This window comes from Pedobacter sp. GW456-11-11-14-TSB4, from assembly GCF_059424425.1.
The window spans coordinates 1,343,854-1,436,550 of the sequence record NZ_JBWKZK010000001.1 but is presented as its reverse complement, the minus strand read 5'-3'; the positions used below and the strand labels follow the sequence as shown (position 1 = coordinate 1,436,550).

Here is a 92,697-nt window from a genome sequence, read left to right as displayed (position 1 = left end):
AAGATACCATCCTAAGTATAGCGGAAGGTTTAATATAATTTTATCTGAATTAAATAGTCTTCGACTACGCTCAGACTTGCAATATTTGTTAACTCATATCCATTCTTTGCAAGGCTCAGATTTCCACTACAACCGGGTTTAAAAATAAAGGCTTTTGCTCCTATTTATGGTTAGGCATTTAGCAAATAGCAGCATTGCCCAAGTTTTATAAACGGGATCGTAGCGAAAATCCTTTTACTAGATGTCCGCCACGGCGGACATTTAGGGTAAAAGATTGAAGTGCAGAGCCCGACTAACGTTGATAAAAGCTACAGCAATTGCTTTTCAAAAAATCTAAAGATTATGTTTTGTTCCAAAACTTTGGCTAAAGATACCATCCTAAGTATAGCGGAAGGTTTAATATAATTTTATCTGAATTAAATAGTCTTCGACTACGCTCAGACTGACAAATTTTCAAAAAAGCCACAGCTGTACAGCAAAAATCTGTAAACTGTAGCTTTTTAATTAGGTTGCTACCCCTTACTTATTCTAATTGTTAACCAGTGAAAAATCATCACCAATGAACTAACGAACCAGTAAACTAATTTATAGGAATACTTACACCCAAAGTAACGTTTCTACCTGGGTTAAAAATATTAGCTAATTTATATCTACTTAGGTGATTGTAATATAGTTTATTGGTTAAGTTTTGTCCGGTTACCCAAACATTAATTTTGCTATTTTTCATTTTTAATGAGGTACCAAAACCAGCATCTAACAAGGTATAACCATCAGTTTGGGTTTCAAATTCATCAAAACGATCTTGTTTAAAAACATTTGTTAAACCAATTTTGATGTAGCTGTCTTTTAAACCTTTAATGTTCGGTTCAAAACGTAACTCATTATTCAATGTTGCAGCTGGTATAAAAGGTAAAGCAGAATCATCTGCTAAGTTTTTGCCTCTTACGTAAGCAAAAGTATTTTCAAAATGTAGGGCTTTGATTAGATGGAAATCTACAGAAGCTTCACCACCTACTAATTGCGCATCTGTTTGCACGTAACGATAAACTGGTAAAATACTAACTGTACCGTCTTCTTCATCATAAGGAATAGTTTCGCTGCTAAAATTACCTGGATAAATATAATTGTAAATGCGATTGCTGTAAGCATTTAAACCGAAAGTTACCTTTTCTGCGTTATACTCTAAACCTAAATCGAATTGTAAACTGGTTTCTTGTTTTAAATCGCTATTACCAATTTCATATCTGAAAGTGCCTTCGTGTTTACCGTTTGCGCCTAATTCTGCAATATTTGGAGATCTAAAGCCAGAGCCCACATTTCCTTTTAAGTTTAGATTTTTAGCCAACTCAAAAGCAAAACCTAAAGACCCAGAAACGTTAGAGAAGTTGTTATTAAATGCTGTAAAAACCTGATTACCGTCTTCAAATAAATCTTTACCATCAACTGTTTTATAATCGTAACGCACACCTGCATTAATGGCACCGTTTTTAAAATTACGTTTTAAATAAACAAAGGCACCAATATTATTGCTAGTATAATCTGGAATTAAGAATTCATCACCAGCGTTTACATTGGTTTGATACATGCCTTGCACACCAACCGTTGGCTCCCAAACTCCCTTGTTAGGGAAAATATATTTCACATCATAAGTGTAAGAATTCAAGCCTAAATTTAAGCCCGGCTCATCGGCACTTTCTTCAAACTCTTTACGGATGTTACGCTGAAAAGCTAACGTACTTTTTAACTGTCCGCCACCTAAAAGGATGTTACTATTTAATGCAGCACGATAATGATTGATGTTTTGGAAAGGCAAGGCAATTTCTCTTTTTCGAGCGTCACGATTTGAAATCACATTTCCATCTTCATCAAAATAACTACCACCAGCATCAGGTCCTTCCTCAACTAAACCAACATTAGTATTAAAGCGAGACAAGTTTAAATGCGCATATCCCCAAGTTTTATTTAACCCAAGCATCCCGCTAAAATTCGTTTCATTAAAACCAGAATTAGGCACGTTAAAACCTTTATATCTATAGCCGTAAGCATTTTTGTAAGAAACTCTACCTCTATAAACGAAACCGTTATCATTACCTTGCAACATTAGTGAAGATGCTGTTAAGCCATTATTTGCGCCATAACTTGTCGTAAAATTTCCATTAAACTCACCTTCTGCTGGCACCAAATCTTCAATAATATTGATCACGCCACCCAATGCATCAGAGCCATATAACAAACTTGCCGGACCTTTTAATATCTCAATTCTTGCTGCTGCAAATTGATCTGCTTGCACACCATGTTCATCACCCCATTGTTGGCCTTCTTCTCTCGCACCATCAACAATGGTTAAAACTCTATTGTAACCTAAACCTCTAATGGTTGGCTTAGAAATAGCACCACCCGTAGTAATCTGCGATATACCAGGCACCTTTGCCAATGCATCAATGATATTTGTACCAGCAGATTGTGCTAACTTTTCACGGCTAAGTGAAACAACGGCTAAACTATTGGTTTTGTTATTTGCACTAAATGGCGTACCGGTAATTACTACCTCTGCACTTTCTATAACAGATGCTTGAAGGGAAAAATTAATGTTTTGTGTTGATGCTAAATCTACAATTTGCGATGCAGTTTTATAACCTAAATACCTAACTTCTATTAAAAACTTGCCTCTTGATGGAACGTTATTAAAACTAAATTCGCCGTTGGCGTTGGTAACTGTGGTGGCCTTTAAATCTGAGATATAAACCGTTGCACCAACTAAAGGTTGTTGTGTTGAAGCATCAATAACTTTTCCTTTAAATGACGCTAACGAATCGGCAACTGCCGGAAGCGTAAAGAACACGCTCAAAAAAGCCAATAATAGGCCTAACTTTTTCATAATAATATTTTTAGAGATAAACATCATCGCAAAAGCAAATACGTTTATCACGATTAGTAATGGTTTTGTGTAATTCTACTTTTACAAAAATCTATGTGATTAGCTATTTTGTCAAAGTTCAAATGATAAACTATGACATACGATTTAGATAGCTGTAGATTTTTATTAAAGTAATAGGATATAAATTTACGAAAAAACGGGTGGCCCTCTTAACGAAGTTAATACGAGCTCTGCATAAGAGCTCGTGATATTTGTTGCAGTAAAATGAAATATGTTACCTTCTAGATAGGTAATAAATGTAGTTTTATCAATGGTATAGTTTTTCTCGAAATGAGCCTTACAAATTAAACAAGTTTCTTGCGTTGTTTTAAGATGTAGGTGGTGTGTACAATGTTTTTCTACAACTGTTACCTGCTGCTCATGATGGTGTAGCGAACTCCATGGCGTTATGGCAAGCGTAAACACCCAAAGCAGTGCAAAGGTTAAAATCTGTTGAATATGTAAACGTCGCTTTTTCAATTCTGATGCAAACCTAAACAAATAACAATATTTTTTTACATTTGAGTTGTAACATTGCCTTGATATGACCACAAATATAAACGAAGGTTTAAACCTTAAAATTAAGAACACACCAACGGGAAATAACTTAACCTGCAAAGGTTGGGTACAAGAAGCTGCCTTAAGAATGTTATTAAACAACTTAGATCCAGAGGTTGCTGAGCGACCAGAAGACTTAATTGTATACGGTGGAAGAGGTAAGGCCGCCAGGAATAAAGAAGCTCTTGAGCTGATCATCAAAGCGCTTCAAACCTTAGAAAATGATGAAACTTTACTCATCCAATCTGGCAAACCTGTTGGTGTTTTACCAACCCATAAAGATGCACCGAGAGTTTTAATCTCTAATTCTCAATTGGTACCCAAATGGGCTACTCAACAACATTTTGATGAGTTAGAAGATAAAGGTTTAATAATGTACGGACAGATGACGGCAGGTTCGTGGATTTACATTGGCTCACAAGGAATTGTACAGGGAACGTATGAAACATATGCCGCTCTGGCCAAAAAACATTTCGATGGAAATCTGGCTGGAACCTTAAATGTTACTGCCGGTTTGGGTGGCATGGGTGGTGCACAACCGTTAGCAATTACCATGAATAATGGTGTTTGTTTAGCAGCTGATGTTGAAGAATGGCGTATCAAAAAACGTTTAGAAACTAAATATATTGATGAGATTGCTTATGATATTGATGAAGCGATTGATAAAGCATTACAATACAAAAATGAGCACAAAGCGATTTCGATTGGTGTAGTTTGTAATGCTGTAGAACTTTTACAAAGATTAATCGATAGAAATATTACTCCAGATACGTTAACCGACCAGACTTCGGCACACGACCCATTAATTGGCTATTTGCCAGAGGGAATTTCTAACACCGAAGCCAATAAATTAAGAGCTGAAAATCCAGAAGAATATACCAGACGTTCTTACGCTACAATGGCAAAGCATGTACAGCAAATGTTAGCATTGCAAAAACGTGGCGCAATTACTTTTGATTACGGCAATAATTTACGTGGAAGAGCATTAGAAGTTGGCGTTAAGGATGCCTTCGATTTCCCTGGATTTGTACCTGCATACATTCGACCGTTATTTTGCGAAGGCAAAGGTCCTTTTCGTTGGGCAGCTTTAAGTGGCGACCCACAAGATATTTACGAAACGGATAAATTGATTTTAGAACTTTTTCCAGAAAACGAGAGCTTAAAACGCTGGATTATGATGGCACAAGAACGCATTGCTTTTCAGGGTTTACCGGCTAGAATTTGTTGGCTAGGGCAAGGCGAACGAGAAAAAGCTGGTTTAGCTTTTAATAAATTGGTAGCCGAAGGAAAAGTAAAAGCGCCAATTGTAATTGGTAGAGATCACTTGGATACCGGTTCAGTAGCTTCTCCAAATAGAGAAACTGAAGCAATGCTCGATGGTTCTGACGCAGTAGCAGATTGGCCGATTTTAAATGCATTGATTAATACTGCTGGTGGTGCAAGTTGGGTTTCTTTACACCACGGTGGCGGTGTGGGCATTGGCTATTCTATACACGCCGGAATGGTAATTGTTGCCGATGGAACTGATGATGCAGCTGCTAGAATAAAACGCGTTTTGCATAACGACCCAGCTATGGGTGTAATTCGCCATGCAGATGCAGGTTATGATATTGCAAAAGATACTTTGAGAAAACATAGGTTGGGGTTGAAATAAGATATGAGAAGTGAGATAACATGTATAAGCTTGAGGGCTAATTCAAAAAATAGTTAGTCATCCAATGAATATATACATTTTGCAGATATTCATCGGATGACTATCGTTGAGTACAATCCTGAGTGTGGCCGAAGGATTGACAAAAGGTCTTCGACAAGCTCAGACTAATAAAATTTTCAGAATACATTCTACTCTTCTAAATAATTCCTAAATTTGTTCACAAGGAAATGGTGTCTTCCTATTCGAACCGCCCTCAAAAAGCTGATGACGCCTGGTTATAAATGCAAAACATTTAATCAGGAAAGCTATGTCAGTAAAAAAGAAAAAATCAAGCAAGCAAAAAATTAAAATCAACACTTTCGACTTTTTTAGAAAGTATCCTACTGTGCCATACATTATTAAATGGCTCTGCATTAGTTTAATTATTGGGGCTTTAATTGGTACAGCATCTGCTGGATTTTTGCAGTCATTAAATTGGGTTACCAACTACCGTGAAGCTAATTTATGGATCATCGCATTGCTCCCTGTTGCAGGGTTAGGTATTGGCTTACTTTATCATTATTATGGTAAGGATGTTGATGCGGGCAACAATTTACTAATCGATACCATTCATGAGCCAAAGCAAACCATCCCGTTTAAAATGATGCCCTTTGTATATATTGGTACGATTGCAACCCATTTATTTGGCGGTTCTGCAGGGCGAGAAGGCACCGCTTTACAAATGGCTGGAGCCATTGCCGATCAGTTTAGCAAACCTTTTAAACTTAACTCAGAAGATAGGAAAACGTTAATTATTGCCGCAATTGCAGCAGGTTTCGGTTCTGTTTTTGGAACTCCATTGGCGGGTGCAGTTTTCGGGATGGAAGTTTTCCTCATTGGCAGAGTAAAATATAATTCTATTTTTCCGGCATTTGCCGCAGCCATTATTGCAGATATTGTAACCAAACTTTGGAACACGCCACATACCCATTACCATATTGATTTAGTTCCAAGCATCTCGTTCTTAAACCTGGGTTATGCCATTTTAGCGGGTGCAGCTTTTGGCCTATGTGCGGCAACTTTTAGCAGAACTTTACGCTCTGCTAGCTCAATTTTTAAAAGCAAAATTAACTATCCGCCACTGCGACCGTTTATTGGAGGGCTAATTTTAGTTGTAATAATTTACTTTTCTGGTACCACAAAATACATTGGTTTGGGTATACCAACTATTGTAGATTCTTTTAACCAACAAATGCCAACATACAGTTTTGCGATTAAGATGGGTTTAACGATACTTACTTTGTCGGCAGGGTTTAAAGGTGGCGAAGTTACGCCACTATTCTTTATTGGCGCTACATTGGGCAGTGCGTTATCGCTGTTTTTACCTTTACCAGTAGCACTTTTAGCCGGAATGGGTTTTGTAGCCGTTTTCGCCGGAGCAACCAATACCCCTATTGCTTGTACTTTAATGGCTATTGAATTATTTGGCAGCGAATGTGGTGTTTATGTAGCCATTGCTTGTACGGTTTCTTATCTGCTTTCAGGACATACGGGTATCTACGGCAAACAGGTAATTGGCGAAACTAAAAACAGTAGGTTTTCTAATTATTTGAATAAGCGAATTGGGGAGATTTAGTTGTTATAAAGAACAATTCCACACAATTTTTATTGCAAATCCGTGATAAATAAAGTCTTAATTTTGAGTGGTTTCACAAACCAACACCACATTTTTTACGTTTTTAAATAAAAAGAAAATGGCAACTCAAGAACAGATCAAAAAAGGTTATATCGACTATGTTTTAACAAACGATGAGCAACCAAAATCAGTCTATAGTTTTGTTAAAAAGTTAAAAATTACAGAGGCCGAATTTTATGCTTTTTACGCTTCTTTCGATAGCATTGAGAAGAATATTTGGTTTGGTCTTACGGTAGAAGCCATAGATGAAGTTAAAAAACAAGAACTTTGGGAGCAGTATTCATCTCGTGAGAAAATGTTATCTTTCTTTTACAGCTATGTAGAATTGCTAAAAAGCCAAAGGAGTTTTGTAATTTACAGTCTAAAAAAGCAGCCTAAAAAATTAGGTACGCCAGCGGTTTTATCTGGTGTTAAGCCAATATTCGAAAACTTTGCCGAAGAAATCATCAATGATGGATTAGCCAGTGGCGAATTGGCTGATCGTAAGTTTTTTGCCAAACGCTACAAAGATGCGCTGTGGGTACAGTATGCTTTTATCCTTAATTTTTGGATAGATGATGACAGCAATGGTTTTGAAAAAACTGATGAAGCAATCGAGCGAGGCATTCAAGTTACCTTCGATTTATTTCAGCGTTCGCCAATTGATAACCTTTTCGAATACGGTAAATTCTTAAGCCAAAACGGAAAGTTAAAAGAAAAAATGGGGTTTTAAATCTGGATTAATTCCTTTTAAACAGCTGTTGATTGCATGTATCAACGCTAACCTCCTACACCAATAAAAAAGAAAACAACGCATGAATACGCAAGAAACAATGCCTACCACCAAGGTAGAGCGTTCTGCTAAATTTGTAAAAACAGGTTTCCAGATCGGCGGAAATTATATTAAACATTATTCTAAAAAGATTTTCAACCCTAGTTTAAGTAGAGATGAATTGAATGAGGATAATGCATCAGATATTTACAACTCATTAAGTGAATTGAAGGGTTCTGCGCTAAAAGTTGCACAAATGCTAAGCATGGATAAAAACATCCTGCCAAGAGCTTATGTAGATAAGTTTACGCAATCGCAATATAATGCACCACCTTTATCTGGACCACTTATTGTACGCACTTTTACCAAAAGTTTCGGTAAAACGCCTGAGAAGATTTACGATAAATTCAACATCAAATCTACCCATGCCGCTTCTATTGGCCAAGTGCACGAAGCCGAGTTAAATGGCAAAAAACTCGCTGTAAAAATTCAGTATCCAGGGGTTGGTGATAGCATTTCATCAGATTTAAAACTGGTAAAACCTTTTGCGTTTCGCTTATTGGGCATGAGCGAAAAAGAACTGAACATCTACATTAAAGAAGTGGAGGAACGTTTGCTAGAAGAAACCGATTATGAGCGTGAAGTGAGGAGCTCTATCGAATTTGCTGAAGCATGCAACAACTTAGACAATGTGATTTTCCCTAATTATTATCCAGCACTTTCTAGCAATAGAATTATTACCATGGATTGGATAGAAGGACAACATTTAAAAGAGTTTTTAGCTACCAATCCTTCTCAAGAATTAAAAAATAAAATTGGCCAAGCGCTGTGGGATTTTTACAATTTTCAACAGCACGAATTGCGGAAAGTACATGCAGACCCGCATCCTGGCAACTTTTTAATTACTAAAGACGAAAAATTAGGGGCGATAGATTTTGGCTGCATTAAAGAAATGCCTGATGATTTTTACGAGCCGTTTTTCTCTCTTACTTCTACAGATTTATTCGAAAATAAAGAAGAAACTATAAAGGCTTTTAGAGCGTTAGAAATGATTTTGCCAAATGATACGCCAGCGCAAATTGAGTTTTATTACAAAGCTTATAAAGAAATGATTTCACTTTTTGCTAAACCTTATGTAACACCAACATTCGATTTTAGTGAGAACGAATTTTTTGAAGCTTTATACAGTTATGGCGAAAAAATTGCCAAGATGCCAGAATTTAAACAAGCTCGTGGGGTTAAGCACTTTATTTATATTAACCGTACTAATTTTGGTTTATACAACATTTTGCATGAGTTAAAGGCAACCGTTAAAACGGATACTTTTAAGCCTCAGTTAAAAAGCAAATAACAATTTAACAAAGTTGATTGTTTGTTAGTCATCCGATGAATATAAACAGTTGCCAATATTCATCGGACGACTAATTTGAATATTATGAAAATTCTCCTTACAGGCGCCAATGGCTATATCGGCACAAGATTATTACCGGTTTTATTAGATCAAGGCCATGAGATTGTTTGCATGGTTCGCGATCCGCGAAGGTTTGCTTTAGAAAGTGATTTTGGCGAAAAAGTACAAATCATAACTGGCGATTTATTAAATCCTGAGAGTTTAAAAAATATTCCGAACGATATAGAAGCAGCTTATTATTTGGTGCATTCCATGTCTGGCCAAGGCGCAGATTTTGCAGATTTAGAATTACAATCAGCACAAAATTTTGTTACTCAAATTAAGCAAAGTAACTGTAAGCAAATCATTTACTTAACAGGAATTGTGAACGATGAACAATTATCTAAACACTTAAGTTCTCGTTTAGCCGTAGAAGATGAATTAAAGAATTCTGGAATTGCATACACCATTTTAAGAGCTGCGATTATTATTGGTTCTGGCTCTGCATCATTCGAAATTATTAGAGATTTAGCAGAAAAACTACCGGTTATGGTAGCGCCAAAATGGGTAAAAACCAGATGCCAACCCATTGCCATAAGAGATGTTTTAGAATACTTATGTGGAGTTTTAGGTAATGAAAAAGCCTATGATCAAGTTTTTGATATCGGCGGACCAGATATTTTAACCTACAAACAAATGATTTTGCAATATGCAGAATCAAGAGGTTTAAAAAGATGGATTTTAACCGTTCCGGTTTTAACGCCAAAACTTTCATCCCTTTGGTTAAACATGGTAACTGCAGTACCTTATTCATTAGCCAGAAGTTTGGTTGATAGCATGAAAAATGAGGTAATTTGCAGCAATGATAATATAAAAAATGTAGTCCCTAAAAAATGCATTACCTATCGGGAAGCATTGGCATTAGCATTCGAAAAAATTGAACAAAACTCGATCGTAAGCAGTTGGAAAGATGCCCTAAACAGAGGCTACTTAGAAACTTCGTTTATGGATCAAGTTAAAGTGCCACAAAATGGTACGGTTGAATACAAAGTAAAAATGCCTTTTGAGCGCAAAGCGGAAGAAGTTTTCGAAAACATTTGGGGTATTGGCGGCAACCGCGGTTGGTATTATTTAGATTGGCTTTGGAGCTTACGCGGCTTTTTAGATAAAATGTTTGGCGGTGTAGGCACCAGACGAGGTAGAACCAGTAACACATCTTTGCAAGCCGGAGATGTTTTAGATTTTTGGAGGGTTTTACTAGCCGATAAAGAGCATCATCGTTTACTGCTTTACGCAGAAATGAAAGTACCTGGAGAAGCTTGGTTGGAGCTTAAAATTATTCAATTTCACGGTAAATCTTACCTTTCGCAAATTGCTACATTTAGGCCACATGGTTTATGGGGCAGGGTCTACTGGTACGCCATGTTTCCTTTTCATTTGGTACTTTTTAAAGGAATGGCTAAGCAGATTACAACTTACAAGCCAAAGCCAGCAGCTTAGATTTAGATTGGAAAGCTGGAAGGCTGCAGAGTGCCAAACGCTATTCCTTAAACGCCAAACCTTAAACTTATTTCCCTAACTTTACTTCATGCAAAACCTCGATCAAGTTGAAGAGTTAAAATCATCACCAGAATTGATTGCCAAACTATACGCCAATAGCATCATGAAAAATTATGAAGCTGGGAGCATTATTTTGAATGAAAATTCACACATCAGGGCTATCCCTATTGTAACTAAAGGGAGCATGAAAGTTATCCGAACCGAAGAGGATGGTAGAGAGATTTTATTGTATTACATTAAAGCTGGAGAAAGCTGTATCATGTCTTTTTTAGGTGGCATGCACAATGAAACAAGTAAGGTAAAAGCAGAAGTAGAAGAAGATGCAGAAATTTTATTTTTACCGATTGATAAGGTTTCACTTTTCATTAAGGAATATCCGCAATGGTTAGATTATATTTTTCGCTTGTACCATAAACGTTTCGAAGAATTATTAGAAATTGTAAATGCAATTGCCTTTAAAAAAGTAGATGAGCGTTTACTGAACCTGCTCTATAAAAAAGCAGAACTAACCGATAATAAAATAATTGCAATAACTCATGAGCAATTGGCAAATGAGTTAGGAACAGCACGTGTGGTTGTTTCTCGTTTACTCAAGCAATTGGAAGATCAAGGAACGGTAAAATTGGGTAGAAACAAAATTATTCTTGTGTAACTAAAGTAACTGTAAGCGATGTTAGGATAGCCTACTTTTGTAGTATCAAATCTTAATAATGGAGTTTACAGGTTACTTTGCATCAATTCTTATTGGCATTTCATTGGGCTTAATTGGTGGTGGAGGCAGTATTTTAACCGTACCGGTGATGGTTTACCTATTTGCTGTTGATACCGTTTTAGCCACAACATATTCTCTTTTTGTAGTGGGATCTACAAGTTTAGTAGGATCATTCTCCTATTTTAAAAAAGGATTAATCGACATTAAAACAGCAGTACTTTTCGGTTTACCATCTGTTGCTGCTGTTTTTTTTACCCGACATTACATTCTTCCCGCCATTCCAAACCACATTACAAATTTTGGAAGTTTTGAATTGAGTAGATCTGTATTACTGATGGTGTTTTTTGCAGTGCTAATGGTTTTCGCCTCTTACAGCATGATTAAAAAAGAGGCAGAAGATATTGCTATCGATGGTAAATCTACCAACAACATTTGGGTGATTGTACAAGGTTTAATGGTAGGTATAGTTACAGGATTAATTGGTGCTGGCGGCGGTTTTTTAATTATACCTGCTTTAGTTAACTTGCTTAAACTCCCAATAAAAACTGCTATTGGAACGTCGTTAATTATTATTGCTGTAAACTCATTAACCGGATTTGGTTTTTCTCTGAGTCATAACCACATTGAATGGTCGTTTTTACTTACCATAACATTCATAGCCATTTTTGGCATTTTCATCGGCATTTATTTATCAACCAAAATAGAAGGTGAAAAATTAAAGCCTGCTTTTGGTTGGTTTGTGCTGGTTATGGGCGTTTATATTTTAATTAAAGAAACTATATTAAAATAATTTGAGTTGTGTAACTAAAGTAACTGTTTAACAATGTTATTTGCCACAACTTTGTATCATCAATTAAAAATAAAATCTTATGTTTTTTCAACACGTTTATGATAAAAGTTTAGCTCAAGCCAGCTATTTAATAGGTTGCCAAGCCAAAGGCGAAGCCATTGTAATTGATGCGCAACGTGATATGGATGTATATCTTAAAATTGCAGCACAAAACAATCTTAAAATTACCCATATCACCGAAACGCATATCCATGCCGATTTTTTATCAGGTTCTAGAGAATTAGCTGCTGTTACTGGGGCTAAGCTTTACTTATCAGATGAGGGTGGCGCCGACTGGCAATATCAGTTTGACCATGTGGGCTTAAAGCATGGCGATGTAATTAAAGTTGGCAATTTAACCTTAGAGGTTTTGCATACGCCTGGTCACACACCAGAAAGCATCAGTTTCTTGTTAACAGATCATCCGGCTACTAATGAGCCTGTAATGATTTTTACCGGAGATTGTGTTTTTGTTGGCGATATTGGCCGACCAGATTTATTAGAAAAAGCAGCAGGTTTAGTTGGCACGCAACAAATTGGCGCAAAGCAGATGTACTCATCTATTCAGCGTTTTGCAACACTACCTCCTTTTGTACAAGTTTGGCCAGGCCATGGTGCGGGTTCTGCTTGCGGTAAAGCTTTGGGCGCTGTACCGAGCTCAACCGTAGGTTACGAAAAAATTAGAAATTGGGCTTTTCAATATCAAGATGATGAAAATGGTTTTGTAAACAATTTATTGGCGGGACAACCAGAGCCTCCAAAATATTTTGCCATGATGAAACACCTGAACAAAGTTGAAAGACCTTTATTGGTAGAAATACCACAGCATCAGGAACTAAGCAAAGCACAATTTTTACAAGCGCAAAGCGATGGCATAAAAGTTATTGATACTCGTAATAAAATAGATTTTGCAAAAGGATTTATTCCCGGCAGCATTAATATCCAACACAATAATAGTTTGGCTACTTGGGCAGGATGGATTTTAAACTATCAAGAGCAATTTATTTTGGTGGCTAACGCAGATGAAATGGAAGAAATTACTAGAAAATTGATGCGCATTGGCTTAGACAATATATACGGTTTTGTTAGTGATGTTAATAATTTAGGCATAACACTTCAAACTGCCGATGTTATTGAATTGCAAACTTTTAAAACTTATATAGGAAAAGATGATGCACAAATTGTTGATGTGCGGGGCTTAAGCGAATATCAAGATGGACATATCGAAGGTGCTGAACATGTTTTTGTTGGCACTTTACAGGATAATTTAGATAAAATTAGCAGAGATAAACAAGTAGTTATTCACTGTCAAGGAGGCGACCGTGCCGCAACTGCCTATTCGCTTTTAAGAAGAAATGGTTTCGAAAATGTTAAAAATTATTCGGGCGGAATGAAGGAATGGTTAGCTAATGGAGGCAAAACAGTTTAATTATGAGATTTTTTTCAGCATTGTTTGGCAAGGCCGATCATACTAAATTAATAGAAGCGATTAATCAAGGTGCATTTTTGGTTGATGTGCGTAGTCATGGAGAGTTTGCTTCGGGTAGCGTAAATGGCGCAGTGAATATCCCTCTGGATAATTTGCAGCAGCAATTAGCTAAATTTAAGGGAAAACAAAATATAATTGTTTTTTGCCGCAGCGGAAACAGAAGCAGCATGGCTAAAAACATTTTAGCAAAAAGTGGATTTCAAAATGTAATAGATGGTGGTACGTGGCGAAATGTAAATAAGCTTGTAGATAATCTCTAAATTTGTGCATGCAAGCAAATCAACTCGATCAATATTTTTGGAATAACCGTTGGGAAAACCAACAAACTGGTTGGGACATTGGTATAGCATCACCTGCTATTACTACTTACATGGCACAATATCATCATAAAGATGCGGCAATTTTAATACCTGGTTGTGGAAATGCCCATGAAGCCGAATGGTTGCTACTAAATGGCTTTACCAATATTAGTCTGATAGATATCGCTCCAAAAGCAGTGGAGATGCTTAAAAACAATCATTCAAAGCATCCAGAAGTGAAAGTGATACTAGGCGACTTTTTTGAGCATCAAGGACAATATAACCTCATCATTGAGCAAACCTTTTTCTGTGCCATCCATCCAAATCTGCGTTCCAATTATGTGGCACAATCATCAGCACTGCTTAAACCTGGCGGAAAAATTATCGGCGTGCTTTTTAATACCACATTTGACAAAGCTGGTCCACCTTTTGGGGGAAACACTAGCGAATATGAGCAACTATTCGAAAATCATTTTATTGTTAAAAAATTGGAAAATTGCTACAACAGCATTAAACCTAGAGCAAACACAGAAGTTTTTATCAACTTTGTTAAAAAATAAATAGCATGACTTTTCAAGAAATCATTAACCAAGATAAACCAGTTTTAATAGATTTTTTTGCCGAATGGTGTGGACCATGCAAAATGATGGCGCCAATGTTGGATGACCTGAAAAAACGTGTAGGCGATAAAGCGAGCATCATTAAAATAGATGTAGACAAAAACCAAAAAGCGGCTGCTGCTTATCGAGTTAGTGGCGTACCTACGCTTATTTTGTTTAAAAAAGGCGAAATCCGTTGGCGTCAATCTGGTGTAATACCAGTTTCAGATTTAGAAAGATTAATAAACGAGAACGTTTAATTGTATGTATAAAGGTATTTTCATTTTCATTGCTGTTATCATTTTAAGCAGCTGTAGCAATGCGCAAACTAAGTCGGCAATCAATCGCCTTACGGCAACAGAAGTTGCAGATCAACTTAAAAAAGACCCAAACATTCAGCTACTTGACGTACGCACACCTAGTGAATTTAAAAACGGACATGTGTCTAATGCTGTTAATGTGAACATTAATGATGATAATTTTAATACCCAAATTGCTTCATTAAACAGAGATAAACCTGTTTTTGTATACTGTTTGAGTGGCGGCAGAAGCAATGCAGCGATAAAACAATTACGTGATGCAGGTTTTAAAAATGTAACAGAAATGCCTGGCGGGATGATGGAATGGAGGGCTAAAAATTTGCCCGAAACCAAAGATACAAATGCTAGTAAGGCAAAAGGATTAAGCTTAGCTCAATATAAAGCCTTAACAAAATCAGATAAATTGGTACTCGTAGATTTTTACGCCGATTGGTGTGCGCCATGCAAAGAAATGAAACCCTATCTAGACAAAATTTCGAAAGATATGGCAGATAAAGTGGTAATAATTCGCATCGATGCAGATGCAAATACAGAACTCTGCAAAACTTTAAAAATTAATGCACTTCCTGTACTTAAACTCTACAAAAACGAAAAGATGATTTGGGATAATTTGGGTTTTATTGATGAAGCTTCGGTACGTAAAAAGTTGAAGTAATTTTTGCTTATGTAACCAAAGTAACCGTTCTACAATTTTAGATGTTGCATTTTTGCAGCATACAAAAACACCTTAGATTAATATGCTAGAATTTTTAAAGCAACCTTGGCCTTGGTATATCGCCGGACCGCTCATTGGATTAACCGTACCTGCACTTTTAATATTGGGTAATAAATCGTTTGGCATCAGCTCATCATTAAGGCACATTTGCGCAGCTTGTTTACCAGCTAACATTCCTTTTTTTAAATACGATTGGAAAAAGGAAGCATGGAACTTATTTTTTGTGTTCGGAATTTTGATAGGTGGAGCTATTGCTATTAATTTATTATCAAACCCCAACCCTATTGAGGTAAACCCCAAATTAGCTACAGAATTAGCTGGTTATGGTATTACCAATTACGATAACTTAATACCACAAGACATCATGAATTGGCCAGCGCTATTAACCCTAAAAGGTTTCTTGCTAATGGTTTTCGGCGGATTTTTGGTAGGCTTTGGCACACGTTATGCAGGCGGATGCACCAGCGGCCATGCCATTATGGGCTTATCTAATTTACAATGGCCTTCTTTAGTAGCCACTGTTTGTTTTATGATTGGTGGTTTTATTATGGCCAATTTAATTTTACCTCACATTTTAGCACTTTAACAAAATGAAAAACAAAGAAAATACAGATTTTGAAGTACGCTCTTTAGATGCGATGTGTGTAAACGAAAGTCATTTAGAACATAAATGGTATCATAACACTAAATACTTAATTGTTGGGGTTTTATTTGGTATTATTTTCGTAAAATCAGAAGTTGTCAGTTGGTTTCGGATCCAAGAAATGTTCCGTTTACAGTCTTTTCACATGTACGGCATTATTGGTAGTGCAGTTGTAGTAGGTATGGTATCAGTATGGTTGATCAAAAAATTCAAGATCAAAACCATTTATGGCGAAACTATCGAATTTCACCCAAAAACGTTTAACAAAGGTCAAATATATGGAGGCTTGTTATTTGGCTTAGGCTGGTCTATCACAGGTGCTTGTCCGGGACCACTTTTTGCTCAAATAGGAACAGGAGCAACAGTAATTGTAGTAACCTTGTTAAGTGCTATTGCCGGTACTTGGGTATATGGTTTAATTAGGGAAAAACTACCACATTAAAAGTTAAAACGCATTTATTTATTTATTTCACTTTGTGATCAACAATGGTTTGAGATACCAATCTGGCAATAACAACTGCGGGGTATAAAATGCCAATTGCCGAGAGTAAAACAGAAAGCATTCGTGCAGCCATACCATCAGGATAAATATCACCATAACCGACTGTAGTTAACGATACTAAACTATAATAAACATAGGTTGCATAATCTTTATCGTTATTGTTTAACACGATGTTTCCAGCTATAGATTTTCCGCTATAGATTTTTAAAATTTCGAAAGCAAAAGCACCCATCAAAGCAAATAATAAATAAACATTAACTGCACCTATAACTCTATAAACATTGCGCTCAGCATTTCTAAATAATAATCTAACATTAATGAATATGAACAAACTCATATTTACCAAGCCTACCAAGCGCTCTAGCAAATAAAATTCATTTGGGGTATCATCAAATCTAATTAACAACAATATGATATGGGCAATAAATAAGAATGAGGATACATAAATATTCCATTTATCTTCGCTAGAAAAAATGCCTATAAAATAAAGAGTAAGAAATAGGAGGTTTAAAAATAAAACATTCACAATCCCCCCATCAACCAAAATAGGCATAACAAACACCATAAATATCAGCATGACTAAAAGCGTAATAAAGCTGGTATCAGAATGCCAATAATCTTTTACTCTATTAATGACGTGTCTCATTATAATTCGAATTGCTGATTTACTAAAGTTAACTATTTAGATTGTAATTACTTTGTTAATCCTCAAATGACAAACTATAGTTTTATCAATTAAAAAGACTAAAATTTTGAAACCAAATTTTGTATATTCCCAAAAATCTTTTTCCCAATTGTAACAACCAACAACAAGATGAAAAGAAGCGAATTTATAAAATCTAGTTTACTTACTGCTGGCATTATCACTACTGGAACAGGAATAAGCAGCAGTTATGCAGCAGAAAAAAAGCACAATACATTATCCGACAAAACTTTTAATATGGATTATGCGCCTCACCAAGGCATGTTTGCTAACCACGCAGGAAAAAGTATGCTTGACCAAATTCAATTCATGTACGATAGGGGTTTTCGGTCTATTGAAGACAATGGTTACTTAAACCGCAGCATCGAAGAGCAAGAAAAAATTGGAGCCTTATTAGCCAAATTAGGCATGCGCATGGGTGTTTTTGTTGTAGATGGTGGCGATAATTGGAAAACATCCTTAACAACAGGCAAAAAAGAATTTAAGGACAAGTTTGTAGAAACCTGTAAAAAATCTGTAGAAGCTGCTAAAAGATGTAATGCCAAATGGCTAACCGTTGTACCAGGTTTTTATGAGCGAAATTTGCCTTATGGAAATCAGTTTGCGAATGTAATAGATGCAATGCGTGCTGGTGCCGAAATATTTGAACCGCATGGTTTAATTATGGTTCTAGAAACATTGAGTGATACACCAGAATTATTTCTACAAAAAACCAATGAAACTTATGCCGTTTGCAAAGCTGTTCAAAGTCCATCATGTAAAATATTGTACGATATTTATCACATGCAACGCACCGAAGGTGATTTAATTAAAACCATAGATCGTTGTTGGGATGAAATTGCCTATATCCAGATTGGCGATAACCCTGGGAGAAAAGAACCAACCACCGGAGAAATTAATTATAAAAATATATTTAAACACCTTCACAAAAAAGGTTATAAAGGCGTTATGGGAATGGAGCATGGAAACTCCAAACCAGATAAAGCCGGCGAATTAGCCGTAATTTCGGCTTATAGAGAAGTAGATAATTTTCTTCAATAGAAATAAGAGGTTGTATCAAAACTGATATTTTGAAAGGTCGTCATGCTCAGCTTGACTGGGCATCGTAATGCAAGTAATAAACAAATTATTTCGCTTTACGATTCCCGCGTTCGCGGGAATGACGAAACCGCCAATTATAATTTTTTAAAAATTCATTGGTCTATTTATTATTGATACAACCTCTATTTTGTTTACAGCGCTATTTATTTAAAGTAACTCTAGCTAAAACAGGAAAATGATCTGATGGAAATTTGCCAAAATAAGTATCTGTTAAAATACCCCATTTATTTGCGCTAAACTGCTTACTCATAAAAATATGATCGATAACAGCTTCGCCTCTTGGCACTCTAAAACCATTTGATGAAGAGTTATTGGCATAAGGATGTTTCACGCTTTTGTGTACATCGCTAATTACCGTAGAATTTGCGAGTGTTTGGTACCATTCACTATTTCTTCCTCCATTAAAATCGCCTGTTAGCAAAACCGGAGAGTTTCCTGCAATTTGATTGATTTTTTTAAGCATCAGCACACTGCTTTCTTTACGAGCAACAACACCTTGATGATCAAAGTGCACATTAAATACATAAAATTCCTTTTTAGAAATTAAATCTTTTAAAAATATCCAAGAGCAAATCCTGTTGCAGCAAGTAGCATCCCATCCTTTACCAGCAATATCTGGTGTTTCTGATAGCCAAAAATCACCGCTCTTTAGCAATTGAAATCGATCTTTTTTGTAAAAAATTGCAGAGTGTTCACCTCCACTTTTACCATCATCTCTTCCTTTGCCATAAACAGCATATTCTGGCAAGGCCGAAGAAATATCAGACAATTGATTTTGAAGCGCTTCTTGGACACCCAAAACATCAAACTCATGAAACCTGATTAGGTTTGAAACAATTGCTGATCTGTCTTTCCATAGGTTTCCACTATCTTTCGGATTGTCAAAACGAATATTAAATGTGCCAATGGTAATTTGCTGCGCTTTGCTATAAATTGTGCTAACACTTAAAAATAATGCAAGCAATGCTAATTTTATTTTCATTTTAACTTTAATTTTTAAGTTATAAACTTTAAGGCTTTTAATTATCTCAAACTTTGACAATCTAAAAAAAGATTGTCAAAGTAGAATTTACCATTTTATTCCCATCCAAGGTTTTGTTTCAAATTTGGATTACGTTGTAAATCATTTAATGGAATTGGATAATAATAATTGCGCTCATTCCATTTTCTAGGGATTTCATTCATCCACGTTAATTCACCCGATGTACCGTTTTTTAAAATCTGAGAGTTTACCGCATTACCAATTCTTGGAGAAACATCAACATAAGTTAAATTTGCTCCTAAATTTGGCCTTGTTCCCTGATAAAATGCAACATCAAAAACTCCATCTTCATTTAAATCCATTGGTGTGTTTAAGGCTGGCACATAAAAACCATTCCATTCTTTTTCCATTAAATCTCCAGCTTTCCATCTTAAAATATCCGCAAAGCGAAACCCTTCTAAGCTCAACTCAATACCACGATCTCTCCTAATTTCCATGATAGATGCATTGGTGACAGAAGGATAATAATTAGCCACCATATAGGGATCTAAAGTAACAGGTTTTAAGGCCAAGCCTCCTGTAATACCCGCTCTGGCACGTAATGCCCCAATAGTTAAAGCCCAGTCTGCATCAGTTAATGTTCCCAACTCTGCTTTTGCTTCGGCATAATTTAATAAAACCTCCGCATAGCGAAATAAAATAACAGCATTTGTATTAAGCGCCCCTGCATCTAAAGCCATATCATCTAAGGTTAATTTTATTGGCTGATAACCTGTAAAAGTGTAAGAAAAAAGTGGTGGCGCTGCTACTGGCTGACCATTACTAATTCTCTTATAATCACCTAAACGGATGGTTTGCTTCAATCTTAAATCCCTGTTTTTCACTTCATCTTTAAAAAGCATGGTGGTGTAAGCCGGATCATTGGTATAAGGAGAACCATCCAATTTAAGATAAGTATTAATGAACCTACGGGTAAAACTTGCCTTAGCTCCATAAGTTCCACTTGTCCACCACCAGTTTGCATCATTTAATACTCCTAAATTTACATCAGATACATTGGCTTGTAACACCTCGTTTATTAAAGGTGCGTTGCTCGTAAAAACCTGGCGATAAGATGAGCCTGCCCCACCTGTAGTATTTAGAGAAAAACCTCCTTTTTTGATGATTTCATCAGCAGCTGCTGCAGCTTCTGTTAGCCATCTATTTGCCGTACCTGCCAAGTTTAAATTGGTATGGTATTTTCTAAAAGTTCCTTCAAATAAACACAACCTAGATTTGTAAGCATAGGCAACCCATTTGGTAACTGTTGTGCGACTAGGATCGTTAGTAGCTTTGATGTTCTCACAAGCATAATTAATATCGGCCAAAACAGAATCCATTACCAATTCTCTCTTATCTCTACCTGCGTTTAATGCCGGATCATCTATCGCTAAAGGTTTGCCAATCCATGGCACATCGCCAAAGCGTTTTACCTTTTCCACGTAAAAATAGGCTCTAAAATAGCGGGCTAAACCTAAATAGTTTCTGCGTACATCTTCAGGTACTGCCGGATCATTACAGTTTTCGATAAAATAATTAATGTTTCTTAAATCATTCCATGACCAGCCAGAGCTATTGTTGGCAGCGAAACCACCAACTCTAATAAAATCAGGTACGCTTCTTACAGCCAAATAATCGGTCATTGCATCTAAGCTGATGGAGTTTCTTGGTAAAAATCCCATGTTATAAAAAGAGTTGGTATATAATTTAAGTCCGTTTTCTGAGCCGAAAACAGCTTTCTTGGAAGCCGTAGATTGCGGTTCTTGATCCAATTTTTTACAAGCCACTATGCTTAAGCAGCTCAGTAAAATTAATATGATTTGTTTTTTCATCTTGATTGATTGCTATACTATAAAACTTAAAATCCAATATTTAATCCTAAAGAGAAAGATTTCATTAATGGATAATTGTATCCATCACCATTGGTACTGTTACCGTTTAAATCTTGATCTGATGGAACTGCATTCTCTACATCAATTGTATTTTTAACAATTTTATACATTGGCGAGTAAGTGAATAGATTTTCTCCGGAGAAGAATATTTTCGCACTGCGAGCACCCACCCTATTAATTAATTTTGCCGGAAGATTATAACCTACTTGTATATTTTTCATTCTTAAATAAGCCACATTTTGTAAATAACGCGTTTGTGCTACACCTAAAGTTCTGTTGGTATTGCTTGATGCAGCTCTAGACATTGTTCTCGGGAAATAGGCGTTTGTGTTATCTGGTGTCCACATGTTGCCTAAATGAAAAGTTGGAATATTGTTGTAAGGTCTATTATACTGGCCCCAAAACATTTCTGTTTCTGTACTTGGATACCATTGTTGTTTACCTACACCTTGGAAGAAAACAGAGAACGAAATATTATTCCAGCTTGAGCCGAAATTAATACCATAAATATATCTTGGAGCAGAATTACCGATAATTCTTCTATCGCCAGAGTTACCTACCCTATTTTCGCCAACGTTGATAAAACCATCACCATTTAAATCTCTCAACTTAATGTCACCAGCAAACCATTTTCCGGTAGGAGAAGCACGCATTTGCGGATCTTGCTTAGCATGTGCGGCGATATCAGCATCATCAATAAAAAAACCTTCGGTTTCGTAACCCCAAATCTCGCCCAATGTTTGACCTTCGTAATAATCACTCAATAACTTATTAGGATTATTATACTTGTCTATTTTCGTTTTATTATCTGATAAGGTTAACCTTACATTATAGCTAATTGGTTTGGTTTTGTTTCCAAAAGTATCATTCCAGCCTAAAGATATTTCCCAGCCTCTGGTGGTTAAATCTGCATAATTACCTTTTGGTACCGCTGCTCCAAAAACTGCTGGCGGAGTTAAACCTGTAGTAAACATATCTGTTGTTTTACGGATATAAGCATCACCACTAAAATTCAGTTTGCCAGCAAACATCGTAAGGTCTAAACCTAAATTACTTGTAGTAGAGGTTTCCCAAGTTAAGCCCTCTGGCAAAACAGCCGGGATACCTGTAGTTTGCGGCCTTGCACCATTAAGAATAATCCCAGATTGGTTGATATTGAAAATTTCCTGAAAAGCATACGATGCGATATTACCATTTCCCAATGAACCATAAGAAGCTCTTAATTTTAAGTCTGAAACCAAGTTGTTTGAAACTTTCCAGAACGGTTCCTTATTGATTCTCCAACCTGCAGAAACAGAAGGGAAAAAACCATAACGCTGATCTGCGGGGAATTTTGATGAGCCATCATAACGAGCATTAACTTCTATTAAATAACGATCTTTAAATGAATAATTCAATCTAGAAAAACCACCTAAAATTGCCCATTGCTCATAACCGCCACCAGTTGTAATCGATTGACCAAGCGCTAAATTTAAATCGTTTGCATCTTCAAAAATTAATCCGTTACGCTGTACTGCAATACGATTATAGGTTGATTGCTCATAATTATAGCCCACCATTGCTTTTAGGTAATGATTGGCACCAAAACGATTTTCGTACTCCGCAAAAATATTTGTAGCCAAGTAATTGGTTTCTCTCAAATCAGAAAGTAAATCGTTAGTAGTAGTACCAACATAACCAATAACACCAGGCGCATTGCTGTAAGGTACTTGTACTCTTTTTTGCGTTCTATCATTATTGGTATTACGGAAAGTAAAATCTGCATTTACACGAAACTTATTGTCGAAGAAATTGGTACGGATCCCGGTTACATTTCTAAAAACTGCTCTTTTGGTATCGATACCATTTTTACCGTACATAAAATCTCCAATGGTATAAGCAGATGCAAAAGTTAATGAACCATCGGGATTGCGGAGTGGTACAGTTGGTTTGCCTTCATCAGCAATATTTCTCCAAATACCACCACCTTCACCCACGTTAATAGGGTTATGGTAATTCATGATAGAGTAATCGGCATTGTTATCTATACTTAACCACGGAAAAACTTGTACTGTTCCTCTAGCACGAATGTTTTTCATATCGTAATCATCTGAGTTATATCTAAACAAGCCGTCTTGCTCTAAAAATCTTCCTGATAATAAAAACGATACTTTATCACTACCACCACTTACAGATAAATTGTTCTCGAATGCAGCTGTATTCTTTTTATATAATTCTGCATAATAATCTGTACTGCCATAATACACATACTCACCAGTAGCTGGGTTAATTTCTACAGTATTGTAAGGCTGACCAGATTCTGCTCTTCTTTTAAATTCATCTAAATAAGCCTGCGAAAATTTCTGCGTTTTATTGGCATTTTGAGGAAAAGCTCCATCTCCATTTATAAAAGCTTCAGCAAACATTTTTGCCCAAGTGTAGCCATCGGTAACAAAATCTGGCACTTGTAAAGGGCTTTTTAGGGCATAATTGGTAGAGTAATTTACACTTGTACGCCCTTTATCAGCTTTTTTTGTAGTAATTAATACCACACCGAATACACCTCTTGCGCCGTAAATTGCTGCCGAAGCTGCATCTTTAAGTACAGTTACACTTTCAACATCATTTGGGTTAAGTAAACTTGGATCACCTTCAAAACCATCAATTAATATTAACGCATTGCCACCTTGCCCAATAGAAGTTGTACCCCTAATGTTGTAACTAGGCGATTGCGTTGGTTTGCCATCCATCATTTTAAGATTTAAATTGGGTATTAAACCTTGCAAACCTTGAGTAAGGTTTGTAATTGGCCTATTTTCGATACTTTTAGCAGTAACCTGGTCTACTGCACCAGTCGCATTTTCTCTCTTTTGCGTTCCATAACCAACAACCAAAACTTCATTTAATGAACCCGTTTCTCCTTTAAGGGTAATGTTTAAGGATGTTTTTTCGCCTGCCTTAACAACAACCTTATTTAAAGTTACACTAGTGTATGAAATATAGCTTACTACAACGGTGTAATTACCAGCTGGCACATTTATGCTGTACGCGCCATCTACATTACTTTGCGTAGATTTATTTAATTCTTTAACTACCACATTTGCAAAAGGCAATGGTTCCCCTTTTTCATCAACTATCTTTCCGTTGATGTTGCTTGGATCTTGCACTTTTTTAACAAAAGAAAAAGATGAAGCATGCCCTGCAGAAGACCATGCAGAAAAATTGAGCGCACTAGTAAGTAAGAATGCAAAAGATACACCCTTAAAAAGTTTGCGCCTTAATCGTAAAGTTTTTTTCATTGTGTTTGATTTATTTTGTCAACTAAAATGTTTTAGTAAAGCCACACGGGCTATTAACGCGACAAAACTATCGGCACAATATGAATGCTATGTTAAGTTATCTTAATTTCTAAACTTAAATTCTACAAAGAAAATTATTGGATTTTTGAATAGTTAATAGCTAAATAGCGAACTGTATTTTTAGCCGTATTGGCTACGATTATTGCAACCATTTAAAACGTTTAGGTATAAAAAAAGCTATAGTATAATTGAACTTCAAATCCTTTTGGCAGATTATTCGAACAGTCGTCATTCGCGTGAAAACGGGAATCCTAATGAATTACAAAGACAAAAATTACCAAATATTTTATTGTATGATGATGCTCAATGAAACTTAGCATGACGAAAGCGCTAATTTAATTTTATAGCATGTAGACTGAGGGTAGTCGAAGTGTGTTAAAAGGTCTTCGACTACCCTCATACTAAAAAAAGAAAAAAAATATATTTTAAAGGGTCAGTTTAAACACCGCTATTGACCATAAACCCACCATCAACGTTAATTACTGTACCAGTTACAAACGCCGAAGCATCACTCAATAACCATTGCAAAGCACCAATCAATTCATCAGTATCACCAAATCGTTTAAACGGAGTTTGATTGATGACTAAATTACCTCTTTCGGTATAAGAACCATCTGTATTTGTTAATAAGGTTCTGTTTTGCTCGGTTAAGAAAAACCCTGGAGCAATTGCATTCATCCTAATTTGATCTCCATAACGATTGGCCAACTCTACAGCAAACCATTGCGTATAACAATCAATAGCAGCTTTGCCCATGCTATAACCCAAAACCTTAGTAACAGCTCTTTTAGAGCTCATTGAAGATATATTAACTATACTACCTTTTCCAGTAGCTGCCATCGCCTTTCCAAAAACCTGAGTGGGTATTAAGGTTCCCCATAAATTCAAATCCATCGCTTTGCGCATGCCCTCCATGTTTAAAGCAAATAAATCAGCGTCTTTTTGTATCACAGCCTCTGCTATGTTACCACCGGCAGCATTAACCAAACCATCTATTTTTCCAAAAGCAGTTAAAATTCGATCTTTAGCAAACTCAACCGCATTTTCATCTAATACATCAGCAATTAATGCAATGGCTTTACCTCCATTTTTAATCACTTCCTCTGCCCTTTCGTTGGCTACAGTTTCGTTTCTACCCAATATCCCTACGGTACCGCCAGCTTCAGTAATTCCTTTTATAAAAGATTTGCCTATTATCCCAGTTCCGCCTGTAACAACGATTACTTTACCCGCTAAAGAAAATTTATTATCCATTATTTATATTTTATAAATTTTTAATGTAGCTCTAAGTTATATCAATTTAACTAACGATAATATCAAAAAGTTGGCGAAGCTTTGACCTTACTCCATACTTCATATATTTTAGCACCTTTACTACTTAAGCCGCTATGATGCCATTTGCCCTCTTCCAGTTTGCCATCGAAAATTAACGCTGCCCCTACACGAGCATTATCGCGACTAAAAAATTCAATATTTTCAGTGTATTTCCCATCTTTAAAAGAATAAGTCCCACCACCAGTACCCATAAATTGTTTTTTGGCTGGATCAATAGCTACCCACTGAAATTTTTTACTCGTAAGCATCTTATAAGTCTGACGAGTTCCTGTTTGATGTATTTCGATTAATTTCCCATCATCGGCCATTCTACCAGAGATTTGCCAAACACCAGCTAATGGAGCCTTACCATCATCAACCCTTTCGAACTTTGTATTTTTTTCCCCTAAATTGAATGCAAGAAGATTATTCTCAATTGAAAACGGAATAGATTTCTTTTTATTTACTTCCAATGTGTCAGCACTATTAAACAATACCAAAACATTAATTTTATCTCCTTCAATTTTAAAATGACCACCTCTTGTCATTACAAATTGATTGCCATTGTGCTGGGTATGGAAAAAGAAACCATCCTGAAAAAAAAGATGATGCTCATTTATACCATCAGTTAATTTCCATGCACCAGTAATTATCGATTGAGCTTGTACCTGAGCAAATGTTCCGATTGCTATTAACAGCAATAAAATAAATTTTTTCATACTATCTAAGATAGTGTAAACTTAGAGCGAATACCAGATTTTTTCAAACAAAAAAGCCTCAACTTTCGTTAAGGCTTTTGCGGACCGGACGGGACTCGAACCCGTCCCAACCATTGGTCGGGACCGTGACAGGGCATCCATTCACTGCAATTGAGGTAAAACATTTTTTGCCGAAAGAATTAGCTTTTCTATCTGCTGATGGCTATATTTTTTTAATGCCCTTTCTCTTACCAGCGCTTCCCGCTTGCTTGCCAGCTCTTCAACATAAACCAATTGCCAAGGCACTTTGTTAGATGTGTAATTGCTCATACCAGAGTTATGTTCTAACAGCCTATCGAAAGGCCTTTCAGAAAATCCTTTGTAGTAACTGTGATCAAAATCACTCCTAATAATATAAACGAAAAAGCCCATAAACAAAAAAAGCCTCAACTTTCGTTAAGGCTTCTGCGGACCGGACGGGACTCGAACCCGCGACCTCCGCCGTGACAGGGCGGCATTCTAACCAGCTGAACTACCGGTCCGTTTTCCTAAAACAAAATCTCTTTCGTTTCGGGATTGCAAATATAGTGTCTTTAATTTATTTTACAACAAAAAATTTAAAATAATCGTAACTCGTTGCTTTTCAGTCTCAAAAAATCATCTTAACAACAAGTTCACGTTAGTCTCTAACCCTAAACAACCGCTCCCTCTTTCATTTTCTCTGCATTTTCTGCAAATTGTAAAGCATCTATCAATTCCTGTACGTTACCATCCATCACATTATTTAGGTTATAAAGCGTTAAACCAATACGGTGGTCGGTTACCCTTCCCTGTGGGTAATTATAGGTTCTAATCTTTGCCGATCTATCTCCTGTCGACACCATCGTTTTACGTCTTGCAGCAATGTCGCCATTCTTTTTCTGCAATTCTATATCATAAAGCTTGCTTCGCAACATCTCCATCGCAATAACTCGGTTACCCAACTGCGAACGCTCTTGCTGACAAACAACCACAATTCCCGATGGTCTGTGTGTTAATTGTACTTTGGTTTCAACCTTGTTAACGTTTTGTCCACCTGCACCTCCAGATCTCGATGTCTGTAAGTCAATATCCGCCGGGTTAACATATAAATCAATCTCCTCCGCCTCTGGCAAAACCGCCACAGATGCTGCAGATGTATGTACCCTACCTTGCGTTTCTGTATCAGGCACACGTTGTACACGGTGCACTCCCGATTCGTATTTTAGCTGCCCATAAACATCATCACCAGTAACTTTTAAAATCACCTCTTTATATCCACCAGCTGTACCTTCAGTTACATCAACTGTTTCAACACGCCAACCTTTAGTCTCAAAATAGCGGCTATACATGCGGTACAAATCTCCAGCAAAAAGAGCTGCTTCATCACCACCAGTACCACCTCTAATCTCGAATACCGCGTTTTTAGCATCTTCGGGGTCTTTCGGAATCAGCATCAAACGAATATCTTCTTCCATTTTCTCCTGTTGCACCAATAACATCTCCAACTCCTCTTTGGCCATCTCTCTCAACTCCTGATCCTTCTCATTGCTCAAAATATCCTTATTGGCATCAATATTACTCATCACATTTTTGTAGATTTTGTACTCATCTACAATTTTGCCCAAGTCTTTATATTCTTTGTTTAAAGCAGCAAAACGCTTCATATCCTGCATCGTATCCGGATTGCTCAATTGCTCTTCTACATCTTCCCAACGCAGTTTAATCGCTTCTAATTTTTCTAACATAACAATAAATAATTTTGAAAAGGCACAACACTGCACAACACAATGTTACTCCCGCTTTTCGTTACAAAGTAATTTTTAATACTTCGCTACGCTACGTAAAAATTACGTTTTCCACTACAATCGGGTTTAGTAAACAAAAACCTGTGCAATTGCAGCCTGCAAAAATAAGCAAAAAATCTTCAGTTTTTAGTTTTCAGTTCACAGTTTAGGGATAAAGCCATTCTTAACACTAGATACAGATACTTGACACTCGATCCTAAATACTTGATACTCGATACTAGCTACTCGATACTCCTCTAAAATACTCCAACCTCAAATCTTCGCCATCAAAAACGCCGTAAGAGCTGTAATTAATCCACTCACCAATATTTACATATCGCGAGTTTTCATTTAGTTTAATATCTAATGGCAAATGCCTATGCCCAAAAATGAAATAATCGTAATGCTCCTTTTGTAATTGTTCTTTAGCGTAAATGGCAAGCCATTCTTTATCCTCACCTAAAAAAACTTCTTTTTTATCATTCGCAACTCTGCTGCTGCCGCTCCAACCCATTGCTATCCCCATCCCGATACGAGGTGGTAAAATCGAAAATAACCACTGGCAAATCGGGTTTCTAAAAATTTTTCTCAAAAACTTATACTTAGCATCACCAGGTCCCAAACCATCTCCATGATGTAAATAGAACTTTTTATTATTTCGTTCTATAACTAATTCATCACTTATAATTGTTAAGCCTATTTCTTTGGTAAAATAATCGTTTACCCACATATCGTGATTGCCTTTAAAAAAATAAATTTTAATACCGGCATCAGTCATTTGGGCTAATTTGCCTTGTAACCTTACAAAACCTTTAGGTACAACTTTTGCATATTCGAACCAAAAATCAAAAACATCGCCCATTAAAAAAAGCTCACTAGCATTTGGCTCAATAAAATTTAACCAATTAACAATATGGGCTTCTCTCATTCTACTTTCCTCATAGTTTGGCGAACCCAAATGAAAGTCTGATGCGAAATAAATATGCTTTGTCATCTCTTGCCCAAAGGTAATTTAAAAACCTCAAAGTTTGAAGTTGCTTTATTAATACCCAAAACTAAAAATTACATTAATAAGACTACTGCTATATTTCATTTCCAATTATCATAAACATTACAATTTGGCTTACAACCGTAAACACCGAATATTATTATTTGTTAACTACACTTTGTAACTAAAAATCTCATAAGCTACCATTTTAATAGATTATATTATTTTAGTTTAGAATCTGTCTAATTTTAGGTATGATTTCGTAACTTTGCATCAAATTTTTTTGCATGATCTCTACTGATATAGCCATAATTGGCGCCGGACCAGTTGGTCTTTTTGCCATTTTCGAAGCAGGTTTATTAAAAATGCGTTGTCATTTAATAGATTACTTACCACAGGTTGGTGGTCAGCTTTCAGAAATATATCCTAAAAAACCAATTTATGATATCCCTGGCTATCCTACTGTTTTAGCTCAAGAATTAGTAGACAACTTGGTAAAACAGGCTGAACCTTTTCACCCAGGCTATACTTTAGGCGAAAGAATTGAAGGTTTAGAAAAACGTGGCGAAGCAGATTTTGTATTAACCACAAACATGGGTACTATAATAGAAGCTAAAGTTGTTGTTATTGCAGGTGGCTTGGGTTGTTTCGAACCGCGTAAACCTGCTGTTGCTGGTTTGGAGCAGTTTGAAAACGGCCGTGGTGTAAATTATATGATTTTAGACCCGGAGAAATACCGCGGACAAAAAATGGTTATAGCCGGTGGTGGAGACTCTGCATTAGATTGGACTATATTCTTAGCAGATGTTGTTTCAGAATTAACATTGGTACACCGTAGCGAAAGCTTCCGTGGCGCACCAGATTCAGTAAATAAAATAATGGAGTTGGCCGAAAGTGGCAAAATCAATTTAGTGCTAAACAGTAATCTAAACTCTGTTTCTGGAGAAGGTAAATTAGAAGAAGTTGAGGTGATCCATAACCGCACCATGGAAAAATCTGTTTATAAAGCAGATCATTTAATTCCTTTATTTGGATTGAGCCCAAAATTAGGGCCTATAGAGCAATGGAACTTAAACATCAGTAAAAGCGCTATAGAAGTTAATACAGAAGATTACAGCACAAATATACCGGGTATATATGCTATTGGCGACATTAATACCTATACAAATAAGCTTAAACTAATTTTATGTGGTTTTCATGAGGCGGCTTTAATGAGCCACAGTGCTTACCAATACATGAACCCAGGTGTTAAATACACTATGAAATATACAACCGTTAATGGTGTAACCGAATTTTAAAGCCCTAACCCCAAATGGGGAAGAAAATATTTTATAATGAGTGATATTAATATTGTTGTAGAAGATAGAGAAGGAAATACTTCGGAACTGGTAGCGCCAACAGATATGGGCTTAAGTTTAATGGAGTTCTTAAAGGCTAGCGAGTACGATGTATTGGCAACCTGCGGCGGAATGGCTCTTTGCGCAACGTGTTGTGTAGATGTTATGGAAGGTTTAGAAAAACTAAATGAAATGAGCGATGACGAATACGCTATGCTCGATACTTTGCCAGATCTTTTACCAAACTCTAGGTTGGCTTGCCAACTTCAACTAAATCCATCAATGGATGGACTTAAGGTGAGGTTGCATGCGATGGATTAAAAAATTAATTATTGGTTAATAAATTTCATCAACTTTCTTAAATCATCATTAGATTTAAAATTAATCTTCTCCTTGCTGATATAATCTTCAACAGCTTTCGACTGAGCGGGATTTAAATTAATGAATGATTTTTTATCCAGTTTAATTGGCACCAATTCCTTATTAGCATTTAAAACAAAATAGTTAAAGGTGGTATTGATTGTTTTTTCAACGGTAGCCGAGTTATAACTAGTTACTTCATCAATTCGTTTTTTAGACTTTTTTAGAAGAGCTATCTTACCAGCATAAATTACTTCAAAATAACCTTCTTCACCTGCAATACTCTTAAAAGTTGTAGTATCATTAAGTGCGCTAATAACTTTAAATTCATCAACCTTTTCAGTTAACTCCATGGGTGTAGCAGCATTGTCTTTTTTTACGATGATAGACTGAGCTACTATATCGTATTTTAAAAGCACATCTATATATTTCACGTTATCTTTAAGCTTAACTAATCCCTTTAAATAGTCATCATTAAAAAATGGAGTACCCTTAACATTAGTATATTTTTTTTCTAATAAAGGTCTACCACCAATATCACTTACAAATTGAGCGTAGCTGCTGGCAGTGAATAAAACAAAGCTTGTAAACAAACAAATGAGACGTAGATTTTTCATAAGGATAATTTTATATAGATTAAACGTAAAAATATATTTAAATGTATAAAAAAAGAGGGTGACCGAATATTTCGACACCCTCTTTTGAAGTATTGATACTTTTAGTTACGTAAAGTAAGTGTAAATGTTTTATAATTTTCACTTACTGCAACTTGACCATTTCCACCTAAGGTAATGTTTAATGGGAAAGTAGCAGTACCTGTTACAGAACCTGGAATCATGTCAACTAATAAGAATCCCACTGAAGAGTTTGCAGGAATAGTTATTTTATTAGTTCCCACTGGTCTAAAATTGTAATGTGTACCTGCAACTGCAGTTCCAGTTACAGTAAATGGTATCTCAGTTGCAGCAGGTATTTGTGCGCCAACTAACTGTACATAAACAGTATCTGTAACACGAGTGTTTACACTAACAGTTCTAGATAAGAATGTATTTGCTGTTACACCAGCTGGTTGTCTTGCAGCAATCCTGCTGAATAAATGATTTTTAACTTCAACTACTGTAGGACCTTGGTATGTTAAGTCATCCTTAGGCATACAACCGAAAACTACAGTTCCCAATGTTAAAATTGACAGTCCGTATATGAATATTTTTTTCATGTTTTAAAATTTAAGTATTAATAACCTGGATTTCTTTCTAATCCTAATAAAAACTCTGCGTTAGGAATAGGAGCCAATAATCTAAAATCAGTAGCTGGAATAGATCCAATACCAGTTTTAGCTGGTTTAGTTATTGCAGAACCTTTACGTTTTAAATCAAACCAACGCTCACCTTCAAAGAACAACTCTCTTCTTCTTTCATCCTGAATAAAGCTTTTGATATTAATATCAGTTGGCACAACTAAAGCACCAGCATTTCTGTTTGCACGTAATTGAGTTACAATTGCTGCTGCAGCAACAAATTGATTTTGTTCTGCTAATGCTTCTGCTTTGATCAATAACACATCTGCAAATCTAATAACTTTAGGATTATCAGCGTAAGCACCTCTAGCACCACTATACTTATCAGACCAATTGAATACAGGTGATGCTGATGCAGCTGTTCCGCCAAATTGGAAGATCATTGCACGTCTATCATCGCCAGCAGCAAATAAAGCGAATAACTCGTCAGAAACTGTTTGTCCACCAAAAGTACTGAAACCATTATAACCACTTGGGTGAGTATATGAATACATTGAATCATTTGAACCAGTTACTCCACCTAATTGTGTAGTTGGGTTAATTACCAATTCAAAGAAAGATTCTGTATTAGGACTTGCTTTAAACGCATTTACATAAGTACCTGCTGCTGCTAAACGAGCACCAGTGTTAGCTGTATTCATTGCATCATCTGCAGCAGTCACAGCCTCAGCCCAACGGCCAGCGTATAAATAAGTCTTAGCTAATAAAGCATAAGCAGCACCTTTATTTAAACGAGTTCTTGATGCAGTAGCACCTGAAGGAAATATCGCAATAGCTGCTTTTAAATCAGCTTCAATAGCTGCATAAACCTGAGCAACTGTTGCTCTTGGTACTTGCTCAGCATCTGGCAATCCAGCTGTTGATTTTAAACGCAAAGGCACACTTAAATTAAAACCATTACCTGAAGTAGCAATGTTTGTAGGTTCGTAACCATAAACACGAGCCAAATCAAAATATACCAATGCTCTTAAAGCTAATGCTTCAGCTTTTAAAGCTGCTTTTCTAGACTGTCCAGCAGGATCATTTAGCGCATCAATATTATCAATAATGGTATTAGCATCATTGATTGCCTGATAAGCTGCTGTCCAGATATTGAAATGAGCACCCGTATTATTTGAATTTTGTGCAATGTATCTTCCATTAGCTACACTTAACTCAGTGTAAATATTGTCGGCCATTACGTCTCCTAATAAGTTAAAATCTCTACCTCTATATCCAAAACCAATTAGCCTTACATATGCAGAGTTCAATAAAGATTCGTATCCTCCTACTGTACTTAGGGCAGCTTCCGTAGAAATTTGATTCTTTGGCTCAACCTCTACCATTTTCTCGCAAGAGCTCATAAATAAGCCCAATGCCATTGTAAATATTATAAATTTCTTTTTCATTTTAATAGGATTATAAGTCAATAGTTAAACCTCCAGCGAAGGTTTTAGGTTGAGGATAAGCATTTAAGTTATTACCAGTATTCTCTGGATCTTCTCCACGATAGTTGGTAATAGTTGCTAAGTTCAATCCTTGAACAAAAACACTCACACCTGGAACACCAATTTTTGAAGTCCAAGCTGTTGGAAGCTTATAGTTTAAAGTAATTTGTTTTAAACGGATGTATGAAGCTTTTTGAACATATCTATCAGATAAGTTAGTTGGATCGTAACCACCTGGTTCAGTGTAACCATCGTAAGCACGTGGAACAGCTGTGATTTGACCAGGAGTAGTCCATCTATCTAACTGACTTCTAACTTGATTTTCGTTAGCCATACCTGATGCTTCTAAGATTTGACCTGTTTGCAAATATGAAGCATTACCATATTGGTACTGGAATAAAACATCTAAGGTTAAGCCTTTATAAGAGAAGTTATTACCAAAACCACCGAAAGAAGAAGGGTTACCATAACCAATAATCCTATCATCTCTACCAGCAACTGGTACATAAGTTATGTTGTTGTTTGCATCATAAAACATTGGTCTACCATCTGCTGGGTTAACACCTGCATAAGCAAACGTGTATAGAATGTTTGTAGGTTTACCAACAATGTGAGTATTACCAATTCTTTGAGCACCAGCGTTTAATTCAATTAATTTATTTCTGTAGAAAGCAATGTTAAAAGTAGTTGACCATTTAAAGCCACCTTCTGTATCAACGTTGATAGTAGTTAATTCAAAATCTAAACCTTTACCATCTAATCTACCACCGTTTTCTCTAATAGTTGTAAAACCAGAGTTTAGAGGTAAAGTTCTATCTAAAAGAAGTTTAGTAACTTTTTTCTTGTAGATATCAATAGCACCGGTAATTCTGTTATTAAAGAAACCGAAATCTAATCCTAAACCAGTTTGAGCTGTTTCTTCCCAAGTTAATAATGGGTTAGCCAACTGTGATGGTCTAATACTAGCAGCACCGTTATAAGCACCAGCAGCACCAGGAGAAGTGTATAAACTAATTGCACCGAAATCTGAAGTAGGTTGAACACCCACAACACCATAACTAGCTCTTAATTTCAAATCACTTACAAACTCTGCAGATTTCATGAAGTTTTCTTCAGTAATTCTCCAACCAGCAGATACACCACCAAATAATCCAAATTTATAATCAGCACCAAATCTAGAAGATCCATCGTAACGAATGTTACCAGAAATTAGGTATTTACCTTTATAATCATATTTAACGTTACCAATTAAACTGGCGATTTTAAATTGAGTAAAAGTTGAAGTTGTACTTAGTGGAGTAGCAGCACTACTAATTAAAGTGAATAATGGGCTTGGAAAACCTTGTGCTGATGCACCAATAGATTCCTGCTGATTAGATCTGTATTCGAAAATACCTGTAGCAGAGAAATTATGATCATTTCCAAACAACTTAGCATAGTTTGCAGAAATACTAGTATTATAGTTGATGTTTCTGATTAAACCTTCAGAACCCGAACCACCTGTTGCAGCATAAATTGGAATAGTTGATGGTCTAAAAGTATAGTTTTTTGCATCAGCGAAATCAACACCTGCATAAGCTCTCAATCTTAAATCAGGTAATACTTTATAATTTAAAGCAATATTACTGATAGTTTGGAAACTTTGTGTATTTCTTAACTCTTCGATTACACTTTGTACAATGTTAACATTTTGTCCATTACGTAAATCTAAACCATTTCTGTAAGAACCATCTGGCATGTAAATTGTATTGTATGGAGGAATGAACAAAGCTCCTGTAAATGGAGTATTTGTAAAGAAACCAGCATTAGTTCCAGGACCCTCAGATTTTGCAAAAGACAAGTTGATGTTTGATTCAAATGAGAATTTATCAGAAACTTGGTGATCAAGATTTGCTCTAATACCACCTTTTTTAAAGGTTGATGAAACAGCTACACCCTCAGTATCATTAAATACTGAAGATATGAAAAATCTAGTTTTATCATTACCACCGCTTAGTGATAAGTTATACTCTCCATAATTTGCATCACGGAATACAGCATCATACCAGTTTACAGTAGGCAATGAATTAGGATCTACAGTAGCTGAACCATAAGCTGCAGTATTGTAGTTTGTTATTGCAGTAGCAACAGGGTTACCTAAACGAAGCGCACGATTTACAACCGCTTCTCGTCTTAAAGCATAATATTCTTGTGAATTTAATACATCATAAGGATTGATCTGCGTGTTAACACCTCTTTGTACTGATGCTTTAATTGCAGTTTTACCTGCTTTACCACGTTTTGTTGTTACAATAACAACACCGTTCGCAGCTTGTGAACCATAGATAGAAGCTGATGCAGCATCCTTTAATACCTGAATAGATTCGATATCGTTAGGGTTAATAGCTGCTAACACGTTCTGAGTAGTTACAGTTGATAAACCACCAGCAACAACTTGCACACCATCTATAATATATAGAGGCTCTACACCACCATTAATAGTACCTACACCACGTACACGAATAGATACACCAGAACCTGGCTGGCCACTATTTGTAGTTACCTGTACACCAGCTGCTCTACCTTGTAAAGCTCTATCAAAGGTTTGAACAGGTAAATTTTCAATTTGTTTACCTGATACAGATGCAATTGAACCAGTTGCCTCTCTTTTAGTAGTAGTAGTGTAACCAGTTACAACAATCTCGTTTAGTGCCTTCGAGTCATTTTCTAATGTTACATTGATTGAATTTGCGGCACCAAGAGGTGCAGTGAAAGTAACAAATCCTAATGAAGAGAATTCTAATGAAGTAGCACCTGGCCCAACTTTTATAGAATACCTACCGTTAGATTCTGTTTGAGTAGCTCCTTGGGCGCCTCTAACTCTTACAGTTACTCCTGGGATAGGCTTACCCTCAGTCTTGTCGACAACTGTACCACTTATTGTACGATCTTGCGCAAATGCACTAGACACTACAATCATAAGCACGAACAAACTTTGTACAAGTTTTTTCATAAATTAATAAATTTAGGTTAGTTAATAGTTAATTATTCTCCTAATATGATAATAACTTAACCTAAATCAAAATTTTGAACTGTTAAAAAAAATTATCAAAAACATAACTAATTGATTATTAGCTGTTTAAAATTTAACACTTTTTAACACTTTTCGTTGTACTCAAATAATTTGTACTTAAAGTAAAGATTAGATGAATAACTTAACTGTTAGTTACAAATAATTGTAAAAAGATTTTAGTTTCTGATTCAACTACTTAATGATTTTTGGAATACCGATAACTTTATATGATCCATTACCACTTAAAATAGAATTCACTTGGGCCTGATTTTGAAATAATTGTTTGGATTTCGATATTTCTTGATCATATTGGAAAGAATGTTCAATTTTTCCTTTTTCAAAAGCATATCTACTTACAATTTGGGTTTCCAAAACCTTTTTTATTTCTTGTTTATGAATATTTAGATCATTTTTTTTAGCATTAGCTAATTTTGAAGACAAGTTTTGCAACTCTTCTTTTAATGACTCTGATTTGTTTTCTTTCTCTGCCTCTGCTCTTAAATCTGTTAACATTTTTTCGGTATTGGATATATAGCTATAATCCTTGCCCGCTAAGCTGCTTACAAATTGAGCGTAATCAACATCACTTAACTGAAACGTTTTTGAATTTTGCAATGCAGGATGAGCCTTTTTGTAGGCATTTGCATAATCGAAAAACAAATTTTTATTTACTATAGAAATTGTAATTGGACTGTAAGTTGCTGGTTCTACAAATAAATCTGGATAAACACCATTGCCATTATATACTGTTCTTCCTGCTTTGGTTGTAAATGGTTTCATCACAGAATCAGCAAATTTTACTGATTGTCCATCTTCATTTTTATGAGCATAGTCCATCGCTTGTATGCATCGCCCAGATGGCGTGAAATATTTTGCCACGGTAACTTTAACCAAACTATTATAAGGCAGATTAAAAGTTTGCTGCACCAAGCCCTTTCCGTAACTACGTTGGCCTATTACCACTGCCCTATCCAAATCTTGCAAGGCGCCCGCTACTATTTCTGAAGCAGATGCTGATGTCCCGTTGATTAGAACAACTACTGGCGTAGAAGGAGCAATTGGTTGATTTTGGGTTTGATAGGAAACTGTTTTTTCGGGGTTACGCCCTTTTTGCACAACAACCAAAACTCCCTTGTCTACAAAAAGGTTAACAATCTTTACCGCTTCTTGCAAAATCCCTCCACCGTTATTTCTTAGATCTAATACAATCCCTTTGGGATTATTCTTTAATAAACCCGTTAAAGCTTCTTTAACTTCGTTACCAGAATTTTCTAAAAATTTATCGAGCTTAATATAGCCAATTTGGTCATCAAGCATACCAGAATAACTTACATTAGGTTGTTTGATTTCTTCTCTTACTAAAGATTTTTTAATCTCCTTTTCATCTCTTGAGATTACCATGGTTAGAGATGATCCTTTTGGACCTCTTAATAATTGACTGATTTCAGATCTATCCTTACCTTTTATAACTATATCGTTGATTTTTAAAATCTCATCACCTGGCTTAATATCTTGTTTGTGCGCCGGATTGCCTTCGCTAACTTCGTTAACAAATAATTTACCATTTATAAACAAAGTGCCAGCTCCAATACCTCCGTACTGCGTGCTCACATATTTTAATTTGTAATCTTCTATTTCAGATTCTGGAATGTACTCTGTATAAGGATCTAAACCTCCCAACATGGCATCGATGCTGTTACGCATTAAATCTGAAGGATTAGTTTCTTCAACGTAATTGATGTTGATTTCTTTGTAAAGGGATGCGAAAATATCTAAGTTTTTAGAAACCTGAAATAAATCTTCGCGAAAAGAAAGGGTTAAAGTACCTAACCCCACCACTGCCAATAATAGTATAAACTTGAACTTTTTCATTATTTACCCTTAATTATGGTAAAACTACAAAAAAAGCCAAACGATTTAAAATGTGATTACAGTCGGTTGCCTTCTGGATCAGCTAATGCCTTCTTAATGGTAAATTCAATGTAATTCTGATCACGTTTTACCAATGTCATTAATTGTTGTACCAACTGATCTTCTTGACCAGGAGTAAAAGAAAGTTCAGCCTGAGTTAAATCACGGTATTTTCTTAAAAATTTAATTTTAACTCTTTCCCAGGTTTCAGGTGTAAGTGTGAAGCTTGCCATTTTTATTTTTTCTTTGCTACAAAAGTATAAAATTTCCATTCATAAAAAAGAACTACCGCAAATAACAAGATATCCCTTTTTAAAATAACTAAAACAGATTCTACCTTTAATTGCGTCATAAAAAAGGCTACCTGTTGAAGGCAGCCTTTCTGAGTTAATTATAATCTGAAAGAATTTTATGAATCTTCCATCTATTTCTTCTCTACTAAATCAGATGGTTTGCTCTCTTGATTATCAACATTTAATGTAGATACAGCATAAAAGCCAACCGTGTTAGTTGAAATCGTATTCGTTTTAGTTATTGCCAAAACTTTTCCTTCCTTCTTTTTATCGGCAAAATAATAGACTACAGATTTTGCATTTCCGGCAGCATCCCATTTTAATTCGCCATTTTCGAATCTAACATTAGTTGCCGGTGTTGGTGTAGCAGCTATAGCACGACCAACAAATGGCATTACTGCAGGATCTTTATAAATAGATGCCAATTTATCGGTTATACCAACCTTATTTGAATTAAGGTATTTAGCACTATACATTACACTGCCCACAACTTTGCTGTTAAGTTTGGTAAGATCAAATTGTCTTTGCAATTCGCCAGACGACTGGAAAGCTGAAGGCATTGTGGGATCACCGAACTTATAAAAACCATAACCAACCATTAATGCAGCTTTAAAATTGTTTTGGCTCCATTCAGAAAGTCGCAATTGAAAATCATTAAATTGATTTCCAATCTCTTGGTATAATTGAGGGATAACTACATCGATCCATCCTTCTTGGTTCCATTTTTTCACATCTGCATATAAAGTTGTAAAATTTTTATTAATATCTGGCGCTGGAGAAACAGAAAATACAACACTAGGTTTGGTAGCTACAATCGCATCATGTACTCCTTTGATGGCTTTGTTTACATTGTCACGTCTAAAATCTTGAATAGAATTTAAACCAGCCCCATATCTTTGATAATCTGCTTGATCAGAGAATGTTTGTCCTTCTGGATAAAAATAATCGTCGAAATGAATCCCATCAACATCATATTTTGTAATGGTTTCTTTTACGATATCTACCAAACGTTGTCTAACTTCTGGCAGCGCCGGATTATAAATCTGTATGGTTGGAAAATCTAACACCCAACTTGAATTAACAGAAGGATGTAGCGCTGGAAATGAACTGCTAATGCCCGAACGCGTTGCAATACGGTAGGGATTCATCCAAGCATGAAACTCGATATCTCTGGCATGAGCCTCATCAATCATAAATTTAAGCACATCATAACCGGGGTTTAAACCTCTTGTTCCAGTTATAGCTGCACTCCATGGTTCATAACTCGAATTATAAAAAGCATCACCCATACCTTTAACTTGAAAATAAATTGCATTAATGTTTAATGCTTTAAACTTGTCAAGATAGTTGATGTATTGCTGTTTTTGAGCTTCCATGCTATAAACACTTTGAGGCCAATCAAGCCCAAAAACTGAAGCTAGCCACACCGCTCTCATCTCTTTTTTAGGGAAGATAGGGGCACCGCTTTCTACTGGAGGTTTTGTTGGTTCTGGCAATGGTTCGCTTCCGCCTTTTTTACAGGCATTAAGAAGTACTACACCCAGCAATACTGTCATTAGCTTTAAAGAAATTCTTTTCATTGATTTAATTATATGCTATCTTATTTAACTTTAATACCTATTGTATTTAGATATATTAATCTAAAGCTACTTTTTTACCAAATTCAAAAAACACGAAGCCTGTATCGTTTGCTCCAGAGTAAAGCATTAGCGACTCATCATTACCAGCTGCATCTTTTTTAACAAAAAACCCTGTTTGAGATGAAGGAGATGTATTAACAGGACCCATTAATGAATAATTAAACACAGGTGTAGCTGTAGGTAAGTTATTTAAATTTGTTAGAGCATCTTTTACAGTACTACCTTTTGTAATGTCGTAAACCATAAAATTAGTGGCTTCTGCACCTGTTCTGGCAGCGGTCGTAATAATCAAATAACGTTCGCTGTTAAAATTTACAATACGGGCGTCTGAGCCTCTAACTGGAATAATTGTTCTACTCATAGTAAAAGATGATGTACCTCCATCAGACACTAGAGCAACAGGAGCATCATGACCTGTAAACAAGTATTCACTCGAGTTGCCAATACGACTAAATGAAGTCCAAGATCCCGCACCAGCTACGGGTATAGCAAAAACAGTTGGGTTTGAAACCGTTGTATAATTTGCCACACTAAACCTTAAAACTTTAGTACCTGCATTATCACCAAAAAAGAAGAAACCATTACCTTGATCATCTAACGTAGCCGAAAAATTGTCGCCATGTCTAACCCCTGCATTTGCAATTGTGCCGACATTAATATTAGCAATTACTTGCGGAGCTACACTTGGGTTTGTCCAATGATAAACTTTTAATGGGCTTGCAGCAGTATTACCAGATAAATTTGCAATATACGTATGGCCATTTATTTGCGCACCCATATTGGTAATAAATGTACCTTGTGAAACCCCTGTCATATTTAACGGAATTTTATTTATTGTGCCTGCTTTGAGTTCTGAAACATTTAACACATGCGGTGCTTCTCTTCTAACAACTAAAACTTTTTCACCATCAAAACCACTCCCTCTTGTTAATGCACCTGTAAATGAATCGTATATAGGGCTACCTAGCGGGTTACTGGTAAAGTCATAAGTGGTACCTTTTTCAAAATCAGCACCAAAAACTGGCACTTTTAATCTTAATCTAACTAAGTACTCGCGAAAACGTGGAGCATTTTGAACTTTAATTACAATTACCTTTTCAGATTGACCATCTTCAAAAGTAACTGAATATGTTTCCTTGTCTAATTTAGCACCATCTGAAGTTACCGCTTCAAATTTTAGTTTAGAAAAATCTGTAGTAGGCTCTATTCTTGGAAATGATACTGTTTTGGCTTCTTCATCTACAGTGCCTTGCAATATTGTTGCTCCATTTGCCCCAGCGTTAACAATTTTAATAGAGTTTAAAACGGTGATATTGGCAGATGAATCAGGCGCTTGAGGAAAATCATCCTTGCAAGAAGCTAAAGTTAACAAACCCATAAAGGCTGCCAATAGCATTACTTTTGATGTTATATATTTTAGTTTCATATTATATCTGTCTATTATTATAAATATGTATTAAACTTTAGTTTTGTGGCCAGCCTTGAGTTTGCTGCAATTTGAACCCTCTGGCTGCATAATCGTCGATTTGTACTAAACCAACTGGCGCTAAATAAGGATTGATGTTGGCCTGATTAAGAAAAGGTAAACGACCAACGTTAGCCGTGTTTTTGTAAAACCCTGTCATAGCCGCAGCGTTTGTTCCGTTGTAAACAACCTCGGTTCCTGTTGTGCTTACTACAGCTATTTTACCAATATTTGCTGCTGTTAGTTGGCTAGGCAATTGCGTTTGAAAATTAACCCATCCGCCAGTAATTAAATCTGTGTTTAGGTTATTATCCATATATTCTAATTTAGACCATCTTTTCAGATCCGCTAAACGGAATGTTTCAAAAGCAAACTCCATTCTACGTTCTCTTCTTACTTCCCATAATAAAGCAGAAACTTGTGGATCTCTACTTGGATCTGATGGAATAGCTGCTAAACTTAACGCTGCAGTTTTGGCTACACCTTTGGCTACAGCTTCTGGCGCCAATGGTCTGTTTCTTATCTTATTGATTGATCTATCAATATCGTTTTGCGATATTATACTTCCACCTAAACTTTCTAATTCCACTTTAGCCTCTATCCAGTTTAACAATACCTCTGCATATCTCAAAACTGGAGCATCTGTTTCATTTTTATCGCCAGTAAACTCTGGAGGCATACCCAATAAATCAACCTGAGTACGTTTTTCTACTTCACGTGGTAAATATTTAGTGATGTAATAATACGAACCTCTATTTAATGCACTTGGCTTACTGTAAAAAGTAGCTTCAAACCTAGAGTCGCGAGTTACAATCATATTATCTAAATTGAATGAAGCATTGGCTGGAGTAGCATTTTGCCATACTTGACCATTAGAAAGTAGATATGATTTAAGTAAATCTGAAGTTGGACCGTTAAGTGTAGACTCTGCTAAATTGCTGTATGATGCAATAGCATGGGTAACACCTGCAGCAGGATCGTAATTTCTATACAGTACACAATCTCTATTTCCTCTTAATTCTTTAGAAGTGAAAAGTGTTTTGTAATCGGTTACGATATCATATTTATTACTAGACATTACCAAATCTGCTGCCTCTACAGCTAAATCTAAAAACTTTTTAGCTTGAGCATCATTTCTGTAATAATACTTTTGCCAAGTACCTTCTGTTAATGCCAACCTAGAGATAAAACCTGCTACAATGTATCTGTTCACATTTTGATCTCCATCATCTAAACGAACATTCTGCAATGCAAATTTAAAATCGTCATAAACTGCATCCATTACTTCATTACGAGGCGTTCTAGGCTTATACAATTCTGCTAACTCATTATTAAAAACCTCTTTGGCATAATAAGGAACATCGCCGTAAGCTTGTACCAATTCTGAATACCTATAACCTCTAAAAAAGCGACCAATACCTGTCCAGTGAGCTTTAGCAGCAGGCGCTAAAACAGTAGACATTCTTGTTTCAATTCTATCTAACATGATATTAATAGAACGAATGGTAGCGTAGCTCCAGATAGCACTGTTAGGAACCGCACGAGTAAAATTAGGTTGATTTCCCTGTACAACCATGTCATCAGTATTTGTAAAACCAACTAAAGGTGCACCAGTTGTAGTGAAACCATTTCCATAGCCGTCGAAAAAATCGGTGTAATATTTATTTGCGTAAAGACGTAGCTTTTCTTCGCTCGTCCAAGCTGTTTCGTCTGTTTCGGTAGTTAAAGGTGGGCGGTCTAAAAATTTCTTACACCCCGCAAACACAACCACTATACAAACGAATATTATTTTAAATGCTATTTTCATTTCTTTCTTCCTTAAAATTAAAAACTAACTTGAAGACCAGCTGAAGCCGATTTAAACACAGGGTTTGATGTACCTGTACGACCCAAATTATAGTTTGAGCTATTAGAACCCAACATAGAGAAGCCTGAGATTGCTTCTGGATCAATTGGCAAGCCTCTCAAATTATCAAATGTGAAAAAGTTCTCTAACGATACATAAACCCTAGCGTTGGCAACCTTAATTCTACTTAAAAAGTTGGTTGGTATGTTATAACCTAACGTAATATTTTTCACTCTTAAATAAGCCATGTTTAACATATACCTAGTTTGGGTTCTCATTACGTAGCCTTCGCTAGCTCCATTTAAATTCCATGCTCTTGGGTAAAATGCATCGGTACGATTTGGTTTCCAATAATCTTCAGCAATTGCTTGTGGCATTGCCCCTTCTTTAGCAAAGTAACCAGGAATAGCCAATTGGCCATCTCCCCAAATCTTTCTTTCACCTACACCTTGAAAGAAAACAGACAAATCAAATCCTTTATATTCGCCACCTAAGCGGAAACCATATTGATACCTAGGTGTGGTATTTCCAATTACAGTTCTATCGCCTGGATTTCCATTGGTTCCATTACCTGCATCGATGTAACCATCGCCATTTAAGTCTACAAACTTCACATCACCTGGGCTAATCAAAAGTGTTTGATTACCATCCTCGAAATAAGTTTGATACACTGGATTGCCACCTACTAACTTGTTGGTGGTTTTACTTGTGCCGTTAAATACGATATTTGTTTGTACAAATTTACCGTTAGCATCATACACAAAATCACCAGCTTGATACAAACGATCGGTTACAAAACCAAATACATCACCATATCTTCTTCCGGTAGAGAAAGCATTACTTAACAACCTATTCTCCCATGGCTGTTGATAATCAGCGCCTTTTGTAATAAAAGTTACCGCATCTGCTAAATTGGCATCGAAAGTTAAACGTAAACCATTGTCAAATTTATGGTTAAAGTCTAAGTTTATTTCCCAACCTCTGGTTCTCAAATCACCAAAATTGCCTTGTGGTGCGCTTGCGCCATAAGTTGCAGGCAAAGCATCACCAGCTATAATCATATTTCTAGTAAATCTTTGAAACACTTCTGCTGTAACTCCTAATTTACTATCGAAAAAGCGAAAATCAAGACCTAAGTTCATGTGCTCAATATCTTGCCATGATATATCTTGAGAAACAGGAGTAGGTGTACCTAATTGGAAGTTTGGTAAGCCACCACTAGTTAACCAGGTATTTTTAGAAATGCCCATGGTTGGTAAATACAATGAGTTGGCCACCGACTGATCGCCAATGTTACCCCATGATGCACGAAGTTTTGCAAAACTCAATACAGGTTTTAAGCCCGAAGTAAAATCTTCAGCTGATATTACCCAACCGGCAGAAACACCTGGATAAGTTCTCCATCTTAAACGACTTGGAAATTTCGAGGTAGCATCACGTCTTAAAGTACCATCAAAAAGATATTTTCCTTTGTAGTCATAAATAACCTTACCAAAAAAACCAGCTTGAGAATCCCAGTTGGCTGTTCCTCCAGCAGTTTCAGTTCCAACAGCAAAATTATACTGAGGATTGTCGTTATTTAACAAGTTACCACGAGTTGAATATTGACTAGAAAAATCGAAAGAAACGATTTGGGTACCAACCAAAAATTTAAAAGCATGATCATTTAAATTCAAATTATAATTTGAGGTGATGTTTATCGTGTTTCTAATAGATCTGAAATTATTTTGAGAAAAATAAGTATCTGCTTTTACAGTGTGATCTGTAAGCGGAAAACGATAGGCCATCATGCCACTAGCATCAGTACGGTTACCATTTTCATCAACGTATACTTGGCCGTTTGCATCTCTCAATGCTTCTACACCATACCAATGTGTACGTCCTTGTACGTATGGAACAGATGAAGTTGTTAAATTATTTTGAGTGCTATAGGCATAATCAGCTTGAATATCCCAAGATTTGGTTAAATTAAGCGTAGCACCTAAGTTTAAGTTTAAGAATTTTTCTGAACGAATTTGATCGTTAGACATACGAGCCGAAAATGCAGGGTCTATTAAGTCTTCTCCATTTTCTTGTACACCGATAGGGAATAAACGACTCCAACGGTACATGTACAACCAAGGATCAGCAGAGAAACCTGATGCATTTAATGAATTAGGATTTCTTTTTGTCCCATCAGAATATCTTGCACCACCACGTAAAGTTAAATAATCAGTAACTTTAGTATTGATATTAAGTGCTGGATTTATTCTACGATAATCATCATGTTTAGCAGGCTTCATCATACCTTCTTGCCCTAAATACCCAACGCTTAAATTATAAGTGGTATTTCCGCTTTTGCCGTTCATGCCAATATTATGGATTTGAGAAAAGTTATTATCCTTAATCATTGCATCAACTGGATCATAAATTCTATAACCGAATTTTTGAGCTCCATCCCAAAACCAGTCACGCCCGTAAACAACAGGATCACTATTACCCACTACATCACCATACTTTGTTTGCCATTCTTTAATTTTTTCGAAACTTGTTCTGTCTAATCGCCAAAAGCCACCAGCCGGACCAGGTTGACGCATGTTTTCATGTGCATCTAAGGTATATTCCAAACCATCAATACCCGCAATATCAATTGGTTTAAATGGAGATTGCATTACAAAGTTGTTGGAATAAGTGAACTTATTTCCATCAGTTTTAGCACCTTTTTTTGTAGTAATTAATACAACACCAAAAGCAGCTTTTGCACCATAAATTGCACTTGAAGCCGCATCTTTTAAAATAGTTATATTTTCAATGTCATTTGGGTTGACATACTGAATACTCGGGATCTCTACGTTATCAACCAAGATCAATGGATTTGCTGATCCGTTAACCGAGCCTATTTGTCCACGAATTCTGATAATTGGATCTGAACCAACCTCGCCACTTGGCACAACAACAGAGAGACCAGGAACCGCACCCTGCAAACCTCTACCTAAATCAGGTATTGGACGATTACCGAATACTTTCGCCACATCTACAGATGTAATAGCGCCTGTTAAACTTTCTTTCTTTTGTGTTCCGAAACCAACTACAACTACTTGGTCTAGCACCTTAGAATCTTCACCTAAGGTTACATTAATGGTAGTATTGTTTCCAACGCTTCTTTCTACAGTGGCAAAGCCGATGTAAGAAAAAACTAAAACATCAGTACTTGATGCTTTTATTGCGTAGCTACCATCGCTAGCAGATTGACTAACAACACTTGTGCCTTTTATTTTAATAGAAACACCGGGAATAGGACCATCAGAGGAAGTAACTTTTCCAGTAACATTAACCTGTTGTGCAAACACCTGCATACACATCAGGAAAACCCCTAGAAAAATCAGGAGTAATTTTCTTTTCATAAGTTCAAATTTGGTTAGTAATTAAAATTGTTACCAGTTGTGATCCCTGCAATATAAACCTGCATTAATACGCAAACTAGTAGTTGACGGGTAAATATCATTATTAAATTTGGCTTAAAAAAGAGATTTTAGGAACAATAGACTTAATGTAACAAAAAAATAACGCAAAAAGACGCAAAAAGACGCAACCTAAAATTTTATAGCAGCATTGGTACATCGACTAATAAATTCAAAAAAATGGAAAAAGCAACGCATCATCTTAAACTAGATTTCGATTGCATAAGAAAAAACCGCTTTAAAGAAAACACAAGCACTTATTCTTAAAATGAATATCTTTTTAAGGATGGTTTTGTGCTTTATTCGTTAAATTGAATTAATTAATCACCTAATAATTAAACCATTATGAAAAATTTAATCACCAAAATTACCGTAGTTATGTTATTCTTCACTTTAACATCCTTAAAACAGAAAGAAGATGTAGGGTACGTTACATTAGAAGTAAGCTACATGCAAACAATGGGAGGTTCTGCTGTTATCCAAAACACCAGTACAAGTACTTACTATTACTTAAATGCAGTTGACACGCAAGATCAAATTCAAGTACCTTACGGCAACTATGTTTTAGTTTCTGCCGGTACAAATTCTTGTGGATATCCTTTGATTGAAAATGTGAGCACATCAACAGGATATAATGATTTTGTACTTGATGAGAACAACCAAAGCTTTACAATATATGCCAGTTGTTATTAATTAAAATCAGATTTATCTAAAAACAAAAGAGGCAGCTTCCTAATGGAAAGCTGCCTCTTTTATTTTGCAAAGGTATATTATCTAACGTAATAAAAAGCTATATAAGGTTTTCGAATGTCAGTACCTGTAGAAGGGTAGGTTGGATAACCAATTGCGTAAGCGGTATATACCCTTTGGTTATTAAAAGTACTTGCTGATGAATAGGTAGCCAATGCACTAGCACCAACAGTAGCCGGAACTGTACCAGCAACTCTAATGTACCAGTTTGTATTAACCAACACCTGTGAAGTTGGGATTAAGAATTTATCACTGATAGACATGTAGGTAATATTTGACGCTACTTTTTGTGTACCAACCCATAAATCTACCGCAGGGGTTGTTGGCATCAAATTCACAAACCTCATTCTCACAAAACCAGAATCTGGAACAGAGGCATCTTCATCTACCAATAAACTTCTTCTAGAAAGCGAATCAGTTACGTGTAGAGAATATCTCTTGCCAGCTGCAGTTGCAATTGTTGTTGTGTAAACATCTATTGAATCGATATTTGTTCCTCTTTTAGGAATAGTAATAGATACTTTTGTGTTTGCACCTGGGTCAACTGGCAAATAATCTCCAGTATTACTTCCCAAAGTATTGAAACCACCGCCAGGAAAAGGAGTTCTGTTTTGAATAAGTCCGCTCACCCTAACATCATTAATTTTAACCTGAACAAATGGGTTATTATAAAATGCTACAGCATAATTAATTTTAATTAATGCCTTTGTATTGCCATCTACGATATCGTATTCTGAGAATACATTTTCTCCCCCAGTTTTTTTACAGCCTATAAAGGCAACTGTTAAAAGAGATAGTAGTGATATAATTGAAAAAATCTTTTTCATCTTTATAATTTTTTAGTTAGTTGGTAAAGAGAACCAAGTTTCTTGATAAACATATTCAGGTTTATTTGCGCCCCAAACGTTAAGCTCTGCTATATTCCAAACATATTCTGAATTAAATCTAGGACGTATTCTGTACACATAGCTTGGCGCACCGTTAACAGTTCTATTTGCCTCTGATGTTTCTAACGGCTTCCATTGTCTAAATATTAATGGGTTCCAGTGATGTTTTCTCATGTCAGCAAACTGTTCGTATCCAGCCCAACCCCATTGCGCAATATATTTTTGCCCCATAATATCAGCCATAGTTAAGCTAGCTCCATTTTGAGCAACTTCACTAGAAGTCATATAGGCAGTAATTTCTGTACCACTAATTACAGGAGCAGTAGGAGAGCCATTTCTGCCATAAGTATTTATAAAATCCATATGACCTCTTATCCCTCTATCATAAGCAGTCCAAGCACCGCTTTTATCACCTTTTAAAAATAAAGCTTCAGCTTTTGCAAACTGCAACTGCATATAAGTCATAAGTGGATATCTACCTACACCTGTATTTGAATAAAGATATTTACCCGGAAATGGTGCTGCAACTGATCCTAAAATCGATGGGATTGTTTTTACAGTTGGTACATCACCTCTGGTAGCTATAACACCTCTGTATACATTATTAGTAAGCGGAGCAGTTGGTGTTACCATTGGGTTGATCATTCTTGATAGACGTGGATCTAAAGAAGAAGTAGGATTTACCGCTGGCGTTCCTCTAACACCACCAGTTAAATAATTAACGATTGGCTGTCCGATTCTGCTATTTGCAACACCCCCAAATAAACCATTTGTTACACTATTTGGATTAGAGTTAGAGGCTAAGGTACCATCGTAGCCAATTGTAGCATCTTCACTTGAGTTAAATGTTGTAGACCCAAAAGATAAATCAGCGTATTTAACTACACTATCTGCATACTTAGAATTAAAATCTGGTTTATTGATTAATCGGCTATATTGAAATGCCAGAATTGCATAAACAAATTTTCTCCATTTCTGTCTGTAGGTTGCTAAGTTTCCAAAATTTGTTTGACCATAGATATAGTCTACTCTTGTGAGAACAGAGCTAAAATCAGCTGCATCAGGTGTGTTTAACAATACCAAAGCTTCTTGACACCATTCTCTTACTTTAACATAAGCATCTGGTTGATCTTGGTAATTGAAATATAAACGATCTTGAAAAGCTTGGTCTAAGATAATTGGACCATGTTGATCAGTTAAATGTTGAAAACCCCAAGCTTTAATAGCCAAACCTACACCAGCTAGCGTATTGTTACCCAATCCTTTGGCACCCTTTACCATGTCTTCTAAGTTTACACCTGCATCTATATACACATGTCTCCATAATACTCCTCCATCAGAATCACTTGCCGTAAATCCGTGACGCTCAAAAGTAGCATTAGCAACTTGAGAACCCATATTTTGGGTTAGTTTAAACTGTACGTTTGCATTATCTAAAGATGACGCTTCTCCCATTTTTGCGATGATTGACGACAAATAAAATTCAGGCCTAGTAGTTTGCGGACCGGCTGGATCTGTATTTATGTCAAGCATTTTTTTGCAGCCTGTTGAAAGAAACAGAAGTGCAAGTATGCATGTTATTTTAATATGTTTCATTTTTTAAAACTTTAAGCTTAAATTATAATTTAATTCTCAATCCAATGTTTACGCCAAGCGGACGGCCCATGCTACCGTAATCGATACCATAACCACCTACCCCACCTGTTGCTGGTGTGTTACCATTAACATCAGGATCTACACCAGAATAGTTAGTGATTAAGAATAAATCTGTAAAGGTTACAAATAAACCAGCACTAGATAAAAACTTGGTTTTTGCTGCCCAAGTAGCTGGCAAATCATAAGCAATTGTTACATCTCTTAATCTAAGCGTATTAATATCTCTTTCTAAGAACTGCTCTGGCGCAATACCACCTAAAACGTTATTGTAGTAGTTACTATTTAGCCCAGGAGTAATCATGATGTTATTGATTGTAGGGTTAGCTGTATTCTCTAAACCATCCTGCAATACACCTTTTAAAATTCTTGGCTGATCACGATCTAACGTTTTAACACTTAAACCTCTTCTATACAACTCATATTCTGTTTGGTTGTAAACATCACCACCAACTCTTAAGTCAAGTAAAAATGAAAGATTAAAGTTTTTGTACCTTACATTATTCACGTAACCAAGGGTAAATTTAGGAGCTCTATCACCTAGATATACAAAATCAGCATTGCTTTTTAAAATTGGAAGCCCTGTAGATGGACTAATTAATAAATCGCCATTGTTGTTTTTTGCATTTACCCAACCTACCAATGCATAAGTACTTCTGCCTGGTCCTGTACCTGCTCTAGCGCCATTTGCAATCCAAGTATCAGAATTGTAATATTCTGGAAGGTCTTCGGCAACACTGTTTACGATACCTCTGTTACTAGTAAAGTTAAAAGTTACATCCCAACTTAAATTATTATTTCTAATTGGAGAACCTTTTAATTGTACTTCGTAACCATAATTTACCACACTTCCACCGTTCATAATTCTAATTACAGAACCACTACCATAACTGGTACGAGGTGAAATGATTTGTCCAAGACTTTCTCTGTGATAATAAGTAAAATCAACTCCAATTCTATTTTTTAAGAATGATAATTCAGTTCCTAATTCATAATCGATTGTTTTTTCCGGAACCAATTCAGGATTACCACCATTGGCTAAGTCGTATTTAAATCCGCCACCACTAGTAGTAACAGTATTCAATCTTGTACCAAGTGCATAATATTTACTTGGCTCTTTACCTGTTTCACCATATGATGCTCTTAACTTACCCGAGCTTAACCAATCATATTTCTTAACTGCAGCTAGCTCTGTAAAGTTAAACGCCAAACTTGCAGATGGGTAGGCAAAATAAGGGTTATTAGGCATCATACGAGAAGCCGCATCGCCCCTAGCTGATAAAGTTAGATACACCAAAGATTTATAGCCCATAATTGCTTGTAAAAAAGCACCAGCATTTCTACGTCTATAAATTGCTAAAAAAGCAGATTGTGTAGTAGGCAAAGTATTGTTGATGCTATAAAAATTAGGATCAAACATATTCTGACCACGTGCCGAATTGGTTGTGTTATTATAATCAGTACCGTTTAAACCTAAAATGTAGGTGTTATTAAAGTTACCATTACCAAACTTGTGTTTTGCAGTAGCCGTAAATGACCCTTCAAATTGTCTTACCATATTGGTATAGGTATTAATTACACCTCCTCTTGGAGTAGCAGCACTACCAGAACCCGAATAAGATTGTGTGTGATATACAAGATTACCATCTGTATTGATAACGTTTGCACCTACAATGGCAGTCATTGTTAACCACTTGTTTGGTGTAAAAGTTATATTGTTATTTAATAAAACGCTATTGGTTCTATCATCAGATAAATTCTTGTTTAGCTCCCATAACGGATTATCAAACTCGGTATAAATTGTTCCTGTAGTTAAAACACGATTACCATTTGCATCAATCCAATTGTTGATATCATAACGAGCTGGGAAAAGCAATAAATTCATTAAATATCCAGCCAAACCTCTATTTGCTTTTCTATTGTAAGCATTGGTATAGCTAAAACGAGTTGTTAATTTAATTGCTGGCGATAGAGCTGCCTGTCCGGCTAACGCGGTAACAAACCTTTTGTACTGTGTTGTTGGAATTGTACCTCTGTTATCAGTAAATTCTGTCGACCAACGATAAGTAAATGATTCTTTACCGCCTTCAAATACTAAATTGTTTTTTTGAGAAGTACCAGTTCTGAAGAAACTGCCAACATTATCATAAATTTTGGTGTCAGCAAAATATTTTGGACCAAAATAACTTGTAGAACCTCCTAAAAACACTCCGTTTGCATCACCTTGGCTATAAACCTGTTGTACTTCTGGCGAATTATTTACAGTTTCAATTCTTAACGAACCATTATAAGAAACAGATGCTTTACCAGCTTTTGCTTTTTTAGTAGTAATGATAATTGCACCACCAGCACCTAAGTTACCATATAAAGCGGTTGCTTCTGGACCTTTTAAAATTACATAACTTTCAATATCTGCCGGGTTAATGTCAGAGGCTCTGTTTGTGTAATCTTGATTTCTGTTATTTCCCTGAATAGTAGTACTCATCTGATTAACAACCGAGTTGTCAATCGGCACACCATCTACTACCATTAATGGCTGGTTATCGCCACTTAACGAATTGATACCTCTTAAAACAATCTGAGAAGAAGCACCTGGATCTCCACTTGTAGGGTTAATTGATAAACCTGGTACACGACCAGCTAAACCGTTAACAAAATTCTCTCGCCCTGTTTGCGAAACTTCATCCCCATCAACTTTGGTTAATGAATAACCAATACTTTTTTTGTCTCTCTCTACATTGTATGCGGTTGTAATGGTAACCTCACTTAAAGAACTAGCATCTTCCTTTAATGTAACATTAAGAGTGGTTGCAGTTCCAATTGTACGTTCTTCCGTAACACGACCCAAATAAAGAAATTGTAAAATTTGGCCTGAATTAGCCTTAATTAAATACTGACCCGTTGGGCTAGTTTGCACAGCAGTAGTTGTGCCTTTAATTTTTACGGTAGCCCCTGGAATAGGTTGAGAATCTTCGGAAGAAGTAATTCTACCTGTAATTGTTACCTGCTGAGCCATAGTCTGTATGGCAAAAAGAAACAATCCCAAGAACAACATGAGTAGATTTTTTTTCATAAACATGAGTTTGGTTAATAATTTAAGTTTTGTTTGTTTGCGACAATAATTTAAAACACGCACTAATACGCATATAATTAATTGTCAAGTAAATATCATAAATGTTTTTCACTAAAAAAAGAAATTATTTACTATTACGTTAAAATTAAAACGAATATAATTGCAGAAACCTGAGAAAACCCGCATTATATTTTAATTTTAATATATTAGTACTCCGTTAAGCTATAAATTATGCTCAAAAAAGAAAGACACGACGCCATTATGAGGCAAATTAATCTACACAATAGGGTGTTAACATCAGATTTAGTACAACTTTTGGATGTTTCTGAAGACACTATTCGTAGAGATTTGCAAGAATTATCTGATGATAAGCTATTATATAAAGTTCATGGAGGTGCATTATCAAAATCTTACCATTCAACTTTTGATGATAGTACGGTATATGCCAAAGACGCTAAAATTATTATTGCCAAAAAAACAAGTCAACTTATTAAAGATGGAATGGTGATATTAATTGGTGGAGGTACAACCATTATAGAATTTGTAAAGCAATTACCAGAAAACCTGCAAGCTACCTTTTTTACAATTAGTCCATTGGTAGCAGTTGAGCTTGCAAAATATCCAAAAGTTGAGGTAATTTTAATCGGCGGATTGTTTTCTAAAAATTCACAAATTACCTATGGCGGGCACGTAATTACTCAGCTTTCAGAAATTAATGCCGATTTATGTTTACTAGGCACAAGTGCTTTACACCCTAAAGATGGCTTAACAGATACAGATTGGGAAATTAATCAACTGAAAAAAAGAATGATGAGTTCATCAAGAAAATCAGCAATATTATGTATTTCAGAAAAATTAAATATTTCGTTAAGGTTAAAAGTAACTCCATTACAAAACATCAATTATTTGATAACAGAACTTAATCCTGCTGATGAAAAACTTGCACAATATCATGTAGATGGATTAAAGCTTCTGTAGCGCTTAAGTTATTCTGTTTTATATGGAAAATCACTTTCAATAGCACTTGGCTTACAGCAGCCCCGTTGTTCGCTATATCTTTTTGTTTCGGTAGTTTTTTAAGCAACTAAATAATTAAATGGCAGCACAATAACGCAGCGAAGAATTATGGCAAAACAAAAAGTATGTCGCTGCCACCGGGTTTAATTAACATCGGCTTGTTCTAGTTGTAAATAGCACAAAGTTAATATTATCACTGTTTAAAACGGTACTGAGCTATACTTGAGTTATAATTGTTAAAATACTAACGAGAATGCTAACAGGAGAAAATATCATTGATATTCTCCCCACTAACGCTTAACTTAATTACATTTAGCGATAACATGCAGCTTCTAGCGTAGCAGTGCAGCGAAACCTCCTTCTCAGGCAGGAGTATAACCGACACAGTTAAAAAATCTAGTTAATAGCATTGCACTTCAAATAAAAAAGGGAAGAACTTTCGTTCTCCCCTTTTTACTAAAATGCCGGATTTGCTGGCGTATTTGGATTGTTATCTCGCTCTTGAAATGGATAAGGCATAAATCTGCGTTTCATTTCAGAATCTGGTCTACCCAGTCTACGCATATCTTCTAATTTCAAACCAGATGCATATAATTCAATGCTTCTGTGTTTGTAAATTAAATCTAAAATTTGTGCTTGCGTAAAAGGCCCAGCCAATGGTGGCAAAGCTGCAGCAACACCAAAAACATCAGTAGTTTTTGTTACCACTTTATTTAACTCAATTAATGCATTTGTTAAATCTGGTGTGGTTTGGCGTGCATAAGCCTCGGCTTTAATTAAAATCATCTCACCCGGTAAAAAGATAGGCACCGCTGTTGTTGTTGTTAACGCAAAACCACCCATACGAATAGTTGCTGGGCTACCTGCCAAAAATGTATAAAAAGGTAGGCGTTTATCTGCAGCATCTGGAGCAAATGCTCCTGCTAAACCTAAATTTGCATCAATCGGTTGAAAAACGTTATTTGATGCGATGATAGAGTTTAAGATGTTGATGTTAGCATTATCAAACGCAAACGAAGAACCTGGGGTTAAAGTTACAGCATTAGCTTCGGTTAAAGCCAAAGCATACTGACCGCTAAACAAAGCATACCTAGCCTTTAATGCTCTTAAAGTATTTACAATATTTAAGTTTGGTACGGTAGCATTAAATTGGCTTGAAATTGGATTGGCAGTAATTTTAGCCAATGCATTATCAATTGCAGCTATTGCAGCTTTGTAACCATCTATCCTATCAACAAATGGAACATTTGTACCAATAGTTACTGGAACTTTTTGCCAAAATGAAGAAATTGTTCCTAAGGATAATGCTTTATAAATAGTTACATAACCAATTAAACCAGCAGCGTAATTCTTATCTCCTAGAGCATCCGCTCCGGCAATTACTTTATTGCTTTCATCAATTACTTTTAATGAAGATGCCCACATGTTGAACAAAATGGTATTTGTACCATCAACAGCAGTACCACCTGTACTTAATTGTAACTCGGGTATGTTTCCTGAGTTTAGCAATTTAAGTTCGTTACCTGCGAAGCCGGCAGCTGCAACAGAATTAAATAAAACGCCTGTTCTGTTTAAAGTATAAGTACGTTGAATACCAACTGCAACTGCTGATAACGCCTGTGTTGAACCTAATGCCACCTCTACACTTGCTCTCGATGGGTCTTCGAAATCTTTTTTACAAGATGTAATGCTACTTGCAACCGTTAAAAGGCCACAAGCTATATATATTGATTTTGTTTTTAAATTTTTCATCACTTTTGTATTAAACTGTTAAAATTTAACCTGTAAGCCTAAACTGAATGTTCTTGGAATTGGCACCGAACCAAAATCTATATTTCTAAGGATAGTTGATTGACCGGCTGAGTTTAACTCTGGATCATAACCTTTGTAGTTATCCCATGAAATTAAATTTCTACCACTTAAAACCAAGGTTAAGTCACTAATTGATTTTATTTTACCAACATTGTAGCTTAATGAAACCTCTCTTAGTTTAACAAAAGAACCATTATCTATTCTCCACTCCTCTATAGCGTAAACACCAGCTACATAACCTCTAGGTAATTGTCCCAATTGTTCTGCTTCTGCTACTTTACCATTACCTACACCTTGCCTGGTTCTCCAATCTGCATTCCAAACATCACCGCCTTGCACACCATCAAGTTGAACGCGTAGGCTGAATTTTTTATAGTTAAAATCGTTAACTAAAGACCAATTGTAATCTGGATTTGGATCACCTAAAACTTTTCTTAGAGGATTACCAGCTCCATCTCTAGCTTGTTGAGGTATACCTGCAGCATTGGTAACTAAACTACCATCAGCGTTTCTAGCGAAATAAGTTCCGTAAAATACCCCTAATGGCTCACCATCAATAATCGCAACTGGTGCACCTGGGTTGGTACTTAATAATCTTAAAGCGCCAATATCAAATGCCTCATTTCTGTTTCTGTTAAAAATGGCAGTTGCATTCCAGCTGAAGTTATCTGTTTTGACCGGGGTACCACCTAAAACCAATTCAAAACCAGTATTTTTTAGTGAACCAATGTTATTTAAGAAACTAGTGTAACCTTGACTTGGAGCAATAACTTGGGCTAATAAAAGATCTTTAACTTTCTTATTGTAGTAGTTAGCGCTTAAAGTTAATCTGTTTTTCAAGAAGCCCAAATCTATACCGACTTCTAACTCATCTTGACGCTCAGGTTTTACATTCTCATTTGCTAGCTGAAAACTACTAAATAAAGAAGTGTAACCTAAAAATGCCTGCCCATTGTAGGCATTTATACGATCATAAGCACCAATACCAGTTAAGTTACCCGATTGCCCGTAAGCTGCTCTTAACTTAAATGTATCCCACCAATCTGAAAGATTTGTTTTTTTCCAGTACTCTGCCGAAGAAAGCACGTAACTAATACTACCTTTTACATAAACCTGATTTCTATTATCCTCTCCAAATACAGATGATTCATCCATACGTAAAGCACCAGTTACAAATAAATGGTCTTTGTATTTAAAGTTCTGTTGAATATAAGCACCGCTTATTGAAAGTTCTGTTCTACCATCTACACTTGGTAGCTGAGTAGAGGCACCATTTACTGTTCTAATTTTTGGCGCCAAACCTCTTCCTTGCAATAAAGCATATTGGCTTTTTTCATATTGATATGAATATCCAACTTGAGTTACCGAAGTTAATAAATCAGTTATTTTAGCCTGATAAGTTGCATTAATTTCATTGTTAAACAAGAATGCTTTGTTGCTTGCCGTACTTGCATAACCATTTTGCGTAGCATTTATGCTTGTTCCACCACCAAAAAAATCTGGGTTTACATTGTAAGTATAAGGAGGAATGTAAGTTGTACCATTTTGAGCTGAGTTATCTACACCTAAAGTAACATCAACAGTTAAATTTTTAATGGGAGTTAATTTTAAAGTAGAGTTAGCTATAATACGGTCTACCTCTTGCCTTTGTTTAATATCTTCTATTACAGAAACTGGATTTACCCTGCCTCTCTCGCCAACTGCCATAAGGTTACCACTAGCATCTCTTCTAAAAACATCGTGGAAATTACCTAAAATCGTAACCGAGTTCATTGGAGAGAAAAATGAGTTTCCATCCGGTTTCTCATTTGCTGCACTTTTAATATAGTTTAAGCCTGCCGATAAACTTGCCCAATCATTTATTTTTTGATCTAGGTTTGTCCTAAAGTTATACTTTTTAAAATCAGTATTTTTTATAATCCCTTGATTACTGAAATACCCAAAAGAAGAATAAACTTTCGTGTTTTCGCTACCGCCAGAAATAGACAAGTTATTATCTGTTCCGTAACCAGTTCTAAAGATATAATCTTGATAATCATAACGGGTTACTGGAGAGGTTGTTGTTAATGTTGGAGTTAAAACGTCTTGAGTAACAGCATCTACGCTACCCCCAAACTTAACTGGAGATTGATTTACTTCTATTTTTTTACGTAACTGGCTGACCACAAAATTACTGTTAAAACTAACTTGCACTTTTCCTGCAACACCTTTTTTAGTGAAAATCTGGATAACACCCGCATTTGCTCTAGAGCCATAAATAGCAGCTGCAGATGCACCATTAAGCACCTCAACTCTTTCAATGTCTGCTGGATTGATATCTACCATTCTATTTTGACCAATGCTACCAACAAAGTTAGCACCATCATAATTGCCTGTTGTATTAGTTACCCTAGTAGTTGTATTATTAACAATAACACCATCAATAATATACAATGGCTCTGTAGATGAGTTTGCCGAACTAATACCACGTAACTTTACAGACATACCACCTGCCGGATCGCCAGAGTTTTGGCTAATTTGTGCTCCTGCAACCTTACCTTGTAAAGATGACAAAACGTTTCCGCTAGGCGCTTTATTTAAATCATCACCTTTAACAGATGTAATATAATTACCCAATTGTTTTCTCGTGGTTCCAGCCGAAGTACCTGTTACAATAACCTCATCTAAACCCATTGCATCTTGAGCTAATACAAAATCGGTTACTACATTGTTATTAGCACCTAGTGTAATTTGCTTAGCTACCGTTTTAAAGCCTATGTACGTTACCGAAAGCTGATAAGTACCGGGAGCAAGATTTACGGAAAGAGAATAAGAGCCGTCGTTATTTGCTCCAACTGCAAAATTAGTGCCTTGTACCTTTACACCTGCACCGGGTATTGGTGCCTTGGTAACATCTTCGGTAACCTTACCGCTTAAAGTATAGCGATTGGTTTGTGCATTTGCTGATGAAAATACAAAAAGCAAAAGAATTGGTGTAAAAAAATGCGCTAACATTTTTGAACACCGAGAAGTGTAAAATCTCTTCATACGTTAAAAATTTAATTTGGTTAAACACACAGCATTATGCTGATAATTTTATTTACTGGCATTTCACATTCAGAAAACGCTAATAAATATCGTCAAAGCTAATATTTAATTTTCCATAAAATTGTAAACAAATTAACATTTTATTGCGGCAAGCTAACCTTACCCATACAAACTGAAGGTACACCTTCTCGTTTTCCAAAATCAATTGGATTTCCCGCCAACGATTCGTTCGCTAAAACAGCAAAAAGAACTGCCTCCTTTGCATCTGGATCAATTTCTAATTCTTGAGTTGTGCTAAATAATGCCTCTGGCAATGCCTTTTTAAGAATATCTACTAATAATGGATTATGCATGCCACCTCCACTCATAAAGATTTTAGGCATGGCTGATAATTTAACAGTTTTTGCAATAGCATCAATAATACCTCTAGCTGAGAAATGACATAATGTGGCTAAAACATCCTCATTTGATAAGTTTATGGTGTTACTTTTTTCTTGGGCAGCATTTAGGTATTTAAGATTGAATAATTCTGGCCCTGTAGTTTTAGGGAAATCGATTTTGAAAAATTCATTATCTAATAATGCTGCCAACAGATCTTGATTTAAAGTTCCAGACATTGCTTTTGCCCCATCCTTATCATAATATTCTCCAGGGTATTTACTTTGTATAAATTGATCTAATAAAGTATTGCCCGGCCCAACATCTGTAGAAAAAACTTTTGCGGCATCCTTATCTCCAGGCAGATAGGTGAAATTAGCAATACCGCCGATGTTTAACATGATCCGGTCTTCATCAGCTTTGCTAAAAATTAAATAATCTCCATAAACTGCCAAAGGTGCCCCTTCGCCTCCTACAGCTAAATGTTTTTGTCTAAAATCTGAAAGTGTAATAATGCCAGTGTTAATGGCTATATGATCTCCGTCTCCTATTTGCAGTGTGGCATTCGGATAATCACTTTTACCATGCAAAGATTTTGGCGCATGAAAAATCGTTTGGCCATGGCTTGCAATTATATCTATCTCGTTTGCACTAATATTCCAAAGTTTTAAAGCTTGTAAAATAAGTTCTGCATGTTTTATCCCAATCAATTCATTTAACAGGCACACTTTTTCCAAATCAGCATCTTTTCTCGAAAATATACTTTTTACATCTGCTCTAAAATCATCTTCGAACGGCATCGTAATAAAATTAAGAAGCCTTATTTCAGTTTCAGGACCGCTATTTTTACATGCACATAATGCGATATCTAAACCATCCATTGATGTACCAGACATTAAACCAATTATTTTACGTTCGGTTTTCTGCGCAATTTGATAAAGCTTTGAAATATTTCTATTCATGATAAATAATTTCAATAAAGATAGAGAGCCGGTAGTTATTAACAATAATTTTATGCTACGTTTTTAAAAATACTCCTATATTTACTGCTCCGTTCACTAAATAACCAAAGATTAATGGCAAGATTAAATCTATTAGAAGAAACGAGGTTCGAAAAACTCCCTGTTACTGTTTTTAAAAATCCACAAGAAGCTTCTATTAATGTAGCAAATCGCATTGCGAAAATTATTAAAGAGAAACAAGCGCAAAACCAACATGCTGTTTTGGGCTTAGCAACAGGTGCAACTCCTATTAAAGTTTATGCAGAATTAGTTAGGATGCATAAAGAAGAAGGCTTAAGCTTTAAAAATGTAATCACCTTTAACTTAGATGAATACTACCCTATGCAACCTACGGATGTGCAGAGCTATGTTTCATTTATGAATGAAAATTTATTTGATCATATCGACATTGACAAAAACAATGTACATATACCTGATGGCACTTTAAAACTTGAAGACATACAGGCCTTTTGCTTAGCTTACGAGCGTAAAATAACAGATGTTGGTGGCTTAGATATGCAAATTTTAGGTATTGGTAGAACTGGACACATTGGTTTTAACGAACCAGGTTCTGCACCAAACTCGGGTACAAGATTAGTTACTTTAGATGATTTAACACGTAGAGATGCTGCCCGCGACTTTGGTGGAAAATCTTTTGTGCCAACTAAAGCCATAACCATGGGTGTTGGCACCATTTTTAAAGCTCGTGAAATTGTTTTGATGGCTTGGAATGGTAAAAAAGCATCAATCATTAAAAAAACAGTTGAAGGAGAAATATCTAGTGATGTACCTGCAACTTATTTGCAATTATCTGATAATGTTGAATTTATTTTAGATGAAGATGCTGCATCATTATTAACACGATTTGATACGCCTTGGTTGGTTAAGGATTGTGTTTGGACAGACAACATGATTAGAAAAGCTGTTATTTGGCTAGCTAATACTCTAAATAAGCCAATTTTAAAGTTAACAGAAGATGACTTTAATAACAATGGCATGGCTCAACTTGCTGTTGAAAAAGGCCCTGTTTACAACATTAACATTCATATTTTTAATAAATTACAGCATACTATTACAGGTTGGCCAGGTGGTAAACCAAATGCTGATGATACGCAAAGACCTGAAAGAGCTACACCAGATAAAAAGCGTGTGGTGATTTTCTCTCCGCATCCAGATGATGATGTGATATCTATGGGTGGTACGTTTATTCGTTTAGTAGATCAAGGTCATGATGTGCATGTTGCCTACCAAACCTCTGGTAATACTGCCGTTTGGGATGATGATGTTTTGCGTTTTGTTGAGTTTAACTTAGATTTTGCTGAGAAAATGGGCATGCCGAATACAGATTTGGCCAATACCTACAACCAAATGCGTCAATTTATTGAACATAAAAAACCAAACCAAATTGATACGCCAGAAATTCAAACTGTAAAAGGTTTAATTAGAAAAGGTGAAGCAATTGCTGGTGCTCGTTACTGCGGATTACAAGATGATCATATCCATTTTATGGCCTTGCCATTTTATGAAAGCGGCAAAAGCCAGAAAAATCCAATAACAGAGGCTGATGTTTTGTTAACGATGGAATTACTTCAAAAAATAAAGCCACATCAGGTATTTGCTGCTGGCGATTTTGAAGATCCACATGGTACGCACATAGTTTGTTTTAACATTATTTTAGAAGCATTAAAGCGCTTAGAAAAAACTGAAAGTTGGGTAAAAGATTGCTGGTTATGGATGTATAGGGGCGCTTGGTTAGAGTTTGAAACTCATGAAATTGAGATGGCAGTACCACTTAGTCCGCAAGAGGTTGAAAGAAAGAAATTCGCAATTTTTAAACACCAATCACAAAAAGACAGAGCAGTGTTTCCTGGTGATGACGCCAGAGAGTTTTGGCAAAGAGCTGAGGATAGAAATAGAGAAACTGCAAAATCTTATGATGATTTAGGTTTAGCAGATTACGAAGCTATGGAAGCCTTTGTAAGGTATAAATTTTAAGATTAAGCTCCCAAATTGGGAGCTTTTCTTTTTAATATCTAAAACTTGATATCTATACTCAATATTTTTTTTCTAAAAACAATATTATAACTTGCTTAACCATATATAAACCAATGACAACTCATAAACCAGAACGTTTACTTTCTTTAGATTTTTTTCGTGGCTTAACAGTAGCGGCAATGATTTTGGTTAATAATCCAGGAAGTTGGGGCCATATTTATGCTCCCCTTGAACATGCAGAATGGCATGGATGCACGCCAACAGATCTCGTGTTTCCATTTTTTCTATTCATAGTTGGTGTTTCTATTGCCTATGCCATGGGAAGTAAAAAACTTGATAACAGCAGTCATAACAAAACCATTCTTAAGGCTTTAAAAAGAGCATTAACTTTATTTGGCTTAGGCTTACTTTTGGCTATTTTTCCTCGCAATTTTAGCACGTTTAATTTATTTGATTCATTGAGTACTTTAAGAATTCCCGGCGTTTTGCAACGTATCGGTGTTGTATTCTTCATTTCTTCGATCATTTTTTTAAAAACTTCTGAAAAAAATATTTTCCGCATCATTATTCTCATCTTGGTTACCTATTGGGCATTGATGACATTTGTACCTGTACCTGGCGTTGGTTATCCAAACCTAGAGAAAGAGACGAATTTGGGTGCTTGGTTAGATAGGACAATTTTAACAGAAGCGCATTTGTGGAAATCTGCTAAAACTTGGGATCCGGAAGGGATTTTAAGCACATTACCAGCAATTGCTACTGGTTTGTTTGGTGTTTTGGTTGGTGTTTACTTAAAAAGAAAAGAAATTGAGCCATCAATTAAAATAGCTTGGTTGTTTTCTGTTGGTGTTTTAGCAACCTTAGCGGGATTAATATGGGATTTACAGTTTCCAATAAACAAAGCATTATGGACAAGCTCTTATGTGCTTTATACTGGCGGATTGGCAACAATTATTTTAGCCCTATCTTATTGGATAATAGACGTCAATAAATATAATCGATTTACAAAACCATTTGTAGTTTACGGCGTAAATGCTATAACTGTGTTTTTTGTATCGGGCTTAATGCCACGTTTGGTTAATATGATTAAAATTAAGCAAACAGACGGTACAGAAGTTGGTGCGTTAACTTCTTTTTACGAAACATTCTTTGTTCCTTATTTTTCTCCTATCAACGCATCTTTGGCTTACGCCATTGCCTTTATTGCATTTTTTTATGTAATACTTTGGGTTATGTACAAGAAAAACATTATTATTAAGGTATAATTCGCTTTTACAATAAAAAATTCTATGAAAAAACACTCGTTATTATTTGCAGCAATTTTAGGGTTATTATTTGAACCAACACTTGCCCAACAAAAACAAACTTCAAAAGCCCCAGCTAAAAAAGCAGCTACTACACAAACTGTAGATAATTCAGTTCCGTTAGACCCTGCTGTAAAAGTTGGCAAATTACCGAATGGTTTCACGTACTATATTCGTAAAAATGTTGAGCCAAAAAATAGGGTAACTATTTATCTTGCCAATAAAGCTGGTTCTATTTTAGAAAATGAAAACCAACGTGGTTTAGCTCACTTAATGGAGCACATGGCTTTTAATGGAACTAAAAATTTCCCTAAAAATGAATTAGTAAACTATTTGCAAAAAACTGGAGTTAGGTTTGGGGCAGATTTAAATGCATATACTAGTTTTGATGAAACTGTTTATCAGCTTCCTATACCAAGTGATGATCCGGAAATTGTAAAGAATGGCTTGCAAATTATGCGTGATTGGGCTCAAGATGTTACTTTAGATCCAGTTGAAATTGATAAAGAAAGAGGAGTTGTTTTAGAAGAAAAACGTTTGGGCAAAGGTGCTCAACAACGTATGCAAGACAAGTATTTGCCAATGTTGTTTAACAATTCTCGCTACTCTAACAGGTTGCCAATTGGAACAGAGGAAGTTTTGAAAAATGCCACTCCACAAACCATCAAAGATTTTTACAAAGATTGGTACAGACCAAATTTACAGGCTTTAATTGTGGTTGGAGACATCGATGTAAATCAGATGGAGCAATTGATTAAAGCTAAATTTTCTGATCTAAAAAATCCGGCAAACCCGAAAGCAAGAACCAAATACAATATTGAATTAACCGGAAAAAATCAATTCGTTACAGTTACTGATAAAGAATTCCCTGTTACTGTTGCTCAAATATTAATTAAACATAAAGAGCAACCATTATTAACTAAAAGTGATTTAAAAAATTCGGTAATCCGTTCTTTATATAACCAAATGATGGGTGCTCGTTTTAGTGAATTAAGCAAGCAAGCGAACCCGCCATTTTTACAAGCAGGCAATAATATTTCTAGCTTTTTAGCAGGGCTTGATGCAGCTACTACAGTGATTGTTGCAAAACCGGGCGAATTTGAAAAAGGCTTAAAAACTACTTTTACTGAGGTAGAAAGAGTTAAAAGATTTGGCTTTACACCAACAGAACTTGAAAGAGCGAAAGCTTCTTTTTTAACGTCGCAGGAATCTGCTTTTAAAGAAAAAGACAAAACTTCATCAGATAATTTTGTACAAGAATACGTTCAGTTATTTTTAAAAGGAACGGTTAGCCCGGGTATTGAATATGAATATAACTTCTATAAAAATGCTTTACCAACTATTACAGTTGCCGATGTAAATGCCTTAGCCAAACAATATATTACAGATATTAATCGTGATGTGATTATCATGGCTCCTGATAAGGAAAAAGAAAAATTACCATCAGAGGCTACAGTTAACGAATGGATTAATAGTGTGGTAATGGATAAAAGTATTGCCGCTTATGTTGACCAAGTATCTGATAAACCACTTTTAGCTAAAAAACCAACCGCTGGTAAAGTGGTAGCCACAAGCAAAATTGCTGAAATTGGTGTAACTGAATATAAATTATCAAATGGGGTTAAAGTTATTTTAAAGCCAACCGACTTTAAAAATGATGAAATTTCATTTTATGGTTACAGCCCTGGAGGAACATCTTTGTACGGCGATGCTGATTTCCAATCGGCTTCTAATGCAGCAGCAATTGTAAGTCGTAGTGGTGTTGGCGAGTTTAATTCTATCCAATTACCTAAATTCCTAAATGGCAAAAGAGTTTTTGTTAATCCGATGATTAGCGAAAGAAGTGAGGGTATTTCTGCTTCTACAACTCCTAAAGATTTAGAAACAGCTTTACAGTTAACTTATCTATATTTTACAGCACCTCGTAAAGATCCAGAAATTTTTAAAGGAATTATCTCGCAGCAAAAAGGAAATTTAGCCAATAGAGATAGTGATCCTAATAGTGTTTTTAGCGATACTGTTTCTGCAGTAATTGGAAACTATAACGTAAGAAGAACTGGTCCATCGGTAGAAAAATTGAATCAAATTAATTTAGACCGTGCTTTTGAAATTTATAAAGAGCGTTTTGCTGATGCAAGTGATTTTACTTTCACTTTTGTGGGAAGTTTTGACAACGAAAAAATTAAACCTTTACTTGAACAATATCTTGGCGCTTTACCTGCAATAAATCGCAGTGAAAAAGCAGTTGATTTAGGTATTAGAGTGCCAGCAGGCGCAATTACAAAAACTGTTTATAAAGGGCAAGAACCTAAAGCCACGGTTAGATTATTATTTAGTGGAGATTATACTTATAATCAAACCAACAACAATCAGTTAGATGCTTTAGCCGAAGTTTTAAATATTAAATTGATAGAGCGCTTACGTGAAGATGAAGGTGGCGTTTATGGTGTAAATGCTAGCGCTTCATACAGCAAGTTCCCTACAAACAGATATTCTTTTAATATCTCATTTGGTTGTGCGCCAGAAAATGTAGAAAAGTTAATTGCATCAACCATTGACGAAATCAACAAAATTAAAACCAATGGAGCAGTTGCAGTTGATATCCAAAAATTTGTAGCAGAAGAAACTAGAACTACAGAAACACAACTTAAATCAAATCAGTTTTGGTTAGGCAACATTGTTGGATCATCACAAAATGAAGAAGATCCTAAAGAAGTTTTAACTTATGTAGAATCACTTAAAGCAATTACTCCAGAAGCTTTAAAGAGTGCGTCGAACACTTATTTAAATGAGAAGAATTTTATCAAATTTATATTACTTCCGCAGAAATAAAATTTGAGAAATTTATTTATCAAAAAAAGGACACATAACAGTGTCCTTTTTTTTGCGGCACATTGTAGCGTTATTTCACTTTATCTCGTTTGAGCTTAAAACCAATTAATTATGAAAAAAAATCTCCTTAACTTATTGCTACTCACAGTAACAATATTAACGTTTAGCCATTGCAAAAAAACGCCAAGTGCTAAATATGAAACGATCCAAATACCCAAGATAATTTCTCTTGCCGATATGAGATCATTACCTGTTGGGATTACAAAAGCACAAACAGCTGTAAAAACAGGTAAAATTTATATTTACAATGATTATCTTTTTATCAACGAGCCAAACAAGGGCATTCATATTTATAACAATACTAATCCAAATAGCCCTGTAAACATTGGCTTTTTACAAATACCAGGCAATATAGATTTGGCTGTTCATAACAATATCCTTTACGCAGATAGCTATGTAGATCTCTTGTCTTTTGATATTTCATCAATAAACAATATTAAATTGGTTAAAAGATCTCCAGAAGTTTTTAAGCAGTTTTTAATTCAATATGCTGCAGGACCGAAAGTTTTAACCTACAAAGACACTGTAATTAATACCAGCGTTTCTAACAACAGCAAAAAAGATGCAGTGTTTATTAGTGTTAACGCAAGTAGTTATGGCAGCAGCGGTCAAGGTGGCTCTATGGCTAGATTTACACTTTTAAATGATTACTTATATACTGTTGGTATTAATGATTTAAGTCTGTTTAATGTGCAAACTGCAGCCAACCCAACCTTTGTTAAATCCATCAAATTAGATTGGGGCGTAGAAACTATTTTCCCTTATGAGGAAAAGCTTTTTATTGGCACAAATACCGGCATGCACATTTTTAATGCTACTGACCCTGCAAATCCTATTAAATTAAGCACCTACGCACATGTATTTGCCTGCGATCCGGTTGTTGTACAAGGTAAGTATGCTTACGTTACATTAAGAGCGGGTACAAATTGCAGACAAGCTATAAATCAATTGGAAGTATTGAACATTGAAGATCCAACAAAACCTAAACAAGTGGCAGTTTTCGCTATGCAAAACCCACATGGTTTAAGTGTTAGCGGCAACAATTTATTTTTATGCGAAGGCGATTTTGGTTTGAAAAGCTTTAGTATTACCGATAAAAACTCCATCAGTAAAAACCTATTGCAACATTTAAAAAACATCAAAAGCTACGATGTTATTGCTGGTCCAAAATCATTAATTGTTACTGGAGATGATGGCGTTTATCAGTTTAATTATCAAAATACAGCTGCGCTAAGCCAATTGAGCAAAATTAAAATTCAAAACCCTTTAAATAGATCATTTTTAAGGTGACGATAAATGGATAGCTTAATTTGAAGTTAAGCTATCCATTACTATTTTGCTTGTACACCTATTGGGCCACTAGCTTCACTTTCGTTCTTTAGCCTATCAAGTGCAGTAACTAAATAATTGTAGCGCTTACCTTTCTCAAAATTGGTATCTAAGTAAAAAGTATAATCTACATAGCTAATATTTACAATATTTTTAGGATTTAAAATATCGATTTTTTCACCTTCTTCAAAACGATAAATAACATATCCTGAAGCAGTTTCACCATCTGCAGCTGGCAATGGCTTTGCCCAATTAAGATGAATACCATCTGTTTTGGCTTCGGCTTTTAGGTTTTGAGGTACGTTTGGCATAACATCATCTAACCATGGCATTTGTGGCGGCAAAGCCGGATATTTATACAAATCGTTTCTTAAACTATCTGTAAAAGATTTAGCATTGGTTGATAAAGATTTAGAGCTAAAGTAAACACTACCTTGTACCCTACTATTAGCTCTTATGTATCTAATTTGTTTTGGCATTTCATCAATCTTTAGCCAAGTTAAATCGACTTTGGTTTTTGTATTAATTAAATAAGCCGCTTGGCCGATATATAAATGCCTACCAAAGGTATTATTGCTCCACCAGTCTAAAAGCACTCCAAATGGAGCTGCAGATCGGTTAAAGGTGAAATAAATTTGCGGATTAATATAATCTACCCAACCCTCTTTTATCCATTTTCTCGAATCTGCATATAATTCTCCGTAATTTGATAATCCGTTTGTTTTAGAACCTAAAGTATCTTCTCTAAAATTTCTCCAAATACCAAAAGGGCTAACGCCAAATTTTACGTGCTTTTTGTAATGGTGCACACTATCATTAACCATTTTAATCAATACATCAACGTTGTTTCTTCTCCAATCTGCAATATTTTTATACTCCCCTCCATATTTATTAAATGTAGCTTCGTCTTTTATAGTTTGGCCAGCAATTCGATAAGGATAAAAATAATCGTCAAAATGCACTCCATCTATATCATACTCTTTTACTACATCTAAAATTACTTGAGTTATGTATTCTTTAACTTCGGGTAAACCCGGATCAAATAATATTTGGCCGCCATAACGGTAAAAAAGCTCGGGTCTTTTTTTGGTAATATGGTTTTCGCTTGTGACTTGATTAGCAGACATTGTTGCTCTGTAAGGATTAAACCAAGCATGTAATTCCATCCCCCTTAAATGAGATTCTTTGATGGCAAAATCTAAAGGATCGTAACCAGCCGCAGGAGCTAAACCCTGCTTACCCATTAACCAATGGCTCCAAGGCTCCCTGGATTTTGCATATAAAGCATCAGCTGTAGGTCTTATTTGCAGCAAAATAGCATTCATACCACTTTTTTTATGCTGCTCTAAAATGCCTATCAATTCTTGCTTTTGTTGGTCTACAGTAAGGCCTTGTCTCGATGGCCAATCGATATTAGTTACAGTGGCTACCCACACCCCTCTAAACTCTCGTTTTGGAGCAATTTTTGTGGAATTTTGTGCAAATGCGTTAATCGAGATTGTTAAAAGGAGGAAAAATGTACAGATGTAGCCTTTATTCATTATAATTTATGTAGCGTAAATTCGTTTATTAAATTTATCGATTTTAAATTTCACGTTGTTTTAATTAGTTGTTTAAACGCATTAATTAACAATTTGTGATACAAAAGTGCTATTAATTTTAACACATTTCGTTTTTTTATATTATGTTAGCTGTTCTGTAAGATTTAATTATTAAGCCTAGATTAAGGCTAAAAAAGATATTTTATTAAATATGGAAGACCAAAGCCCTGTAAATAAGGTTGATAGAAACAAAGTTTATTTTCTGGTTGTAGTAATAGTTGCGCTTTTAGGAATTAACGCCTATTTATATATAAAGGACCAACAGCAAAGTAGTAGGTTTGTTACAGTAAACACCGAAAAGGAACGGTTAAACTTAGAGGTAGAGAAGATTGAAGCCGAGCTGGATAAAGTTACACTCTTAAATGTAAATTTAAACGACCGCCTTACCCAAGAAGAGAAACTAGCCCGCGATAAAATTGCTGAACTTAAACTTGCTTTGCAAAAAGGTAAATTAACGCAGGGCGATTTAGACGATGCACAAGAGCAAATCAAAGAGCTGAAGGTTTTTGTTAAAAATTATAATGATCAGATCATTCGTTTAGAAAGAGAAAATTCATATTTAAAATCTGAGCGTGATAGTCTGAAATCTACTGTGGAGGCTTATAGCGATAAAACAGACAATTTAGAAAAGGAGAACGAAAATCTAAACGCCAAAGTTAAAGTTGGAGCCGCATTAAAAGCTTCAGGCATAAATGTAGAAGCTTATAGAGTTAAAAGTAGTGGCAAAAACATTTTAGTAACCAGAGCAAGTACAGCCAATAAGTTAACAGTTAAATTTAGCATTGTCCCCAATTCTTTAGCAGAAAAAAACTATCATAAAGTTTATCTACGCGTATTTGATCCGGCAGGAAATCTAATTGCGAATGAGAATAACTTTTTCCAGATAGATGGCCAACAAATGCAATATAGTAGCGCTATAGAATTTTCATATAATGATGATGACACGAGTTATAAAATCGATTGGGTAAATCCTAAAGAATTTATGAAAGGCACATACGCTATCATTTTATATGCCGATGGATACATTATGGGGAAAAGTCAAATAGATTTACGATAGGCCATTTTTAGCCTACCAAGGGGAAATTTAAATAGAAAGTAGTTCCTTGGTTTTCTACAGAATTAAATTCAATTGAGCCTCCTGCATTCTCTATTGCCTGCTTTACAAATGCCAAACCTAACCCAGTACCCGATGATTTGGTAGTAAAATTTGGAACAAAGATTTTATCTTTTAAAATATCGCTAATACCTTTTCCGTTATCTTCAACTTCAACATAAACGCGTTTATCATCGTTAATAATCTTAATTCTAACTACACATTTAGCTTTGCCTTCGCTAGCTTCAATCGCATTTTTTAAAAGGTTATTAAATGTACGCAGCAGCTGATCTTTATCCCCCAAAACCATCGCCTTTCTGTTGGTACGGTTTAAAACATTAATTTCTACATTTTCTGAAGAATTGAACACGGCTATAGCCTGTTCTATTATAGGTAGCAATTCCAAATGCTCTAACTTGGTATCAGGCATTTTTGCAAAATTAGAAAACTCAGAAGCGATGGTAGCCAGGCTGTCAATTTGTTCAATAAATGATTTGTTAAAACTTGCAAATTTCTTCTCGAAGTTAGGGTCATTCTCTTTCCAAGATTTTTCTAAAAGCTGAACACCCAATTTAAGTGGCGTTAAAGGATTTTTAATTTCATGAGCTACTTGCTTTGCCATTTCTCTCCATGCACTTTCTCTTTCAGAACGAGCTAGCTTAATTGCGCTTAACTCTAAGGCAGAAATCATTTTGTTATATTCCTTAATTAACAAACCAATTTCATCTTGCCTATGCCAAACTATAGGTTGGTTCTTCTGCCCTAACTTTGTACGTTTAATATTCTCTTGAATAAAAGTAAGCGGACTTGTAATTTGGTTTGCTAAGAAAACAGCCAAAACCCCAATCAAAACAAAAACGAGTGCGTAGATATTTATCAATGTATTAATGAAGAGCCCTATTTTCTCATTGTAATCTGCTTCATTCTCATAATAAGGCAAGCCAATATAAGCAACGGTTTGGTTTTGAGCATTTCTAATTGGAGCATACGCAGCAGCATATGTAAAATCACCAATTTTTTCTGCTGTATTTAAAAACTCCGAACGTTGCAATTTACTCAAATTAATGTAAGCCATTGGTCCCATACGCTTCCCCAAAATACCATAATCGTACATTTTTGGTAATGAAGTTAATAAGAGTTTTCCGTTAATATCATAAAGATTTAAGTAAGCAGCGTTAACATCTGCAAACTGATTAAACTCATAGCCAGCTTTATCATCAACCCTTAAGCCCGAGGTTAATATCTGTTTTTGATAGGATAATTGTACTTTTCTAATCTTTTCTCTAATCGATTCCTTTTGCTGCTTTTGATATTCGTTTTTGATGTATGAAAAGGTGGTAAAACCAACTATTAAAAGCGTGGCCACTACCGATAAAACTACTGATAGCTGAATTCGCGTTTTGTATAGAATTTTGTTAGCATTAATCATTAAATACCTATTAATGTTAAACCAACCAGCTTTGCTATCTTCTAAGTTTTTCGCTACCCATAAAATGATATAGATTGTAATGCCAAATAGTATGAAAACCAAAAAGAAAAAAGACAATGTAGCCAACCTAACTACGTAGGGCATTTTTTCTTTGCTAATTACAATTAATTTAGAGTTATCATACTTTCTTATTGCATGACTGTAACTGATATTATTTGACTCTTCGTTTTGAAAAACAACATCGTTTAAAGCACCTTTATACTCATTTGTATTAACCATTGGGTAGGTGAATTTACCCGATTGGCTATACAATTTGTTGTTTTTATAAAAGGCTAAAGAATACTCGCTAAAATCTTCATCACTCTTTAATTTTCCATCAATTAATAATTCTGGGAAACGAGAATTATAATCATAAGATTGAGAGGTGAGCTCGATAATTAATGTTCCCAGATAATTCTCCGAATCAAAAACTGGAATAATTCCGAAATAGTTTTGATAGCCAAAAGTATCGTTTATACGGTATGAGAAAGTGGTTTCTGCAGTTCTTATAGCGCCAGATTTTACTAAGTTTTTGTATTTGGTAATTGGAACTGAATTATTTTCACTTTTTAAACTAAAATCTGCAGCATTATATTCATATAGCTTATATTCAAAACGAGATAAATAGCCATCCAAATATTTCTTATTAATGTAATTATGAAAACTTACCGTTTGTAATGAACTAGGATTTTTAAAATAGTCAACAACTAAAGAGTCTCTTGTAATCCCTAATTCTAAGGTATTTATTGCATTAATAACCTTCGGATCATCAGAATTTTCTAGTTTTAATGCGATATCTCTTCTTGTACTTCGCTCTTTTAAATCAATAAACTTGGTGTACTTAATTGATGTCAAAAAAGCAATACATAAAAAAAGGATAGCAAAAACACCTATAGAAAACTGACGTTTCTGAATGTAGTTGTTATATGCAATTACAAATATTAATAATGCATATACTAAGAAAAACACCGTAAAATCACCAATTAACTTATAAGCAAAGCAAACAGTAAGCAGACTTAAAAAAACAAGTAATCTAGCTTTGTGGCTTAAATTTAACTGCTTACTTAATTCTAAAAAAACATTAATTATAAGGTAAAAGACAAACCAAGATAAGCAAAGTATTAATATACTTATCCAGCTGATAAACCCTAAATTGATGATATTGGTGATGTCAAAATTTATTTTTGAGTTGTTAATGAGCCCGAAGAAAACATCATCAATAATAAAAGCGATTAAAGCTAAAATTAGCAAAAAGACAATATGACAAGCTATTGCGAAGATTTTGTTCTGTTTAAGCCTATTTGAAAAAGTATACTGAAACCGATGAACGTAGATGAAAAGTGAGATCCATGTAATGGAAATCATATGCAAAAGCAAATCACCTAGAGAGGGTAAGAATTCACTTTGAGCGTAAATTGATGGACTAAAGATTTCTAACGTAAATTGATGGTTAAACCAAAAGAACTGTAAATCTGATAATCTGAATGCTAAAAAAAAGATAATGAGAACGGAAGTTCCGGCAACCAAATATCCTTTTCTTGCTAAGTACGTTGCATAAGAATTAACAAATAAACAAATACAAAATAGGCCAATTACCCAAAGCCAAACTTGTACTGTAGCGTAAATGTTTTTTGAAAATTCATCGCTTAGCTTAACTGCAAAAAGATAATCCTTATTTAAATTAAATATCTCTTTTGCGTTTTTATCAGTAAATGAAGCTAAATTTAAGCTATTATTGCTAAAGAGCTCAGGTGCAATTCTATTTTTAAGGTATTGATTTTCAATGCTAAATTGTGTCTTTACAGTAATTAAGAAGATAAAAGTATATTGATTATCTGTTTTCTTAATCACCTCATAAAACCCATTGGCGAGAGGTTGAAATGTAGACCCTTCTTTTAGCCTATTGATGTTTTGAGGAAAAGTTTTGACAGAACTCCAAAACTGCAGCTCATTGTTTTTATAAATTAATAGATTGATACCGTTATTGCGGTAACTATCTATAAAACTTAAAGCTAAATTGCCGTTGTTGCGAAAAGTTTTTAACTCATTTAACTTTTGGTTATCAGTTAAAAAACTTTGAACAGTTCTTTCCTTAACCGCTAAATTTTGCTGTAAATTTTGAGCTTCATGGAGTAGGAGGTCATTTTGGGTAATCGAATTGTTTAAAGACAATGCTGTTGCAATACAGCAAATGCCTAAAACCAGTAATAAGAACCTTATTTTACCTCCTACACTCAACTTTAATTTTTTTAGTTTATAACGCTATTGCAGCACTACTTGTTTGTACTTCTCTACTTACTTTTTTAACCAAGCCTTGTAACACACTTCCTGGCCCTACTTCTACAAAGTCATTCGCTCCATCAGCAATCATATTTGTAGCAGTTTGTGTCCATCTTACTGCGCCAGTTAATTGAGCAATTAAATTTTCTTTAATTACAGCAGCATCTGTAGTTGGCTTTGCATTTACGTTTTGATAAATTGGGCAAATAGGCGAAACAATATGAGTTGCTTCAATAGCTGCTTGTAACTCAATTTTTGCTGGCTCCATTAATGGCGAGTGAAATGCACCACCAACATTTAATTTTAATGCTCTTTTTGCTCCCGCAGCAGTTAATTTTTCGCAAGCTTCATCAATACCTTCTATACTTCCAGAAATTACCAATTGTCCCGGACAATTGTAATTTGCTGGCACAACTACCGCCTCAATGTCTGTACAAATTTCTTCAACAACATGATCTGCTAAGCCTAATATAGCTGCCATGGTAGATGGTTGTAACTCACAAGCTTTTTGCATTGCATTTGCACGTGCAATAACCAATTTTAAACCATCTTCAAATGATAATGCGTTTGCAGCAACAAGGGCGGAAAACTCACCCAATGAATGTCCTGCAACCATTTCTGGCTTAAAATCATCTCCCAAAACCTTTGCTAAAATTACCGAATGTAAAAATATAGCTGGTTGGGTAACATTAGTTTGTTTAAGCTCTTCATCGGTTCCACCAAACATGATATCGCTAATGCGGAAACCAATAATTTCGTTCGCTTTTTCAAATAATTCTTTAGCTAATGGGTTTTCGTAAAGGTCTTTACCCATTCCTACAAATTGGGCGCCTTGACCCGGAAAAATATATGCTTTCATTCTTTAGATTTGAGATATGAATATTGAGATTTGAGAAAAACCCAAATCACAATCATCATATTTTCTATTTATTTTTTTTATAGTCTATAGCAATTTTAAATCGGAGAAGTTTGGTATTTAATGCAAGTTTGCAGTTATCAACCTTAAAAACTCTGCTCTTGTTTTATCATTACTTAAAAATCCGCCAGTAAAGGCCGATGTTGTAGTTACCGAATTTTGTTTTTGTACACCACGCATTGCCATACATAAATGCTTACACTCCATTACCACTGCTACGCCAGCTGGCTGTAAAGTATTTTGTATACAATCTCTAATTTCATTGGTTAAGCGCTCTTGTACCTGTAACCTGCGAGCAAACGCATCAACAACCCTAGGTATTTTGCTTAAACCCACAATATGTCCTTTCGGGATGTATGCGATGTGAACTTTACCAAAAAATGGCAACATATGATGTTCGCACATTGAAAAAACCTCAATGTCTTTTACCACCACCATCTGACTATAATCTTCTTCGAACATTGCAGAGCGAAGAATTTGAGCTGGATCTACATCATAACCATGCGTAAGATATTGCAAAGCTTTAGCAACTCTTTCTGGTGTTTTTAACAAACCTTCTCGTTCGGGATTTTCACCTAATTGCGTTAAAATATCTTTGTAATGAGAAGCTACAGAAGCAATTTTAGCATCGTCATAACTTTCTATTTTTTGATAGCCCAACGCCTCTTCGTCGTGATTGTATTTATCGTTTTCCATTTAATAGCGAATATTGATAGAAATACCCTAAACCTGGGTTTATTAATCTTAATTTATCAACTTATTTAGGCTGATTAACCTAAATACTCAACAAAATTATTTTCAGTTTCGTAAAGTTTAATGCTGTGCAAAATTGCACCACCTTCTTGTATCAATGGCATCAAAATATCCCAAATAGCAATGGCCAAGTTTTCTGTAGATGCCAGTTGATCTTTCATAAAATCTACATCTAAATTTAAGTTTCTATGGTCTATTTTATCAACTACATTTTCGTTTATAATCTTTTTAAGCCATTTCAAATCAACCAAAAAGCCTGTTTCTGGATTAATTTCTCCTTTAACAGTAACATAAAGCTGATAATTATGCCCATGCCAATTTGGGTTAGCGCACTTACCATAAACCGCTAAATTTTTCTCGTCGCTCCAATCTTTTCTGGCTAATTTATGAGCGGCATTAAAACTCTCTTTTCTTGTTATATAAATCATTGTTAGCAAATAAAAAACAAATATACGGATTAAGCACTAAGCAAAAAGAGTAATACATTTTATCAATCATTATTTTTAAATTAGCTGCATGAAGATCCTCATTGTGGCTGCAACAGCTAAAGAAGTAAATCTTGTTTATGAGCATTTTAACATCTCTCAAAATGACTTTGTACAACACCCAAAGTTCGACTTATTAATTACTGGTGTTGGGATGACTGCTACAGCCTTCTCACTTGGCAAAAACCTAAATAGCGATTACAGTTTAGTGCTAAACGTTGGCATTGCAGGTTCGTTTGACACAAACATCCCATTGGGAAGTTTAGTAAATATTGTAAGTGATACTTTTGCAGAGTTAGGGGCAGAAGATAATGATGCTTTTATTAGCATTGATGATTTGGGATTTGGAAAAAGCACCTATGAAGCGAATTTTGAATACGCTGCTTTGCCAACAGTTAACTCCATTACTGTAAACAAAGTACATGGCAACCAACAAAGTATTGTGCAACTGCAAAATAGGCTACAGGTACAAACCGAAAGCATGGAAGGTGCAGCAGTTTTTTTTGCCTGCGAGCAACTAAACCTGCCCTGTTTACAAATAAGAGCAATTTCTAATTATGTAGAGCCAAGGGCGAAGGAAAATTGGAAAATTGGTTTAGCGATAAAAAACTTAAACCATTGGTTAATTGACTTTATCACAAACAATGGTTTATAAATGACCATTTAAAAGCATTTATCCTTTAATTTTGTCTTATGAAACTTACTCTTGGTTTTTCGCCTTGCCCAAATGATACTTTTATTTTTGATGCTTTAATACATGGCAAAATTGATACGGAAGGATTAAGTTTCGATGTATCTTTTGATGATGTAGAAACCCTAAATCAAAAAGCTTTAAATGGCGAATTAGATATTACGAAGCTAAGTTTCCATGCATTTGCTTATGTAGCCAATCAGTATGCTTTATTAAATGCTGGTAGCGCTTTAGGTTTTGGAGTTGGCCCACTGTTAATTTGCAAGAAAGAGAACAGAGATCGCATCAACTCAAATCTCAAATCTCAAATTTCAAATCTCAAAATCGCTATCCCTGGTAAATATACAACTGCAAACTTTTTATTAGGCGTGGCTTATCCGCAACTGCGGGATAAACAAGAAATGTTATTTTCTGAAATTGAAGATGCGCTATTAAATGATGAGATTGATTTAGGCTTAATCATTCATGAAAATAGGTTTACCTACCAAGACAAGGGCTTATACAAAATAATGGATTTAGGCCATTTTTGGGAAGAATTAACCAGTTGTGCCATCCCTTTGGGAGGAATAGTAATTAATAGAAATTTACCTATTGAGATACAGCTAAAAGTGGATAGATTGCTTAAAAAATCAGTTGATTACGCTTTCGCAAATCCTAAATCGAGTTTGGCATTTATTAAGGAACATGCTCAAGAAATGGATGAGGCTGTAATGTATAAGCATATTGAATTATACGTAAACAAATACTCTATTGAGCTTGGCGCAGACGGCAAAAAAGCAATAGACACTTTATTTGCACTGGCGATGAAGAATAATGTTATATCTGAAATTACTAAGAACTTATATGTAGTTTAGTTATTGTGAGCAAGGCCCTTCTGGAATTTCTTTGCTTATTTTAATCACCTTTGTTACCACCATTGTAGAATCGTAATCGGCATTAATTGACGTGTCTGATTTTATGAAATGACACTCTGCCTCAATATAAACTGGGGTATAAGGTTTCTCAAAGCCTAAATTACTATAAGCAAGTTCTAAAGTATTTGCACTATCTGCCACCCAATATTCTTTACTTTCTATACAATCGGTAAACGACTTAATTTCTGGGCCGAAACTGTATAATCCCTTTACTATTGTTGGTTTACTATTTTCATCAACTTTTTTCTCATTATTACATGCATATAATAATATGATAGTAGCAAAAAAGGCAATAAATAGTTTTTTAGAGGTATTCATGTTTTAAAGATCTTTATTTAAGTGGTCTATCTTCTTTACGCTTAAATTTGATGCCAAAGCCGATGCAATGAAAGAAAAAATACTAACAGTTACAAAAACGAGTACAAAATCATTTATTTTAAATGCAATTGGATATGCATTAGAAACCAATAAATTTTCTTCTCCCATTTTAAAATAACCTGTACGCTGCTGAAACAAACAGAAGAGAAACCCAAATAATAATCCAAATATACATCCAGATAAGGTAATCATCATTCCTTCTAGCAAAAATATTTTTTTGATGAGCTTTTTACCTGCCCCCAAACTATGTAAAATTGATATATCTTTTAACTTATCAATTACCAACATAGTTAAAGAGCCTATAATATTAAATATGGCTATGATTAAAATGAAGGTTAAAATGATATAAACCATCCATTTCTCTGATCCTAAAACATTGTAAAGTGCCTGATTTTGCTGTATCCTCCCTTGTACGACAAACTTATTCCCCAAATTTTCGGCAATCTCAATTTTTAGTTTTTCAGCATCTACGCCATCTTTAACATTAATTTCAATGGCAGTTACAGTTTTGTCTTCCGTAAATAATTTGCGTGCAAAAGATAACGGTACTATCATTACATTATCAAACTCTTGCTGTACTGCAAATACACCAGCCGGAGGAATATTTAGTACAGTAAAATCATCTAACGGATTAATTGAACCAACTTTAATGTCTTTTTTGGGCGAATAAACCTGTAATTGCTCAAATGGATCTGCAACATTAACCCCTAAATATGCTTGTAACGACGAACCAATAACTGCATTTGCACCGCTTTTATTTTGAAGTACAAAACTGCCCTCAACCATAATCGTATCTAAACTCTTATTTTTCAAAAAGTCGTTACTAACACCTTTTATCAAAGCGGGTTGCTGTTTGTCATTATACCTTATTAAAGCATTTTCTGATAAAACCTCGGTAAATGAGGAAACGGATTTATTGTTTTTTAAAGAAAGGAAATATGTTGTGTTCGGATCAAATGATTTACCCTCTGCAGGGGCAATTAAAATTTGCGGAGTAATGGTATTGAACATTTTTAACACCATCTCTTCAAATCCGTTAAAAACCGAAAGGATAATGATTAACGCCGTGCTACCCACAAAAACACCCAATACAGAAATTGCTGAGATGATATTGATGGCATTGGTAGATTTTTTTGCAAAAAGATACCTCTTGGCGATGTAAAATGCGGTGTTCACGCTATAAAGATAAGGAAAAAAGGTGGAGGGTTTAAAGGTAGAGAATTAAAGCTTTACACCAAAAATGGGTTATTCATTTTCTCAAAACCCATGCTTGTTGATGGGCCATGACCAGGAAAAACTTCACAATCATCTGGTAATTTAAAAACGTTATTTTTAATGCTATCAATTAGTTGCTGATGATTACCTCCAGGCAAATCGGTACGGCCAATGCTTCGGTAAAATAGCACATCTCCACCAATTAAAAAGTTCTCATTTTTAGCATAAAAACATAAATGTGCTGGCGAATGACCTGGAGCAAAAATTAATTCTAGCTCGCTTTCCCCAAAACTAATTATATCTGTTTCTTCTAAAAAAACCTCGGGCTCTGGCGAAAGTTCGTAGCGCATCCCCATTTGAGGTGCGTAACTCGCTACAGATTGTAATACAGGCAACTCACCCTTATGAAATTGTGGCTTTAAACCCCATTGATCGAAAACAAATTTATTACCCAAAACATGATCGATGTGGCAATGGGTGTTAAGCAGTAAAACAGGTTTTAAGTTGGTTGCTTTAACAAAATTTACCAATTGGTTTTGCTCTGAACCATCATACATACCTGGATCAATAATTACACAATCCCCAGTTTCATCAAATAAAACATAAGTGTTTTCTTGGTAAGGATTGAAGGTAAATTTCTTTAAATTAATCATGTCGAAGTCTATTTTTTACAATGAAAACTAATTTTTCCACCTAAAGGTTTCTATTAATTTGTCGATATCTTGTTTAATGAATTTAACAACCGGCTGGATCGAGTCATATTGTGGGCGTTCGTTAAAATACAAAGCTCCTCTAAAATAATGTTTAACGCTATCCGTTAAAAAAAACTGTACTGAAGATGCTGTATTTCCTTCTATAGAATAATAAACGCCATAAACTTTCCTATCGGGATAATTGATAAATTTTTGATCAATTGCACTTGCTTTAACAGTATGTTTCATTGCCAACTCTCTAGCTAGTTCGGTCATTTTGCTATATCCTTCTGCAGAAAAAACACCATGATATGTCAAATGCAATTGTCCGTTAAATTGAGGAAAATTTAAATTGTTCCAGCAAGGTTGAGCATTTTTATCGGTATCAACCACCATTTTTGCATATGTTGGATAATCGAAAGTAAAAGGACAGTTAACGTTATAAGTTTGATACTTTTTTTCAGGAAACTTAATCCTAAAATATCCATTTGGTTTGGGTGTACTTGTGCTTTCGCCAGAGCAGGCGAGAAACGTTAAAGCAAAAAGAATTATTATGACTTTTCTCATTTATACTACATATTAAGAGCATCTGTTTCATGGTCGTCATACCCAACTTGATTGGGTATCGTAATGCTATAGCTTTAAAATTCCCACATGCGTGGGAATGACGCAACTTACTAGCTATTCCAAATCTCCCAAGAGCGTTCGGCTTGTAAATATAACATCTCTAAACCATTTTTAATTTTTCCGCCCTGCGCTTTAACTTTTGATAAAAAAACAGTTTCTTCAGGATTGTAAACTAAATCATAAGCCAAATGCTGATCAGTTACAAATTGGTAAGGAATAACAGGATATGAATCTAAATTTGGCAACATGCCCAATGGTGTGGTATTAATTAACACCGTATACTCACTTAAAATTGCTGGAGTTACAGCAGAATATAAAATGGCATTTGGTGCCGGATTTCTAACTACAGAAAGAAAAGAAATACCTAATTGGGTTAAAACATATTTAATTGCTTTGGCAGCACCACCATCACCAAAAATCAATGCTTTTTTGTGGTGCTTTTCTAACATCGGTTTTAACGATTCAGCAAAACCGTAAGCATCGGTATTGTATCCTCTTAAATATGGTTTTTCTCCACTCTGGTTAATAATTATGCAATTTACAGCCCCAATTTTTGCTGCTGCATCATCTACCTCATCTATAAACGGCATTACATTTACTTTATGTGGTATAGTTACATTTAAACCACAAAGTGATGAATTGTTAGCAATCAGTTCTTTAATTTCATCGGCATGAACAACTGGATACAATTCATATTTACAATCAGCTATTTCTTCGTTTTCAAATTTCTCAGAAAAATATTTCTTAGAAAATGAATGTGATAAAGGGAAACCTATTAACCCGAATGTTCTCATATTTTATAAAAAAACCGCCAACTAATGTCGACGGCAATTATTTTAGTTTGATGTCAGTCTGAGCGTAGTCGAAGACTAATTTATTTGCTTAATCTAACACAAATTCCTTCGACTGTGCCCAGGATGATATTTATGATTTTAGAAGTAAGCCTATTAAATTCTCAGACAGAAATTACGATTTACTATATTTTACTTCCCTTTATTTAAAAAATAATCAAAGGTATCGCCTCTTAAACCTAAACGAATAGTTTCTAAAGGAATAACTTCTGCAGGTGCGATGTTACCTAAATTAACATTGGTACCAATAAGTTTGATAAACCAAACCTGTTGCTCTTTTTGCGGCGCTTCCCAAATAATGGTTTCTTCTGGTATTTGCGTTAAAATTTCATCAACCAAACCTTCTCTAACCTCACCAGTACCACGATAAATCCCCACGTTTCCGCCCTCACGAGCTTCGGCAATAACTTTCCAAGAACCAGCTTCAATTTCAGCTTTCATCAAAGCAATCCATTTATAAGGAGCAAATATTTTAGCCGCATCTTTTGATCCTACTTCAGAAATTACAGTAACCTGAGTAGAAAGTTTTCTAATGAATTCGCATTTTTCATCGTGCTCAATATCCATAGATCCATCAGAAATTTCGGCATACTCCATACCAAACTCTTCTAAAACTCTACGATAATCATCAAACTGATTTCTAATTGCAAATGCCTCAAATAATGTTCCGCCAAAGTATGTTGGAATGCCTGCACTGCGGTAAATCGCTAATTTTTCTTTTAAGTTTGGGGTTACAAAAGAGGTAGCCCAACCCAACTTAACGATATCTGTATGCACACCGGCAACCTCTATAAAATCTTCAACTTGTCTCAGACTTAATCCTTTGTCCATCACCATAGTTAAACCTTTTTCTCTTGGTTTTACTGAGCGTTCTGGAATGTCATTTAATTTATAATTCATTTGTTTTTATTAATGTTGTCCATTTCTTAAATGGATACCAAATTCAATCTATAACAGATTAATTGGCGCTTAGCTATTTTGGTGCAAAGGTTATAAAAACTCTGCTATTTTTAAATTTTAGTTTTAAACGCTCTTTTTTACTATTTAATATACTTATTAATTACATTAATAATTAATCCATTATCTTGTAATTGAGGCAAATATTCAAATAAGATATAATGCTTATCAGGATCTGTAACCAAAGCGGTTTCTAAATAGGCTAATGCGTCATTAGATTGGCCTAAAGCAAACAAATAAGCTACCATTCGGTAATACAATTCTGCGGCATCAGGGTTATTTTTAATCGCATCAGCCATAGTTTCTGAAGCTTCTAGCAATTTACCCTGCTCGTATAAAACGGTAGAAAAATCTAACCAAGCTTCAATATCTAGCGGATTGTATTCTAAAACCTTATAATATGCCTCAACCGATTCTTCAATTTGTCCGAGTTTATAATAGGCATCTGCCATAGCAAACCAAAAATCTGGATTTTCTTCATCCAATTCTAAAGCCTTTTTATAAAAATGTAACGATTCGAAAAAACGCTCCTCGTGATTTAAAGTTACACCAATGCCAAACCATGCATCAGCCATTTTTGGGTCCATTTTTACCGATTTTTTATAGTAAGAACGGGCTTCATCCATCTTTTCTAACTTCTCGTAACACTCGCCAATAGCACAATAGGTATCTGCATTTGGTGGTTCGTACTCAAAAGTTTGTTTGTAAACATCTATAGCCTCTTGGTATTTATCCAATTGCACCAAAGCATTTCCTTTATTGTAATATGCTGAAGCAAAATTTTCTTTAATCAAGATGGCGTAATCGTAAGCATCAATTGCTTTTTCGAATAAATCTAGTTTATGAAAAGAATTGGCCAAATTGTACCAAGCCGCATAAGAATACGGATCATTATCTATATATTCTTGATAAAACTTAATGCTTTCTTCCTGTTTATCTAAAATGTCATAACAAAAAGCAAGTTCGTACAAACCGTCTTTGTTTTCCATATTTTGTTCTAAGCTTCGCTTGATATAAACAATCGCTTTTTCATAATCATGCATATTTTGATACACATAAGCCATTTGTAGCAAAATTTCATCTGTTGTTTCTGCCAAGCCTAATGCTTTCTCAAAATTTTCTAAGGCTTCTGCATGGCGATCTAAGTTTTGGTAAATATTACCACGCAAAACATAAATATCAGCTTCAGAGGCTTCTAACATTTCGGCTTTTTCTAAGGCCAAAAAAGCTTGATCTACCTGATTGGTAAATAATAAAAGTTGCGCCTGTTTAATTAAAAAAACCGCAGCGTAAGGATGTTGATTTAAAGCATACTCTACAACTTGTAGTGCTTTAACAGGATCGTTCTTTTCTATGTAATTGTCAATGATGTACTCGAAAGCTTGTGCATCAAAAAAATACTGATCCTGATTGCGGATCATCTCTTCGTAACGCTCTACACTATTCTGTGCATCATTATTAAAATCAAATTCAAATTCTTCTTCCATGTACTAAAAAATTTAAAGAACATCCTCATTATTTTAAAATCATTATAATTTTAACTAATTAAAACCCGACTAACGAAAATAATTTTCAACATACACACATCTCAATGGGATAATTAACTACTAGTAAAAGTTTTAGGTATGTTAAATGAGAATGCCAAATAGGCTTGTTCGTCTGCAGAGATGTTGTTCTTTTTATTGTTTGCAAAAATAGCATATATTTAGCTATAAATCAGTAAAATTCAAGTCATGAAACGGTTGTATATATTTTTTATCATCATCACACTAACAACAACTGTCGTTTTTGCGCAAAACCCAAATGAGGATGCAGCAGTTAAAGCCACCATAAATTTATTATTTGATGGCATGAGAACCGCCGATACCGCCATGTTGAAAAAGGCTTTTGCAGCAAACAATACCATGCAAACTATTGTAAAAACTAAAGATGGTAAAGCTGTGGTAAGAACAGAAAGTTTAGCTAATTTTATTAAAAGTGTTGGCACGCCGCATAGCGAAAAATACGACGAACGAATTGTATTTACCAAAATATTAATTGATGATAATTTAGCTAGCGTTTGGACAGATTATAAGTTTTACATCGGCGACAAGTTTAGCCATTGTGGTGTTAATTCTTTCCAACTTTTTAAGGGTGATGATGGTTGGAAAATTATTTATTTAATTGATACTAGAAGGAAAGATAATTGCAAATCGTAAAATACATATCCATCAAAGACTAATTATATAATTGGCTTTACTCCTTAATTTTTTGTTGTTTTGTATGAACCGATTTAAATCATAAAATCATCGTATGAAAACAAATATCAATGCTGTTTTAGAGCAGTTAGGCATTCAAGACATTAATCAGGCATATAGCACAGGCAGTAATTGGGGCAAAACCAATAGTGAAACAATCATCGAAAGCAACTCTCCAGTAGATGGTAAAAAGATTGCATCTGTACACTTAGCTTCTAAAAACGATTATGATATAGTAGTATCAACTGCCCAAAATGCTTTTTTAGAGTGGCGCAAAATTCCTGCTCCAAAACGCGGCGAAATGGTTCGTCAGTTTGGTGAAGCTTTACGTGAAAATAAAGAAGCATTAGGAACTTTGGTTTCATACGAAATGGGTAAAAGCTTACAAGAAGGTTTTGGCGAAGTGCAAGAGATGATTGATATCTGCGACTTTGCAGTAGGCTTATCCCGTCAGCTTTACGGCTTAACCATGCACAGCGAAAGGCCAAACCATAGAATGTACGAGCAATGGCATCCGATAGGAATAGTGGGAATTATCTCTGCTTTTAATTTTCCTGTTGCAGTTTGGGCATGGAATACAGCTTTAGCCTGGGTTTGTGGTAATGTTTGCATCTGGAAACCGTCAGAAAAAACACCTTTAACAGCAATTGCCTGTCAACATATTATTGAAAAAGTTTTAAAAGCCAACGAAGTACCAGAAGGTGTTTGTAATTTAATTATAGGCGATAGGGTAATTGGCGAATTGATGAGTAATGATACCCGTGTGCCATTAATTTCGGCTACTGGATCAACAAGAATGGGTAAAGCTGTTAGTGCTGCTGTTGGTGCTCGTTTAGGCAAAAGCTTGTTAGAATTAGGTGGTAACAATGCCATTATCATTTCAAAAGATGCCGATTTAGACATGTCTATTATAGGTGCTGTTTTTGGCGCTGTGGGTACTGCTGGTCAACGCTGTACCACCACAAGAAGATTAATTATCCACGAAAGTGTGTACGATAACTTTGTGGCTAAATTGGTTAAAGCTTACGGACAGTTAAGAATTGGCGATCCTTTAGATCAAAACAACCATGTTGGGCCTTTGATTGATAAAGATGCTGTTGCTAATTATTTAGATTCGATAGAAAAATGCAAAGCCGAAGGTGGAAAATTTATTGTTGAAGGCGGTGTTTTAACTGGCGATGAATATTCATCTGGTTGCTATGTTAAACCTTGCATTGCAGAAGTTAAAAACGATTATAAAATTGTACAGCATGAAACTTTTGCACCGATTTTATACTTGATTAAATATAACGAACTAGATGAAGCAATTGCCTTGCAAAACGGTGTTCCTCAAGGTTTGTCATCAGCAATTATGACTTTAAATTTGAGAGAGGCAGAGCAGTTTTTATCTGCCCAAGGTTCTGATTGCGGTATTGCTAATGTAAACATAGGCACATCTGGAGCAGAAATTGGTGGTGCATTTGGTGGCGAAAAGGAAACTGGTGGCGGCAGAGAAAGTGGTTCTGATGCTTGGAAAGTTTACATGCGTAGACAAACGAATACGATTAATTATGCAAATACTTTGCCGTTAGCGCAAGGGATCAAGTTTGATTTGTAACGTGATTTTGAGTTATCGTCATTCCCATGAAAACGGGAATCGTAATGCGATAAAATAAATATAATTTTAGTCTAGTTAATGCATTACGATACCCAGTCACTTGTCCCGAGTTTATCTCGGGAAGCTGAGCATGACAAAACTAGATGAAGCAAACAGAGAGCGCCGAAATTAATTTCGGCGCTCTCTGTTTTGGATATATGATAGAGTTATAATTTTTTGCTTCAGGTTATCTTTTCTGCTTTCTGTCTTTCACCTTTGGTCTTTCTACTTACTTCGCTAAATCTTCAGCATAACCAATACTTTCTAATGTTATTTTTTTAGCAGGCATAGCTTTTGCATAAACTGGTGCAATACTATTTACGTTAGAGCAATCTGCTTTAAATTGGGTTAAATTTAAGTTTGCTTTAGCACCCATGCTGGCGTATAAATCTGTTGTATAACCGCTTAAATTTAAAATGGCATCATCTTTTACAACGGTAGTTAGGCTAACTGTTGACGCATTAAGATCAGCTTTTGCTTTGCCGGTTAAGACCACATTTAAACTTAAGAAATTTACTTTTCCTAAAGTTGATATAGTTACATTATCTGCTGCTTCAATTATAGAAAGATTACGTACATAAACTGCAACAGTTAAAGTTTCTTTCTGAAAAGAGCTAATGCGTAAAACACCGTCTTGTTGTTGTACCAATGCATTTTTAGCATAGTAACTATCGTACACTTTAACACTCTCTACTGGCGCTTGAACTAAGATCAATTCAACATTACCTTTTACTTCAATTTTGCTAATGTTTTTTACTTGATTTAACACGGTAACTTGATTAGATTTTACATCTGTAGATGCGAATGCTGAACTACTTAAAACCAATACTGATAATGCTGCTGCGAATAAATTTTTAATAGAAGTTTTCATGACTTTAATATTTTATGTGATTGTTAATCTGTTATTTATATTTTGTTTTTCTGCAAGCACCTTGCTGGCAGGTTTCGTATATAAGACTGCATCACATTAAAAAAGTTGCATCAGATTTGGCTGTTTTAGACCACGTGTAAGTAACTCACGACCAACGGCTGTAATTATTCGACGAACTGGGTGAAGAAATTGGTTCAATGGTTCATTGGTTCATTTGTATTATTTGTATCATTGCTTTTATTAGAAAGATTAACATTTGAAAGTGAATGGAGGAGTAATCCTTGGCAAAACCTGTCCTGCTATCCGCTTAACTCCATTTCATTACGTGTTCGCTACTATCAGGCTTATAAACGAAGGTGGGAGAATGGCGGTCTTACTTTACGCAAGCAACCCTAAATAGCAGCACAACACTTTTTCTATAAACTGGATTGAAGTGATATCCTTTTGAGTTTTTCACGAAAAAGATTTAACGGAAAGCCAGATTACCTTTGTTTATAACGAATTACATTGCTTTTCTGATAAATAAATTTAGCTTTTTGAACCACAAAAAACAAAAGCTACTATTTGGAAAATAGCAATCAACCAATTAGTTAATGAACCATTGAACAAACAAAATTTTCATAAACATTCTTTAGGTGTTTGAACACTCAACAAAATACTGTAAGTTTAGAAATTTTTAGATGCTTACCTTTTCTTTCTTTTAGCCCATAACCAATGTTACGCGTAAACAGTTCATCCCCTTGCAAAATTGTATACTCTTTGTGCAAACATGAGTTTTTTGGCTATTTAATTGAACCTCACATTGTTCAATTAAATCCGCAGGGCGATTTCTCTTTAACTTATCAACGCCTATTTACACATACCGCTAAAGAATTCAGCAAACATTTAACAGAAGTTGATTTTAAGCTCATCAAAATATTAGATGAGATGGAGCAAGATTACATCATTAAAAAATACCATAAAAAAGCCATCAGACCTTTTGAGTTTTTCAGCAAATTTTTTGATGAGAAATTTTACGAAAACGTTCGCCCTAAAATTGAAAAAAAACTGACGGAGGTTTTAGAAATTTTGAAGGACAAAGATGGCTTATATTTAATGGATAAAGATGGTTGGCCGGCAGAACGAAAACTAGAATTAGCTACCGAACCTGCAACTGTGCTATTCCATTTTAGAAGAAACGAGGTTGAAACCAGGTATTTTCCAACTATAAAATATGAAGGTTTACGCATCGATTTTATGTTTAAAGATGCTCAGGTTGTTTGTAATCAGCCTGCTTGGTTATTGTTGAACGATGTACTTTATTTCTTCGAAAAAGGGGTTGAAGGAAAAAAATTCATTCCGTTTTTAAATAAACGATATATTGCCATACCAAAAGCAACTGAAGAAACTTATTTCGAAAAATTTGTAGCTCCGCTAATTGAAAAGCACCATGTATATGCAGAGGGTTTTGAAATTAAAACTGAGAAACATGAAGCAACACCTGTAATAAAAGTGATTTATGTTGATGGTGGAATTTCTCAAATTCAGCTGTATTTTAAATATGGACAATATGCTTTTGCGATGGGCAATGAAAGCAAGGTTACTGTTCGTTTAAGTAAAGATGAAGACAACTACACTTTTACCCGCATTAAAAGAAATAGCGATTGGGAAAAAGAGAAATTTAACTTTTTGCAAAGCTTAGGTTTAAAGAAAATTTCGGCTATTTTTCATCATTTAGAATTACCTAATTTAAGCGAAAATGACAATCCATCCTATGCAGTTATCAATTGGGTAAATGAGCATATAGAGGTTTTGCAAGAGAAAGGATTTGAAATTGAGCAGGCTACAAGTAATAAACGTTTTGTTTTTGGTGCCAATAAAATTGATTTTGAAATTAAGGAAGATAATGATTGGTTTGATATAAATGCGATTGTTTACTTTGGCATACATCCTATTCCTTTTATCGCTTTAAAACAACACATCCTTCATAAAAAGAGAGAATTTGTTTTGCCAGATGGCGATATTGCGATTATACCTGAAAAATGGTTTACGCAATACAGCAGCATATTTAGTTTAGCTGATGGCACTAAAAACCTGAAACTTAAAAAACATCATATTGGTTTAATAAATGATTTGGCTGAAGATAGTTTAGCCAACGTAACCTTAGATAGAAAACTACAACGATTAAACGATTTTGAAGATATTGCAGATACCGCAATGCCTGTAAATTTTAAAGGAGATTTACGCCATTACCAAAAAGCAGGTTACAATTGGTTTAGCTTTTTACGTGAGTATAATTTTGGTGGTTGTTTGGCTGATGATATGGGCTTGGGTAAAACCATACAAACTTTGGCTATGCTGCAAAAGTTAAAGGAAGAAGATGAGCAAAACGATACGCACAGCACATCGCTGATTATTATGCCTACTTCTTTAATTTACAACTGGCTAAATGAGGCTAAAAAATTTACGCCTAAACTTAAAATTCATTCTCATACAGGTACTTTTAGAAACAAAGACATCAGCCTTTTTGATAAATACGACTTAGTGATTACCACTTATGGTGTTACCAGAGTTGATGCAGAAATTATTAATAAATTTTATTTTAACTATATCATTTTAGACGAAAGTCAGAATATTAAAAATCCTTCATCAAAATCTTTTAAAGCAGTAAGAATGCTTAAATCTCGCCATAAATTGGTTTTGAGCGGTACGCCTGTAGAAAACTCTGTAGGCGATTTATGGACGCAATTAACCTTCTTAAATCCAGGTTTATTGGGTACACAGTCATTTTTTAATGATGAATATGTACAAGCAATAGAGAAGCGAAAAGACGAAGAAAAAGCTAAAAAGCTCCAAGCCATTATTAAACCTTTTGTTTTGCGTAGAACAAAAGAGCAAGTTGCGGCTGAGCTGCCTCCGAAAACCGAGCAGATTTACTATTGCGACATGAGTGAAGATCAAGCTGCAGAGTACGAAAAAGTTAAATCGGCTTACCGAAACGATTTAATGAAAGAGATGGAAAACGGTGGATTAGCGAAAAAGCAGGTTCAATTACTACAGGGTTTAACGGCTCTAAGGCAATTGGCAAATCACCCTGTGATGGTGGATGAAGATTACAGCTCTGACTCTGGTAAATTTGAAAATGTAATGCACACCTTAGATAGTGTTTTAAAAGGCGGACATAAAGTGTTGATCTTTTCTCAATTTGTAAAACACTTGTCCATTTTTAAAGATTGCTTTGAAAAACAAGGTATTCCATATGCTTATTTAGATGGAGGAACTAAAAACCGTGGAGAAATTGTAGCAGAATTTCAGGAAAACAAAGACTTAAAAGTTTTTTTAATCTCCATTAAAGCTGGTGGCGTTGGTTTAAACTTAACCCAAGCAGATTATGTGTTTATTTTAGACCCATGGTGGAACCCAGCGGTTGAGCAACAAGCTATTGACAGAACCCATAGAATTGGCCAGGATAAGAAAGTTTTTATTTATAAATTCATCTCAAAGGATACTGTTGAGGAAAAAATATTAGCACTGCAAAGACGTAAGAAATCATTGGCCAACTCATTAATTACTACCGAAGAAAGTTTCTTTAAGTCGTTAAGTAAAGATGATATTAGGGAGTTGTTGAATTAGATGTAAGAAGTGAGATTTGAGATTTGAGACTATGCTCAAAGTAAAGCAATTCCATTTCAAAGCTATCCCTATCTTGCATCTGAGGGATTTAGTGGGTTCAACATCTCCAAATATTCTTCCCTGCTAATCATTACCGCACCTAAACTCATTAAATGATCATTTGGTAATTGGCAATCGATCAATTTAAAACCCATGTTTTTGGCTAGGTGAATCAACGCAGTTTTAGAGGCATTGCTAACATGGCTAAACATGCTTTCTCCGCAAAAAACTTCTCCTATTTTAATGCCATACAAACCACCAACAAGTTTATTGTGTTGCCAAACTTCCACGCTGTGGGCTAAACCATTTTGATGCATTTTTAAATAGGCTTTTTGCATATCATCGGTAATCCAAGTACCATTCTGACCAATGCGTGGTGTTTTAGCGCAATTTTCAATTACTTTATCAAAAGCTTTATTTACGGTTACTTGAAAGGTATTAGCGTTTAAAACCTTTTGCATACTCTTGCTTATTTTAAGCTGAGCTGGAAAGATTACGCAACGCTCATGCGGAGCAAACCAAAGTATCGGATCACCTTCGCTAAACCAAGGGAAAATGCCGCTTTGGTAGGCCAAGGTTAAACGCTCTTTACTTAAATCGCCGCCAATAGCCAACAAACCATCAGGCTCTGCCAAAGCGGTATCCGGAAAAATGATTTCATCATCAAGTAACCTAAAAATCATGACGCAAGTATAAGGGTTGTATCAGAATTAAAAACTACA

The 92,697-nt window shown here is 35.3% G+C and carries 70 protein-coding genes, 1 tRNA gene and 1 riboswitch; of the genes, 29 read left to right on the top strand and 42 right to left on the bottom strand.

Translation table 11 applies throughout. The annotated features are described in order from the left end of the window. Positions 1-580: 580 nt before the first annotated feature. Positions 581-2,878, bottom strand: coding sequence for a TonB-dependent receptor (locus AC07XU_RS06435; protein ID WP_494942794.1), 2,298 nt, complete (start codon positions 2,876-2,878; stop codon positions 581-583). Positions 2,879-3,064: 186 nt separating this feature from the next. Beyond that, entirely contained in the window at positions 3,065-3,418 is a 354-nt protein-coding gene (locus AC07XU_RS06430) for a hypothetical protein (protein WP_494942793.1), read from the bottom strand. Between the two features lie 43 nt (positions 3,419-3,461). On the opposite strand from AC07XU_RS06430, the gene hutU reads away from it, so the two are divergent. From hutU to AC07XU_RS06360, 14 genes are all read left to right on the top strand, one after another. Beyond that, positions 3,462-5,129, top strand: a complete 1,668-nt coding sequence (gene hutU / locus AC07XU_RS06425; RefSeq protein ID WP_494942792.1) for a urocanate hydratase — start codon at positions 3,462-3,464, stop codon at positions 5,127-5,129. Positions 5,130-5,343: 214 nt separating this feature from the next. Next, positions 5,344-5,410: riboswitch (Fluoride riboswitch) on the top strand. Between the two features lie 26 nt (positions 5,411-5,436). Further along, positions 5,437-6,744 carry a voltage-gated chloride channel family protein gene (locus tag AC07XU_RS06420; protein ID WP_494942791.1) on the top strand — a complete coding sequence of 436 codons (1,308 nt, stop codon included), beginning with the start codon at positions 5,437-5,439 and terminating at the stop codon, positions 6,742-6,744. Positions 6,745-6,862: 118 nt separating this feature from the next. After that, positions 6,863-7,516 carry a TetR family transcriptional regulator C-terminal domain-containing protein gene (locus tag AC07XU_RS06415; protein WP_494942790.1) on the top strand — a complete coding sequence of 218 codons (654 nt, stop codon included), beginning with the start codon at positions 6,863-6,865 and terminating at the stop codon, positions 7,514-7,516. An 82-nt stretch (positions 7,517-7,598) separates the two neighbouring features. Next, the gene (locus AC07XU_RS06410) at positions 7,599-8,906 is read left to right on the top strand and encodes an ABC1 kinase family protein (RefSeq protein ID WP_494942789.1); all 1,308 of its coding nucleotides are present in this window, start codon (positions 7,599-7,601) and stop codon (positions 8,904-8,906) included. Between the two features lie 84 nt (positions 8,907-8,990). Then, positions 8,991-10,445: an SDR family oxidoreductase gene (locus tag AC07XU_RS06405; RefSeq protein ID WP_494942788.1), complete on the top strand. Its 1,455-nt coding sequence runs from the start codon at positions 8,991-8,993 to the stop codon at positions 10,443-10,445. A gap of 88 nt (positions 10,446-10,533) precedes the next feature. Next, positions 10,534-11,157 carry a Crp/Fnr family transcriptional regulator gene (locus tag AC07XU_RS06400; protein WP_494942787.1) on the top strand — a complete coding sequence of 208 codons (624 nt, stop codon included), beginning with the start codon at positions 10,534-10,536 and terminating at the stop codon, positions 11,155-11,157. Positions 11,158-11,215: 58 nt separating this feature from the next. Then, a complete protein-coding gene (locus tag AC07XU_RS06395) occupies positions 11,216-12,007 on the top strand; it encodes a sulfite exporter TauE/SafE family protein (RefSeq protein ID WP_494942786.1) in 792 nt (263 codons plus the stop codon). 79 nt (positions 12,008-12,086) lie between these two features. Further along, positions 12,087-13,475: an MBL fold metallo-hydrolase gene (locus AC07XU_RS06390; protein ID WP_494942785.1), complete on the top strand. Its 1,389-nt coding sequence runs from the start codon at positions 12,087-12,089 to the stop codon at positions 13,473-13,475. 2 nt (positions 13,476-13,477) lie between these two features. Next, positions 13,478-13,795: a rhodanese-like domain-containing protein gene (locus AC07XU_RS06385; RefSeq protein ID WP_494942784.1), complete on the top strand. Its 318-nt coding sequence runs from the start codon at positions 13,478-13,480 to the stop codon at positions 13,793-13,795. 8 nt (positions 13,796-13,803) lie between these two features. Continuing rightward, positions 13,804-14,394 carry a methyltransferase domain-containing protein gene (locus AC07XU_RS06380; RefSeq protein ID WP_494942783.1) on the top strand — a complete coding sequence of 197 codons (591 nt, stop codon included), beginning with the start codon at positions 13,804-13,806 and terminating at the stop codon, positions 14,392-14,394. Between the two features lie 5 nt (positions 14,395-14,399). Continuing rightward, on the top strand, positions 14,400-14,693 hold the full coding sequence (gene trxA, locus AC07XU_RS06375) for a thioredoxin (RefSeq protein ID WP_136875895.1): 294 nt from the start codon (positions 14,400-14,402) through the stop codon (positions 14,691-14,693). 4 nt (positions 14,694-14,697) lie between these two features. Next, on the top strand, positions 14,698-15,408 hold the full coding sequence (locus AC07XU_RS06370; RefSeq protein ID WP_494942782.1) for a thioredoxin domain-containing protein: 711 nt from the start codon (positions 14,698-14,700) through the stop codon (positions 15,406-15,408). Between the two features lie 82 nt (positions 15,409-15,490). Beyond that, positions 15,491-16,054, top strand: a complete 564-nt coding sequence (locus AC07XU_RS06365; RefSeq protein WP_494942781.1) for a YeeE/YedE family protein — start codon at positions 15,491-15,493, stop codon at positions 16,052-16,054. A 4-nt stretch (positions 16,055-16,058) separates the two neighbouring features. Then, on the top strand, positions 16,059-16,553 hold the full coding sequence (locus tag AC07XU_RS06360; protein WP_494942780.1) for a DUF6691 family protein: 495 nt from the start codon (positions 16,059-16,061) through the stop codon (positions 16,551-16,553). A 22-nt stretch (positions 16,554-16,575) separates the two neighbouring features. On the opposite strand, the gene AC07XU_RS06355 is transcribed toward AC07XU_RS06360, so the two are convergent. After that, positions 16,576-17,259: a potassium channel family protein gene (locus AC07XU_RS06355; RefSeq protein WP_494942779.1), complete on the bottom strand. Its 684-nt coding sequence runs from the start codon at positions 17,257-17,259 to the stop codon at positions 16,576-16,578. Between the two features lie 168 nt (positions 17,260-17,427). Between AC07XU_RS06355 and AC07XU_RS06350 the strand changes: the two genes are divergently transcribed. Beyond that, complete coding sequence (locus AC07XU_RS06350; RefSeq protein ID WP_494942778.1) at positions 17,428-18,357, top strand: hydroxypyruvate isomerase family protein; 930 nt, start codon at positions 17,428-17,430, stop codon at positions 18,355-18,357. A 199-nt stretch (positions 18,358-18,556) separates the two neighbouring features. On the opposite strand, the gene AC07XU_RS06345 is transcribed toward AC07XU_RS06350, so the two are convergent. The 9 genes from AC07XU_RS06345 to AC07XU_RS06305 all read right to left on the bottom strand — a co-directional run bounded on the left by AC07XU_RS06345 (position 18,557) and on the right by AC07XU_RS06305 (position 29,479). Next, entirely contained in the window at positions 18,557-19,399 is an 843-nt protein-coding gene (locus AC07XU_RS06345) for an endonuclease/exonuclease/phosphatase family protein (RefSeq protein WP_494942777.1), read from the bottom strand. 95 nt (positions 19,400-19,494) lie between these two features. Next, on the bottom strand, positions 19,495-21,270 hold the full coding sequence (locus tag AC07XU_RS06340) for a RagB/SusD family nutrient uptake outer membrane protein (protein WP_494942776.1): 1,776 nt from the start codon (positions 21,268-21,270) through the stop codon (positions 19,495-19,497). A gap of 26 nt (positions 21,271-21,296) precedes the next feature. Beyond that, positions 21,297-24,608 carry a SusC/RagA family TonB-linked outer membrane protein gene (locus tag AC07XU_RS06335; protein ID WP_494942775.1) on the bottom strand — a complete coding sequence of 1,104 codons (3,312 nt, stop codon included), beginning with the start codon at positions 24,606-24,608 and terminating at the stop codon, positions 21,297-21,299. Between the two features lie 498 nt (positions 24,609-25,106). After that, on the bottom strand, positions 25,107-25,922 hold the full coding sequence (locus tag AC07XU_RS06330; RefSeq protein WP_494942774.1) for an SDR family oxidoreductase: 816 nt from the start codon (positions 25,920-25,922) through the stop codon (positions 25,107-25,109). A gap of 62 nt (positions 25,923-25,984) precedes the next feature. Then, the gene (locus AC07XU_RS06325; RefSeq protein WP_494942773.1) at positions 25,985-26,701 is read right to left on the bottom strand and encodes a DUF4488 domain-containing protein; all 717 of its coding nucleotides are present in this window, start codon (positions 26,699-26,701) and stop codon (positions 25,985-25,987) included. 141 nt (positions 26,702-26,842) lie between these two features. Continuing rightward, entirely contained in the window at positions 26,843-27,112 is a 270-nt protein-coding gene (locus AC07XU_RS06320; RefSeq protein WP_494942772.1) for a GIY-YIG nuclease family protein, read from the bottom strand. 36 nt (positions 27,113-27,148) lie between these two features. After that, positions 27,149-27,222, bottom strand: a tRNA-Asp gene (locus AC07XU_RS06315). A 150-nt stretch (positions 27,223-27,372) separates the two neighbouring features. Then, a complete protein-coding gene (gene prfA, locus AC07XU_RS06310; protein ID WP_494942771.1) occupies positions 27,373-28,446 on the bottom strand; it encodes a peptide chain release factor 1 in 1,074 nt (357 codons plus the stop codon). A 277-nt stretch (positions 28,447-28,723) separates the two neighbouring features. Further along, positions 28,724-29,479: a UDP-2,3-diacylglucosamine diphosphatase gene (locus AC07XU_RS06305; RefSeq protein WP_494942770.1), complete on the bottom strand. Its 756-nt coding sequence runs from the start codon at positions 29,477-29,479 to the stop codon at positions 28,724-28,726. A gap of 281 nt (positions 29,480-29,760) precedes the next feature. Between AC07XU_RS06305 and AC07XU_RS06300 the strand changes: the two genes are divergently transcribed. Both AC07XU_RS06300 and AC07XU_RS06295 read left to right on the top strand, forming a co-directional pair. Beyond that, positions 29,761-30,771 carry an NAD(P)/FAD-dependent oxidoreductase gene (locus tag AC07XU_RS06300; RefSeq protein WP_494942769.1) on the top strand — a complete coding sequence of 337 codons (1,011 nt, stop codon included), beginning with the start codon at positions 29,761-29,763 and terminating at the stop codon, positions 30,769-30,771. A 36-nt stretch (positions 30,772-30,807) separates the two neighbouring features. Beyond that, positions 30,808-31,131, top strand: a complete 324-nt coding sequence (locus AC07XU_RS06295; RefSeq protein ID WP_494942768.1) for a 2Fe-2S iron-sulfur cluster-binding protein — start codon at positions 30,808-30,810, stop codon at positions 31,129-31,131. An 8-nt stretch (positions 31,132-31,139) separates the two neighbouring features. On the opposite strand, the gene AC07XU_RS06290 is transcribed toward AC07XU_RS06295, so the two are convergent. From AC07XU_RS06290 to AC07XU_RS06245, 10 genes are all read right to left on the bottom strand, one after another. After that, positions 31,140-31,787 carry a hypothetical protein gene (locus tag AC07XU_RS06290; RefSeq protein ID WP_494942767.1) on the bottom strand — a complete coding sequence of 216 codons (648 nt, stop codon included), beginning with the start codon at positions 31,785-31,787 and terminating at the stop codon, positions 31,140-31,142. 101 nt (positions 31,788-31,888) lie between these two features. Then, entirely contained in the window at positions 31,889-32,386 is a 498-nt protein-coding gene (locus AC07XU_RS06285; RefSeq protein ID WP_494942766.1) for a hypothetical protein, read from the bottom strand. 17 nt (positions 32,387-32,403) lie between these two features. Continuing rightward, entirely contained in the window at positions 32,404-33,855 is a 1,452-nt protein-coding gene (locus AC07XU_RS06280; protein ID WP_494942765.1) for a RagB/SusD family nutrient uptake outer membrane protein, read from the bottom strand. A gap of 10 nt (positions 33,856-33,865) precedes the next feature. Then, positions 33,866-36,886, bottom strand: a complete 3,021-nt coding sequence (locus AC07XU_RS06275) for a SusC/RagA family TonB-linked outer membrane protein (RefSeq protein WP_494942764.1) — start codon at positions 36,884-36,886, stop codon at positions 33,866-33,868. 252 nt (positions 36,887-37,138) lie between these two features. After that, positions 37,139-38,818: a S41 family peptidase gene (locus AC07XU_RS06270; protein WP_494942763.1), complete on the bottom strand. Its 1,680-nt coding sequence runs from the start codon at positions 38,816-38,818 to the stop codon at positions 37,139-37,141. A gap of 56 nt (positions 38,819-38,874) precedes the next feature. Then, the gene (locus AC07XU_RS06265) at positions 38,875-39,090 is read right to left on the bottom strand and encodes a hypothetical protein (protein ID WP_494942762.1); all 216 of its coding nucleotides are present in this window, start codon (positions 39,088-39,090) and stop codon (positions 38,875-38,877) included. A 191-nt stretch (positions 39,091-39,281) separates the two neighbouring features. Further along, positions 39,282-40,730 carry a glycoside hydrolase family 10-like protein gene (locus tag AC07XU_RS06260; RefSeq protein WP_494942761.1) on the bottom strand — a complete coding sequence of 483 codons (1,449 nt, stop codon included), beginning with the start codon at positions 40,728-40,730 and terminating at the stop codon, positions 39,282-39,284. 55 nt (positions 40,731-40,785) lie between these two features. Beyond that, complete coding sequence (locus AC07XU_RS06255; RefSeq protein WP_494942760.1) at positions 40,786-42,216, bottom strand: DUF4623 domain-containing protein; 1,431 nt, start codon at positions 42,214-42,216, stop codon at positions 40,786-40,788. 37 nt (positions 42,217-42,253) lie between these two features. Then, entirely contained in the window at positions 42,254-44,062 is a 1,809-nt protein-coding gene (locus tag AC07XU_RS06250; protein ID WP_494942759.1) for a RagB/SusD family nutrient uptake outer membrane protein, read from the bottom strand. Between the two features lie 17 nt (positions 44,063-44,079). Then, positions 44,080-47,484, bottom strand: a complete 3,405-nt coding sequence (locus AC07XU_RS06245; RefSeq protein ID WP_494942758.1) for a SusC/RagA family TonB-linked outer membrane protein — start codon at positions 47,482-47,484, stop codon at positions 44,080-44,082. Between the two features lie 402 nt (positions 47,485-47,886). Here AC07XU_RS06245 and AC07XU_RS06240 point away from each other — a divergent pair, with 402 nt between their 5' ends. Further along, on the top strand, positions 47,887-48,234 hold the full coding sequence (locus AC07XU_RS06240; RefSeq protein WP_494942757.1) for a hypothetical protein: 348 nt from the start codon (positions 47,887-47,889) through the stop codon (positions 48,232-48,234). A gap of 77 nt (positions 48,235-48,311) precedes the next feature. On the opposite strand, the gene AC07XU_RS06235 is transcribed toward AC07XU_RS06240, so the two are convergent. The 3 genes from AC07XU_RS06235 to AC07XU_RS06225 form a co-directional block, all read right to left on the bottom strand. Then, entirely contained in the window at positions 48,312-49,118 is an 807-nt protein-coding gene (locus AC07XU_RS06235; RefSeq protein ID WP_494942756.1) for a DUF4397 domain-containing protein, read from the bottom strand. Between the two features lie 12 nt (positions 49,119-49,130). Next, a complete protein-coding gene (locus AC07XU_RS06230) occupies positions 49,131-50,711 on the bottom strand; it encodes a SusD/RagB family nutrient-binding outer membrane lipoprotein (RefSeq protein ID WP_494942755.1) in 1,581 nt (526 codons plus the stop codon). 85 nt (positions 50,712-50,796) lie between these two features. Beyond that, on the bottom strand, positions 50,797-53,904 hold the full coding sequence (locus AC07XU_RS06225) for a SusC/RagA family TonB-linked outer membrane protein (RefSeq protein WP_494942754.1): 3,108 nt from the start codon (positions 53,902-53,904) through the stop codon (positions 50,797-50,799). 231 nt (positions 53,905-54,135) lie between these two features. On the opposite strand from AC07XU_RS06225, the gene AC07XU_RS06220 reads away from it, so the two are divergent. Further along, complete coding sequence (locus AC07XU_RS06220; RefSeq protein ID WP_494942753.1) at positions 54,136-54,882, top strand: DeoR/GlpR family DNA-binding transcription regulator; 747 nt, start codon at positions 54,136-54,138, stop codon at positions 54,880-54,882. Between the two features lie 495 nt (positions 54,883-55,377). Here the strand turns inward: AC07XU_RS06220 and AC07XU_RS06215 are convergent, their stop codons facing one another. The 3 genes from AC07XU_RS06215 to AC07XU_RS06205 form a co-directional block, all read right to left on the bottom strand. After that, positions 55,378-56,673: a RagB/SusD family nutrient uptake outer membrane protein gene (locus tag AC07XU_RS06215; protein WP_494942752.1), complete on the bottom strand. Its 1,296-nt coding sequence runs from the start codon at positions 56,671-56,673 to the stop codon at positions 55,378-55,380. An 18-nt stretch (positions 56,674-56,691) separates the two neighbouring features. Then, entirely contained in the window at positions 56,692-59,760 is a 3,069-nt protein-coding gene (locus AC07XU_RS06210) for a SusC/RagA family TonB-linked outer membrane protein (RefSeq protein ID WP_494942751.1), read from the bottom strand. Positions 59,761-59,900: 140 nt separating this feature from the next. Then, positions 59,901-61,100, bottom strand: coding sequence for an anhydro-N-acetylmuramic acid kinase (locus AC07XU_RS06205; RefSeq protein ID WP_494942750.1), 1,200 nt, complete (start codon positions 61,098-61,100; stop codon positions 59,901-59,903). Positions 61,101-61,214: 114 nt separating this feature from the next. On the opposite strand from AC07XU_RS06205, the gene nagB reads away from it, so the two are divergent. From nagB to AC07XU_RS06185, 4 genes are all read left to right on the top strand, one after another. Further along, complete coding sequence (gene nagB, locus AC07XU_RS06200; RefSeq protein ID WP_494942749.1) at positions 61,215-63,134, top strand: glucosamine-6-phosphate deaminase; 1,920 nt, start codon at positions 61,215-61,217, stop codon at positions 63,132-63,134. 113 nt (positions 63,135-63,247) lie between these two features. Continuing rightward, positions 63,248-64,399, top strand: a complete 1,152-nt coding sequence (locus AC07XU_RS06195) for an acyltransferase family protein (protein WP_494942748.1) — start codon at positions 63,248-63,250, stop codon at positions 64,397-64,399. A 24-nt stretch (positions 64,400-64,423) separates the two neighbouring features. Then, positions 64,424-67,270: a M16 family metallopeptidase gene (locus AC07XU_RS06190; RefSeq protein WP_494942747.1), complete on the top strand. Its 2,847-nt coding sequence runs from the start codon at positions 64,424-64,426 to the stop codon at positions 67,268-67,270. Positions 67,271-67,381: 111 nt separating this feature from the next. After that, positions 67,382-68,620, top strand: coding sequence for an LVIVD repeat-containing protein (locus AC07XU_RS06185; protein WP_494942746.1), 1,239 nt, complete (start codon positions 67,382-67,384; stop codon positions 68,618-68,620). 41 nt (positions 68,621-68,661) lie between these two features. Here AC07XU_RS06185 and AC07XU_RS06180 read toward each other — a convergent pair whose 3' ends face one another. Next, entirely contained in the window at positions 68,662-70,200 is a 1,539-nt protein-coding gene (locus AC07XU_RS06180) for a glycoside hydrolase family 10-like protein (RefSeq protein ID WP_494942745.1), read from the bottom strand. A 211-nt stretch (positions 70,201-70,411) separates the two neighbouring features. Here AC07XU_RS06180 and AC07XU_RS06175 point away from each other — a divergent pair, with 211 nt between their 5' ends. Next, a complete protein-coding gene (locus AC07XU_RS06175; protein WP_494942744.1) occupies positions 70,412-71,317 on the top strand; it encodes a DUF8428 domain-containing protein in 906 nt (301 codons plus the stop codon). A 7-nt stretch (positions 71,318-71,324) separates the two neighbouring features. Here the strand turns inward: AC07XU_RS06175 and AC07XU_RS06170 are convergent, their stop codons facing one another. The 4 genes from AC07XU_RS06170 to AC07XU_RS06155 all read right to left on the bottom strand — a co-directional run bounded on the left by AC07XU_RS06170 (position 71,325) and on the right by AC07XU_RS06155 (position 77,198). Continuing rightward, a complete protein-coding gene (locus AC07XU_RS06170) occupies positions 71,325-75,059 on the bottom strand; it encodes a sensor histidine kinase (RefSeq protein WP_494942743.1) in 3,735 nt (1,244 codons plus the stop codon). Positions 75,060-75,075: 16 nt separating this feature from the next. Further along, complete coding sequence (fabD, locus tag AC07XU_RS06165; RefSeq protein ID WP_494942742.1) at positions 75,076-75,960, bottom strand: ACP S-malonyltransferase; 885 nt, start codon at positions 75,958-75,960, stop codon at positions 75,076-75,078. 117 nt (positions 75,961-76,077) lie between these two features. Further along, entirely contained in the window at positions 76,078-76,713 is a 636-nt protein-coding gene (gene folE, locus AC07XU_RS06160) for a GTP cyclohydrolase I FolE (protein ID WP_494942741.1), read from the bottom strand. Positions 76,714-76,787: 74 nt separating this feature from the next. Continuing rightward, the gene (locus AC07XU_RS06155) at positions 76,788-77,198 is read right to left on the bottom strand and encodes a 6-pyruvoyl trahydropterin synthase family protein (protein ID WP_494942740.1); all 411 of its coding nucleotides are present in this window, start codon (positions 77,196-77,198) and stop codon (positions 76,788-76,790) included. A gap of 88 nt (positions 77,199-77,286) precedes the next feature. Between AC07XU_RS06155 and mqnB the strand changes: the two genes are divergently transcribed. Next, a complete protein-coding gene (gene mqnB, locus AC07XU_RS06150) occupies positions 77,287-77,910 on the top strand; it encodes a futalosine hydrolase (protein ID WP_494942739.1) in 624 nt (207 codons plus the stop codon). A gap of 38 nt (positions 77,911-77,948) precedes the next feature. After that, positions 77,949-78,800 carry a 1,4-dihydroxy-6-naphtoate synthase gene (locus tag AC07XU_RS06145; RefSeq protein ID WP_494942738.1) on the top strand — a complete coding sequence of 284 codons (852 nt, stop codon included), beginning with the start codon at positions 77,949-77,951 and terminating at the stop codon, positions 78,798-78,800. On the opposite strand, the gene AC07XU_RS06140 is transcribed toward AC07XU_RS06145, so the two are convergent. The 7 genes from AC07XU_RS06140 to AC07XU_RS06110 form a co-directional block, all read right to left on the bottom strand. Further along, positions 78,801-79,178, bottom strand: coding sequence for a hypothetical protein (locus AC07XU_RS06140; RefSeq protein WP_494942737.1), 378 nt, complete (start codon positions 79,176-79,178; stop codon positions 78,801-78,803). Positions 79,179-79,181: 3 nt separating this feature from the next. Next, positions 79,182-80,414: an ABC transporter permease gene (locus AC07XU_RS06135; RefSeq protein ID WP_494942736.1), complete on the bottom strand. Its 1,233-nt coding sequence runs from the start codon at positions 80,412-80,414 to the stop codon at positions 79,182-79,184. A 53-nt stretch (positions 80,415-80,467) separates the two neighbouring features. Next, positions 80,468-81,106 carry an MBL fold metallo-hydrolase gene (locus AC07XU_RS06130; RefSeq protein WP_494942735.1) on the bottom strand — a complete coding sequence of 213 codons (639 nt, stop codon included), beginning with the start codon at positions 81,104-81,106 and terminating at the stop codon, positions 80,468-80,470. Positions 81,107-81,133: 27 nt separating this feature from the next. Beyond that, positions 81,134-81,712, bottom strand: coding sequence for a gliding motility lipoprotein GldD (gene gldD / locus AC07XU_RS06125; protein WP_494942734.1), 579 nt, complete (start codon positions 81,710-81,712; stop codon positions 81,134-81,136). Positions 81,713-81,822: 110 nt separating this feature from the next. After that, positions 81,823-82,566: a shikimate dehydrogenase family protein gene (locus tag AC07XU_RS06120; protein WP_494942733.1), complete on the bottom strand. Its 744-nt coding sequence runs from the start codon at positions 82,564-82,566 to the stop codon at positions 81,823-81,825. Positions 82,567-82,755: 189 nt separating this feature from the next. Further along, positions 82,756-83,523 (bottom strand): phosphosulfolactate synthase, encoded by a 768-nt coding sequence (locus AC07XU_RS06115; protein WP_494942732.1) that lies wholly within the window; start codon positions 83,521-83,523, stop codon positions 82,756-82,758. A gap of 140 nt (positions 83,524-83,663) precedes the next feature. Then, positions 83,664-85,067 carry a tetratricopeptide repeat protein gene (locus tag AC07XU_RS06110; protein WP_494942731.1) on the bottom strand — a complete coding sequence of 468 codons (1,404 nt, stop codon included), beginning with the start codon at positions 85,065-85,067 and terminating at the stop codon, positions 83,664-83,666. Between the two features lie 246 nt (positions 85,068-85,313). Between AC07XU_RS06110 and AC07XU_RS06105 the strand changes: the two genes are divergently transcribed. Then, entirely contained in the window at positions 85,314-85,778 is a 465-nt protein-coding gene (locus tag AC07XU_RS06105; protein ID WP_494942730.1) for a nuclear transport factor 2 family protein, read from the top strand. A gap of 94 nt (positions 85,779-85,872) precedes the next feature. After that, positions 85,873-87,414 (top strand): L-piperidine-6-carboxylate dehydrogenase, encoded by a 1,542-nt coding sequence (amaB, locus tag AC07XU_RS06100; RefSeq protein ID WP_494942729.1) that lies wholly within the window; start codon positions 85,873-85,875, stop codon positions 87,412-87,414. 268 nt (positions 87,415-87,682) lie between these two features. On the opposite strand, the gene AC07XU_RS06095 is transcribed toward amaB, so the two are convergent. After that, on the bottom strand, positions 87,683-88,324 hold the full coding sequence (locus tag AC07XU_RS06095; RefSeq protein WP_494942728.1) for a GIN domain-containing protein: 642 nt from the start codon (positions 88,322-88,324) through the stop codon (positions 87,683-87,685). 714 nt (positions 88,325-89,038) lie between these two features. On the opposite strand from AC07XU_RS06095, the gene AC07XU_RS06090 reads away from it, so the two are divergent. Then, positions 89,039-91,936 carry a DEAD/DEAH box helicase gene (locus tag AC07XU_RS06090; RefSeq protein ID WP_494942727.1) on the top strand — a complete coding sequence of 966 codons (2,898 nt, stop codon included), beginning with the start codon at positions 89,039-89,041 and terminating at the stop codon, positions 91,934-91,936. 68 nt (positions 91,937-92,004) lie between these two features. Here the strand turns inward: AC07XU_RS06090 and aat are convergent, their stop codons facing one another. Further along, positions 92,005-92,658 (bottom strand): leucyl/phenylalanyl-tRNA--protein transferase, encoded by a 654-nt coding sequence (gene aat / locus AC07XU_RS06085; protein WP_494942726.1) that lies wholly within the window; start codon positions 92,656-92,658, stop codon positions 92,005-92,007. Positions 92,659-92,697 lie beyond the last annotated feature (39 nt).

Coding starts and splice junctions, on each gene's coding strand:
- AC07XU_RS06140 (WP_494942737.1), bottom strand. CDS start 79,178: ATGAATACCTCTAAAAAACTATTTATTGCCTTTTTTGCTACTATCATA.
- AC07XU_RS06245 (WP_494942758.1), bottom strand. CDS start 47,484: ATGAAAAGAAAATTACTCCTGATTTTTCTAGGGGTTTTCCTGATGTGT.
- AC07XU_RS06385 (WP_494942784.1), top strand. CDS start 13,478: ATGAGATTTTTTTCAGCATTGTTTGGCAAGGCCGATCATACTAAATTA.
- gldD (WP_494942734.1), bottom strand. CDS start 81,712: ATGAGAAAAGTCATAATAATTCTTTTTGCTTTAACGTTTCTCGCCTGC.
- AC07XU_RS06360 (WP_494942780.1), top strand. CDS start 16,059: ATGAAAAACAAAGAAAATACAGATTTTGAAGTACGCTCTTTAGATGCG.
- AC07XU_RS06185 (WP_494942746.1), top strand. CDS start 67,382: ATGAAAAAAAATCTCCTTAACTTATTGCTACTCACAGTAACAATATTA.
- amaB (WP_494942729.1), top strand. CDS start 85,873: ATGAAAACAAATATCAATGCTGTTTTAGAGCAGTTAGGCATTCAAGAC.
- aat (WP_494942726.1), bottom strand. CDS start 92,658: ATGATTTTTAGGTTACTTGATGATGAAATCATTTTTCCGGATACCGCT.
- AC07XU_RS06145 (WP_494942738.1), top strand. CDS start 77,949: ATGAAACTTACTCTTGGTTTTTCGCCTTGCCCAAATGATACTTTTATT.
- AC07XU_RS06380 (WP_494942783.1), top strand. CDS start 13,804: ATGCAAGCAAATCAACTCGATCAATATTTTTGGAATAACCGTTGGGAA.
- mqnB (WP_494942739.1), top strand. CDS start 77,287: ATGAAGATCCTCATTGTGGCTGCAACAGCTAAAGAAGTAAATCTTGTT.
- AC07XU_RS06265 (WP_494942762.1), bottom strand. CDS start 39,090: ATGGCAAGCTTCACACTTACACCTGAAACCTGGGAAAGAGTTAAAATT.
- AC07XU_RS06395 (WP_494942786.1), top strand. CDS start 11,216: ATGGAGTTTACAGGTTACTTTGCATCAATTCTTATTGGCATTTCATTG.
- AC07XU_RS06270 (WP_494942763.1), bottom strand. CDS start 38,818: ATGAAAAAGTTCAAGTTTATACTATTATTGGCAGTGGTGGGGTTAGGT.
- prfA (WP_494942771.1), bottom strand. CDS start 28,446: ATGTTAGAAAAATTAGAAGCGATTAAACTGCGTTGGGAAGATGTAGAA.
- AC07XU_RS06230 (WP_494942755.1), bottom strand. CDS start 50,711: ATGCTTGACATAAATACAGATCCAGCCGGTCCGCAAACTACTAGGCCT.
- AC07XU_RS06235 (WP_494942756.1), bottom strand. CDS start 49,118: ATGAAAAAGATTTTTTCAATTATATCACTACTATCTCTTTTAACAGTT.
- folE (WP_494942741.1), bottom strand. CDS start 76,713: ATGGAAAACGATAAATACAATCACGACGAAGAGGCGTTGGGCTATCAA.
- AC07XU_RS06205 (WP_494942750.1), bottom strand. CDS start 61,100: ATGAATAGAAATATTTCAAAGCTTTATCAAATTGCGCAGAAAACCGAA.
- AC07XU_RS06275 (WP_494942764.1), bottom strand. CDS start 36,886: ATGAAAAAACTTGTACAAAGTTTGTTCGTGCTTATGATTGTAGTGTCT.
- AC07XU_RS06290 (WP_494942767.1), bottom strand. CDS start 31,787: ATGAAAAATCTACGTCTCATTTGTTTGTTTACAAGCTTTGTTTTATTC.
- AC07XU_RS06115 (WP_494942732.1), bottom strand. CDS start 83,523: ATGAATTATAAATTAAATGACATTCCAGAACGCTCAGTAAAACCAAGA.
- AC07XU_RS06120 (WP_494942733.1), bottom strand. CDS start 82,566: ATGAGAACATTCGGGTTAATAGGTTTCCCTTTATCACATTCATTTTCT.
- AC07XU_RS06280 (WP_494942765.1), bottom strand. CDS start 33,855: ATGAAAAAGAAATTTATAATATTTACAATGGCATTGGGCTTATTTATG.
- AC07XU_RS06215 (WP_494942752.1), bottom strand. CDS start 56,673: ATGAAAAATTTAAAAACAAAATCAATATATATAGCTTGTGGCCTTTTA.
- AC07XU_RS06330 (WP_494942774.1), bottom strand. CDS start 25,922: ATGGATAATAAATTTTCTTTAGCGGGTAAAGTAATCGTTGTTACAGGC.
- AC07XU_RS06420 (WP_494942791.1), top strand. CDS start 5,437: ATGTCAGTAAAAAAGAAAAAATCAAGCAAGCAAAAAATTAAAATCAAC.
- AC07XU_RS06355 (WP_494942779.1), bottom strand. CDS start 17,259: ATGAGACACGTCATTAATAGAGTAAAAGATTATTGGCATTCTGATACC.
- AC07XU_RS06390 (WP_494942785.1), top strand. CDS start 12,087: ATGTTTTTTCAACACGTTTATGATAAAAGTTTAGCTCAAGCCAGCTAT.
- AC07XU_RS06095 (WP_494942728.1), bottom strand. CDS start 88,324: ATGAAAACTTCTATTAAAAATTTATTCGCAGCAGCATTATCAGTATTG.
- AC07XU_RS06405 (WP_494942788.1), top strand. CDS start 8,991: ATGAAAATTCTCCTTACAGGCGCCAATGGCTATATCGGCACAAGATTA.
- AC07XU_RS06300 (WP_494942769.1), top strand. CDS start 29,761: ATGATCTCTACTGATATAGCCATAATTGGCGCCGGACCAGTTGGTCTT.
- AC07XU_RS06350 (WP_494942778.1), top strand. CDS start 17,428: ATGAAAAGAAGCGAATTTATAAAATCTAGTTTACTTACTGCTGGCATT.
- AC07XU_RS06180 (WP_494942745.1), bottom strand. CDS start 70,200: ATGAATAAAGGCTACATCTGTACATTTTTCCTCCTTTTAACAATCTCG.
- AC07XU_RS06195 (WP_494942748.1), top strand. CDS start 63,248: ATGACAACTCATAAACCAGAACGTTTACTTTCTTTAGATTTTTTTCGT.
- fabD (WP_494942742.1), bottom strand. CDS start 75,960: ATGAAAGCATATATTTTTCCGGGTCAAGGCGCCCAATTTGTAGGAATG.
- AC07XU_RS06285 (WP_494942766.1), bottom strand. CDS start 32,386: ATGAAAAAAATATTCATATACGGACTGTCAATTTTAACATTGGGAACT.
- AC07XU_RS06435 (WP_494942794.1), bottom strand. CDS start 2,878: ATGAAAAAGTTAGGCCTATTATTGGCTTTTTTGAGCGTGTTCTTTACG.
- AC07XU_RS06155 (WP_494942740.1), bottom strand. CDS start 77,198: ATGATTTATATAACAAGAAAAGAGAGTTTTAATGCCGCTCATAAATTA.
- AC07XU_RS06110 (WP_494942731.1), bottom strand. CDS start 85,067: ATGGAAGAAGAATTTGAATTTGATTTTAATAATGATGCACAGAATAGT.
- AC07XU_RS06415 (WP_494942790.1), top strand. CDS start 6,863: ATGGCAACTCAAGAACAGATCAAAAAAGGTTATATCGACTATGTTTTA.
- AC07XU_RS06340 (WP_494942776.1), bottom strand. CDS start 21,270: ATGAAAAAACAAATCATATTAATTTTACTGAGCTGCTTAAGCATAGTG.
- AC07XU_RS06220 (WP_494942753.1), top strand. CDS start 54,136: ATGCTCAAAAAAGAAAGACACGACGCCATTATGAGGCAAATTAATCTA.
- AC07XU_RS06190 (WP_494942747.1), top strand. CDS start 64,424: ATGAAAAAACACTCGTTATTATTTGCAGCAATTTTAGGGTTATTATTT.
- AC07XU_RS06250 (WP_494942759.1), bottom strand. CDS start 44,062: ATGAAAATAGCATTTAAAATAATATTCGTTTGTATAGTGGTTGTGTTT.
- AC07XU_RS06305 (WP_494942770.1), bottom strand. CDS start 29,479: ATGACAAAGCATATTTATTTCGCATCAGACTTTCATTTGGGTTCGCCA.
- hutU (WP_494942792.1), top strand. CDS start 3,462: ATGACCACAAATATAAACGAAGGTTTAAACCTTAAAATTAAGAACACA.
- AC07XU_RS06365 (WP_494942781.1), top strand. CDS start 15,491: ATGCTAGAATTTTTAAAGCAACCTTGGCCTTGGTATATCGCCGGACCG.
- AC07XU_RS06240 (WP_494942757.1), top strand. CDS start 47,887: ATGAAAAATTTAATCACCAAAATTACCGTAGTTATGTTATTCTTCACT.
- AC07XU_RS06345 (WP_494942777.1), bottom strand. CDS start 19,399: ATGAAAATAAAATTAGCATTGCTTGCATTATTTTTAAGTGTTAGCACA.
- AC07XU_RS06090 (WP_494942727.1), top strand. CDS start 89,039: ATGTTACGCGTAAACAGTTCATCCCCTTGCAAAATTGTATACTCTTTG.
- AC07XU_RS06370 (WP_494942782.1), top strand. CDS start 14,698: ATGTATAAAGGTATTTTCATTTTCATTGCTGTTATCATTTTAAGCAGC.
- AC07XU_RS06210 (WP_494942751.1), bottom strand. CDS start 59,760: ATGAAGAGATTTTACACTTCTCGGTGTTCAAAAATGTTAGCGCATTTT.
- AC07XU_RS06320 (WP_494942772.1), bottom strand. CDS start 27,112: ATGGGCTTTTTCGTTTATATTATTAGGAGTGATTTTGATCACAGTTAC.
- nagB (WP_494942749.1), top strand. CDS start 61,215: ATGGCAAGATTAAATCTATTAGAAGAAACGAGGTTCGAAAAACTCCCT.
- AC07XU_RS06105 (WP_494942730.1), top strand. CDS start 85,314: ATGAAACGGTTGTATATATTTTTTATCATCATCACACTAACAACAACT.
- AC07XU_RS06255 (WP_494942760.1), bottom strand. CDS start 42,216: ATGAAACTAAAATATATAACATCAAAAGTAATGCTATTGGCAGCCTTT.
- AC07XU_RS06410 (WP_494942789.1), top strand. CDS start 7,599: ATGAATACGCAAGAAACAATGCCTACCACCAAGGTAGAGCGTTCTGCT.
- AC07XU_RS06335 (WP_494942775.1), bottom strand. CDS start 24,608: ATGAAAAAAACTTTACGATTAAGGCGCAAACTTTTTAAGGGTGTATCT.
- AC07XU_RS06175 (WP_494942744.1), top strand. CDS start 70,412: ATGGAAGACCAAAGCCCTGTAAATAAGGTTGATAGAAACAAAGTTTAT.
- AC07XU_RS06130 (WP_494942735.1), bottom strand. CDS start 81,106: ATGATTAATTTAAAGAAATTTACCTTCAATCCTTACCAAGAAAACACT.
- AC07XU_RS06295 (WP_494942768.1), top strand. CDS start 30,808: ATGAGTGATATTAATATTGTTGTAGAAGATAGAGAAGGAAATACTTCG.
- AC07XU_RS06325 (WP_494942773.1), bottom strand. CDS start 26,701: ATGAAAAAATTTATTTTATTGCTGTTAATAGCAATCGGAACATTTGCT.
- AC07XU_RS06225 (WP_494942754.1), bottom strand. CDS start 53,904: ATGAAAAAAAATCTACTCATGTTGTTCTTGGGATTGTTTCTTTTTGCC.
- AC07XU_RS06260 (WP_494942761.1), bottom strand. CDS start 40,730: ATGAAAAGAATTTCTTTAAAGCTAATGACAGTATTGCTGGGTGTAGTA.
- AC07XU_RS06400 (WP_494942787.1), top strand. CDS start 10,534: ATGCAAAACCTCGATCAAGTTGAAGAGTTAAAATCATCACCAGAATTG.
- trxA (WP_136875895.1), top strand. CDS start 14,400: ATGACTTTTCAAGAAATCATTAACCAAGATAAACCAGTTTTAATAGAT.